91 protein-coding genes, 3 tRNA genes, 1 pseudogene and 1 riboswitch (2 of these 96 running past the window's edge) are annotated in these 115,107 nt (G+C 68.5%); of the genes and pseudogenes, 50 read left to right on the top strand and 45 right to left on the bottom strand.

All coding sequences use genetic code 11. The annotated features are described in order from the left end of the window. The 4 genes in view from AC1DDO_RS05610 to AC1DDO_RS05595 are tightly spaced (at most 20 nt apart) and all read left to right on the top strand, a layout consistent with a single transcriptional unit that may run on beyond the window. Positions 1-1,464: the 3' portion of a thiamine pyrophosphate-dependent enzyme gene (locus tag AC1DDO_RS05610; RefSeq protein WP_476869453.1), read on the top strand. It extends 162 nt beyond the left edge of the window; 1,464 of the gene's 1,626 nt are visible here — the last part of the coding sequence; its start codon lies off the left edge, out of view; its stop codon occupies positions 1,462-1,464. Positions 1,465-1,476: 12 nt separating this feature from the next. Continuing rightward, on the top strand, positions 1,477-2,919 hold the full coding sequence (locus tag AC1DDO_RS05605; protein WP_476869454.1) for a gamma-aminobutyraldehyde dehydrogenase: 1,443 nt from the start codon (positions 1,477-1,479) through the stop codon (positions 2,917-2,919). A 20-nt stretch (positions 2,920-2,939) separates the two neighbouring features. Continuing rightward, complete coding sequence (locus AC1DDO_RS05600; protein ID WP_476869455.1) at positions 2,940-4,685, top strand: amidohydrolase; 1,746 nt, start codon at positions 2,940-2,942, stop codon at positions 4,683-4,685. Positions 4,686-4,694: 9 nt separating this feature from the next. After that, positions 4,695-5,957 carry a M20 family metallo-hydrolase gene (locus AC1DDO_RS05595; protein ID WP_476869456.1) on the top strand — a complete coding sequence of 421 codons (1,263 nt, stop codon included), beginning with the start codon at positions 4,695-4,697 and terminating at the stop codon, positions 5,955-5,957. A 41-nt stretch (positions 5,958-5,998) separates the two neighbouring features. Here the strand turns inward: AC1DDO_RS05595 and AC1DDO_RS05590 are convergent, their stop codons facing one another. From AC1DDO_RS05590 to AC1DDO_RS05575, 4 genes are all read right to left on the bottom strand, one after another. Continuing rightward, positions 5,999-6,931 (bottom strand): DUF1444 domain-containing protein, encoded by a 933-nt coding sequence (locus tag AC1DDO_RS05590; protein ID WP_476869457.1) that lies wholly within the window; start codon positions 6,929-6,931, stop codon positions 5,999-6,001. Between the two features lie 130 nt (positions 6,932-7,061). Next, complete coding sequence (locus AC1DDO_RS05585; RefSeq protein WP_476971729.1) at positions 7,062-7,250, bottom strand: PLD nuclease N-terminal domain-containing protein; 189 nt, start codon at positions 7,248-7,250, stop codon at positions 7,062-7,064. A 228-nt stretch (positions 7,251-7,478) separates the two neighbouring features. Beyond that, complete coding sequence (locus tag AC1DDO_RS05580; protein ID WP_476869459.1) at positions 7,479-8,120, bottom strand: VC0807 family protein; 642 nt, start codon at positions 8,118-8,120, stop codon at positions 7,479-7,481. A gap of 523 nt (positions 8,121-8,643) precedes the next feature. Next, the gene (locus AC1DDO_RS05575) at positions 8,644-9,426 is read right to left on the bottom strand and encodes a VOC family protein (RefSeq protein ID WP_476869460.1); all 783 of its coding nucleotides are present in this window, start codon (positions 9,424-9,426) and stop codon (positions 8,644-8,646) included. A gap of 90 nt (positions 9,427-9,516) precedes the next feature. Here AC1DDO_RS05575 and AC1DDO_RS05570 point away from each other — a divergent pair, with 90 nt between their 5' ends. Both AC1DDO_RS05570 and AC1DDO_RS05565 read left to right on the top strand, forming a co-directional pair. Beyond that, positions 9,517-10,116 carry a YdeI/OmpD-associated family protein gene (locus AC1DDO_RS05570; protein WP_476869461.1) on the top strand — a complete coding sequence of 200 codons (600 nt, stop codon included), beginning with the start codon at positions 9,517-9,519 and terminating at the stop codon, positions 10,114-10,116. Between the two features lie 133 nt (positions 10,117-10,249). Next, on the top strand, positions 10,250-11,113 hold the full coding sequence (locus AC1DDO_RS05565; RefSeq protein WP_476869462.1) for a phosphatase PAP2 family protein: 864 nt from the start codon (positions 10,250-10,252) through the stop codon (positions 11,111-11,113). On the opposite strand, the gene AC1DDO_RS05560 is transcribed toward AC1DDO_RS05565, so the two are convergent. From AC1DDO_RS05560 to AC1DDO_RS05540, 5 genes are all read right to left on the bottom strand, one after another. Continuing rightward, positions 11,066-13,030 (bottom strand): glycogen debranching N-terminal domain-containing protein, encoded by a 1,965-nt coding sequence (locus AC1DDO_RS05560; RefSeq protein WP_476869463.1) that lies wholly within the window; start codon positions 13,028-13,030, stop codon positions 11,066-11,068. The genes AC1DDO_RS05565 and AC1DDO_RS05560 overlap by 48 nt on opposite strands. A gap of 27 nt (positions 13,031-13,057) precedes the next feature. After that, a complete protein-coding gene (locus AC1DDO_RS05555) occupies positions 13,058-14,248 on the bottom strand; it encodes an ABC transporter ATP-binding protein (protein WP_441407972.1) in 1,191 nt (396 codons plus the stop codon). Continuing rightward, positions 14,245-15,837: an ABC transporter permease gene (locus AC1DDO_RS05550; protein ID WP_476869464.1), complete on the bottom strand. Its 1,593-nt coding sequence runs from the start codon at positions 15,835-15,837 to the stop codon at positions 14,245-14,247. The genes AC1DDO_RS05555 and AC1DDO_RS05550 overlap by 4 nt, the downstream gene beginning before the upstream one ends. Positions 15,838-15,842: 5 nt before the next feature. Further along, positions 15,843-16,898, bottom strand: a complete 1,056-nt coding sequence (locus AC1DDO_RS05545) for an iron ABC transporter substrate-binding protein (RefSeq protein ID WP_441407970.1) — start codon at positions 16,896-16,898, stop codon at positions 15,843-15,845. Between the two features lie 180 nt (positions 16,899-17,078). Beyond that, entirely contained in the window at positions 17,079-18,266 is a 1,188-nt protein-coding gene (locus tag AC1DDO_RS05540; protein ID WP_476869465.1) for a glycoside hydrolase family 76 protein, read from the bottom strand. 230 nt (positions 18,267-18,496) lie between these two features. On the opposite strand from AC1DDO_RS05540, the gene AC1DDO_RS05535 reads away from it, so the two are divergent. Continuing rightward, complete coding sequence (locus AC1DDO_RS05535) at positions 18,497-19,315, top strand: SDR family NAD(P)-dependent oxidoreductase (RefSeq protein WP_476869466.1); 819 nt, start codon at positions 18,497-18,499, stop codon at positions 19,313-19,315. Next, positions 19,312-20,532, top strand: a complete 1,221-nt coding sequence (locus AC1DDO_RS05530) for an acyl-CoA dehydrogenase family protein (RefSeq protein WP_476869467.1) — start codon at positions 19,312-19,314, stop codon at positions 20,530-20,532. Before AC1DDO_RS05535 ends, AC1DDO_RS05530 begins: the two co-directional genes overlap by 4 nt. Before the next feature lie 20 nt (positions 20,533-20,552). Here the strand turns inward: AC1DDO_RS05530 and AC1DDO_RS05525 are convergent, their stop codons facing one another. Continuing rightward, a complete protein-coding gene (locus AC1DDO_RS05525) occupies positions 20,553-21,383 on the bottom strand; it encodes a DUF1684 domain-containing protein (protein WP_476869468.1) in 831 nt (276 codons plus the stop codon). Positions 21,384-21,440: 57 nt separating this feature from the next. Beyond that, entirely contained in the window at positions 21,441-22,082 is a 642-nt protein-coding gene (locus tag AC1DDO_RS05520; protein ID WP_476869469.1) for a TetR/AcrR family transcriptional regulator, read from the bottom strand. Positions 22,083-22,297: 215 nt separating this feature from the next. Between AC1DDO_RS05520 and AC1DDO_RS05515 the strand changes: the two genes are divergently transcribed. The 3 genes from AC1DDO_RS05515 (at position 22,298) to AC1DDO_RS05505 (ending at position 26,378) form a co-directional block, all read left to right on the top strand. Then, positions 22,298-22,978, top strand: a complete 681-nt coding sequence (locus AC1DDO_RS05515) for an NADPH-dependent F420 reductase (RefSeq protein WP_476869470.1) — start codon at positions 22,298-22,300, stop codon at positions 22,976-22,978. A gap of 145 nt (positions 22,979-23,123) precedes the next feature. After that, entirely contained in the window at positions 23,124-25,937 is a 2,814-nt protein-coding gene (gene ppc, locus AC1DDO_RS05510) for a phosphoenolpyruvate carboxylase (RefSeq protein WP_476869471.1), read from the top strand. A gap of 135 nt (positions 25,938-26,072) precedes the next feature. Further along, positions 26,073-26,378: a hypothetical protein gene (locus AC1DDO_RS05505; RefSeq protein ID WP_441407963.1), complete on the top strand. Its 306-nt coding sequence runs from the start codon at positions 26,073-26,075 to the stop codon at positions 26,376-26,378. 25 nt (positions 26,379-26,403) lie between these two features. On the opposite strand, the gene AC1DDO_RS05500 is transcribed toward AC1DDO_RS05505, so the two are convergent. Together AC1DDO_RS05500 and AC1DDO_RS05495 are read right to left on the bottom strand one after the other, a co-directional pair. Next, positions 26,404-27,039: a DedA family protein gene (locus AC1DDO_RS05500; RefSeq protein WP_476869472.1), complete on the bottom strand. Its 636-nt coding sequence runs from the start codon at positions 27,037-27,039 to the stop codon at positions 26,404-26,406. Positions 27,040-27,066: 27 nt separating this feature from the next. Further along, positions 27,067-28,065, bottom strand: a complete 999-nt coding sequence (locus AC1DDO_RS05495; protein WP_476869474.1) for an RluA family pseudouridine synthase — start codon at positions 28,063-28,065, stop codon at positions 27,067-27,069. A 540-nt stretch (positions 28,066-28,605) separates the two neighbouring features. Between AC1DDO_RS05495 and AC1DDO_RS05490 the strand changes: the two genes are divergently transcribed. After that, positions 28,606-29,316, top strand: coding sequence for a helix-turn-helix domain-containing protein (locus tag AC1DDO_RS05490; RefSeq protein WP_476867303.1), 711 nt, complete (start codon positions 28,606-28,608; stop codon positions 29,314-29,316). Continuing rightward, positions 29,309-30,001 (top strand): SRPBCC family protein, encoded by a 693-nt coding sequence (locus AC1DDO_RS05485; protein WP_476867304.1) that lies wholly within the window; start codon positions 29,309-29,311, stop codon positions 29,999-30,001. Before AC1DDO_RS05490 ends, AC1DDO_RS05485 begins: the two co-directional genes overlap by 8 nt. 138 nt (positions 30,002-30,139) lie before the next feature. Here AC1DDO_RS05485 and yczR read toward each other — a convergent pair whose 3' ends face one another. Next, positions 30,140-31,630, bottom strand: a complete 1,491-nt coding sequence (yczR, locus tag AC1DDO_RS05480) for a MocR-like transcription factor YczR (RefSeq protein ID WP_476867305.1) — start codon at positions 31,628-31,630, stop codon at positions 30,140-30,142. A gap of 61 nt (positions 31,631-31,691) precedes the next feature. Between yczR and yczE the strand changes: the two are divergent. Beyond that, a pseudogene (yczE, locus tag AC1DDO_RS05475) lies at positions 31,692-32,315 on the top strand (membrane protein YczE); the annotation flags it as partial. Between the two features lie 194 nt (positions 32,316-32,509). On the opposite strand, the gene AC1DDO_RS05470 reads toward yczE, so the two are convergent. The 6 genes from AC1DDO_RS05470 to AC1DDO_RS05445 form a co-directional block, all read right to left on the bottom strand. Beyond that, on the bottom strand, positions 32,510-33,373 hold the full coding sequence (locus tag AC1DDO_RS05470) for an Fpg/Nei family DNA glycosylase (RefSeq protein ID WP_476867306.1): 864 nt from the start codon (positions 33,371-33,373) through the stop codon (positions 32,510-32,512). Continuing rightward, complete coding sequence (locus tag AC1DDO_RS05465) at positions 33,366-38,603, bottom strand: Lhr family helicase (RefSeq protein WP_476867307.1); 5,238 nt, start codon at positions 38,601-38,603, stop codon at positions 33,366-33,368. The genes AC1DDO_RS05470 and AC1DDO_RS05465 overlap by 8 nt, the downstream gene beginning before the upstream one ends. 121 nt (positions 38,604-38,724) lie before the next feature. Then, positions 38,725-39,342, bottom strand: a complete 618-nt coding sequence (locus AC1DDO_RS05460) for a DUF4232 domain-containing protein (protein ID WP_476867308.1) — start codon at positions 39,340-39,342, stop codon at positions 38,725-38,727. A gap of 315 nt (positions 39,343-39,657) precedes the next feature. Next, the gene (locus tag AC1DDO_RS05455) at positions 39,658-39,903 is read right to left on the bottom strand and encodes a hypothetical protein (protein WP_476867309.1); all 246 of its coding nucleotides are present in this window, start codon (positions 39,901-39,903) and stop codon (positions 39,658-39,660) included. A 134-nt stretch (positions 39,904-40,037) separates the two neighbouring features. Then, the gene (locus AC1DDO_RS05450; RefSeq protein ID WP_476867310.1) at positions 40,038-40,640 is read right to left on the bottom strand and encodes an SRPBCC family protein; all 603 of its coding nucleotides are present in this window, start codon (positions 40,638-40,640) and stop codon (positions 40,038-40,040) included. Between the two features lie 12 nt (positions 40,641-40,652). After that, positions 40,653-41,663, bottom strand: a complete 1,011-nt coding sequence (locus tag AC1DDO_RS05445; protein WP_476867311.1) for a LacI family DNA-binding transcriptional regulator — start codon at positions 41,661-41,663, stop codon at positions 40,653-40,655. A 261-nt stretch (positions 41,664-41,924) separates the two neighbouring features. Between AC1DDO_RS05445 and AC1DDO_RS05440 the strand changes: the two genes are divergently transcribed. The 15 genes from AC1DDO_RS05440 to AC1DDO_RS05370 all read left to right on the top strand — a co-directional run bounded on the left by AC1DDO_RS05440 (position 41,925) and on the right by AC1DDO_RS05370 (position 58,138). Beyond that, positions 41,925-43,469 (top strand): sugar ABC transporter ATP-binding protein, encoded by a 1,545-nt coding sequence (locus AC1DDO_RS05440; RefSeq protein WP_476867312.1) that lies wholly within the window; start codon positions 41,925-41,927, stop codon positions 43,467-43,469. Continuing rightward, a complete protein-coding gene (locus AC1DDO_RS05435) occupies positions 43,466-44,512 on the top strand; it encodes an ABC transporter permease (protein WP_476867313.1) in 1,047 nt (348 codons plus the stop codon). Before AC1DDO_RS05440 ends, AC1DDO_RS05435 begins: the two co-directional genes overlap by 4 nt. Beyond that, the gene (locus AC1DDO_RS05430) at positions 44,505-45,587 is read left to right on the top strand and encodes an ABC transporter permease (protein WP_476867314.1); all 1,083 of its coding nucleotides are present in this window, start codon (positions 44,505-44,507) and stop codon (positions 45,585-45,587) included. The genes AC1DDO_RS05435 and AC1DDO_RS05430 overlap by 8 nt, the downstream gene beginning before the upstream one ends. 80 nt (positions 45,588-45,667) lie before the next feature. After that, entirely contained in the window at positions 45,668-46,735 is a 1,068-nt protein-coding gene (rhaS, locus tag AC1DDO_RS05425) for a rhamnose ABC transporter substrate-binding protein (RefSeq protein WP_476867315.1), read from the top strand. 195 nt (positions 46,736-46,930) lie between these two features. Continuing rightward, the gene (locus AC1DDO_RS05420; RefSeq protein WP_476867316.1) at positions 46,931-48,379 is read left to right on the top strand and encodes an arabinose isomerase; all 1,449 of its coding nucleotides are present in this window, start codon (positions 46,931-46,933) and stop codon (positions 48,377-48,379) included. Then, a complete protein-coding gene (locus tag AC1DDO_RS05415; RefSeq protein ID WP_476867317.1) occupies positions 48,376-48,759 on the top strand; it encodes an L-rhamnose mutarotase in 384 nt (127 codons plus the stop codon). Before AC1DDO_RS05420 ends, AC1DDO_RS05415 begins: the two co-directional genes overlap by 4 nt. Then, positions 48,756-49,922 (top strand): L-rhamnose isomerase, encoded by a 1,167-nt coding sequence (gene rhaI / locus AC1DDO_RS05410; RefSeq protein ID WP_476867318.1) that lies wholly within the window; start codon positions 48,756-48,758, stop codon positions 49,920-49,922. Before AC1DDO_RS05415 ends, rhaI begins: the two co-directional genes overlap by 4 nt. Positions 49,923-49,926: 4 nt before the next feature. Next, entirely contained in the window at positions 49,927-51,966 is a 2,040-nt protein-coding gene (locus AC1DDO_RS05405) for a bifunctional aldolase/short-chain dehydrogenase (protein ID WP_476867319.1), read from the top strand. After that, positions 51,963-53,525, top strand: coding sequence for a rhamnulokinase (locus AC1DDO_RS05400; protein WP_476867320.1), 1,563 nt, complete (start codon positions 51,963-51,965; stop codon positions 53,523-53,525). Before AC1DDO_RS05405 ends, AC1DDO_RS05400 begins: the two co-directional genes overlap by 4 nt. Continuing rightward, positions 53,522-54,325, top strand: coding sequence for a (Fe-S)-binding protein (locus AC1DDO_RS05395; protein WP_476867321.1), 804 nt, complete (start codon positions 53,522-53,524; stop codon positions 54,323-54,325). The genes AC1DDO_RS05400 and AC1DDO_RS05395 overlap by 4 nt, the downstream gene beginning before the upstream one ends. Next, entirely contained in the window at positions 54,322-55,902 is a 1,581-nt protein-coding gene (locus tag AC1DDO_RS05390) for a LutB/LldF family L-lactate oxidation iron-sulfur protein (protein WP_476867322.1), read from the top strand. The genes AC1DDO_RS05395 and AC1DDO_RS05390 overlap by 4 nt, the downstream gene beginning before the upstream one ends. Beyond that, entirely contained in the window at positions 55,899-56,537 is a 639-nt protein-coding gene (locus AC1DDO_RS05385; protein WP_476867323.1) for a LutC/YkgG family protein, read from the top strand. The genes AC1DDO_RS05390 and AC1DDO_RS05385 overlap by 4 nt, the downstream gene beginning before the upstream one ends. 194 nt (positions 56,538-56,731) lie before the next feature. Next, complete coding sequence (locus AC1DDO_RS05380) at positions 56,732-56,962, top strand: hypothetical protein (RefSeq protein WP_476867324.1); 231 nt, start codon at positions 56,732-56,734, stop codon at positions 56,960-56,962. Between the two features lie 105 nt (positions 56,963-57,067). Further along, positions 57,068-57,253, top strand: a complete 186-nt coding sequence (locus AC1DDO_RS05375) for a hypothetical protein (protein WP_441410930.1) — start codon at positions 57,068-57,070, stop codon at positions 57,251-57,253. A gap of 108 nt (positions 57,254-57,361) precedes the next feature. Further along, on the top strand, positions 57,362-58,138 hold the full coding sequence (locus AC1DDO_RS05370) for a type 1 glutamine amidotransferase domain-containing protein (RefSeq protein ID WP_476867325.1): 777 nt from the start codon (positions 57,362-57,364) through the stop codon (positions 58,136-58,138). 389 nt (positions 58,139-58,527) lie between these two features. Here AC1DDO_RS05370 and AC1DDO_RS05365 read toward each other — a convergent pair. Next, positions 58,528-58,614 (bottom strand) — tRNA-Ser (locus tag AC1DDO_RS05365). Positions 58,615-58,742: 128 nt separating this feature from the next. On the opposite strand from AC1DDO_RS05365, the gene AC1DDO_RS05360 reads away from it, so the two are divergent. Genes AC1DDO_RS05360 through AC1DDO_RS05345 form a run of 4 tightly spaced genes read left to right on the top strand, consistent with a single transcriptional unit; the run spans position 58,743 to position 62,748 of the window. Beyond that, a complete protein-coding gene (locus AC1DDO_RS05360) occupies positions 58,743-59,795 on the top strand; it encodes a zinc-dependent alcohol dehydrogenase (protein WP_476867326.1) in 1,053 nt (350 codons plus the stop codon). A gap of 3 nt (positions 59,796-59,798) precedes the next feature. Continuing rightward, a complete protein-coding gene (locus AC1DDO_RS05355) occupies positions 59,799-60,197 on the top strand; it encodes a 6-pyruvoyl trahydropterin synthase family protein (RefSeq protein ID WP_476867327.1) in 399 nt (132 codons plus the stop codon). Positions 60,198-60,206: 9 nt separating this feature from the next. Continuing rightward, positions 60,207-61,451, top strand: coding sequence for a glycosyltransferase (locus AC1DDO_RS05350; RefSeq protein ID WP_476867328.1), 1,245 nt, complete (start codon positions 60,207-60,209; stop codon positions 61,449-61,451). A 4-nt stretch (positions 61,452-61,455) separates the two neighbouring features. Further along, a complete protein-coding gene (locus AC1DDO_RS05345; RefSeq protein WP_476867329.1) occupies positions 61,456-62,748 on the top strand; it encodes a DNA glycosylase AlkZ-like family protein in 1,293 nt (430 codons plus the stop codon). An 11-nt stretch (positions 62,749-62,759) separates the two neighbouring features. Here AC1DDO_RS05345 and AC1DDO_RS05340 read toward each other — a convergent pair whose 3' ends face one another. After that, the gene (locus AC1DDO_RS05340; protein ID WP_476867330.1) at positions 62,760-63,260 is read right to left on the bottom strand and encodes a nucleoside deaminase; all 501 of its coding nucleotides are present in this window, start codon (positions 63,258-63,260) and stop codon (positions 62,760-62,762) included. A gap of 74 nt (positions 63,261-63,334) precedes the next feature. Between AC1DDO_RS05340 and AC1DDO_RS05335 the strand changes: the two genes are divergently transcribed. The 4 genes from AC1DDO_RS05335 (at position 63,335) to AC1DDO_RS05320 (ending at position 66,091) form a co-directional block, all read left to right on the top strand. Further along, positions 63,335-64,201: a phosphatase PAP2 family protein gene (locus AC1DDO_RS05335; protein ID WP_476867331.1), complete on the top strand. Its 867-nt coding sequence runs from the start codon at positions 63,335-63,337 to the stop codon at positions 64,199-64,201. Positions 64,202-64,213: 12 nt separating this feature from the next. Then, positions 64,214-64,849 carry a uracil phosphoribosyltransferase gene (gene upp / locus AC1DDO_RS05330; RefSeq protein ID WP_441410938.1) on the top strand — a complete coding sequence of 212 codons (636 nt, stop codon included), beginning with the start codon at positions 64,214-64,216 and terminating at the stop codon, positions 64,847-64,849. A gap of 84 nt (positions 64,850-64,933) precedes the next feature. After that, a complete protein-coding gene (locus AC1DDO_RS05325; RefSeq protein WP_476867333.1) occupies positions 64,934-65,311 on the top strand; it encodes a glyoxalase superfamily protein in 378 nt (125 codons plus the stop codon). A gap of 99 nt (positions 65,312-65,410) precedes the next feature. Next, a complete protein-coding gene (locus AC1DDO_RS05320) occupies positions 65,411-66,091 on the top strand; it encodes an HAD-IA family hydrolase (RefSeq protein WP_476867334.1) in 681 nt (226 codons plus the stop codon). 24 nt (positions 66,092-66,115) lie between these two features. On the opposite strand, the gene AC1DDO_RS05315 is transcribed toward AC1DDO_RS05320, so the two are convergent. The 6 genes from AC1DDO_RS05315 to AC1DDO_RS05290 all read right to left on the bottom strand — a co-directional run bounded on the left by AC1DDO_RS05315 (position 66,116) and on the right by AC1DDO_RS05290 (position 75,468). Then, positions 66,116-68,182 carry a glycosyltransferase family 39 protein gene (locus AC1DDO_RS05315; protein ID WP_476867335.1) on the bottom strand — a complete coding sequence of 689 codons (2,067 nt, stop codon included), beginning with the start codon at positions 68,180-68,182 and terminating at the stop codon, positions 66,116-66,118. A gap of 6 nt (positions 68,183-68,188) precedes the next feature. Continuing rightward, positions 68,189-70,249 (bottom strand): glycosyltransferase family 39 protein, encoded by a 2,061-nt coding sequence (locus AC1DDO_RS05310; protein ID WP_476867336.1) that lies wholly within the window; start codon positions 70,247-70,249, stop codon positions 68,189-68,191. Further along, positions 70,246-71,793 carry a bifunctional glycosyltransferase family 2/GtrA family protein gene (locus AC1DDO_RS05305; RefSeq protein WP_476867337.1) on the bottom strand — a complete coding sequence of 516 codons (1,548 nt, stop codon included), beginning with the start codon at positions 71,791-71,793 and terminating at the stop codon, positions 70,246-70,248. Before AC1DDO_RS05305 ends, AC1DDO_RS05310 begins: the two co-directional genes overlap by 4 nt. A 180-nt stretch (positions 71,794-71,973) precedes the next feature. Then, positions 71,974-72,762, bottom strand: coding sequence for an aggregation-promoting factor C-terminal-like domain-containing protein (locus AC1DDO_RS05300; protein WP_476867338.1), 789 nt, complete (start codon positions 72,760-72,762; stop codon positions 71,974-71,976). Between the two features lie 2 nt (positions 72,763-72,764). After that, positions 72,765-72,922: riboswitch (cyclic di-AMP (ydaO/yuaA leader) on the bottom strand. A gap of 170 nt (positions 72,923-73,092) precedes the next feature. Beyond that, positions 73,093-74,706, bottom strand: coding sequence for a sensor histidine kinase (locus AC1DDO_RS05295; protein ID WP_476971585.1), 1,614 nt, complete (start codon positions 74,704-74,706; stop codon positions 73,093-73,095). Positions 74,707-74,727: 21 nt separating this feature from the next. Next, positions 74,728-75,468, bottom strand: coding sequence for a response regulator transcription factor (locus AC1DDO_RS05290; protein ID WP_441410946.1), 741 nt, complete (start codon positions 75,466-75,468; stop codon positions 74,728-74,730). Positions 75,469-75,712: 244 nt separating this feature from the next. On the opposite strand from AC1DDO_RS05290, the gene AC1DDO_RS05285 reads away from it, so the two are divergent. From AC1DDO_RS05285 to AC1DDO_RS05265, 5 genes are all read left to right on the top strand, one after another. Next, positions 75,713-76,678 carry a hypothetical protein gene (locus AC1DDO_RS05285; protein WP_476971584.1) on the top strand — a complete coding sequence of 322 codons (966 nt, stop codon included), beginning with the start codon at positions 75,713-75,715 and terminating at the stop codon, positions 76,676-76,678. A 562-nt stretch (positions 76,679-77,240) separates the two neighbouring features. Further along, positions 77,241-78,104 carry a winged helix-turn-helix domain-containing protein gene (locus AC1DDO_RS05280; protein WP_476867341.1) on the top strand — a complete coding sequence of 288 codons (864 nt, stop codon included), beginning with the start codon at positions 77,241-77,243 and terminating at the stop codon, positions 78,102-78,104. Between the two features lie 413 nt (positions 78,105-78,517). Continuing rightward, entirely contained in the window at positions 78,518-78,721 is a 204-nt protein-coding gene (locus tag AC1DDO_RS05275; protein ID WP_476867342.1) for a dodecin family protein, read from the top strand. Between the two features lie 57 nt (positions 78,722-78,778). Continuing rightward, complete coding sequence (locus AC1DDO_RS05270; protein WP_476971583.1) at positions 78,779-79,306, top strand: SixA phosphatase family protein; 528 nt, start codon at positions 78,779-78,781, stop codon at positions 79,304-79,306. 138 nt (positions 79,307-79,444) lie between these two features. After that, a complete protein-coding gene (locus tag AC1DDO_RS05265; RefSeq protein ID WP_476971582.1) occupies positions 79,445-79,996 on the top strand; it encodes a hypothetical protein in 552 nt (183 codons plus the stop codon). Between the two features lie 18 nt (positions 79,997-80,014). Here the strand turns inward: AC1DDO_RS05265 and AC1DDO_RS05260 are convergent, their stop codons facing one another. The 5 genes from AC1DDO_RS05260 to AC1DDO_RS05240 form a co-directional block, all read right to left on the bottom strand. Then, positions 80,015-80,698 (bottom strand): hypothetical protein, encoded by a 684-nt coding sequence (locus AC1DDO_RS05260; RefSeq protein WP_476971581.1) that lies wholly within the window; start codon positions 80,696-80,698, stop codon positions 80,015-80,017. Positions 80,699-80,715: 17 nt separating this feature from the next. Beyond that, on the bottom strand, positions 80,716-81,378 hold the full coding sequence (locus AC1DDO_RS05255) for a TetR/AcrR family transcriptional regulator (protein WP_476971580.1): 663 nt from the start codon (positions 81,376-81,378) through the stop codon (positions 80,716-80,718). Further along, positions 81,375-83,468, bottom strand: coding sequence for a YhgE/Pip family protein (locus tag AC1DDO_RS05250; protein ID WP_476971579.1), 2,094 nt, complete (start codon positions 83,466-83,468; stop codon positions 81,375-81,377). Before AC1DDO_RS05250 ends, AC1DDO_RS05255 begins: the two co-directional genes overlap by 4 nt. Continuing rightward, positions 83,465-84,184, bottom strand: a complete 720-nt coding sequence (locus tag AC1DDO_RS05245) for an ABC transporter ATP-binding protein (RefSeq protein ID WP_476971578.1) — start codon at positions 84,182-84,184, stop codon at positions 83,465-83,467. The genes AC1DDO_RS05250 and AC1DDO_RS05245 overlap by 4 nt, the downstream gene beginning before the upstream one ends. Positions 84,185-84,346: 162 nt before the next feature. Further along, the gene (locus AC1DDO_RS05240) at positions 84,347-85,894 is read right to left on the bottom strand and encodes a dihydrolipoyl dehydrogenase family protein (RefSeq protein ID WP_476971577.1); all 1,548 of its coding nucleotides are present in this window, start codon (positions 85,892-85,894) and stop codon (positions 84,347-84,349) included. A 150-nt stretch (positions 85,895-86,044) separates the two neighbouring features. On the opposite strand from AC1DDO_RS05240, the gene AC1DDO_RS05235 reads away from it, so the two are divergent. Then, positions 86,045-86,839, top strand: coding sequence for a FadR/GntR family transcriptional regulator (locus tag AC1DDO_RS05235; protein ID WP_476971576.1), 795 nt, complete (start codon positions 86,045-86,047; stop codon positions 86,837-86,839). Between the two features lie 111 nt (positions 86,840-86,950). Here the strand turns inward: AC1DDO_RS05235 and AC1DDO_RS05230 are convergent. Further along, positions 86,951-87,024 (bottom strand) — tRNA-Arg (locus AC1DDO_RS05230). Between the two features lie 276 nt (positions 87,025-87,300). Between AC1DDO_RS05230 and AC1DDO_RS05225 the strand changes: the two genes are divergently transcribed. Together AC1DDO_RS05225 and AC1DDO_RS05220 are read left to right on the top strand one after the other, a co-directional pair. Beyond that, positions 87,301-89,136: a phosphoenolpyruvate carboxykinase (GTP) gene (locus AC1DDO_RS05225; protein ID WP_441410957.1), complete on the top strand. Its 1,836-nt coding sequence runs from the start codon at positions 87,301-87,303 to the stop codon at positions 89,134-89,136. Between the two features lie 209 nt (positions 89,137-89,345). After that, positions 89,346-90,746, top strand: a complete 1,401-nt coding sequence (locus tag AC1DDO_RS05220) for an FAD-binding oxidoreductase (RefSeq protein WP_476867351.1) — start codon at positions 89,346-89,348, stop codon at positions 90,744-90,746. A gap of 115 nt (positions 90,747-90,861) precedes the next feature. On the opposite strand, the gene AC1DDO_RS05215 is transcribed toward AC1DDO_RS05220, so the two are convergent. The 3 genes from AC1DDO_RS05215 to AC1DDO_RS05205 form a co-directional block, all read right to left on the bottom strand. Continuing rightward, on the bottom strand, positions 90,862-92,022 hold the full coding sequence (locus AC1DDO_RS05215; RefSeq protein ID WP_476867352.1) for a globin domain-containing protein: 1,161 nt from the start codon (positions 92,020-92,022) through the stop codon (positions 90,862-90,864). Positions 92,023-92,200: 178 nt separating this feature from the next. Continuing rightward, positions 92,201-92,887 carry a response regulator gene (locus tag AC1DDO_RS05210; RefSeq protein WP_476867406.1) on the bottom strand — a complete coding sequence of 229 codons (687 nt, stop codon included), beginning with the start codon at positions 92,885-92,887 and terminating at the stop codon, positions 92,201-92,203. Then, positions 92,884-94,497, bottom strand: coding sequence for an ATP-binding protein (locus AC1DDO_RS05205; RefSeq protein ID WP_476867353.1), 1,614 nt, complete (start codon positions 94,495-94,497; stop codon positions 92,884-92,886). Before AC1DDO_RS05205 ends, AC1DDO_RS05210 begins: the two co-directional genes overlap by 4 nt. A gap of 258 nt (positions 94,498-94,755) precedes the next feature. Between AC1DDO_RS05205 and AC1DDO_RS05200 the strand changes: the two genes are divergently transcribed. Genes AC1DDO_RS05200 through AC1DDO_RS05190 form a run of 3 tightly spaced genes read left to right on the top strand, consistent with a single transcriptional unit; the run spans position 94,756 to position 97,654 of the window. Continuing rightward, a complete protein-coding gene (locus AC1DDO_RS05200) occupies positions 94,756-95,604 on the top strand; it encodes an ABC transporter ATP-binding protein (RefSeq protein ID WP_476867354.1) in 849 nt (282 codons plus the stop codon). Further along, positions 95,601-96,479, top strand: a complete 879-nt coding sequence (locus tag AC1DDO_RS05195; protein ID WP_476867355.1) for an ABC transporter permease — start codon at positions 95,601-95,603, stop codon at positions 96,477-96,479. The genes AC1DDO_RS05200 and AC1DDO_RS05195 overlap by 4 nt, the downstream gene beginning before the upstream one ends. Positions 96,480-96,538: 59 nt before the next feature. Continuing rightward, on the top strand, positions 96,539-97,654 hold the full coding sequence (locus tag AC1DDO_RS05190; protein ID WP_476867356.1) for an ABC transporter substrate-binding protein: 1,116 nt from the start codon (positions 96,539-96,541) through the stop codon (positions 97,652-97,654). A gap of 226 nt (positions 97,655-97,880) precedes the next feature. On the opposite strand, the gene AC1DDO_RS05185 is transcribed toward AC1DDO_RS05190, so the two are convergent. From AC1DDO_RS05185 to AC1DDO_RS05175, 3 genes are read right to left on the bottom strand one after another with little or no spacing between them, the layout of a single operon-like run. Beyond that, positions 97,881-98,330: an RrF2 family transcriptional regulator gene (locus AC1DDO_RS05185; protein ID WP_476867357.1), complete on the bottom strand. Its 450-nt coding sequence runs from the start codon at positions 98,328-98,330 to the stop codon at positions 97,881-97,883. 19 nt (positions 98,331-98,349) lie between these two features. After that, positions 98,350-98,841 (bottom strand): hypothetical protein, encoded by a 492-nt coding sequence (locus tag AC1DDO_RS05180; RefSeq protein ID WP_476867358.1) that lies wholly within the window; start codon positions 98,839-98,841, stop codon positions 98,350-98,352. A gap of 2 nt (positions 98,842-98,843) precedes the next feature. Further along, entirely contained in the window at positions 98,844-100,262 is a 1,419-nt protein-coding gene (locus AC1DDO_RS05175; RefSeq protein WP_476867359.1) for a phosphomannomutase/phosphoglucomutase, read from the bottom strand. A gap of 140 nt (positions 100,263-100,402) precedes the next feature. On the opposite strand from AC1DDO_RS05175, the gene AC1DDO_RS05170 reads away from it, so the two are divergent. Further along, entirely contained in the window at positions 100,403-102,604 is a 2,202-nt protein-coding gene (locus AC1DDO_RS05170; protein ID WP_476867360.1) for a RecQ family ATP-dependent DNA helicase, read from the top strand. Here the strand turns inward: AC1DDO_RS05170 and AC1DDO_RS05165 are convergent. From AC1DDO_RS05165 to AC1DDO_RS05150, 4 genes are all read right to left on the bottom strand, one after another. Beyond that, the gene (locus tag AC1DDO_RS05165) at positions 102,549-104,036 is read right to left on the bottom strand and encodes an MFS transporter (protein ID WP_476971575.1); all 1,488 of its coding nucleotides are present in this window, start codon (positions 104,034-104,036) and stop codon (positions 102,549-102,551) included. The genes AC1DDO_RS05170 and AC1DDO_RS05165 overlap by 56 nt on opposite strands. Positions 104,037-104,058: 22 nt before the next feature. After that, positions 104,059-105,726, bottom strand: coding sequence for a phytoene desaturase family protein (locus tag AC1DDO_RS05160; RefSeq protein WP_476971574.1), 1,668 nt, complete (start codon positions 105,724-105,726; stop codon positions 104,059-104,061). A 244-nt stretch (positions 105,727-105,970) separates the two neighbouring features. Continuing rightward, a tRNA-Ser gene (locus AC1DDO_RS05155) sits at positions 105,971-106,058 on the bottom strand. Between the two features lie 156 nt (positions 106,059-106,214). Next, a complete protein-coding gene (locus AC1DDO_RS05150) occupies positions 106,215-108,503 on the bottom strand; it encodes a prolyl oligopeptidase family serine peptidase (RefSeq protein WP_476971573.1) in 2,289 nt (762 codons plus the stop codon). Positions 108,504-108,587: 84 nt separating this feature from the next. On the opposite strand from AC1DDO_RS05150, the gene AC1DDO_RS05145 reads away from it, so the two are divergent. After that, entirely contained in the window at positions 108,588-110,789 is a 2,202-nt protein-coding gene (locus AC1DDO_RS05145; protein WP_476971572.1) for an FAD/NAD(P)-binding protein, read from the top strand. Between the two features lie 147 nt (positions 110,790-110,936). Here AC1DDO_RS05145 and AC1DDO_RS05140 read toward each other — a convergent pair whose 3' ends face one another. Next, positions 110,937-115,107: the 3' portion of an ExeM/NucH family extracellular endonuclease gene (locus tag AC1DDO_RS05140; RefSeq protein ID WP_476971571.1), read on the bottom strand. 398 nt of this gene lie beyond the right edge of the window; only the last 4,171 of its 4,569 coding nucleotides appear in the window; its start codon lies beyond the right edge, outside the window; its stop codon occupies positions 110,937-110,939.

Raw genomic sequence — 115,107 nt, 5'->3', positions numbered from 1 at the left:
GGGTTCATGGCCCTCGCCGAAGGCCGGCTGACCGAACTTCCGGGCGTGGCCATGGTGACCCGCGGTCCCGGCGCCGCCAACGCGTTCATCGCCGTCCACACCGCGCACCAGGACGCCACCCCGATGATCCTGTTCGTCGGCCTCATCCCGGTGGCGGACCGCGGCCGGGAGTCGTTCCAGGAATTCGACATCAACGCCTGGTTCGGCAGCACCGCCAAGAAGGTGGTGACGCTCGACGACGCCGCCTCCGCCGCCCGCGTGGTGGATGACGCGATCTTCACGGCCCTCAGCGGCCGGCCGGGTCCAGTGGTGATCGGCCTGCCCGAAGACGTGCTGGTCCACGCCATCGAGTCCGGAACCGTCGAGCCCCGCACCGTCGCCCGGACCGAACCGGCGGCGGCGGACCTCGCCGGCCTCGAAACGAAGCTGGCCGCGGCCAGGAAGCCCCTGATCGTGGTGGGCGGCGAAGGCTGGGACCAGGCATCCTCCGACGCGCTGGCCGGCTGGGCCTCCCGGCACGGCGTCCCCGTGCTTGCGGACTTCCGCGCCTACGACGCCGTCCCGCACTCCAGCGACTCCTACGCCGGCTACCTCGGCTACGCCCGCAGCGACGCCAACGCCCGCCGCCTCGACGAGGCCGACCTGCTGCTGTTCGTCGGCTGCGTCCGCGCCGACGTCCTCTCCGACGGCTACAAGCGCGGACTGGATGCCGTCACCGTCGTCGTCCACCCCGGCGCCGACCTGCTGGGCCACTTCGGCCGGCTGGACCAGCACATTCCGGCCCACGTCGCATCCTTCGCCACGGCACTCGCCGGCACGGAATCCGCGGTGGAACCGGCGGCCGGCTGGCTGGCCGCGGCCCGCGCAGACTACGAGAAGTTCTCGTCCGCACAGCCGGACGGGGGCACCGGCGTGGACCTCGCCGTCGTAATGGAAATCCTCAAGCAGGAAATGGACCACGACGCCGTGATCACCTACGGGGCCGGGAACCACTCGCTGTGGCCGGCCCGCTACCTCAAGCACACCACCGCGAACTCGCTCGCCGCGCCCCGCAACGGCGCCATGGGCATGGGGATCCCGGCCGCTGTGGCCGCGTCCCTGGCCTACCCCGGCCGCCAGGTGATCTCCGTGGCAGGCGATGGCTGCTTCATGATGAACGGCCAGGAAATCGCCACCGCCATGGGCCACGGCGGGAAGTTCATAGCCCTGGTTGTGGACAACGGCATCTTCGCCACCATCCGCGAACACCAGGAAGGCCATTACCCGGGCCGCCCGTCGGGCACCCACATGACCAACCCGGACTTCGCCGCACTGGCCCGGTCCTACGGCGGCTACGGCGAGCGCGTGGAGAAGGCCGAGGACTTCGGCGCAGCCTTCCGCCGCGCCGTCGACTCCGGACTGCCGGCGGTCCTGCACCTCCCGCAGGACCCTGCCACCCGCTCACCCAAGACCGCCAGCAACTGACCGGAGCCCGCCATGATCACCCTGCACAACATCATCAACGGCGAGATCGTCCAAGGCCGCGCCGCGGACGGAACAGTCGCGGACGGCTCGGCCGAGGCCACCCTGCCGTTCTTCGACCCCGCCACCGGAGTCCAGCTCGGCACCGCCCCGGACAGCGACGCCGCCACCGTGGACCGGGCTTTCCAGGCCGCCCAAGCCGCCTTCAAGGACTACAAGCGGACCACCCCGGCCGAACGCCAGGCCATGATGCTCACCCTCGCCGACCTCATCGAGGCCAACGTGGACAGGCTCCTGGACGCCGAGGTGGCCTGCACGGGCAAGCCCCGCGAGGTCACCCGCGAGATCGAGATCCTCCGCGGCGCCGACCAGTTGCGCTTCTTCGCCGGCGCCTGCCGCGTGGTCTCCGGGACGGCGCAGACCGAATACGTCCGCGGCTTTTCCTCGACCGTCCGGCGCGAGCCCCTCGGCGTGGTCGCCCAGATCACCCCGTGGAACTACCCGTTCATGATGGCCATCTGGAAGATTGGTCCCGCGCTCGCCGCGGGCAACACCCTGGTCCTGAAGCCCGCGGACACCACCCCCTGGTCCACCCTGATCCTGGGCGAGTTGGCGCAGGAGGCCTACCCGGCCGGCGTCGTGAACGTCATCTGCGGCGGCCGCGGGACCGGCGCCGCCATGGTGGATCACGAGATACCGGAAATGGTGTCCATCACCGGCTCCACCCGGGCCGGGGCGCAGGTGATGTCCGCGGCGTCGAAGACCCTCAAGGACGTCCACCTGGAACTCGGCGGCAAGGCCCCGGCGATCGTCTTCGCCGACACCGACGTCGACCAGGCGGCCAGGGAGATCGCGCTCGGTGCGTTCTTCAACGCCGGGCAGGACTGCACCGCCGTGACCCGCGTGCTGGTGGAGGAACCGATCCACGCCGAGTTCGGCGCCGCGCTGGCCGCGGCCGCCGCAGCGCTCAAGGTCGGCGGCGACACCGCCGACCTGGGCCCGCTGAACAGCGCCGCCCAGCTGGACCGGGTGGAGGGCTTCATGTCCCGGCTCCCCGCGAACGCCAGGGTCCTCGCCGGAGGCAAGCGGACAGGCACCGGCTTCCATTTCGAACCCACCGTGATCGACGGGGTGTTCCAGGCCGACGAGGTGGTGTGCGAGGAAATCTTCGGACCCGTCGTCACCATCCAGCCCTTCCGGGACGAGGCGGAAGCCGTCGAACTGGCCAACGGGACCAAGTACGCGCTGGCCTCCAGCGTCTGGTCGAACAACCACGGCGTGGTCACCCGGGTGTCCAACGAACTCGACTTCGGCGCTGTCTGGATCAACTGCCACCAGGTGATCCCCGCCGAGGCCCCGCACGGCGGGTTCAAGCACTCCGGCACCGGCAAGGACCTCTCCGTCTTTGGCCTGGAGGACTACACGCGCCTCAAGTCAGTCACCACCTCCCACCGCTGAGAAATCCGCTAGGTAATCCCATGAAACTCGATCTGCTGCTGCGCAACGCGGACATCATCACCATGGACGAGCGCCGCCCGCATGCCACCTCGCTGGGAGTCTGGCAGGGCCGGATAGTGGGCCTGGACGATGACCTGGACGGGCTGGAGGCCGCCGAGGTCCTGGACCTGGCCGGCGCCACCGTGACGCCCGGGTTCATCGACGCGCACTGCCACACCACCTGGTTCGGGCTGGGCCTCGGCGAACTGGACGTCTCCGGGGCCCGTGGACTGAACCAGCTCTACGCCCTGCTGGAGGCCGGCATGGCAGCCGACGCCGCTGACGGGTCCGGGGACGGGGACGGCCAGGCGCCGGGCTGGCTGCTGGCCACAGGGTTCAGCCAGACGCAGCACGGCGGCGAGTTTCCGGACATCACCGTCCTGGACCGGATCACGGGAGACCGGCCGCTGTTCATGCGGCACAATTCCGGCCACATGGCCGTGGTCAACACCGCCGCGCTCCGGCTGGCCGGCGCCGAACCGGCGTCGTTCCCGGACCCCGACGGCGGCGTGATTGTCCGCGACGCCGGCGGCCGACCCACCGGGCTGGTCCAGGAGACCGCGCAGCAGCTGATCCAGCAGCTGATCCTGCCGTACTCCACCGAGGCGATCGAAGAAGCCCTGGACCGGGCCACCCGCCACTACGCCGCGGAGGGCATCACGAGTTTCACCGAGGCCGGGATCGGCGGGGGCTGGATCGGGCACAGCCCGGTGGAGCTGGCCGCCTACCAGCGCGCGGTGTCCGCGGGCAGGCTCCACGCCCGGGCACAACTGATGCCGGTCCTTGATGTGCTGCACCCGCTCGGCGGACCGCACACCCTGGTTAAGGCGCCGGCCGGCCTGGACCTGGGCATCGCCAGCGGATTTGGCAACGACTTCCTGTCCCTGGGCCCGGCGAAGGTGTTCCTGGACGGGTCGCTGCTGGGCGAAACGGCGGCGGTCAGCCAGGACTACTGCAGCCACGGCGGGACGGACAACACCGGCAACACCGGCTACTTCCAGGCGGACCCGGAGGCGCTCCGGACCAAGATCGAGGCTGCCTACGCCGCCGGCTGGTCGATCGCGGCGCACGCCATCGGCGACCGTGCCGTTGACCTCGCCATCGACATCATCGCCGGCTGCGCCGCTAAGTACGGCCCGCGGGCGGTGCCCAACAGGATCGAACACGCCTCGATGACCCGGCCGGAGCAGCTGCCACGGCTGGCCGCCGCAGGCATCGCCGTCACCCCGCAGGCCAGCTTCTTCGCCGACGGCGGGGACGGCATGACGCTCTCCCTCGGCCCGGACCGGCTCGGGTGGGCCTACCGTGCGGCGTCGTTCCTTGCCGGGGGAGTGACCCTCGCCGGCAGCTCCGACCGTCCCGTGGCGGACGGAAACGTGCTCCGCGGAATGCAGGCCTTCGTGGACCGGCGCACCGCGTCGGGGGCCGTGTTCGGGAACCCGGACGAGCGCCTGAACCCGCTCCAGGCCCTGGCGGCGTACACCACCGGAGCCGCGGCAGCCACCGGCACCTCCGACGTCAAAGGCTCGCTGACCGCAGGCAAGCTGGCCGACTTCACGGTCCTGTCCGGGTCCCCGCTCACCGCGGACAGCATCGCCGGGCTTAAGGTGCTGGCCACCGCCGTCGGGGGGAGCTTCACGTTCCGGAGTCCCGGCCCCACATCCCCGGTTGCGGCCGATCCGGCCGCAACCGGTCCACTCTTCAGCACAGCTACCAACCGTTCATAGGGGAACACCGTGACCACACAGACCACTTTCAGCACCCGCGACGCAGCCTTCGTGCGGGACTTCCACACCATGAGCGAATTCGGCGCGACCGAGAACGGCGGCGTCGAACGGCAGGCCGCCAGCGTGCCGGACGGCCAGCAGCGGCAGTGGCTCACGGGCCTGCTGGAGGCCAGGGGCTTCACCGTCCGGTTCGACCGGGCCGGCAACCAGTGGGGCCTCTACGAGGCCGTGCCGGGTGCCCCGTTCGTGGTGGTTGGCTCCCACATGGATTCGCAGCCGACGGCGGGACGCTACGACGGCGCATACGGCGTCCTCGCTGCCGCCCACGCGGCGTTCCGGCTCGTGCAGCAGTGGACCGCGGCCGGACCCGCCGGGCAGCCCCGGTTCAACATCGCGGTGGTCAACTGGTTCAACGAGGAAGGCTCCCGCTTCAAGCCGTCCATGATGGGCTCCTCCGTATACACCGGCAAACTAGATCTCGAGACCGCGCTGGCCACCACGGACGCGGCCGGCGTCTCGGTCCGCGAGGCCCTGGACGCAATCGGCTGCCGCGGCAGTTACGAGGGCCCCGAGGCCGCGTATTGCGCCGAAATCCACATCGAACAGGGCCGCAGCATGGAGCGCGAAGGCATCACCATCGGCCTGGTGAACTCCAACTGGGCGGCCAACAAATACGAGTTCGTGGTCCACGGCGAGCAGGCCCACACCGGGTCCACCGTGATTGCGGACCGGAAAGACGCGCTGCTGGGCGCGTCCATGATGGTGGTCGCCGCCCGGGAACTCGCCGACACCTTCCCCGGCGTGCTGCACACCTCCGTGGGGCAGCTGAACGTCTACCCGAACTCGCCGGTGGTGGTGCCGTCCCGGGTGAGCCTGCTGCTGGATCTGCGCAGCGCCGATGAAACTGTCCTGGCCGCGGCGGACACCCTGCTCCACGAGCGGATTTCAAAGATCGAGCGGCTGGCGAACGTCACGGTGGAACGCAACCACTCCCACTCCTGGCCCGTGACCCCGTACCAGCCCGAGGGCGTCGAGCTCGCGGCGAAGGTGGCGGCGGACCTGGGCCTGGCGAACAAGCCGGTCATGACCCTGGCCGGGCACGATTCGACCAACATGAAGGACCTGGTCCCGACGGTGATGCTGTTCGTGCCCAGCGTGGACGGAATCTCCCACAACGAGCACGAATACACCACGGACGAGGACATCGTCGCAGGCCTGACAATGCTCACCGAAGTAGTGAACCGGCTCTGCAACGGGGCGCTGGAGGACTGATAGCGGGCCCGGCGGGCGTCTCAGATTTGTCGGGGTGTTCTCTATCTATCCGCAGTTATCGATTCAAGGACGGCCTGGAACGCTGGACTTACCCGTATCGCCAGGCCACCATCGTCGGACACTTGGGTGAGTTGCTCGTAGCTTGTCCCGTCCCACCAAAAGACGTGCGGACTCAGCGGGGTAGGAGAATCGCTGTATCCCATCGCTGCGAAGCGGGCCATTCCGTTGACCGCCCCAACGACGGTGGCGTCTTCGATGATGTGCCAAACGACTTGGTGTCGATTTGGGACGCTCATGAGCCATCCGAACTCTTCTCGGACGCGTTTTCCGGTGAGTTCTGAGGCCAAGTCGGGAAGAAGGAGAGCTCGGCTCGCCGTATAGACAGAGTCGCCTAGCAGGGCAGTAAACGAGCCACCCCCCTGTGCGGGGAGGGTTTCGAGTTGTTCGACTTCCAACCGACGAAGGTTCGCCATTCCTCGAGTTCTGAGGGCTTCGAACCCGCCGAACTTGTTCGCGTTGTTATGACTGAAAACTGTAACGGTGTCCGGGAGATCCAGTGCGAGCATCTCGACGATGCCCGGCGCGAACTCCCGGTGCGGGTAACCGTCGATCCCTGGCATGCTCGCTTCTTCGTAAAGACGAGCGAAGGTCTGCCTCGGTACATCAGTGGGGGTAAGGCTGTCGAAGGGATCAGGTGCATCGAAGCTCGTCAGCACGCGTTGAAGGTGTTCTCGTATCGCGCCGCGCCATGCATGCGGGGGCTGGTCGTGACAGGCGGCGGCAACGTTCCACAATCCGAATTCACGTTCGGAGTCATCGACAGCATGACCGGGGTGCATAACGACTTCGAGCCCCATCTCGGCAAAGACTTCGCGCGCGATAGTTCGGAAATTGTTCGCGCTTGACGCCGTGAAGAACGTGAGGTGAGAATCAGGCGTTTCCGGTAAGGGAGACTTCTTCCTGAAGATGCCCACAATAACTCGCTTTCGTTGTGGCCGTCGATCGGCTCAAATCGATAATGCTGGTCCACCGACGGGTCGAGCTGAATGAACGGAAAAATTCCGGGGTCTCTAGAGCGAGAATGTCTTGCGTCCCGCCTGCCCGCTATCTAGCTTGATCGCGACGTCGAGGGCCGGATGTTTCTCTGCGCCCAACCAAGAACCACAGAACCGAGCCAAGTGCCGGTACCGCAAGAACGATGAGGGCCCAAACGACAGTACCGCCGGTGGCGTGAGTCCTATTGCGCGCAATGCTCACGAGCGCTGCAATGAACACGATTGCGTTCAGGATCATCAGGAGTCCCATGATGCCCCAGGACGGCACCAGCGGACTTACTTCCGAATTAGTGAGCGCCAGTATCATTTTTCCCCCAAGATAGTGCGGCTGACGATGCTCAACCATATCGCCAACTCTTGGCACTATCTGGAAATACCAACAGCGCAACTGCCACGGCAGGCAATTGCATAAGTTCCCGCGGAATTCCGTTAGGCAACGGGCTTCCGATGAGCTGGCACCGAGCCGTCAGGAAGACCAGGCTGCCTGTCGTCGTTTCCAGTCCCGGACAGTCCATGCGATGAGGGCAGCGAAAACGATAACTGCCAGAGCCGCGGAAACCCCCACCATGACGTCAATAGGCAGCAGATAGACCAGGACGGCCCGTGTGCTGGCTTCAGCAATCAGTGCCGCACCCCAAACGGCGGAAATCTTCAGGTGCCAGCGGTGCACTGCCGGGTTGCGATGGAATGCGCGGTCCATTTCCCCGGCACGCTCCGGACTCCAGGTCTTGGCCGCGTCCAAAGTCAAGGGATGTCCCAGAGCGGCCAAAACCAGGAACGAAATACCCACGCCACCGGTGATAGCCGAGTCCTTGAGCAGCAGAAACCGCGGGTCACCGGTGAGGAAAGACAGGCCCAGACCGAGCCCGAAGACGATGAACATCAGCATCGCAAACGGGTTCAGGGATTTTCCCCTGAACGCCGTCCACAACAGCCGGCAGGCAGCGGCTCCCGTCGCTGCCAGCAGCGCGGCCCAGTCGGTGGCACCGGCCAGGTGCAGGACGTAGTAGGCGGCCAGCGGTATCCCGACGTCCCAAGCCAGGCCGCGGACCAGCGCACGCGTCACCAAACCAGGACGTTCCTGTCCCGAAGCGTGCTCAGCGTTCATCGGGCTGCTCCATCCCTTTGCGGACGCGGGTTCTTTCAACACCGCACCGGCCAGCTCTAGCCACCGCATCCGATACCGCGCACCCGTTTCCGGGGAACATGCCCTCCGTTGGCCGAATTCGGGGAATCGTCAAACCGGGGAGCGCCGAAAATCGGTGAGCACCGGAGCCGCCATCTTCAGCTCCACACCACTTTTGACCAAGAGCTTCACCGGCCAGCAACGCCATGCTAGGTCCGAGCAGAAAGCCTCGTCAACGGGCACCGCAACCGCGTTGCATCGTCCCCGGAAGCTCCTATTGGTGTCGATTTGAGTGACCTCGGGCTCGCTAGGCATCGCGCTTAAATTACCTGCAAGGTCGAATTTTCCTGCCGGGCAATCGTGGACACGCAACTCAGAAGGTTCACTCGCGAACAGCGCCGGGCCATTGCTGCTCAAGCGGAAGAAGTCAGATCGAGGCTGTCATCTGGCGGGGAGCCATAGAGAGTCGACTATTCCCCGCCGGGGCCGCGCCGGAGCAACAGCCTCAGGCGCCTGCCGGCTTATGTGAGATCCAGAGCATCGCGCCGTTGGGGTTCTCCGGCAGATCGGCCGCGTCCGGGTTGGCCACGTGCAGGGTCCGCCCGAACGCCTCTTCCGTCAGGCTGACCTGGTGGCCCGCGTCCGCCAGGCGGTCCCGAAGGGCGGTGAGGTCGCCGGTGTATTCAAAGCCCAGGCCGGACCGGGCGGCGCCGCTGGCCGGACGCACCATCAGCACGCCGCCGTTCTTCGCCGTGAAGTCCGCCGTTTCGTCATCGTCCGGGGCCGGGCGCAGCCGGGCGCCCATATTCCGCAGGGTTTGGGCGGCGGCGGCAGCGTCCGGCGTGAACCAGACTTCGACGACGGCGAGGGCGGGATCGGCGTCCGCGCACTGCGCGCCGTGGGCGGCCTTGTCCGCGAAGAAACCGAATCCGTCCTCACCGGTGATCCGGCAGGTATCGCCGTGCTCGGCAGTGACCAGCTCGGCCGGGGTGGCCCCGTCCTCCTCTCCGGCGAGGTTGGTGCGGCCCGCGAACTCCGCAAGGTCTCCTACCTCGACGCCGAAGTCCGTCCTGCCGTCCAGCGTCGTTGAGTCCTGCGCGTTTCCTGGTCCTCCGGTGCCCGCGGCTACGGCTCCCGCAACCACGCGGTGCAGCGCAAGCCGGCCCGAGCCGGCGTCGAACTCCTGCCAGTCGCCGTCGTCGACCGTCCGCACCATGCCGAGGGCGGACAGCAGGCGTCCCCACTGGTCCATGCGGGAGGTGTAGTGGATCGGGCGGGCGCGCAGCATGGGATCTCCTTGCTAGGACGGTTGTGGCTCCACAAGACATGGTGCCACCAAAGCACTCATCCGGTCAGCCCCGCGGAGCACAATGGTGCCATGGCTGTTGAACTCGAGGAATTGCTGTTGAAGGATGCCGCCCAGTGGCGGGCCTGGCTGGAGCAGCACCACGCGCAGAGTCCCGGCGTGTGGCTCGTGCTGCACAAGAAGGGCGGCTCGGTGACCGAGCTGGACTACGAGGCCGCGCTGCAGGAGGCGTTGTGTTTCGGCTGGATCGACGGCCAGGGCAGGCGGCGGGACGAGGAAAGCTCCTTCCAGCGGATGACCCGGCGGGGACCCAAGAGCGTGTGGTCCGCGCGGAACGTGGAGCGGATTGAACGCCTGGAATCGGCGGGGCGGATGGAGCCAGCCGGACAGGCCGCCGTCGCCGCGGCCAAGGCGGACGGGCGCTGGGAGGCCGCCTATTCGGGCCCCGCGACGGCGGAAGTCCCGGATGACCTCGCCGCGGCCATCGCGGCGGAGCCCCGGGCGCAGGCAATGTTCGAGGTCCTGACGTCCGTGAACCGGTTTGCCCTGATCTACCGCACCAACTCGGTCAAACAGGCCTCCACCCGGGAGAAGAAGATCGCCGGGTTCGTGGAGATGCTCGCCCGGTTCGAAACGCCATATCCGCAGACCAGGCGGCCCCCGGAACCCTAGCGGACAGCACCCTGGCGGCCGGCACCGTAGCGGTCGTCCCCGCCGCCGCCCATCCGCGCGCATTCCAGAGAATTCCAGAGAATTCCCAGCGGCCGTCCGGGTTGCAGGTAGTTGGGACTGGCAGGATTGGGCGATGCTCTTTGCCCAGCGTGCTCCGCATCCCCCTGACCGCCTGCCGCTGCCGTCCCAGCGCCGGCTCTTCTTCGTGGCCGCGGGCCTGCTGATCGCGGGGGAGACGATCTTCTGGATCGTGCTCGCCGCAGTGCAGTCCAAGAGCGGCGTGGCGGCCCTGGACGTCCCGGTGCACGACGGGCTTGTGGCGTCCCGGAACCCAGTCGCCACCGCCCTCCTGACGGCCGTGACCATGGTGACATCGCCGCTGTGGATGACCGTGATCGGCTGTGCGCTGGCTCTGGCCTGGGCGGCCTGGAAACGCGAGGTCTGGCGTCCCGGCCTGCTCATCGGCGCCATGGCCGCAACGTTCGCGGTGTCCACGCTGATCAAGGACGACGTCGGCCGCGGCCGACCCGCCGCCAGCGACTTCCTGCTGGGGCCGGACGACGCCCTGTCCTTCCCGTCCGGCCACACCTTCGGCGCCGGCGTCTTCCTGGGCGTCCTGTGCTACCTGCTGATGGCGGCCCGCGGGACGCGGACGAGCAAACAGTCGACGACGGTACTCGGCTTCGCGGCGGCCGCCGCGGCGACGCTTGTGGTCGCCTTCTCCCGCCTCTACCTGGGCTATCACTGGCTGACGGACGTGCTCGCCTCGATGGGCCTGGCGCTCGCCGTGACCGGGGTCGTCATCCTGGCCGACGGGCTCCGGGCCGCCATGGCCCCGCGGTGGGCAGAGCCAATCCCATCAGGGTCCGACCTGTCAGGGTCCCATCCGCCCGAGCCGTATCCGTTAGAGCCGTATCCGTTAGAGCCGTATCCGTTAGAGCCCTACCCGTCAGAGCCCGACGCCCATCGCCTGGGCGATCACCACCGCGGAGGCTGAGGACCACGCCTGCGGGTGGCACGACGCCGGATAGGGCACCGCAACGCCAGAGTCCTCGGCCCGCACCCCGGCGAAGACCTCCGGCAGCCGGTGCCCGAAGGAGGCAGCCGCCGCGAGCAGGCCATCGGACAGGGTCCGTGCCTCGGCGATGAAACCCTCGGCCAGCAGGCCCCTGATCGCGATGGCCGTGTCGTGGCTCCAGACCGAGCCGCAGTGGTAGCTGAAGGGCCAAAACCCTGCGGCCCGCCGCGAAATCGTGTGCACGCCGTAGCCGGAGAACAGCTCGGGACTCACCAGCCGGTCCGCCACGATCCGGGCTTCAGCGGCATCCAGGATGCCCGTGCCCAGTAAATGGCCCATGTTCGAGCCAGGGATGTCCAGGGGAGCCCCGTGGCCGTCCAGGGCCATGGCCGGGAACGGCCCGCCGTCGTCCGCAACCCAGAAGCGCTCACGGAACCTGAGCCGGAGAGCCGCGGCGAAGTCGCGCAGCGCCTGGCCGCCCGGTTCGCCGACGGCGTCGAACAGCTCGGCCGTTTCCATCGCTGCCTGGTATGCGTAACCCTGCACCTCGGACAGGGCGATCGGCCCCTCGGCCTGCCGGCCGTCGCGGAACTGCATGGCGTCCCGGGAGTCCTTCCAGCCCTGGTTGCTCAGGCCGTGCCCCGACGCGTCTCGGTAGCTGAGGAACCCGCCGTTGCCCGCGGCCCCGCCCGGTGCCGCGCCCGGTGCCGCGCCCGGTGCCGCGGCGCCGGCGGCGAGCAGCCACTGGGCGGCACGGGCGGCATTGGGCAGCAGGGACCGGACGGCGGCCTCGTCCCGGCCGGAGCGCCAGAGTTCACCCAGCAGGCACAGCCACAGCGGGGTGGAATCCACGGCCCCGAAGTACACCGGCGGCAGGCGCAGGCCCTGGCTCTCCAGCACGAGCTCCTTGGACCGAAGCTCGTGCAGGATCTTCCCAGGCTCCTCGGCGGCCGCCAAATCCGTCTTGATGCCCTGGAAAGCCGCCAGTGCCCGCAGTGTTCCCGCCGCCAGCCCCGTGTCCGGCCCAGTGTCCAACCCAGTGTTCAACGGCAGCAGCAGCCGCGCCGCCCACAGCGAATCCCGCCCGAACAGCGTGAAGTACCAGGGTGCCCCGGCGGCAATGAACGGCGCGTCCGGCAGCTGCCGGGTAGCAAGCCGGAGCCCCGCCACTTCATCGAGGGAGTTATCCAGGAGCAGGCCCAGGGCACCGGCCGGCCCGGTTCGCGGCAGCCTGGCCGCGGGCGGGCTGGCCGCCACCACGGCATCATCATCGTCGCTGACGACGGCCTGCCACTCGGCCTCGAAGGGCCGGCCCCGGCCCACGGTCCCGCGCCAGGCGAGGCGGCCTTCCGAGGTGACGGCGCCGGGGGCCGCCACGGCCAGGGCCTTGCCACCCTCCCTCCAGCGCAGCGCTGAGTCGTCGGCGGCGATTGGCGCGGATGCGTCACGGAAACGGCTGAGGCGGATCTGGGCCATGTCGGTGAAATCGGCGGCGAGCTCGATGTCGATGTCGACGTCGAGGGAATCCAGTGAGGTCCGCAGCTGCAGGGCGTGCCGCACCAGGCCCGGAGTCACGGTCCAGGTCTGCAGGAGTTCGACGGCGGGATCCTCCGTGGGGCCAGGGATGCCCCGGACCAGGCCGCGGACGCGCAGGATGCCGCCGGGCTCGGCCTCGACCGTTGCCGGTTCCGGTTCCAGGCCGTTGACACGCACCAGTGCCCGGGAGAGCATACGGGTGTCGCCGTGGAGGAGCCCCGTAAACCCGGACGGATCAGCCGGGTCACCGGCGCCGGGCGGCTTGAACTCGCCGGCCAGGCGGCCGTCCGGATCGAGCCACAGCTGCGTGGGGGCGGCAACAGAGCAGTATTGGCGGTGCAGGCCGGGCTGAACAGTCATGCGCCCCACCCTATCGCCACGGCATATTTAGGGGGACGGCGGCCCATCCATGGGGAAGGCCACGGCCTCGCCCACCACGCGGAGCCGGAGCTCGGTGCCGGGGCGGGCGATCGAGGCGTTCCAGTGCCGGATGGTAATGATTTCCCCGCCGCCGGGGTAGCGGTGGTCCGGAACGGTGCCGGCGGCCAGGACGGGCGGGACCGGGAGCTGGAGCCGAACCGTGGTCTCGGGGCCGAAGTAGTCGGTGTCCACCACGGTGCCGCGGATGGGGCCGTCCTCGGAGATGCGGATCTGCTCGGGCCGGAGCATCAGCTGGACCCGGCCCTGGGCCGGCGGGCGGCGGACGGGGATCCCGCCAAGCGAGCACGTGGCCAGGGAGCCTTCCATCCAGGCATCCAGGATGACGGCGTCGCCCAGGAATTCGGCGGTGGCACGGTCCGCCGGGCGGGTGTAGACGACGAACGGGTTGCCGATCTGGGCCAGCCTGCCGCCGCGCATCACGGCCACCTGGTCGGCGAAGGACAACGCCTCGGCCTGGTCGTGCGTGACCAGGATGGTGGTCACGCCGGCGTCCTTCAGGACCTGGGCCACGGCGCGGCGCGTGGCCACGCGCAGCCCGGCGTCCAGGGCGGAGAACGGCTCGTCCAGCAGCATGAGGGCGGGCTTGCGGGCCAGCGCCCGGGCCAGGGCCACGCGCTGCTGCTGGCCGCCGGAGAGCTGGTGCGGGCGGCGCTTGGCCATGGCAGGGTCCAGGGAAACCATCTCGAGCAATTCAGCAACCCGCGCCTTGACGCCGCGGTGCCCGCCGGGCAGCTGCGAGGCGTCCAGGCCGAAGGAGATGTTCTGCCCGACTGTCAGGTGCGGGAACAAAGCACCGTCCTGGGCCACGTAGCCGACGTGGCGCTTGTGGGCGGGGACCCAGGCGTTCTCTCCCGCCACCTTGCTGCCGTTCAGCGCAATGCTGCCGGTGTCAGGGTGTTCGAAGCCGGCAATCAGGCGCAGGAGTGTGGTTTTTCCCGAGCCGGACGGTCCCACGATCGCCGTCGTTCCGCCTTTTGCGACGGAGAGGTTGACGCCCCGGAGGACGGCCTGGGACCCAAAGTTCTTGGTGACCGCGTCGATTTCCAGGTGGCTGTTGGTGCTGGGGGCCACGGATGCCGCGATCCGCGGCTCGGGGAGACGCGAATGGGCCTCACGCGACGGGTAAACATCGGTCACTGTCCGGCTACTTTCTTGGACTGCTGGAAGAGGAGATAGGTCATGGGCGCCGAGATCACAATCATCAGCAACGCATACGGGGCGGCGCCAGCGTAGTCGATTTCGCTGCTCTTGCTCCAGAACTCGGTGGCGAGGGTACGCGTCCCGTTGGGCGAGAGCAGAAGCGTCGCCGTGAGCTCGTTGACGATTCCCAGGAACACCAGGGCAGCGCCACCGGCCGCGGCGGGAGCGGTGAGGCGAAGGGTCACGCGGAGGAAGGCCAGCAGCGGCGGCTTGCCGAGCACCTGGGCGGCCTCGTCGAGTTCCTTCGGTGCCTGGGACAGCCCCGAGCGGATGTTCACGAGGGCCCGGGGAAGGAACAGCAACACGTAGGCGGCGATGAGCAGCGCCGAGGTTTGGTACATGCTGGGCACCATCCGGATGCTCACGGTCACGAAGGCCAGGCCCACCACAATCCCGGGCATGGAGCTGGTGATGTAGTTGGAGAGCTCCAAGGATTTGCTGAACCAGCTGGGGCGCCGCACGGCGAGGTAGGCCATGGGGAACGCGACCACGGTGGTGACCACGGCAGCGGCGAGACCATAGGCCAGGGTCTGCAGCAGGGCCGGCATGAATTCCTCGGCAGCCCAGATGTCCGGGCCGCCGGTGACGATCCAGCGCAGCACGAACGTCAGCGGCAGGCCGAACGCCAGCCCGACGAGAACGATCAGGGACAGCTGGGCGGGGAGCTGGTAGGCGTGCAGCGGCAGGCGCAAGGCGCGCGCCTGGGCGCCGGAGCCGATCCGCGCGTACCGGGCACTGCCGCGGCTGCGGACCTCCACGAGCAGCAGGATCAGGCACAGGAACACCAGGACGCTGGCCAGCATGTTCCCTGCCGTGCCGTTGAACGTCGACTGGTACTGGACCATGATCGCGGTGGTGAAGGTGTCGAAACGGATCATCGCGAACGCCCCGTATTCGGCCAGCAGGTGCAGCGCGACCAGCAGCCCGCCGCCGGTCATGGCGATACGCAGCTGCGGGAGCACCACACGGAAGAAGGCGCGCCAGGCGCCGAGCCCGAGGGACGCGGCGGACTGCTCGATCGCCGGGTCCAGGCGGCTGAGCGTCGCGGCGGCCGGGATGTACACGAGCGGGAAATAGGACAGGGTGGCGATCAGGACACCGGACCACAACCCGCCGAGCGAAGGCACCGCGGACACCCAGGCGTAGCTGTTGACGAAGGCGGGGATGGCCAGCGGGGCGGCGAGCAGCACGGCCCACCACTTGCGGCCCACGAGGTTGGTGCGCTCGACGAGCCACGCGCCGCCGACGCCCAGGACCAGGCACAGCGGCACCGTCACCACGGTCAGCAGCACTGTGTTCAGCAGGAGCTCGCCCACGCGCGGGCGGAGGATCAGGGCCGCGGCCGTGTCCCACCCGGTGGAGGCCGTCATGACAATCACGTAAGCCAGCGGCACCAGGGAGAACAGGGCGATCAGGACCGCAATGATGGATACAACAGAAACGCCGAAAGGCGGGCGGGGGCGCTTGCCCCTGCCCGCCGTCGTCGTGTCCCCCGAATTTCCGGGGACCGCCAGCTTGCTACTCACTTCAGTTACAGCAGTCCTGCCTGGGTCATCAGCTCGGTGACCTTGGAGGAGTTAAGCTTGGCCGGATCCACGGTGGGGGCCTGCAGATCCTTGAGCGGAACCAGCTTGTCGTTGGACGGGACGTCCGAAGCTACGGCGTACTCGAAGGACGTGCCCTTCTGGAGTACTTCCTGGCCCTTCTTGCCGGTGATGAACTTCAGGAAGGCCTGGGCCGCAGCGGCGTTCTTCGAGGACTTCAGCACGCCGCCGCCGGAGATGGAGACGAATGCACCGGGGTCCTGGTTCTTGAAGTAGAACGGCGTGACCTTGTTGGAGTTCTCGCCGGTCTTGGCCTGGTCGCCGTAGTAGTAGTAGTGGTAGATCAGGGCGGAGTCGACTTCGCCGGCGTTGACGGCCTTCATGGCCGTGCTGTTGCCCTTGTATGCCTTGGAGTTTTCCTTCATGCCCTTGAGCCAGGCCTGCGTGGCGGCTTCGCCCTTGAGCTCGAGCAGGGCCGAGACGATCGCCTGGAAGTCGGCGCCCGACGGCGAGGCTGCCCACTTGCCCTTCCACTCGGGGTTGGCCAGGTCCAGCATGGACTTGGGCAGCTTGTCCTCGCTGATCTTGGTCTTGTCATAGACCAGGACGGTGGAGCGGGCCGCGATGCCGGTCCACTTGTTGGTGGAGGGGCGGAACTCGGCGGGGACCTGGTCCACGGTGGCCTTGTCCACGTCCGCGAACAGGCCGGCGTTTTCCACCTGGGCCATGGCGGGGGAGTTCTCGGTGAGGAAGACATCCGCCGGGGAGGCCTGGCCTTCCTGGACGATCTGGTTCGACATCTCGGTGTCGTCGCCCTGGCGCAGGGTGACCTTGATACCGGTTTCGGCCGTGAAGGCGTCCACCCACTCCTTGGTCAGGGACTCGTGCTGGGCGTTATAGACCGTGATCTCGCCGGCGGCCGAGCCGCCGGCCGCTGCACTGCTGCCAGCCGGGGCAGCCGAACCGGTGCCGCAGGCGGCCAGGCCCAGAGCGGCGGTGGCTGCCAGGGCGATGCCCGCCAGTGCGTTGTTGCGGATCTTCATGGGGCTACTTTCTGCAAGGAATTCGTCGTTGGCGCCCTGACCCCCGTGAGCGGGGGAGTTAGGGCATGCTCACTACGAAAGACTGTAGGTTAGCCAAACCTAAGCGACCAACCTGAAGCCCCTATAAGTGATGAGGATCACATGAATTACGAAACTGTTGCGTGACGTAATTGGTTTCCCTCACCGGGTGGGCGCCGGGGCGATCGATGCGGCAGCCTCCAGGACCATCCAGGCCTGGAGTTGGGTGGACAGCTCGACGGCGGCGCCCTCCGGATAGCTGCGTCGTGCGGGCAGGTCGGTGCTGTCGGAGAACACCAGGTGGCTGCCCGGGCGCGCGAGCCGGTCGTGCGGCGGGAGGATCCGGCGGCCCTCCCAGAGGGCTTCGGCTGTATCGTTCACCAGCGCCGCCGCTGTGGCCCGGGTTTCGGCCGGCAGTCGCACGTCGGCGGCGGCAAGGGCGAGATAGCGGACGAGGATCCCGGTGAAGAGTCCGCCGTCGCCCGTTCCCTCGCAGCGCAACACCGCGGCGCTGCGCCCCAGCAGCGGAGCCGGCTGCGTGAGGCTGTTCGCCACGGCGTCCACGAGCGCTGCCGCGCGGGCGAGGTTGGCCTCGCCGCCGAGTTCCAGCAGGGCACCGAGGACGGGCCCCTGGTTGTAGGTGTAGATGGTGTCCTCCAGCACCACGTCCCCTGTTCCGGAAATCCGCAGGCCGTCCCGGTAGAGGCCCTGTTCGGGCTCGTAGAGCCGGGCGTCCAGCCAGTCCAGCAGGGCCTGCGCCTTCGCCGGGTTGCCCGTCCGTGCGTAGTAGAGGGCCACGGGTGCGGTGGCGGGCGTGTTCTTGAAGTCGCGCTTGGTGCTCCAGAAGGTTCCGCCGCCCAGGTCGTCCGTGGAGGCGGAGTCGAACTGCAGGGTCAGGCTCTGCAGGACCTTGGCGTTGCGTCCCCGGCCGGTGTGTTTGCGGGTGTCCTCGGCCAGCTTGTCCAGCCTGTGCGTGGCCAGGGCCAGCCAGGCCATGTCGTCGTAGTAGTTGTTGACCACCGTGAGGAAATTGCGCAGCCGGATGCCTGTGACGAGCCGGGAGGCGAGCTGGCCGGCGCTGGGCCGGTTCTCGCCGTCGAACCTGCCCCCCGGGTTCTCGGGCGAGCCCAGCTCGCGGCGTCCGGCGTCCACGAGGCAGTCCAGATAATGCGCCTGCCACCAGTAGTGCCAGGGCCGGGACAGGTTCTTCAGCCTCCCGGAGGGCCGGAGGATGGCGGCGATGTGGGTCCGCGGCAGGAAGAAGAGCCGCTGCCCGAAGAGCCTGGTCACCGAGCGGGCGGCCTCGTCCGCGCGGAAGGACCAATTGGGGGCGGCGTCTGCTCGGGTCATGGCTCAAGCGTAATCGCGGGAGCGCGCCGGGGCGGGGAGCGTCACCGCGCCCGGTGGCTGCGCCGGTACCCGCGGTGGTTCCTGCGCCTTACCGGGCTGGGTCCAAAGGTGCGGAACCGCCGCATTCCAGTTAACATTCACTAACTAACGTTCCCCGCGGGCGGCTGCTGCAAGCGCAGCCTGCGTCAAGGCTTCACGGCCGGGGTCCGGTTCCACATCAAGGAGGATGCATGGACATCAAAGGTACTGTCGCGCTGATCACGGGCGGGGCCTCGGGTCTCGGAGCGGCCACGGCCAGGCGGCTGTTCGACGCCGGCGCGTCGGTGGTGCTCGTGGACCTGCCGGGTTCTGCCGGGGACGCCCTTGCCGCCGAACTGAATGCTGTCGCCGCCCGCTCCGCCGGGGAGCCGGCTGGAGACGGCCGCACAGCCGTCTTTGCCCCCGCCGATGTCACCGACGAAGCGCAGGTCCACGCCGCCGTCGAGGCCGCCGCTGCCTTGGGCCCGCTGCGCATCGTGGTCAACTGTGCCGGGATCGCCACCCCCGGCAAGGTCCTGGGCCGGGAGGGTGTGCTCCCGCTGGAGAGCTTCAGCCGCGTCATCCAGATCAACCTCGTGGGCACCTTTAACGTCATCCGCCTCGCCGCGGCCGCGATGGCCGCCACCGAGCCGGTAGCCACGGATCTCGGCGGTCCCGAACGCGGCGTCATCATCAACACCGCCTCCGTTGCCGCGTTCGACGGCCAGATCGGCCAGCCCGCCTACGCCGCCTCCAAGGGCGCCGTGGCGGCCATGACGCTGCCGATCGCCCGCGAACTCGCGCGCTCGCTGATCCGGGTGGTCACCATCGCCCCGGGCATCTTCGAGACCCCCATGATGGCCGGGCTCCCGCAGGAGGCGCAGGACTCCCTGGGCCAACAGGTGCCGCACCCCTCGCGGCTGGGCCGCCCCGCCGAATACGCGAACCTCGCCGCGCACATTGTGGAGAACGCCATGCTTAACGGCGAGACCATCCGCCTCGACGGCGCCATCCGCATGGGGCCGAAATGACCAGGGCAGAAACGACTGCTGCGGCCGCGCCGGCTGTGGCCGAGCTGCCCACGGCGGACTTCTTCGACTACGAGTCCCTGCTCAGCCCGGTGGAGCGGGCCAAGCTGGCCCAGCTGCGGGAGTTCCTGGCCGCGGAGGTCGCCCCCTTCGCCACCGACTGGTGGAACAAGGCCGAATTCCCGGCCCATATCCTGCCCAAGCTGGCCGCCCTGGAGCTCAGCGCCCCCGCCCAGCGCGGCTACAGCAACCTGTTCGCCGGGATCGTGATCGCCGAGATGACCCGCGTGGACACCTCGCTGGCGACCTTCTTCCTGGTCCACCACGACCTCTTCGTCGAATCGCTCTACGGCTTTGGCTCCGAGGAACAGAAGGCGCGCCTGCTCGAGGACGCGGCAAACCTGCGCACCACCGGCGCCTTCGCCCTCACCGAACCGGACCACGGCTCGGACGTTGCCGGCGGCATGGAAACCCGGGCCCGGCGGATCCCCGGCGGCGCGGCCGACGGCGGCGACGCCTGGCTGCTCAACGGCGCCAAGCGCTGGATCGGCAACGGCACGTTCTGTGACTACATGCTGGTCTGGGCCCGGGACGAGGCCGACGGCGGCATCCGAGGCTTCATCGTCGACGCCACCTTGCCGGGGGTGAGCCGGAGCCGGATCGAGAACAAGATCGCGCTGCGCACGGTGCAGAACGCGGACATCGTCTTCACCGACGTCCGGGTGGCCGAGGCGGACCGCTTCGCCGGCATCAGCAGCTTCGAGGACACCAACGAGCTCCTGCGCGGTTCCCGGATCATGGTGGCCTGGCAGGGCGTGGGGCAGCAGCTCGCAGCGTTCGACGTCGCGCGCCAGTACGCCGTCGAACGCCAGCAGTTCGGCCGTCCGCTGGCGAAGTTCCAGCTGGTCCAGCAGCAGCTGGTGACCATGCTCGGCAACGCCGTGGCCAGCATGGGCATGATGGTCCGGATCGCGCAGCTGCAGGACCAGGGGGTGGCGGACATGCCGCAGGTGGCCCTCGCAAAGTCCTATGTCAGCGCCCGGATGCGCGAAACCGTGGCGATGGGCCGGTCCCTGCTGGGCGGCAACGGGATTGTCACCGACTACCGGATGGCCAAGATCTTCTCCGACGCCGAGGCGATCTACACCTATGAGGGCTCGTTCGAGATCAACACCCTGATCACGGGGCGTGCCGTCACCGGAGTGTCCGCGATCGTCTAGGAATCCCTAGAGGACGCAGTCTAGAAAAGGCCGGGTTCCTTCTCGCCGGCCGTGATCCGGTAGTCCAGGCTGTTGTTCTTCACCGGCATGGGGCAGGTGCCGTACGGGGTGAAGGCGCTGGGGTAGTTGATGGCCCGGTTGAAATCGAGGATCACCGTCCCGTCAGGCCGGGGTTTCGCTGTGGAGACCTTCCGCCACTCGTCCGTGCTCTCGCCGTTGGTCTCGTCGTGGAATGTGACCGTCAGGGCGCCGAGCTTCTCCTCCTCGGCCTGCAGGTGGAATTCGTGGTCCGTGCCCGGCAGCCGGAAAACCAGTTCGCCGACCGAGCGGTGGATCCCGTCCACCAGCGGGTTGGCGGTGCCGATCGGCACGTCCACGGGCTCGGGATAGGGCGCGAACCGGGCCTCGATCACCAGGTCCGGGCGGAAGTCGAAGGTGGGCACGCCGTCGAACTCGGTGAACGCCGGTGACTGGGAGTCCCGCGTGCGGATGGCGTACTTGTCCGCGCGCATGGCGAGTTCCACCACCACCTGGCGGCCGTCGCCGCCGCCGTACTGGACCCACATGAGTGATTCCTCGTCGGCGAGCACGGCGCTGATGGTCCCGTCCACGGGTTCGCCGGTTTCCACGAGGGTCAGGCCGTCGGACGCGGCCGCGGTGAGGAACGCCGCGGTGCCGTCGGTGGACCAGAGTCCCGGGGCGAGCTCGACGGCGGCGGGCCGGTCCTCGAGCCACTGGAAGGAAGTCAGCGTCAGCCAGCCGTGGTCGCTGGCGAGTGCCGCGTTCCGGCTGTTCCGGAAGCGCTGCCAGCGGGCAAGCTGTGGGTCGGCGGCGGGCTCAGTGGTGTTCATAGATTCCTCCAGGGAGTCTCAGCCCAACTGACTCGCAGCAGGGGCCGTTCTGAGGCCTCATAACGGCCCCTGCTGCGAGTCAGTTGGGGCGGGTGGAATTCCGAGGCTGGCCGCGACGAGTTGCGCGGCAGTGGCCCTGGCGGCGGTGGCCGCGTCCGGGTCGCCGTCGAGCACCCCGCTGGCCAGGCCGCCGTCCAGCAGCAGGGTCAGGCTGCGGGCCAGCTGGTCCGGGTTCCCGGCGCCAGCGCGGGCAGCCAGGTCCCGGATCCAGGCCCGGACCTGCTGTTTGTGCGCCACGGTCCGGTCGTGGACCCTGGTGCCGGCAGTCGACTCGGCGGCCGCATTGATAAAGGCACAGCCCCGGTAGCCGTCCAGCCGGCAGGCGGTTGTCAGGGCATCGAACAGGCCCACAAGCTGTGTCGCCGGGTCCTCGCCGGCGGCGCGCGCGGCGGCGTGAAGCTGCCCCGTCCAGACGCCGTCGACCTTCTCCAGATACGCCAGGATGAGGTCGTCCTTGGCCGGAAAATACTTGTAGAACGTGGCCTTCGCGACGCCAGACTCCGCGATGATCGTATCGATGCCGGCGGCCCGAAAGCCCTGCGCGTAAAAGAGCCGGAAGGCCGTGGCCAGGATCTTCTCCCTGGCATGCCCGGCGGGGGCACGGGGTGCCGGCTGCGCGATGGCTGCTGGCAGGGTCATGGCACCATGCTACACAGACAAGTCTGTCTATGCCTGACTGCCCGCTGGGCCGCCCACCCGCTCGGCCGTCCGCCCGCTGAGCCGCCCACCCGCTGGCCGGCCGGGGGCGCCTTGTTGCCGGCAAGCCGGTCTGATAGCTTCATGTCCAGCGGTAGACGGATCTGTCTTCCTGTGGATTTCGGGCTGAGCTCCTGGTGGGCGGAATCGAGGATGCCATGAAGATTGCGGTAATGGGAACCGGCACGGTGGGCCGCACTATTGCCGGCGCGCTGGCGGGCCTGGGTCACGACGTCGTGATCGGCACCCGCGACCCGCAGGCCACGCTCGCCCGGACGGAACCGGACGCGATGGGTGCCGCGCCGTTCGCGCAATGGCACGCCGCGCACACCGGAGTCGGCCTCGCCCCCTTTGCCGAGGCCGCGGCCGGCGCCGAGCTGATCGTCAACGCCACCCACGGCGGCGGCTCCCTGGCGGCTCTCGCCGCCGCGGGCACCGGGAACCTCGCCGGCAAAGTCATCATGGACATCGCCAACCCGCTGGATTTCTCGCAGGGCATGCCGCCGTCGCTGAACCCGGTGAACACGGACAGCCTCGGCGAGCAGATCCAGCGGGCCTTCCCGCAGTCCCGGGTGGTGAAGACCCTCAACACCATGACGGCGTCGGTGATGGTGGATCCGGCGCGTGTGGCCGGCGGTGACCATTCGGTGTTCGTCTCCGGGGACGACGCCGACGCCAAGGCCGCCGTGACGGAACTGCTCAAGGGCTTCGGCCACCGCGACGTGATCGACCTGGGGGACATCACGAGTGCCCGCGGCGCGGAAATGATCCTGCCGGTCTGGCTGCGGCTCTGGGGCGCGCTGGGCACCGGCGAGTTCAATTTCAAGATCGCCCGCTAACCCAACTGAAGTGTTGCGTGACACTATCTGAGACGGAATTCCAGCCGCGAGTGCCTGCGGGTAACATCCCATGGGAAGAAGTAATCGGGCTCACAGTATCCAGCGCAGTGTACGAGCCAAGTCGAACCCTCGAAAGATAGTTTCCATGGCTAACACTGCAATGCATTCCGACACCGATCTTGCCGCCGAACTCCGGGCCGATGTCCGCCGGGTCTCCACCCTCCTGGGCGAATCCCTGGTCCGCCAGCACGGGCCGGAACTCCTCGACCTCGTCGAGCAGGTGCGCCTGCTGACCAAGGAATCCAAGGAGGCAGCCCGCGGCGGTGCCGATGCCACCGGCCCGTGGAGCTCGTACGACGTCGTCGCCCAGGTCCGCGAACTGCTCGGGTCCCTGCCCCTGGACCAGGCCACCGACTTGGTCCGGGCTTTTGCGTTCTATTTCCACCTGGCGAACGCCGCCGAGCAGGTCCACCGCGTCCGCGGCTTGCGCACCCGGCAGGAGAAGGACGGCTGGCTGGCCAAGGCCGTGGAAGAGATCGCCGACCAGGCCGGGAATTCCGTGCTGCAGGAAGTCGTCAACGAACTCGACGTCCGGCCCATCTTCACCGCCCACCCCACCGAGGCCTCGCGCCGCTCCGTGCTGGACAAGATCCGCCGGCTCTCGGACATCCTGTCCGAATCCACGCTGGAGGGCACGTCCGCGCGCCGCCGCCAGGACCGTCAACTGTCCGAGGTGATCGACCAGATGTGGCAGACGGACGAGCTGCGCCAGGTCCGGCCCACCCCCGTGGACGAGGCTCGGAACGCCATTTACTACCTCACCGGCATCCTTAGCGACGCCATGCCGGAGATGCTCTCGGACCTCTCCGAACTGCTCGCCGACCACGGCGTTACGCTGCCTCCGCAGAAGGCTCCGATCCGCTTCGGCTCCTGGATCGGCGGGGACCGGGACGGCAACCCCAACGTCACGGCCGCCGTCACCCGCGAAATCCTGCAGATCCAGAACCAGCATGCCGTCCGGATCAGCATCGGCCTGATCGACGGCCTCATCTCCATCCTGTCCAACTCGACCGCGCTGGCCGGCGCAGACCAGGAACTCCTGGACTCGATCGACGTGGACCTCAAGAAGCTGCCCGGCCTGGACCGCCGCGTCCTGGAGCTGAATGCGCAGGAGCCGTACCGGCTCAAACTGACCTGCATCAAGGCCAAGCTGATCAACACCGGCAAACGGGTTGCGGCCGGATCCGCGCACGAGCCCGGCCGCGACTACACCGCCACCGGGGAGCTCCTCGCCGAGCTCGGCCTGCTGGAACGCTCGCTGCGGAACCACCACGCCGCCCTCGCCGCGGACGGCGCCCTGTCCCGGGTCCGCCGCGCCATCGCCTCCTTCGGCCTGCACCTGGCCACCCTCGACATCCGCGAGCACGCCGACCACCACCACGACGCCGTCGGGCAGCTCATGGACCGCCTCGGTGGCCCCGGAGTCCGGTACGCGGAGCTCAGCCGCGCCGAGCGGCTCGAGGTGCTCGGGTCCGAACTCGCGTCCCGGCGCCCGCTCTCCGGCCACCCGATCAAGCTCGACGGCGTCGCTGACGGCACGTACGACGTCTTCCGGGAGATCCGGCGGGCCCTGCGCACCTACGGTCCCGACGTGATCGAGACCTACATCATTTCCATGACCCGCGGTGCGGACGACGTCCTGGCCGCGGCCGTGCTGGCCCGCGAGGCCGGCCTAGTCAGCCTCTTCGGCGAGGCGCCCTACGCCAAGATCGGGTTCGCTCCGCTGCTGGAGACGGTCGACGAGCTGCGCGCCTCCGCCGAGATCGTGGACCAGCTGCTCTCTGATGCGTCCTACCGCGAGCTGGTCCGGCTCCGCGGCGACGTGCAGGAGATCATGCTCGGCTACTCGGACTCCAACAAGGAATCCGGCGTCATGACCAGCCAGTGGGAGATCTACAAGACCCAGCGCAAGCTGCGGGACGTTGCCGCGAAGCACGGCGTCCGCGTGCGCCTCTTCCACGGCCGCGGCGGATCCGTGGGCCGCGGCGGCGGGCCGACCTACGACGCCATCATGGCGCAGCCCAACGGCGTGCTCGAGGGCGAGATCAAGTTCACCGAGCAGGGCGAGGTCATCTCGGACAAGTACTCCCTGCCGGAGCTGGCCCGCGAGAACCTCGAGCTCTCCCTTGCCGCGGTGCTGCAGGGATCCGCGCTGCACCGTGCGCCGCGCACCTCCGAGGACCAGCGCGTGCGCTACGGCGACGTCATGGAAACCGTCTCCGACGCCGCGTTTGCCCGCTACCGCTCGCTGATCGAAGACCCGGACCTGCCCGCCTACTTCATGGCGTCCACGCCGGTGGAGCAGCTGGGATCCCTGAACATCGGATCGCGTCCGTCCAAGCGGCCCGATTCCGGCTCCGGGCTTGAGGGGCTGCGGGCCATCCCGTGGGTGTTCGGCTGGACCCAGTCGCGGCAGATCGTTCCGGGCTGGTTCGGTGTGGGCTCCGGCCTCAAGGCCGCGCGCGAGGCCGGAAACTCGGCCCAGCTCAAGGAGATGATCGAAGGCTGGCACTTCTTCCGTTCGGTGCTTTCGAACGTGGAGATGACCCTGGCCAAGACGGACATGGACATTGCCGGCTACTACGTCTCCACCCTCGTCCCGGAGGAGCTGCATCACCTGTTCCGCGCCATCCGGGCCGAATATGAGCTCACCGTGGAGGAAATCCAGAACCTCACCGGCGAGCACGTGATCCTCGATGCCCAGCCCACGCTGAAGCGCTCCCTGGAGATCCGGGACCAGTACCTGGACCCGATCAGCTACCTGCAGGTGGAACTGCTGCGCCGTGTCCGGGCCGAGGCCGCGGAAGGCATGTCCGGTGCCGAGATCGACGAGCGCCTCCAGCGCGCCATGCTGATCACCGTCAACGGCGTCGCCGCCGGCCTGCGCAACACGGGGTAGCCCTCTCCGGCCCTGTCGGCGCTCCCTCGCTTTGTGGACCAGTTCACTGGGCGGGGGAGCGTCTTGGGTTGGGGAGCGTCTTGGGTTGGGGACGGAAAATGGGGCGTGCGGGGGCGGCCCGGCTAGGGTTGTTCCATGCCGTCGTTCCAGACCAGACTCAAGATCACCGGGCTCAAGCCGGGCACCGCTCCGGAGGCTGTCATGGCCGCAGCCATCGAGGCGCTCGGGACGCGGCACCATGTTGAGTCGCACCAGCTCGAGCTCGCCGGCGGCGTGCCACAGCTGAACCTGCGTTTCCTGGTCGATGCCACCGCATACAGCGCCGAAAACAGCCAGGCGCTGGAGTCGGCAGCGATGATGCGCGACGCCGTCGAACGCGTTGCGCTCACCGGAAACATGACCGTGCTGCGCCGCAGCCGCGGCCGCTGGGCGCCTGTCTAAAGTCGGGCGTCTGGAAGTCAGGGGTCTAGAAGTCCAGTTCCTCGTCCGGGTCCGCCGCGGCGGTTTCCACGGGGGAGGCACTGCCCCGGCGCCGCGTGACGATCACGCCCACGACGGCGCCGATCACCAGTCCGACGCCGACGCCGATCAGGGAGCTCGCCCAGAACGGGAGCCCAGTGGCGGAGCCCGTGAAGTAGCCCAGTGCCACGGACCAGCTGGCCCAGAGCAGGCCGCCGATGGCCGCGCAGAGGCTGAACCCGCGCGTCGAGACGTTCGCAATGCCCGCCGCCGCCGTCGTCGCCAGCCGGCCGCCGGGGATGAAGCGGACACCGATAATCGCCCCGTACGTGGAGGACCGGCCTGCCCTCGCGATCGCCGCGTGCACGGCGGCGTGGAAGTGCAGGCCCCATTTCCAGCGGTCCAGCACGTGGCTCAGGCGCCGTTTGAACAGTTCGAAGACGAGCAGGTCACCCAGCCATGAGGACACCGTGGCCAGGAGCACCACGAGGAACGCGTTGACGTGGCCCTCCGCGGAGAGCGCCCCGCCGGTGATGACGAGCATTTCTGAGGGGACAGGCGGGAAAATGGCGTCGCCGATCACGAAGGGGAAGATCCAGAAATAGATCGCGGCGCCCCAGCTGTCCGCATTTCCGAAGTCCATGGGCACAAGGTACCGCACTTCGCGCTGCTAGCGTGCCTCGCTCAGTTCCAGTCTGCTGCGGTACTCCACCGGGCTCCCCGAGATGGGGTCCACGAAGCGGATCCCGCGGGCCAGGAGCTGCAGCGGCCTGGCGTAATTGTCCGGGGCTTTGTCCAGCAGGTCCGGGTAGAACGCATCGTTGACAATCCCCAGCCCCAGCGACGCCATGTGCACACGGAGCTGGTGGGTCTTCCCCGAGTGCGGCTCCAGCCGGTACAGCGCACGGCGTTGGGGCCCGCCGTCGGGTTCTCCGCCGAATCCGGCAGCGGGCTCGCGTGAGACGTGTTGGCCTTGGGCGGTTCCGCCGGCCGGGTCAAATGTGCGCAGCCGCTCGATCCGGGTTTCGGCGTTGGGTTCGCCGTCAATCACCTCGGCGAGCAGGTAGCTGCGGGACTTGGTCATCCGGTTCCGGACCACCACCGGGAAGTCCACGGCGGGATGGCCGGGTGCCGGCTCCGCGGCGGACACGCACTCGTATTCCTTCTGGACCTGGCGCTTTTCGAAGAGCACCTGGTACTTGCCCCGCGTCTCGGGGTTGGTGGAGAGCAGCAGGATGCCGGCCGTCATGCGGTCGAGGCGGTGCATCGGGATCAGGTCCGGGAGGCCGAGCTGATTCCGGAGCCGGACCAGCGCCGATTCCTGGATGTACGTCCCGCCGGGGGTGGTGGGCAGGAAGTGCGGCTTGTCCACGACCAGCAGGTGATCGTCCTGGTGCAGGATGTTCAGCTCCACCGGGATCCGGGTCTCCGGCGGCAGGGTGCGGTAGTACCAGATGAAGGTGTGGTCCTGCAGCGGGGTGGTGCGGTCCAGCGCCACCCCCGCCTCGCCGACGATCTCGCCGGCGTCGAACCGGTCCTCGATGCCCTGCGGATCGATATGCCCCCAGCGGTGCATCATGTAGTCCAGCGCAGTCGTCCAGGGCCCCTCGTCCGGCAGGCGCAGGCGGGTCGCGTTGACGCCGTCGCGCACGGGGAGGGGGGATTGCATCACCGGACTATTCTACGTGTCCAACCTCCCGCCCCGCCCCGGCCAGCGCTGCGCGTGGCCGCCCCCTGCTGCGCCCGCCCCTCCGGGCCCGCCCCGCCCGCGCCCACGTCCTCCGCCCCGCCGCGCTGCCCCCGCCCCGCCCACGTCCTCCGCCCCTCCGGGCCCACCGGCGAACGCACCGCTCGAATTCGCCGGTAGCCTGCGGGTTCGCCGGAAAGGTCCGGCGACTTCGCACGCTTCCGGCGAACTCGCGGGACCGCGCCCACGAGCACCCACTGCCTCCCGCCACCGAGCCACCGCGCCCCCCTGCCCACGTCCTCCGCCCCTCCGGGCCCACCCGGCCCACGCTCCCGCCCCGCCCGGCCCACGCTCCCGCCCCGCCCGGCCCACCAACGCTCGAGTTCGCCGGTAGCGTGCCAGGCCGCCGTAAACGTCCGGCGACTTCGCACGCTTCCGGCGAACTCGCGGGACCGCGTCCACGAGGAGCCGAACAGAAAAAAGTTCTTGACAAATAAAATTGTCGGCAGGCAGACTGGAAGCATGTTGGACATCGAAGTGATCGAGGATCCGGCCGCGGCGGAGGCTTCGCTGGACCCGATCCGGACCAGGATCTTGCACGAGCTGGCCGAGCCCGGATCCGCCACGCAGCTCGCCGCGAAGGTGGGCCTGCCGCGGCAGAAGGTGAACTACCACCTCAAGGCCCTCGAACGGCATGGCCTCGTCGAGCTCATCGAGGAACGGCGGCGCGGCAACGTTACCGAACGCATCCTGCAGGCGACGGCGGCGTCGTACCTTATTTCGCCGGCGGCGCTGGCTTCCGTGGCGCCGGACCCGCACCGGTTCTCGGACCGCTTTTCCGCGTTCTGGCTGCTGGCGCTGGCCGCCCGCATGGTCCAGGAGGTGGGGCAGCTGATCGCCGGGGCAGCCGCGGCCAGGCAGAAGCTCGCCACGTTTGCCATCGACGGCGAAATCACCTTCCGCTCGGCGGCGGACCGGGCAGCCTTCGCCGAGGAACTCGGCGTCGCCGTGACCCGGCTCGTGGACAAGTACCACGACGGCGGACATGGCGCACAGGGCTCCCCGGCGGATTCGCCGCCGCCGGGACGCAAGCACCGGCTTGTCGTCGCGCTTCATCCGTCCCTGAAGGCGCCGGAAGCCAACGCAGCGCCCGCAAGCGCATACATTGCAACGCCACAAGAGACCAACTCACAAGAGACAAACCCACAAGCTAAGGAGCAGGACAATGACTGACAAGCGGAATTTCGAAATCGTCTACGACACCGAACTGCCCGGCACCCCGGAACGCGTGTGGGAGGCCGTCACCAAGGACACGCCGGCCTGGATGTTCCCCACGGACCAGTGGCCGGCAGTACGGACCGTTGACGAATACCCCTCCCATCTGGTGTCCCGGATGGACGGTCCGGACGGCTGGTTCAACCAGCTGGAGCATGTCCTGGAACCGCTCGACGGCGGCCGTGCCCGGCTGCATTACGTGCACAGCGGAATCTTCGCGGACAACTGGGACGAGCAGTACGACGGCGCCAGCAAGCACACGGCGTTCTATCTGCACACCCTGGGCCAGTACCTGAAGTACTTCGACGGCAAGCCCGTGGTCTTCACCGATATCCAGGCCCCCGCTGCCTCGCAGACCCCGGACGGCTTCGACCGGCTCAAGAAGGCCCTTGGCGTCGCCGGCTTGGCAGAGGGGGACACGGTGGTGGTGGAGCTCGACGGCGTCGGTCCGCTCGCCGTCGAGGTGGACTTCTCCAACGAGAACTTCCTCGGGCTGCGGACCGCGGACACGATGTACCGCTTCTTCGGCCGCAACGCCTTTGGCGCGCCGGTCGGGATGACCGTCCACGACTTCAGCGGCGCCGGGGACAGCGCCGCGACTGCGGAGGCCTGGGCCGGGTTCCTGGACAGCGTCTACGCCTAAGCCCGCGAGGCACTTCCTCTCTGGCGACGCGCACCTGCCCTGTCGACACCCGAACTCGGGAGTCGACAGGGCATATGCGCAGCGCAGGAATAAAGCCGCGTCACGCGACGGGTCTGGCGGGGTGCCGCGCCATGGGATTTACGCGATAGCGACGGCGGGCGGGCTGGTGAGGTCCCGCCGCAGCTGCGGGGACGCCTCCAGTCGGTCCTGGGCTGAGCGCAGCGCCAGCACGGCGGTCCCCAGCTGCTCCGGGGCCAGGGTGAACGGCACTCGGAGGTAGTGTTCGAAGGCCCCACCAACACCAAACCTGGGACCGGCCGCGAGGCGGATGCCGAAGTCCGGGGCGATCACCGTCAGCGCCGTGCTGAGAGGAGCGGGAAGCCGGCACCAGACCGACAACCCGCCGCCGGGCCGTTCCGCCTGCCACGTCGGCAGGTTCTCGGCGATGAGCCCCAGCAACGTGTCCCGGTTGGTACGGAGCGAGGCGAGCCGTTCGGGCAGGGGCTCCCTGAGGTCGTTGACCAGATGGGCCGCCGCAAGCTGCTCCACGACGGGACCTCCCAGGTCCATGGTGGTTCGGGCGGCGGCGAAGCGCTGGATGAGTGACTCGCCGGCCCGGATCCACCCGGTCCGCAGGCCTGCCCAGTGTGACTTGCTCAGCGAACCGATGGACACCACGGCCGGACCGAATGCGGCCAGGGGCGTGGAGGGCGCGCCGTCGAGGTTGAGCTCCCGCATGGTCTCGTCCACCACCAGCACGGTGCCCGACGCGGACGCCGCCCGGACCAGCTGCCGGCGCTGGGAATCCGGCATCAGCCGGCCGGTGGGGTTGTGGAAGTCGGGGACCACGTAGGCCATGGCCGGGCGTTGCTGCCTCAGCGCGGTCTCCAGAGCATCGATGTCCCAGCCGGCGTGGCCGCCATGGTGTGCCGGGGGCATGGCCACCGGGACCGGCCGGCAACCCGCAGCCCGGATCGCGTCGAGGGCGTTCGGGTAGCTGGGATGTTCCACGAGCACCTTGGTCCCCGAACGGCCGGCCAACGTGCGGAGCACAATGTTCAGGGCATGCTGAGCGCCGGACGTGACCAGAATCTGACCGGCCGTGGTCGGAACCCCTGCTGCGGTGTAACGGGCCGCAATCGCTTCGCGGAGCGGGCCCACCCCCAGCGCGTCGTAGCCGAAGCCCGGCAGCAGCGCCGGCAGCTCGGTCAGTGCCGCGGCAAAAGCCCGGTGCACCACCTCGCCGCTGGCCGGCAGCGAGGCGTAGGCAAGGTCCAGCAACCCGTCCGGAACGGCCAGTCCGGGCGCCCCGCTGAGTTCGGACCGGCCATCCGTTGCGGTTCCCCGCGGTCCGCGGTGGGGAATGCAGGTCCGGCCGCGGCTGCCCTGGCCGCTGCTCAGGAATCCCTGGTCGCGCAGCAAGCTGTAGGCAGCGGTCACCGTGGTGCGGCTGATGCCGAGCGTGGCGGCCAGCGACCGCTCGCTGGGCAGGGCAACGTCGAGGGCGACGCGACCGTCGAGGATGAGCAGGCGGACGACGTCGGCGAGCTCGCGGTAGGCGGGGGCGGCGCCGAGGTTCCACTGGCCCAGCAGGCGAGCCAGGGACCCCGGAGTCAAAGAGACGGACATCAGGCCAGTATTTCAGACTGGCTATGGATTGCAAGGCCAGTTTTCGTGGAGGATGGACACCATGTTGACCCGCAGACTCTTCCAGCTCCTCATTGGCCTGGCCATGTACGGCGTTTCGCTCGCCATATTCATCCGCGCCGGGCTGGGCCTGGACCCCTGGGACGTGTTTCACCAAGGCCTTGCGATCAAGACCGGGTTGAGCATCGGCACCGTCGTGGTGATCGTCAGCTTCCTCGTGCTGCTGCTGTGGATTCCGCTCCGGCAGTGGCCCGGCGTCGGTACGCTGTGCAACGCCGTGCTCGTGGGAGTCTTCGCCGATATCGGTTTGGCCCTCATTCCGGAGGTCACGCATCTCGGCGGGCAGATCGGCATGCTCGTGGGGGCCATCGTGCTCAACGGCATTGCCTCGGCCTGCTACATCGGCGCACGGCTGGGGCCCGGGGCCCGCGACGGCCTGATGACGGGACTCGCCCGCCGGACCGGCTGGTCGATACGAACGTCGCGGACCGGCATCGAAATCGTGGTGCTCGGCGCCGGCTGGCTGCTGGGCGGCTCGGTGGGTGTGGGCACGGTGCTCTACGCGCTGGCGATCGGACCCCTTGTGCAGCTGCTGCTGCCGCGGTTTACCGTTCCTGAGGTGCGTCCTGCCGAAGAGGCCGGGGCTGAACCGGCGACGGCCGCACCAACCGGGGCTGAAGCGGCGACGGCCGAAGCGGCGGTGGCTGAATCAAGCCGGGACGAACCAACCGGGGCCGAACCGGCCGGGGCTGAATCAAGCCGGGCCGAACCGGCCGCCATTGCCGGGACGGCCGTGCCCGCGGCGGCAGCCGGCGGTCCTGCGGGCTGATCCGCCGCTCGGAGCGCCGTCAGCCGGCGCCGTCAGCTGGCGCCCTCCGGCGGGGCGCCCTCCGGCACGGCGTACGGCTGACACGTGGGGCAGTAATAGATGTCCCGTTCCTCGATGCCGGCGCCCTTGCCGAGGACTCCGCGGCGGATGGGGGTGCCGCATTTGAGACACGGCTGGTGCTCGCGCCGGTAGACCCAGTAGCCGGGGCGCCCGGCGGTGCGGCCCACTGGTACGCCCCGGGCGTTCAGCACGGTGGTCCGGCGGCCCGCGCCGAGATTGGCGGAGAGCAGGATCTGGGCGTCGGTGATCAGGGCCGCAAGATCCGTCACCGCGGAGACCGGCGACGCCGGATGGACTCCGGCGAGGAAGCAGGCCTCGCAGCGGTAGATGTTTCCGATTCCCGCCAGCTTGCTCTGGTCCAGCAGGGCGATCCCGATGGGCACGTCCGGGGACGCGAGCAGACGGCGTTCGGCCTTGGCCGCGTCCCAGTCCGGGCCCAGCAGGTCCGGACCGAGGTGCCCCACGATGGCGTCCTCCTGGTCGGTGCGGACCACTTCAAGAATGCCAAGCGAGAACCCGACGGCGTCGGCCGTGGCGGTGCGCAGAACGCAGCGGGCCGTGAAGCCGGGCTTCCGCCAACGGCCGCCGGACGGGTAGACCTGCCAGCTGCCTTCCATCTTCAGGTGTGAGTGGATGGTGAGCCGGTCCTTCGGCGTCGGGCTCTGCACCCGCATCAGCAGGTGCTTGCCGCGGGGCACCACCTCGTCCACGGTCCAGCCGCCGAGTTTCAGGGTGGCGAAACGGGGGACCCGGAAATCGGAGGACACCAGTTCCTTGCCGGCCAGTGCGGCATGCAGCTGTGCCGCGGCGCGAAAGACGGAATCGCCCTCAGGCACGGATCCTCAGTCCCTTCGGTGTGGAGTAGGCCCCGGCCTGGGCAAGGGCGGCCGCGATCGGGGTGTCCAGAATGCCGTGGCCGTTGACCTTTTCCATGATCAGCTTGTCCACCGCGCCGCGGGTCACCACTCCCACCAGCGCCGCACCGGCCGCGGCCAGAACCTCGGGGTCGTCGCTGAACGCGAGCAGGGTCTTGCCGCCACGCTCCACATAAAGGGCCAGGGCGCCATCGACCAGCACCACCAGGGCGCCGGCCTTCCGGCCGGGCCGGTGTCCCGTGCCGGCGTCGACATTCAGCGCGGGCCACGGGAGGGCGGCGCCGTAGGGATTGGCGGGATCGGTCGCGGCGAGGGCCAGTGCCACGGGCTCGGCCTTGTGCAACTGGGCGTCTTCGACGTAGGACCGCAGCCGGTCCACAGTGGCCGGCACGGCGAACTGCGCCGCGCCGAGGTGCTCGATGAAGTACCCGCGCCGGCAGCGTCCGGCCTCTTCGAGCCGGGCCAGTACCTTGTACATGAGGCCGAAGCCGCCGAGGATGTTCTCGGCCATGACCGAGCCGCGGGTGACCACGCCGTAGCGGTCCAGGAGCAGTTCCGCGGTTGCCCGGGCGTGGATGGTGGGGTCGAGCTCGGGGGAGGGCAGCGCGGACCAGCGTCCGGCGGCAAGCGCCGGCGCGGGGGCGGTGCCGGTCACGGAACCGTACCGGCCGCCGGTGAGGCCCGGCGATCCCAGCAGGCCGGTGCCGTGCGCCCGTCCGAGCCGGCTGAGCCGGGGCGCGCGGGCCCGCGGTGCGCGCCCCACCTGCCGGTGGGCCGTGTGGCCACCGGCGATCAGGGCCCTGACGGGGGCAAAGGTGTCGCCGGTAATCCGGCCCGCCCAGGCGAGATCCCAGAGCGCCGTCACTACGTCCTGGTCGCTGAGCACCGAATCCATGCCGCCGGCTACCTCGGTCAGCTGCCGGAAGAAGTAGCCGCCGCCGTTGTTCTGCAGGTGCTCCAGGAGCCGCTGCTGTGCGTCGCCTGGTTCGAAATCGACAGCGGGGTTCAGCGTCAGCTCGGCGGAATCGGCGAGGTGCAGGCTGACCCAACCGTCGTTGCCCGGCAGTGATCCGGCACCGGACCAGAGGACTTCACCGGCTGCCATGAGTTCGTCCAGCATGGCCGGCTGGTAATTGGACACGCGGCTGGCCAGGACCAGTGGCTCCCATGCCGAGGCAGGAATGGGGACGCCGGAAAGCTGGTCGACGGCGGTAATGATGCCGTCCAGGCCGCGCAGGGCGGACTGCCCGCGGCCGCCGGTGGTCCGCACATTTTGCCAGGCGGGAAGGAACCGGCCGTACGCGGCAGTGTCTACGGGTTCGACTTCGGCGCGGAGCGCGGCGAGCGAACGCCGGCGCAGCTTGCGGAGGACCTCGGCGTCGCACCATTCGCTGACGGCCGCCAGAGGCAGAACGACGGCCGGCGCGGAGGCCGATGCCCCTGCAGCGCCGGAGTGTTCACTGTCGGATCTCTCAAGACCGGTTCCCTCAAGTCCGGTTCCCTGAACGCCGGATCCGGCAACGCCCGCTGCTGCCGTGCCTGCCGGCGGCGACGCGTGCGGACGGAACTCGCCTTCCACCACGCGGCCGTCCGCGGCCAGCCGCTTCAGCGCCGTCCCGACGACGGCGACGCCGAGTCCCAGCCGCGCCGCGGCTTCCGCGGCGGTGAACGGTCCGTGCGTGCGGGCATAGCGCGAGACGAGGTCCCCGAGCGGGTCCGCGACCGGTTCGATGAAGGCCAACGGCACGCCCATCGGTAGGGGGACGCCGAGGGCATCCCGGAGCCGGGCGGCGTCCTCGACCGCCGCGTAGCGTTCGGCGCCGCCGATGTTGACCTTAATCGCCCGGTTGGCCCGCTGCAGGGCGGTGAGGTGGGCCTCGGCGTCGGCTTCGGTCGCCGGAGTCTCCACCGGCCCAACCGACGGGGTTTGGTCCGGACCGGCGGACACGGCTGTCTCCCCGCCAGGCTGGGCGGTCTCCGTAGCCTCGGGCGCGGCCGGGCCCGCCGCCGGCTCCAGGCGGGCGGCAACTTCGCGCGGCGAGAGCGGACCCAGGAGGCGCAGGAGGTCCGCGACGCCCTCGAGCCCGCGCACCTGCCGGTCCCGGGCCAGGCGCTGCAGTTCACGCTCGGTGGCGTCGATGACCTTCGCGTCCAGCAGTTCGCGCAGCTCCACGCGGCCCAGGAGCTCATTGAGCAGGGTGGAATCGAGGGCCAGGGCGGCGGCACGGCGCTCTGCCAGCGGCGAGTCGCCCTCGTAGAGGAACTGGGCCACGTAGCCAAACAGCAAGGACTTCGCGAACGGGGAGGGCTGCTGCGTGGTGGTCTCGACGATCCTGAGCTCGCGGCGCTCCACTGAAGCGGCAATGTCCTTCAAAGCGGGAAGGTCGTAGACATCCTGCAAACATTCCCGGACCGTCTCGAGCACAATCGGGAACGTCGGGTACTTCCGGGCAACGTCCAGCAGCTGCGCCGAGCGCTGCCGCTGCTGCCACAAGGGCTGCCGCTTGCCCGGGTTCTGCCGCGGCAGCAGCAAGGCACGCGCGGCGCACTCACGGAACCGGGAGGCGAAGAGTGCGCTGCCGCCAACCTCCGCTGTCACAATCTGCTCGAGTTCCTCCGGGTCGAAGAGGAACAACTCGGCGCCCGGCGGCTCGTCTTCCATCATGGGAACGCGCAGCACAATGCCGTCGTCGGCGGCCATGGCCGAGCCGTCCATCCCGTAGCGCTGGTGCAGGCGCTGGCCCACGGCCAGCGCCCACGGTGCGTGCACGGGCAGTCCGAAGGGGCTGTGCAGCACCACCCGCCAGTCGCCGAGCTCGTCGTGGAAGCGTTCCACCACGAGGGTGGTGTCGCTGGGGACCACGTCGGTGGCCAGCCGCTGTTCGGCGAGGTACTGGATCAGGTTGTTCGCGGCGAAGTCGTCCAGGCCGCTGGCCTTGCAGCGCTCGGTTGCCGGTCCGACGTCGGACGCCGCCAGTTCGCGCATGAACGCACCGAGGGCGCGGCCCAGGTCTACGGGCCGGCCGAGCGAATCGCCCTTCCAGAACGGGAGCTTGCCGGGCTGTCCGAACGCCGGCGACACCAGGACACGGTCGTGCGTGATGTCCTCGATCTTCCAGCTGGTGGCGCCGAGGGCGAAGATGTCCCCAACCCGGGATTCATAGACCATTTCCTCGTCGAGTTCGCCCACCCGGCGCCCGCCCTTGGCCGCGGCGGCGGCCGGGCTGGCGGCCCTGCCATCTGCGCTGGCACCGCCAGACCCGGAGCTGCCAGACCCCGAACCGCCGGTGCCCTCGACCTCGGTGCCGATGATGTACACGCCAAACAGTCCGCGGTCCGGGATGGTCCCGCCGGAGGTGACGGCGAGCCTCTGCGCGCCGGGCCTGCCCTCGATGGTCCCGGCGTTCCGGTCCCAGATGACCCGGGGACGCAGCTCCGCGAATTCGTCGGAGGGGTAGCGTCCGGCCAGCAGGTCCAGGGTGGCCTCGAACGCGGAGCGGGGGAGCGAGGCGAAGGGCGCTGACCGCCGGACCGTGGCGAACCATTCCTCCACGTCGATCGCCCCAAGGGCGGTAGCTGCCACCGTCTGCTGGGCCAGGATGTCCAGCGGGTTGGCCGGGATGCTGAGCCGCTCGATCTTGCCGTCAAGCATTCGTTCCACGGTGATGGCCGTGTGGACGAGGTCTGCCCGGTGTTTAGGGAACAGCACGCCCTGGGAGATTTCGCCGACCTGGTGGCCGGCGCGGCCCACCCGCTGCAGGCCGCTGGCCACCGAGGGCGGCGACTCGACCTGCACCACCAGGTCCACGGCGCCCATGTCGATGCCAAGTTCGAGGGAGGACGTGGCCACGACACAGCGCAGCCGCCCGGATTTCAGGTCATCCTCAATCAGGGCGCGCTGGTCCTTGGATACGGAGCCGTGGTGGGCGCGGGCCAGCACGGGATCCGCGCCCGCCGTGCTGCCGGCCTGCGCCATCATATGGGCCGGTGTGGCAGTGGACGTGGGCAGCGCAGCGGCACCGCCGGACGGCACTCTGCTGGGCGAGGCAGTATTGGGCACGGCAGCCGGCATGGCATCCGGTGCGGCTTCGAAGTCCGGCGCGCCGGCGCCAAACTCGGCCCAGCCGCCGCCGGCTGCCATGAGCTGGCGTTCGGTGTAGATCTCGTTGAGCCGGGCGGTCAGCCGTTCGGCGAGGCGGCGGGAGTTCGCGAAGACGATGGTGGACTGGTTGGCCAGCACCAGGTCCACGATCTTTTCCTCCACATGAGGCCAGATGGAGGCCTGGGGCTGGAGCCCGGAGGCCGGACCGGAATCGAAGGCCGCGGCGGCACCCTGAAGATCGGACATGTCCTCCACAGGAACAGAGACGGTGAGGTCCCAGTTCTTCCGCGACGGAGGGGCCACAATTTCCACCGGCGCCGACCCTGCGAGGAACTGCGCCACCAGTTCCTTGGGTTCCACGGTTGCCGACAGGCCGATCCGCTGGGCGGGCTTGGGCAGCAGCGCGTCCAGGCGTTCCAGGGACACGGCCAGATGCGCCCCGCGCTTGGTGCCGGCGACGGCATGGACCTCGTCGACAATGATCGTGTCCACCTCGTCGAGGGTTTCCCGGGCCCTGGACGTCAGCATCAGGAAGAGGGATTCCGGTGTGGTGATGAGGATGTCGGGCGGGTGGCTGAGGAGCGAACGGCGGTCGGCCGCCGTCGTGTCCCCGGAGCGGACGCCCACGGTAATGAGCGGTGCGGGCAGGTCCAGGCGTTTGGCGGTCTGCGTGATGCCGATCAACGGTGCACGGAGGTTGCGTTCGACGTCGACGCCGAGAGCCTTGAGCGGGGAAATGTACAGCACCCGGGTCTTCCGCTGGGCTGCCTTCCGCTGGGCTGAATTTGTCCGTGAGCCCGTCCGGCGCCCGCCCTTAACAGCCGTGTCCAGGCCGGGCAGGGCCTCGGGCTCGGCGGGGGCGGAGGTTAGCAGCCGGTCCAGCGCCCAAAGGAACGCAGCGAGCGTCTTGCCGGAGCCTGTAGGGGCGACGACGAGGGCGTGCGCACCGGAGGAGATGGCATTCCAGGCGCCGCTCTGGGCCGGGGTGGGCGTGGAAAAAGCGCCCAGAAACCATTCCCGGGTCGGTCGGCTGAACCGGTCCATGGCGTTGGCCGAAAGTGCGCCGCCGGCGAGCTCCTGCCCCTTCATTCCTCCATCATGCCCTACCCCACTGACACTATTTGCCGGGCACGTTGACGGCCGCCCATGCTGGCCCGGAAGCTCCGGTCGCTCCCTGGCGTTCGATGCCGGGAGGCCGGCGGGCCCGGTGCTACTTCGGTTGGAAGGCCCCGACGGTCAGCAGGTTGATCTCGGTGTTCGTGCAGGCGTCCAGCTGCTGCGCGACGAACAGCGAAGCCGTGTCATCGGGCGGGTAGACCCTGAATCCAGCCGCCGGCGTGCGGGTGCAGTCCGGATAGTTGGCGGCCTGGGTGTAGCGCAGCGTGGCGGAGCCTGCCTTCCCGGGGGCGAGCATGACGTCGGAGACCGGGGTTGAGTCATCGCGCGTGGCGGCAGCGCCGATCGGCTCTCCATCCGCCCCGGCTGTGAGGGAGACGCCCGCATAGCCCTTCAACAGGCACGGTTCGGTGCCGGAGTTAGTCAGGATCAGCTGCATGTAGACGCTGCCCGCCGCTCCGCCGCCGCTGGCGTCGGTGGTTGCCGTCAGGCTGGCGGCCTTGCACAGGGCGGGGCCGGACTGGGCCGCCTGAGAGGACGCGGCGGCGGGCGAGGATTCCGTGGCCGTCGCGGAGGCCGAGGGCTCGCTCGAAGTGCTGGCGGAAGCGGTGGGCGGGGAGGTGGCTGGCTGGGGCTGCGCCGAACTGCCCCCGCAGCCGCTAAGGAAGAGAGCCGCCGCGGCAGCCGATGTCACAACCAGTGCGTGCTTCATTCGCTGAGACCTCATGGCTCAACAATTATGCCCGCCGTTGCCTTAGTCAACGATGCCACGGCAACCTGGCCATATTGATGCCCGGATTGTGATTTCCGGGCATCAGCCGAGGTCAGGTGGCCAGGGAGGCGCTGCTGCTAGTCGGTCTCAGGGCCGGAGCAGTAGTGGCAGTCCTCCGGGCAGGAGGCGGTGCCGGCGGATAGTGGATCCGTCCAAGCGGCAGCGCCGGCGGTGGGGTTTGCCCACTGGATTGGCGGCTGAAGCGCGTTTACCGGCTGAAGCGTGTTTAGCGTCTGCGCCGTGGCTTCCCTTCGATCAGTGGTCAGCATGGCGGGCTCCTTCGGCGTCTGCAACGCTCAGTTCGAAGCCGTCGGCAATGTGGAACAGCCGCCGGTGCCCGCCCTTGGAGACCACCCACACGACGGCGCCGTCGGCGGTTCGCGTGTCCACGCGGCCCGCGTGCTCCAGGCGGCCGTCCCGGTGGACGTGGACGGCGTCGCCGATCTCGACGTCGTCCCACCGGGCGGGGCGGCTGGAGAGCCGGTTCTTCTGCAATGTCATGAGGATTCCTGAAGGGTCACGGGCAAACGATGATGTGATCCAGCTAACCGTGGGAAGCCACTTACCCTCAATGGCCAAGTGAATGAAGCACTGCCGCCCCGTTGTGCAGGAGTCCAGACGCTCGGTATCCAGCACTAGCCGTTCGGGTGCGCGTCAGCGCCAGCCGCTGGAGTGTGGCTGGCCCGCCGGGCCAGCCAGGCAAACGTGGGTGGTGGCGGCGGTGGAACGGTGCGGGCCCCTGGCCCGGCGCTGTCCGCCGAGGCCCGGCGCCGGCGCAGTTCCAGGGCGAGGCTCTGCTGGCCGCGTGCCATCGCCCAGCGGTGGTTGGCGGCGAAGCCGGGCTTGAGCAGCCAGCTCAGCCGGCGCAGCAGGGGCTTGGCGGCGCTGACCCGCCAGTCGTAGGTGATGACCGTTTCCGGTCCGTCCGGCTCGAAGGTCCAGCGGCCGGTGCCGTTGAGGTCGCCGGCTGCGGTGAGGGCGAAACCGCGGGGAGTGACCGGCTCCGTAACCGTGAGGGTCCAGCGGAGCGTGTAGGGCAGCCAGCCCTTCGTGTGGAGGCGTACAGGTCCGGGCATTCCGGGCCCTGGCTCCGGGCCGCCGGCCACGGGCTCGGCGCTGAGGTAGACGGACGGCCACCAGCGGGGCATGGCCGTGGCCTCGCTCAGGACGGCCGCGACCTCCTCCGGCGTGCCCGCCACGCGCCAGACGGTCCTGAACTCGTAGTCTGTGCTGCCCATCGGGGCCTCCTTTCAGCCCTGCGTGGATGCCCTCACTATCAATTCGGGCGGAAAGACCACCTGGGTGGGTGCAAAGCCGTCTTCTGCTGCCGCCTCCTGGAGCAGCAGTTCCAGCGCGGTGGAGCCGATAAGGGCACTGGGCTGCCGGATGGAGGACAGCGGCACGACGGCGGCGGCGGCGAACTCGATGTCGTCGTAGCCGATCAGGGCGATCTCCTGCGGCACCTTGACGCCGCCCATGAGCATGAGTCCCTGCAGGGCGCCCACGGCAAGCAGGTCGTTGGCTGCAAAGATCGCATCCGGGCGTTCGGCTTCGGGCCGTGACCGGATGGACTCACCGGCCGCCCTGCCCGAAAGTACGGTCAGGGATTCCGTGGCGATGACCTCGAGTGTTGCGCCCGCGACGGCGTCGATGGCCTTCCGCGCCCCTGCCAAACGGTCCGCCACCTGCCGGATGCTTGCCGGGCCGCCAACAAACGCGATCCGCCGCCGGCCCAGCGACAACAGGTGGGCCGCGGCCATCTCCCCGCCCGCCAGGTCGTCCACGGCCACCGAGGAGAAGCTCATGTTCTCTGTCTGCCGGTCCACGAGCACCGTCGGGATGCCCCGGCGCCGGAGCTGCTCCAGCCTCGGGATGACATTTCCTACCGGGGACAGCAGCACGCCCCGCACGCGCTGCTGCTCAAAGAGGTCCAGATACGCGGATTCCCGGCCCTCGTCCTCGTTGCTGTTGCCGACGAGGACGGTGAAGTTCTCCGCGGCGGCGCGGTCCTCCGCGCCCCGGGCCAGATCCGAGAAGAAGGGGTTGGCGGCGTCCAGGACCACCAGGCCGATGCTGTGGCTCATGCCCGCGCGCAACTGGCGCGCGGCGTCGTTCCGGACGAAGCCGAGCTTGTCGATGGCGGACTGGACCCTGATGGTGACTTCGGCAGAGACCTTCTCCGGCCGGTTCAGCACATTGGAGACCGTCCCGACCGAGACGCCGGCCAGGGCCGCGACGTCCTTGACGCTCGCTGAAACCATTTCCTGTGCTCCTGAAGGTGGACGCCGCAGCCCTTGGGGCCAGGCGGCGCGTACGCAAAATACTCACTTCAGGATACCCGTCCGGGATCCAATTTGAACCCTTTCATTGAAACGAATCAAAAGCCGCGTAATGGATGCGTGACGGCAGTTGACGTGTTGATTTGAAGACCTTATGATTCAAATCACAACTGGTTATGAAACGATTCATTCCAGCGTTCACTAAGGCAGTGTTCACTAAGCCCCAAAGGTGCGGTCAATTTTATGCAGCAGACACACAGTTCCCGGTCCGGCCCCGCTGAGGGGGAGCAGGTTCCGGTTCTCTCGCTCTCCCACGCAGCCAAGACTTTCGGCCCGGTGGTCGCCTTGGCCGACGGCACCATCCACATCGAGGCTGGCGAAATCCACGCACTCGTCGGCGAGAACGGCGCCGGCAAATCCACGCTGGTGAAAATCCTCGCAGGCCTGCACCATCCCGATTCCGGCGACTTCCAGGTGGCAGGCCAGAGCGTCCAGTTCCGCAATGTTGCCGAGAGCAAGGACGCCGGAATCTCGGTCATCTACCAGGAACCCACACTCTTCCCGGACCTGAGCGTCGCGGAGAACATCTTCATCGGCCGCCAGCCCAAGGGCCGTTTCGGGCTCATCAGCAAAGCGATCATGGTCAGGGAGGCGCGCAAGCTGTTCGAGCGGCTTGGCGTTCCGATCGACCCGACCCGCATCGCCGAAGGCCTGTCCATCGCGGACCAGCAGATCATTGAAATCGCCAAGGCCATTTCGCTGGACGCCAAAGTCCTGGTGATGGACGAGCCCACGGCAGCCCTCAGCGGCGTCGAGGTGGAACGGCTGTTCTCCGTGGCCCGGAGCCTCCGGGACCGGGGGACCGGCATCCTCTTCATTTCGCACCGTTTCGACGAGGTCTTTGACCTGTGCGACCGCATCACCGTAATGCGGGACGGCCGGTACATCTCCACCCACCGCACGGCCGACGTCACCGTCGAGCAGATCGTTCGCGAGATGGTGGGCCGCGACATTGGCGCCTTGTTCCCCAAGACCCCTGCCGAGATCGGCGACGTGGTCCTGAAAGTGGACGGCCTCAGCCGCGCCGGGGTGTTCCGCGATATCAGCTTCGAGGTCCGCGCCGGGGAAATCGTTGCCTTGGCCGGCCTCGTCGGCGCCGGCCGCACCGAGGTGGCACGCGCCGTATTCGGTATCGACCCCTACGACGCCGGCGATATCACCTTCGAGGGACGCAAGCTCAAGCCGCGGAATCCCCAGGTGGCCATCACCGCCGGCATGGGCTTCGTGCCGGAGGACCGCCGCAAGCAGGGCCTGGTGATGGACTTGTCCGTGGCCCGGAACGTCACGCTCACGCTGCGCAACAAGTACACGACGGCGGGGCTGATCAACGGGGGCGCCGAGCGGCGCGCGGCCCAGGAATGGAGCAAACGGCTCCAGGTGAAGACCGGCTCGCAGGAGTACGCCGTCTCCACGCTCTCCGGCGGCAACCAGCAAAAGGTGGTGCTCGCCAAGTGGTTGGCCACGGACCCGCGGCTGCTGATCATCGACGAGCCCACCCGCGGCATCGACGTCGGCACCAAGAGCGAGGTGCATCGGCTCATTTCGGACCTCGCCGGGCGCGGGATCGCGATCCTGATGATCTCCTCCGAACTGCCCGAGGTCCTCGGCATGGCTGACCGCGTCCTGGTCATGCGCGAAGGCCGGATCACCGCCGAACTCGACCGTGCCGATGCGAATCCCGAATCGGTCATGCACGCCGCCACGTCTTCCGCAGGAGGAACCCTGTGAGCTCAGCTCTGGACCACAAGAACGCAACGACGCCGGCACCCGCAGCCGGCGCCCGGGACGCCGTCGCCTCGCTGCTGCGGATGCGCGAACTCCCAGTGCTGATCGCGCTGGCACTGCTGGTACTCGTCACCTACCTGATCAACCCGCTGTTCCTCACCGCGCAGGGCGTGAAGGACCTGCTGCTCAACGCCACGATCATCATGATTCTGGCGGTAGGGCAGACCCTGCTGATCATCACCAGGAACATCGACCTTTCCGTCGGCTCCATGCTGGGGCTGGTCGCCTTCGGCACCGGCACCCTTTTCTCGGCTATGCCCGACGTGCCGATTATCGCAGTCTTTGTGATCGGCATGGCCTTCGGGGCGCTGCTGGGCGCCGTCAACGGCGCCCTGGTCACCCTGGCCAAAGTGCCCGCCCTGGTCATCACACTCGGGACGCTCTACGTGTACCGCGGCCTGAACAACGCCTGGGCCGGCGGCAAGCAGTACTTCGCGGGCGACCGTCCGGAGGAGTTCGGCGCCCTCTCGGTGAACACCTTTCTGGGGTTCCCCGTCATCACGCTGCTGGCCATCGGCGTCGTGATCGCCGTCGCCATCTATATGTCCGGCACCCGTCCGGGCCGTGACCTGTACGCCATCGGCTCGGATCCGGACGCGGCCACTGCCTTCGGCATCAAGGTCTCCAAGCGCGTGTTCCTCGCGTTCCTGGCCAACGGCGCGCTCGCCGGGCTGGCCGGGGTGCTCTACGCCAGCCGCTTCAACTCCGTCGGAGCCACCACCGGCACCGGCATGGAACTGACCGTGGTGGCGGCCGCCGTCGTCGGTGGCGTAGCGATCTTCGGCGGCAGCGGATCGGTGACCGGGGCCGCGCTCGGCGCCGTGCTCCTGACCACCATCACCAGTTCCCTGACCGCCCTGCGGGTGGACAAATTCTGGCAGCAGGCGATCGTCGGCGTACTGATCCTCACCGCCATCATCATCGACCGCGTGGCCAGCCTGCGCACAGCCAAGAAACTGCGGATTAGCGAGGCTCGCAATGTCTGAAACCACGTCCACCACCAGCACGGCGCCGGCCGCCGTGGCTGACAACACCAAGCCGCTGGCCAGCGAACCGAAGGGCCGGACCGGCGCCGCACGGATCCTGACCGGCCGGGACGCCATCACCATCTACGCCCTGATTGCTTTCCTGATCTACGCAGCAATCGCCATCCCGCGCTTCGCCTCGCCGGTCACCACCGGCTTCCTGCTCCTGGACGTCATCCCGGTCCTGCTGATCGCCATGCCGATGACGCTGATCATCATCACGGGCGAAATCGACCTGTCCGTGGCCAGTACCGCCGGCCTGACCAGCGCCCTGATGGGCGTCCTCTGGGCCGGCGGGACGGACATATGGCTGGCCCTGGCAATCAGCCTGCTGGCAGGAATTGCCGCCGGCATGTTCAACGGCTTCCTGATCGCGGTCCTCGGCCTGCCCTCCCTGGCGGTGACCATCGGCACCCTGGCGCTGTTCCGCGGCCTGGCCCTGGTCATCATCGGCGACAACGCCGTGGCCAACTTCCCCAAGGCGCTGACCGCCTTCTTCACCTCCAAAATCGGCGGCACCGGCATCCCCACGGTGATGATCGGCGTCGTCGTGGTGATGGTCTTCTTCGGCGTGCTGCTGCACTTCACGCCGTTCGGACGCGGCCTCTATGCGATGGGCTACAGCAAGGAAGCCGCCAGCTTCGTCGGCATCAACGTGGCCCGCAGCAAGTTCTGGCTCTACGTCGGGTCCGGCGCCGTCTCGGCGCTGGCCGGCATCTACTGGACGCTGCGCTACACCAGCGCCCGCAGCGACAACGCCTCCGGCCTGGAACTGGCCGTCATCGCCGCCGTCCTGCTCGGCGGCGTGTCGATCTTCGGCGGCAAGGGCTCCATCCCCGGCGTCATCGCCGGTGTCCTGCTGATCGGGACGCTCAACTACGCCCTTCGCCTGGCCCGGGTGTCCGACGTCGTCCTCATCACGGTGACCGGCCTGCTGCTGATCTTCTCGGTGGTGGCGCCGAGCATCGGCTCCGCCATCAGGCAATGGCGGCACACCCGCCGCGTCCGCCGAAGTTTCACCCGCAAGGCCACCTGAAATTTGCACACCAGCACCACCACAAACCGCGCCCGCCTGGGGCCGGCCGTACCGACCGCACGAAGGAAAAGGGAAGAACAATGATGTTGAACCGCAAGAACAAGGGCCGGACCGGCCGACTGGGAAGCATGGTGGCCATCACCGCCGTGGCCGCACTGGCGCTGACAGCCTGCAACAGCGGCTCTGCATCCTCCAGCGACACCAGCAGCCCCTCGGCAGGCGGCGGGGACCAGAAGATCACCTTCATCCCCAAGCAACTGAACAACCCGTACACGGACGTCGTCCTGGGCGGCGGCAAGAAGGGTGCCACCGAGGCAGGATTCGCCTCCTCGCAGGTCGTCGGACCGCTGGAAGCCTCCGCCTCCAGCCAGGTTTCGTTCATCAACGCCGAGACGCAGGCCGGCACGAACGTCATCGCGATTGCCGCCAATGACCCCGACGCCGTCTGCACGGCCCTCGGCGAAGCCCGGTCCGCTGGCGCCAAGATCGTCGCGTTCGACTCGGACACCAATCCCGACTGCCGCGACGTCTTCATCAGCCAGGTCGTCGCCAAGGACGTTGCCCTGATCCAGACCAAGCTGATTTCCGAGCAGATCGGCGGCAGCGGCGAGATCGCCATCCTGTCCGCCACGGCCAACGCCACCAACCAGAACGAGTGGATCAAGTACATGGAGGAGGAGCTCGCCTCCAACCCCGCGTACAAGGACATCAAGCTTGTGGCCAAGGTCTACGGCGATGACAACGACACCAAGTCCTTCCAGGAAGCCCAGGGCCTCATGCAGGCGCACCCGAACCTGAAGGGCATTATCTCCCCGACCACCGTGGGCATCGCCGCCACCGCCCGTTACCTCTCAACGTCCGCGTACAAGGGCAAGGTTGCCCTCACCGGGCTGGGGCTCCCGAATGAAATGCGGCCCTTCGTGAAGGACGGCACCGTCAAGGAGTTCGCCCTCTGGGATCCGGCACAGCTTGGCTATGTTGCGGCCTTCGCTGGCAAGGCCCTCAAGGACGGCAAGATCACCGGCGCCGAAGGGGACACCTTCACCGCCGGCGAGCTGGGCGAACGCAAAGTCGAAAAGGGCGGCTTGGTGATCGTCGGCCCGCCGACCGTCTTCAACGCCGAGAACATCGACAAGTACAACTTCTAATCCGTTCCTGACCCATACTGAGCGGCCGGGCGGGCCGCCGACAGCCCGCCCGGCACCTCTCCTTCTCCTACTTCTACATCTGTTCCACATCACCGGTGCCACAGCACCGGGACCACGGCGCCCTGCTCCGCCGCCGTGCCCGGAAACCGCGTTCCGGAGCCCCAGAACCCCCATTTCATGCCGGAAGGCCCCCACATGAACCAGAAACAACCGGTAGATCGGCTGCTGCATCCGCACCGCCGCCGCCCCACCCGCATCGGGCTGGTCTCCGGCGGTCTGGGCGCCTACTGGCCCCAGTTTCCAGAGCTGTTGCCGCAGCTGCGGGACTCCGTCCGCTACGTCACCAGCCGCTTCCAGGGACTCGACGCCGACGTCGTCGACACCGGCTTCATCTCCGACGCGCAGGAAGCCGCCGCGGCCGGCGAAAAGCTCCGCGTCGCGGACTGCGACCTCATCGTCATCTTCCTCACCACGTACCTGACGTCCTCCATGGTCCTGCCCATCGCCCAGCGGGCGAAGACCCCCGTCCTGGTGATCGACCTGCAGCCAACCGAAGCGATGGACCATGCCAACTTTGACACCGGCAAGTGGCTGGCCTACTGCGGCCAATGCCCGGTGCCGGAGGTCGCCAACGTCTTCCGCCGGGCCGGGATCGACTTCCGCTCAGTCTCCGGGCACCTCAAGCAGGAGTCCGCCTGGGAGCGGATCACCGCGTGGGTCCACGCCGCCGGCGTCCGCGCCCGGCTCCGCAATGCCCGGCACGGGCTCATGGGCCACCTCTATCCGGGCATGCTGGATGTCGCCACCGACCTCACCACCGTTTCCACCACCTTCGGCTCCCACGTGGAGGTGCTCGAATTCGATGACCTCCGCGAACGGGTCAACGCCGTCACGGAGGCGGAGGTGTCCGAACGCCTGGAGCTTGCCCGCGAACTCTTCGTTGTGGATGACTCTGTGAACGACGACGACTTCGCGTGGGGTGCGAAGGTGTCGGTGGGCTTGGACCGCCTCGTGGAGGACTTTGACCTGGACTCCGTGGCGTACTACCACCGCGGACTGGCCGGTGAACAGCATGAACGGCTCGGCGCCGGGATGATCCTGGGCTCCTCCATCCTGACGGCCCGGGGCATCCCGATGGCCGGCGAGTTCGAGCTGCGGACCTCCATCGCCATGCTGGCGGCCCAGGCGATCGGCGCCGGGGGATCATTTACCGAGATCCAGGCCCTAAACTTCGTCGACAACGTGGTCGAAATGGGACACGACGGTCCGGCCCACCTGGCCGTGTCCGCCCAGGAGCCGCTGCTGCGCGGACTCGGCATCTACCACGGCAAGCGCGGCTGGGGTGTCTCAGTCGAATTCGATGTGCGCCACGGCCCCGTCACCACCTTCGGCCTCGGCCAGGACCCGGACGGAAGCTACGTGTTCGTCACCTCCGAGGGCGAAGTTGTCCCGGGGCCGCTCCTCCAGATCGGAAACACGACCTCCCGCGTGGACTTCGGCGGGGATCCCGGGCTCTGGGTGGACCAGTGGAGCCAGACCGGAATCGGCCACCACTGGGCCCTGTGCGTCGGCCACCGGGCCGCCGACATCAAGGCCGCCGCATCCCTCCTGGGCATCGAACACCGCCACGTGGTGCTCTCATGAGCACCCAGCGCGTCTGCTTCCAACTCCAGGTCAAGCCCCGGCTGATCGAGGAATACACCCGTCGGCACGCCGCCGTCTGGCCGGAGATGCTCCGGGCCCTCAAGGCTTCCGGCTGGAACAACTACTCACTCTTCCTCCGGCCCGACGGACTCCTGATCGGCTACTTCGAAACAGACAGCCTGACCGGCGCCCAGGCCCGCATGGCCCTGACTGAGGTGAACAGCCGCTGGCAGACCGAGATGGCCGGATTCTTCGACGACCTCGCCGGGGCGCCGGACCAGAGCTTCCTCCAGCTCACCGAAATCTTCAATCTCGAGGACCAGTTGTCCGCGGCCAACGCCCCCGGGGACAACCACCAACCGCAAAAGGAACAATCATGAACACCACAGAAACGGCCCTGGGCCGCCTCGGGGAACTCGCCATCGAGGTCCCCTCCTGGGCCTACGGCAACTCCGGCACCCGCTTCAAGGTGTTCGGCACCCCCGGCACTCCGCGCACCGTCCACGAGAAGCTGGCCGACGCCGCGAAGGTCCACGAACTCACCGGACTGGCCCCGACCGTGGCGCTGCACATTCCCTGGGACAAGGTCGATGACTACGCGGCGCTGAAGGAGTATGCAGCGGACCTCGGCGTCAGCCTAGGCACCATCAACTCCAACACGTTCCAGGACGACGAGTACAAGTTCGGCTCCCTGACCTCTTCCAACCCTGCGGTCCGCCGCCGCGCAATCGACCACCACCTCGAGTGCCTTGAGATCATGCACGCCACGGGCTCGCGCGATTTGAAGATCTGGCTCGCGGACGGCACCAACTACCCGGGCCAGGACGACATGCGCGGCCGGCAGGACCGCCTCGCGGAATCCCTGCAGGAGATCTACGCCGGGCTCGGCGCGGCGCAGCGCCTGGTCCTGGAGTACAAGTTCTTCGAGCCGGCTTTCTACCACACCGACGTCCCGGACTGGGGCACCTCCTACGCGCAGACCCTGGCCCTGGGCGAGAAGGCCTTCGTCTGCCTGGACACCGGCCACCACGCCCCCGGGACCAACATCGAATTCATCGTCATGCAGCTGCTGCGCCTGGGCAAGCTCGGCTCCTTCGACTTCAACTCCCGCTTCTACGCCGACGACGACCTGATCGTCGGCGCGGCCGATCCCTTCCAGCTGTTCCGGATCATGCACGAGGTCATCCGCGGCGGCGGCTTCGGCAAAGAGTCCGGCGTCGCCCTGATGCTGGACCAGTGCCACAACCTGGAGGAAAAGATCCCGGGCCAGATCCGCTCCGTGCTCAACGTCCAGGAAATGACCGCCCGCGCCCTGCTCATCGACACCGACGCACTCGCCGAGGCCCAGCGCAACGGCGACGTCCTGGCCGCCAACGGCATCTTCAACGATGCGTTCTACACCGATGTCCGCCCTGCCCTGGCGCAGTGGCGTGAATCCCGCGGCCTGCCCGCGGACCCGCTGGCCGCCTTCAAAGCCAGCGGCTACCAGAAGAAGATCAACGAGGACCGCGTCGGCGGCCAGCAAGCCGGATGGGGCGCCTAGAGCTATGACTGAGAACAAGACCGTTGAAGAACTGATTGCCCGCTCCAACCGCCTGGGCGCGGACAAGCGGAACACCAACTTCGCCGGCGGCAACACCTCCGCCAAGGGCACCGAGAAGGACCCGGTGACCGGCGAGGACGTCGAGCTCCTGTGGGTCAAGGGCTCCGGCGGGGACCTGGGCACGCTGAAGGCCGAGGGCCTTGCCGTCCTGCGGCTGGACCGGCTGCAGGCGCTCAAGAACGTGTACCCCGGCGTCGAGCGTGAAGACGAAATGGTGGCCGCTTTCGACTACTGCCTGCACGGCAAGGGCGGCGCGGCGCCGTCAATCGATACCGCCATGCACGGGCTGGTCGACGCCGCGCACGTGGACCACCTGCACCCGGACTCCGGCATTGCCATTGCCACGGCCGCCGACGGCGAGGCCCTCACCAAGGAGATCTTCGGCGAGAAGGTGGCGTGGGTGCCCTGGCGGCGCCCCGGCTTCCAGCTGGGCCTGGACATCGCCGCGATCAAGGACGCGAACCCGCACGCCGTGGGCACCATCCTCGGCGGCCACGGCATCACTGCCTGGGGCGCCACCAGCGAGGAAGCCGAAGCCAACTCGCTGTGGATCATCGAGCAGGCCGAGCAATACATCAAGGACCACGGCCGGGCCGAGCCGTTCGGGCCGAAGCTCCCCGGCTACGCCGCCCTCCCGGAGACCGAGCGCCGCGCGAAGGCCGCAGCACTGGCCCCCGTGATCCGCGGCCTCGCCTCCACGGACAAGCCGCAGCTGGGCCATTTCAGCGACGCCCCCGCCGTCCTGGACTTCCTCGAAGCCGCCGAACATCCCCGGCTCGGGGCCCTGGGCACGTCCTGCCCGGACCACTTCCTGCGCACCAAGGTCAAGCCGCTGGTCCTGGACCTGCCCGCGGACGCCTCGATCGAGGACTCCGTGGCCCGGCTCAAGGAACTCCACACCGCCTACCGCGAGGACTACCAGGGGTACTACGACCGGCACGCGACCCCGGACAGCCCAGCCCTGCGCGGCGCGGACCCGGCGATCGTCCTGGTTCCCGGGGTGGGCATGTTCTCCTTCGGGGCAAACAAGCAGACCGCCCGGGTGGCGGGGGAGTTCTACCTGAACGCCATCAACGTCATGCGCGGCGCCGAGGCCGTCTCCAGCTACGCCCCGATCGAGGAATCCGAGAAGTTCCGGATCGAATACTGGGCCCTGGAAGAGGCGAAGCTGGCCCGGATGCCCAAGCCGAAATCCCACGCGGGCCGGATCGCCCTGGTGACCGGGGCGGCGTCGGGCATCGGCAAGGCGATCGCCACCCGCTTCGCCGCCGACGGCGCGTGCGTGGTCATCGCGGACCTGAACCTCGAGAACGCTGAAAAGGTGGCCGCGGAACTCGGCGGCTCCGACGTCGCGATCGGCGTCCAGGCCGACGTCACAGACGAAGCCCAGATCGCCGCGGCCATCCAGGCAGCCGTCCTGGCCTTCGGCGGACTGGACCTGGTGGTCAACAACGCCGGGCTCTCCATCTCCAAGCCGCTCCTGGAAACCACGGAGAAGGACTGGGACCTGCAGCACAACGTCATGGCCAAGGGCTCGTTCCTGGTGGCCAAGGCCGCCGCGCAGGTGATGATCGGCCAGGAGATGGGCGGGGACATCATTTACATCTCCTCCAAAAACTCCGTGTTCGCCGGGCCGAACAACATCGCCTACTCCGCCACCAAGGCAGACCAGGCCCACCAGGTCCGGCTCCTGGCCGCGGAACTGGGCGAGTACGGGATCCGGGTCAACGGCATCAACCCCGACGGCGTGGTCCGCGGCTCCGGGATCTTCGCCGGCGGCTGGGGCGCCAAGCGCGCCGCCGTCTACGGCGTGGACGAGCAGGAACTGGGCAAGTACTACGCCCAGCGCACCCTGCTCAAGCGCGAAGTCCTGCCCGAGAACGTGGCCAACGCCGCCGCCGTGCTGACCGGCAGCGAGCTCTCCCACACCACCGGGCTCCACATCCCCGTGGACGCCGGCGTGGCCGCGGCCTTCCTGCGATGAGCACAGCAGCCCCCGGCCTGGCCAGCGCTCCGGCAACCAACGGAACGGTGCCCGGCAGCGTCTTTGCCGCCGTCGACATTGGTGCGTCCTCCGGCCGGGTCATCCTGGGCCGGGTTGCGCACAGCCCCGGCGGGACGAGGGCAGAGCTCGAGACCGTGCACCGCTTCCCCAACGGCGTCAAGGAGCTCGACGGCGGCCTCCGCTGGGACTTCGACGCACTGTTCGCCGAGGTCCTCACCGGGCTCGCGGCCGCCGCCACGGCGGCCGCGGCCCGCGGCGAGCGGATCGCCAGCATCGGGATCGACACCTGGGCCGTGGACTACGGCCTGGTCAACGACGCCGGTGAACTCCTCGCGGCACCGTTCAGCTACCGCGACGACCGGGGCCGCGGCGCCGTCGCACGGGTCCACGAAAAGCTGGACCCGGCGCGTCTCTACGCCACTACGGGGCTGCAGTTCCTGCCGTTCAACACCATCTACCAGCTCGCCGCCGAGCCCGGGCTGGACGGTGTGCAGGCCCTGCTGATCCCGGACCTCATTGGGTTCCTGCTGACCGGCCAGCGCCGCACCGAGGCCACCAACGCTTCCACCACGGGGCTCTTCGACGCCGTCGCGGGGGAGTGGGCCACGGAGTTCCTGGCCTCCCTGGGCTTGCCCAAGGACCTGTTCCCGCCGCTGGTCCAACCAGGGGAGACGGTCGGCACCCTGCTGCCGGGGATCGCGGAACGGACGGGGCTGCCGGCTGCCACGAAGGTGGTGGCCGTGGGCTCGCACGACACCGCCTCGGCCGTCGCCGCCGTGCCCGCGGGCGGCGGAGGCGATGAGGAGAAATTCGGCTACGTCTCCTCGGGCACCTGGTCCCTGGTGGGCGTCGAACTCTCCCACCCGGTCCTGACCGAGGCCAGCCGGGCCGCGAACTTCACCAACGAACGCGGCGTGGACGGCACCATCCGCTACCTGCGCAACGTCGGCGGCCTCTGGCTCCTCAGCGAATGCCAGCGCACCTGGGCAGCCGAGGGCTACCGGCCCGGACTCGAGGAACTGCTCGACGCCGCCGCAACCCTTCCGCCCGGAGGACCCGTCATCAACGCCGACGACCCCTTTTTCATCGCCCCGGACAACATGCCCGAGCGCATCCGGGCCGCGGTCCGCAACACCGGTGCCGTCCTGCCCGAGCATCCCGCGCACATCGTGCGGTGCATCCTGGACAGCCTCGCCGCCGGCTACGCCCGGACCCTCGCCGACGCGGAACGGCTTGCTGACGTGCACGCCGGCGTCGTGCACATTGTGGGCGGCGGATCCCAGAACCGGCTCCTGTGCCAGCTCACCGCCGACGCCACCGGCAAACCCGTCCTGGCCGGACCCGTGGAAGCCACGGCGCTGGGCAACGTCCTGGTCCAGGCCCGGGCCGCCGGTGCGCTCAGCGGTGGCTTGGGCGAGCTGCGGGCCGTCGTCCGGGCCTCCCAGCAGCCTGCGGAGTATCTGCCTTCACCTGCCGCGGAAGACCAGCGGGCCGGGCATGAGCCGGCAGCCAGGTCCGTGTCCGGAGGTGCCCTGTGAGGATCGCGTTGTTCGCCACCTGCATCGTGGACGCCATGTACCCGCGGACGGCCCAAGCCACGGTGTCCATCCTCGAGCGCCTCGGCCACGAGGTCATCTTCCCCGCCGGGCAGGCCTGCTGCGGGCAGATGCACGTCAACAGCGGCTACTTCAAGGAGGCGCTGCCCGTCGTCGCCAACCATGTGACGGCATTCGAAGAAGATGAGTACGACGTCGCCGTCGCACCTTCCGGGTCCTGCGTCGCCTCCGTGAAGCACCAGCACTCCATGATCGCCCGCCGCTGCGGGGACGCCGGGCTGGAAGCCCGGGCAGCCGCCGTCGGGCGCAAGACCTACGAGCTCTCCCAGCTCCTGGTCGATGTCCTCGGCGTCACGGATGCCGCGGCGCAGCTGGGCTCTTATTTCCCGCACCGGATCACCTACCACCCCAGCTGCCACGGCATGCGGCTGCTCCGGCTTGGCGACCGGCAGCTGGATCTGCTGCGCTCGGTCGGCGGCATCGAATTGGCCGAACTGCCCGAGGCCGAGCAGTGCTGCGGCTTCGGCGGCACCTTCTCGATGAAGAACGCGGACGTGTCCTCGGCGATGCTCGCGGACAAGACCGCCAACATCTGCGGCACCGGCGCGGACCTCTGCGCCGGCGGCGACGCCTCCTGCCTCCTGCACATCGGCGGCGGACTGTCCCGGCAGGGCAGCGGCGTCACCACGATGCACTTCGCCGAGATCCTGGCCAGCACCCTCGAATATCCCGCCGCCGTCAGCGGCGACATCCGCCTCACCACGGGAAGGACCGCACGATGAGCGGCACATTCCTGGGAATGCCGTCCCTGCCGGTTTTCGGCATCGGCAACCTGCACGAACACGAGCCCTTCCCGAAAGCCGCGCACCGCGAGCTCGGCAACACCCAGCTGCGGGCAAACCTCGGCCACGCCACCCGGACCATCCGGGACAAACGGCAGGCTGTGGTGTCGGAGCTGCCCGACTGGGAGGAGCTGCGTGAGGCGGGCCGGGTGATCAAGGAATCAGTCATGGCCCGGCTGCCGGAACTGCTCGTGGAGTTCGAGGGGAACTTCACCGCCCGCGGCGGGACAATCCATTGGGCCCGCGACGCCGGCGAAGCCAACCGGATAGTCGCCGCCCTCATCCGGGAGCAGGGCGCTGACGAGGTGGTCAAGGTCAAATCCATGGCCACCCAGGAAATCGGCCTCAACGAGTACCTCGAGGAGCAGGGGATCGCGGCGTTGGAGACCGACCTCGCCGAGCTCATCGTCCAGCTGGACCACGACAAGCCCAGCCACATCCTGGTCCCGGCCATCCACAAGAACCGCAGCCAGGTCCGGGACATCTTCCTGCGCGAAATGGACGGCGTGGATCCGGACCTGACCGACGAACCGGCCCGCCTCGCCGCGGCCGCCCGGGCCCATCTGCGCCGCAAGTTCCTCACCGCCAAGGTGGCCGTGTCCGGCGCGAACTTTGCCCTGGCGGACTCCGGCACGCTCGCCGTCGTCGAATCCGAAGGCAACGGGCGCATGTGCCTGACGCTCCCGGAAACCCTCATCACCGTCATGGGCGTGGAGAAGCTGCTGCCGGCCTGGGAGGACCTCGAGGTGTTCATGCAGCTGCTCCCGCGGTCCTCCACCGGGGAGCGGATGAACCCGTACACCTCGCTGTGGACCGGCGTCACGCCCGACGACGGGCCGCAGAACGTCCACCTGGTCCTGCTCGACAACGGGCGCAGCGCCGCCCTGGCCGACGAAATGGGCCGTTCTGCCCTGAACTGCATCCGCTGCAGCGCCTGCATGAATGTCTGCCCCGTCTACGAGCGCACCGGCGGGCATGCCTACGGGTCCACCTACCCGGGACCGATCGGCGCGATCCTGTCCCCGCTGCTGACCGGGATCACGGCCGAGGAGAACAATTCCCTGCCGTACGCCTCTTCCCTGTGCGGGGCCTGCTACGACGCCTGCCCGGTGAAGATCAACATCCCGGACATCCTGGTGCACCTGCGCGGCGAGGACGTGGACAGCAAACGCGGCAAGAAGAAATTGCCCAGCCAGATGGACTTGGGCATGAAGGCGGCCTCCTGGGCGCTGTCCTCCGGGAAGAACCTTGGCCTGGTGGAGAAGGCGTTGCCCCTGGGCCGGCTGGCCGCCGGACCGGACCGGAAGATCACCAAACTGCCGGGCATCGCCGCCGGCTGGACCCAGAGCCGGGACATCCCGGCCCCGCCCGGACAGTCGTTCCGGCAATGGTGGGACAAGGAGCACCGGGCCCCGGCTGGCCCGGCTCCGGGCTCTGGGGCTGGGGCCGCTGGTTCAGACGGCTCAGGTACCGAATCCGCCGGCACAGAACCCGCCGGCACAGAGGAGACCCCGTGAACGCGCGCGCAGAAATACTCGACCGGATCCGCTCGGCCCTCCGGGACGCCCCGGCCGTGGCCGAGGTGCCCCGCGACTACCGCCGCGCGTCCGGACTCGGCGAGCAAGAGCTCATCGAGCTCCTGACGGACCGGCTCCTGGACTACAAGGCAAACGTCTTCGTCGAGGATGCGGCGGCGGTTCCGCGGCGGCTCGCCACGCTGCTTGAGGGCACCGGCCGCTACGCCGTCCCGCACGGACTCGACCAGTCCCTGTTCGCGGAGGCGGACGCGGACGACGCCGGCTCCCGCCGCGTTGCCGACGTCCCCGGGCACCGGCTCAGCGTCGAGGAACTGGACGGGGTGGACGCCGTCGTGACCGGCAGCGCCGCCGCGGTCGCCGAAACCGGCACCATCATCCTCGACGCCGGCCCGGACCAGGGCCGCCGGGTCATCAGCCTCGTCCCGGACCGGCACATCTGCATTGTCCGGGCCGGGGACATCACCGCCATCCTGCCGGAGGCCCTTCGCCGGCTCGACGCCACCCGCGCGCAGACCTGGATCAGCGGCCCCAGCGCCACGAGCGACATCGAACTCGAACGCGTCGAAGGAGTCCACGGCCCGCGGACCCTGGACGTGGTGATCGTGCGCGGGTAGACGGGGGGACGTGGCCCTGCGTCAACTTGCAAATAAGTTGCAAATAGAGGGACGCAGGGCTTTCCTGCTGGCAATGAGGTGTGCCCGGTGAGCGCGGCAAAGCCAATCGCCCAGAAAATACTCATGTTCTTCTCAGCGGGGAGTTGAACCATGGAACCATGTACTTAGTTGATCCCAGAGCCTACGCATATCGCTTGATGCATCCTGGCGCCTGGTTCCGCACTGCGATCTGCCGGCACCTGGTAGTCCAAGGCCAGCAGTCCACGCACTCCCGACTCGACTATCTCGAGGCCGGCGTCACGGGAACTCTGAGTACTGCCTACTCGCGTCGCAGGGCCAAGGAACTGGAGCAGGCCTTCCGGAACGGCGAAGTTTCCTACGAAGACGCGTGCCTGGAGATGGAGCAGCTCGACGGAGGTATCTGAGCGGTTGCCTGCGCTCGCCGGAACAGAGGGTCCGCTACGATGACGCTATGAGCGCGCAGCTACGCTAGCCCCATTTGGGGGCCGGCGACAATGGAAAGGCATTCCATGATCAAGCGCGCTCTGCCACATGCACTGTTCTATGTCTTCGGACACCGTGTCTGCTGTGGCGCCATTCCTGACTGGACCGCTCACGTCGGCCAGAAGTGGGACACCTTTGATGTCGCACCCTACAACCTCTACAACGTCATCTGGCGCGCTCAGAACTGGGTCCTGCAAAACTGCGACGACTAACCGTCTCAGAGCGTTCTTTTCGCGTGGCAACTGCTCCGGCACCCGAGCAGGGAGAAGGGGCCGAATTGGGCTGGGCGTAGGGTGGAAGTTGGACGAAAGGAGCACTTCATGAAGAAAATCCTTATGGTACTGACCAGCGTTTCCGAGATCGGTGATACCGGAGAGAAGACCGGCTACAACGTGGCCGAAGCTGCACATCCCTGGAAGGTCTTCAAAGATTCCGGGCATTTCGTCGACTTTGCGTCCATCCAGGGCGGCCAGCCCCCTCGCGACGAGGTGGACTCAGAAGATCCCATCCAAGTCGCCTTCACGGAGGACGAGACCACGCGCGCCGGCCTCTACAACACTGCCCGCGTCGACGTCGTTGATCCCGGCCAGTACGACGCCGTCTTCCTGGTGGGAGGCCACGGCACCATGTGGGACTTCCCGTACAGCGAAGGCTTGCAGAATCTGGTGGCCAGCGTCTACAACACCGGTGGCTTGGTGGGCGCGGTGTGTCACGGACCGGCTGGCCTGCTGAACGTGGAATTGGAGAACGGGTTCCGCCTCGTCGAGGGCCGGAAGGTGGCCGCCTTCACCAACGACGAGGAGGTTGCCGCAGGGAAGGACAAGGTCATCCCGTTCTTCTTGGCAGACCGGCTCGAGGAACAGGGCGCCACCCACGTCTCCGCTGGTGTCTTTGAGGAGAAGGTCGTCGTTGACGACCGGCTGGTGACCGGCCAGAACCCGGCCTCAGCCGCGGGCGTGGCCAAGGAGATGGAGAAGCTCTTCGCAGCGGTCATCCACCAGGAAAAAGCCGAGGAGCAGCACGAGACCGAGGCCCTGCGCGCCGAGAAGGATGCCGAGAAAAACGCCAAGAAGGCTGCCGCAGAAGCGGAGCACTAACACCAACAGCCCCCTAAGACTGACGGCCGCCCCGACGAGGGGCGGCCGTCAGTTGTCGTGCATGCGCCGGCTACCACACTGTCCAGCGCATCTAAGAGAGTTCGGGACACCGCCGTTGACCGTCCGAGGCGCCTTTGGACACGATCCCGGCCCTTTGGTCCGATGTCCGCGGCGTGTCCGTGCCAAAGTGCCCCCGGACCGCATCCGCCGGGCGAGACCACGACGCCCGAGTCCGGTAGCTCAGGGGTCCCGGCAGGACGCCCCTGGCATGCCCGGCAATTACAGACGTTTTGTCCTAGAACCCCTTCAATGCCAACGAGAAAGTTCCGGGCAAAGCAAAAGGCCCTGCTTCCCTTTGTTTGCAAGGGAAGCAGGGCCTTTCTCGTTCGCGGTGACGGTGGGATTTGAACCCACGTTGGCTTTTACACCAAACAACATTTCGAGTGTTGCACCTTCGGCCGCTCGGACACGTCACCAACCTGACTAGGGTACCGGAGCAAGGCGCCCATCCACAAAACGAGCCCCAACGGCTCCCGCACACCACCGCGAACGCGCGCCGCACCCTTCCCCGCGAACAGGGAGAAGCACTAGATTCGGAAGCACAATGACGATTTCTGAACGGCACGCCACGGCCACCGCCTATTGGACCGTCGGCCCGGAGCAGGGCGAGCTCCGCAGTGAGGTGCTGCCCGCCCGCGGGCCCGGCGAGGCGCTGGTCCGGACCCTGTATTCGGGCATCAGCAAGGGCACCGAGCTGGTGGTCCATCACGCCAGCGTCCCCGAGTGCGTTGCGGCGGCCATGGCCGCCCCCAACCAGGCGGGGGACTTCCCGTACCCGGTGAAGTTCGGCTACCTCACCGTGGGGGTGGTCGAGGAGGGGCCGGAGGGCTGGGCAGGCAAGACCGTCTTTTGCCTCTACCCGCACCAGGACCGCTTCATCGTCCCGATCGAATCCCTCACCGTCGTCCCCGACGGCGTTCCTGCCCGCCGCGCCGTGCTCACCGGCACGGTGGAAACCGCCGTCAACGGCCTCTGGGAGGCTGGACCCCGGCTGGGCGACAGGGTTGCCGTGATCGGTGCCGGACTCGTCGGCGGCATGGTGGCCAAGCTACTGGCCGGCTTTCCGCTCGCGCGGCTCCAGCTGGTCGACGTCGACCCCGCCAAACGTGCGTTCGCGGACGCCCTCGGCGTCGACTTCAGCCACCCCGACGACGCCCTCCCGGACTGCGACATCGTGATCCACTGCTCCGCCTCGCAGGAGGGCCTGCAGCGGAGCCTGCAGCTGGCGGGCGACGACGGCGACATCATCGAAATGTCCTGGTACGCCGACCGGAAAGTCACCCTCCCGCTGGGTGAGGACTTCCACGCCCGCCGCCTGTCCATCCGGGCCAGCCAGGTGGGGGTTGTAGCCCGCGCCCGCCGGCACCGCCGCACCAACGCCGAGCGCCTCGCGCTCGCCGTCGCCCTGCTGCAGGACCCGCTATTTGATGTCTTCCTCACCGGGCAGTCGCCGTTGGCGGAGCTCCCCGGCGTCGTCCAGCGGCTCGCCGACGGGACCTTGGACGCCCTGTGCCACGTCATTGAACACCCATCCGTCGAAACACCATCCAATGAAGAGCAAACCGCCCCTGTCCCGTTCAACGAAGCCACGAGGTAGCCCGTGTACAGCCTGACCGTCCGCCGCAGCTTCATGATTGCCCACAGCCTTCCCCGCGAAATCTTCGGCCCCGCCCAGGGTCTGCACGGGGCCACGTTCGTCACGGAGGTGACCTTCCGCCGTCGTGAGCTCAATGACGACGCGATCGTGCTGGACATCGGTGCGGCGGGGGCCGTGGTGGACGAGGTCCTCGATGGGTTGAACTACCAGAACCTCGACGAGCACCCCGACTTCGCCGGCAAGCTGAGCACCGCCGAGGCCCTGGCCCGATACATCGCCGACGCCATCGCCGCACAGATCCGCGTCGGCAACGACGGGCGCGATCTCACCGGGCTGAACGTCACCCTGCGCGAAAACCCCGACGCCTGGGCCGGCTACTCGCTGGACTTCGACGCCCACTAGGCGCAGCAGATGCCCCCGCCCAGCCCTCGCCTGCGGTTCGTGGTGCCCGGCAACGTCCGGCACAACTCAGGCGGCAATGTCTACAACGCGGCGCTCGCCCGGGAACTGGCCACCCTCGGCGTCGCGGTAGAGACCTGCCCGCTCGACGGCGACTGGCCCGGCGGCAGCGCGGGAGACCGGCGGCGTCTGGCCGCGCTGCTGCGCCCGGCACCGAATGCGGGCGGCTCTGCAGGGTCCGTGACGCTGGTCGACAGCCTCCTTGCCTGCGGGGCGCCCGCCGAACTGGAGGCGGCCGCAGCAGCCGGGCAGCCGGCCTGGGTCCTGCTGCACATGCCCCTGCCGGAGCATCCCGAGCGTGAACGCCGGGCGCTGCAGGCCGCGGGCGGGATCATCTGCACAAGCCGCTCGGCTGCGGCGGGCATCGGCGCCCGGCACGGCCTCGATAATTTGCTTGTCGCCCTGCCGGGTAGTGTGCCGGCCCCGCTGGCGGTGGGAAGCCTGGCCGCCGGCAACGGCGTGCCGCATTTCATCGCCGTCGCCGCGCTGCTGCCGAACAAGGACCAGGCGCTCCTGCTGGACGCGCTCTCCCTGCTCAGGGACCTGCCCTGGACGGCGTCCCTCATCGGCTCGGACACCGCCCACCCGGCCTATGCCGCACGGCTGCGGGACACTGTGGAACGCTTGGGCCTGGCCGGGCGGGTCAGTATCCCAGGCGAGCTCCGGGGCCCGGCGCTGGATACTGCATGGGATGCGGCCGATCTCAGCCTGCTGATTTCCCGGGCCGAAACCTACGGGCTGGTGGTCACCGAATCGCTGGCCCGCGGCATTCCCGTGGTGGTGCGCGGCGGCACCGGAGCCGTCGAGGCCCTCGCCGCCGGCAGCCCGCCCGGCACGCCGGTACCGGACAGCCGGCCGGTGCCCAACAGGCAGCAACCGGACGGGCCGGCGCCGGATTCGCAGCTGCCGGGCGCCGCCGTCGAACTCGGAACAGACCCCGCCCCGCTGGCGGACGTGCTCCGCCGCTGGCTGGCCGACGCCGGACTCAGGGACCGCTGGCGGGACGCTGCGGCGGCCGCCCGGGACCGGCTGCCCGGCTGGGACGCCACCGCCCGGACCGTTCTGGAGGTCCTCTCCATGGCAGCTGCGGAAACTCCGGCAGCTCCGGAGTCGCCCGAAACCGCCAACCCCGGAACAGGACGGCGCGGGTTGATACGGCTTCTTGATACCGCTGACAGTGAAGCTGTTGGAGAATGAGCCCATGAGCACCCACCCTGTCGCCACGCAATCGTCGGTAGAAGAGTCCGTCAACTTGCCGGAGCCGCAGAGCCTGACCCCGGAGCGGCTCCGGGCGTGGGCCTGGCACCGGCAGGGACTGGACGGCTCGCTGGCCGGCCGCACGGCGGAGCAGGTGTTCGCCCGGGCGGGCTGGGCACGGTCTGTGGGCGGCGCCAATCCGTACCTCACGCTGTTCGCCCGCGCCGGCATCCGCCGCGAACAGGTGGACGCGGACGTCCTTGCCCACCGGATCCTCGAACTTCCCGTCGCGCGCGGCTGCACCTACGTCCTGGGCCGGGAGGACTTCGCCTGGGCGCTGAAGCTGGGCAAGGACGACGCCGAGGCGGTGCGGGCGCTAGGCCGGCTTGGCGTGGACCGGGGCGAAATCACGCTCCTGGAGGAGCAGGTGCTGCACGTGCTCGCCGAGGCGGAGGGGCCTATGGATCCGCGCCAGCTCAAGGAGGAACTGGGCGACTCGGTGCGGAACCTCGGCGAGGAGGGCAAGAAGAAGGGCGCCGCCACCACGCTGCCCACGGCGCTCGGGATCCTGCAGTCGCAGGGCAAGATCCGCCGCGTTCCGGCCAACGGGCGCCTGGACCAGCAGCGCTACGCCTACGAGCCCTGGGACCTGGCGCCCAGCGGCATCGACGACGACGCCGTGCGCACCGAGCTGATCCGACGCTACCTGGGCTGGACCGGGGGAGCCACGCTCAAGCAATCGCAGTGGTTCACCGGGTTCACGGTGGCGCAAAGCAAGGCGGCGCTCGCCGCCGTCGGCGCCGTCGAGGTGCCCACTGCCCTTACCACCGCCGGGGGTGACGCGCTGTGGATGCTGCCGGACGACGTCGGCCGCCTCGCCTCCTTCGACGCGCCGGCGGACGAACAGATTCAGCTGCTCGCCGGAACGGATTCCCTGTTCCTGCTGCGCCGCAACGCCGGGGACCTGCTCGCGGGGGAGGACCAGCACAGGCCTGCGCTGGGATCGCTCGCGCTGCAGGCCGATCTCCCGGACCATCCGATCCTGGACCGCGGCCGGATCATCGGACTCTGGCAGTACGAACCGGCCAACGAGCGGATCGTGCCCTGGCTGTTCCACGGCCCCACGCCTGCCGTGACACAGCGGATCGCCGAGGTGGAGGCCTGGATCCGCGAGGACCTCGGGGATTTCCGGGCCTTCAGCCTGGATTCACCGGCTTCCCGACAGAAGCGGATCGATGCGCTCGCGGCGTCTGCAGAAACCCCCGCGGCAGCGTCTTCTTCCGGCGGAGCCCGGTAGCCGGGAACGGATCAGGCGCGGTGCCCGGCGAAGAAGTCCCGCAGCAGCGCGGCGCACTCCTGCTCCCTGACGCCGGCAAACACTTCCACCCAGTGGTTGAGCCGGCGCTCGCGGAGGATGTCGAACACCGAACCCGCGGCGCCGGCCTTCTCATCCCAGGCGCCGAAGACCACCCGCGGAATCCTGGCGAGGACGATCGCTCCGGCGCACATCGCGCAGGGCTCCAGGGTGACCACCAGAGTGCAGTCCTCCAGCCGCCAGCCGTCGTCGCCCTTGCCTTCCTGGGCCCGGCTCGCCCGCAACCGCGCGGCGGCCTCCCGGATGGCGACCATTTCGGCGTGGGCCGTGGGGTCCCCGAGCGCCTCGCGTTCGTTTCGCCCGGCGCCCAGCACGGAACCGTCCGGTCCGATCACGACGGCGCCGATCGGCACGTCCTCGGTGGCCAGGGCATTCCGGGCCTCCGCCAGGGCAAGGCTCATCCATTGGGCATGGCGGGGCTCAGCGGCAGTCATGGGTCAATGATAGTTTCGATCCTAAGCATGCTGTGCAGCTCCGCTGTGCAGCCACAAGTAGTCGGGAGACGGCCGTGACCACACCAACAGAGAACTGGTTGGCGCGGCGCTGGGGCAAATGGGTGGTGCCCTACGCGGCCCTGTGGATCACCATGCTGATCGGCGGCGTGGTGGTGGTGATCCTGGCGCTGGTGACGGCCGAGGTCTACGACAACGTGGTGGACGACGCCGGTCTTGCGAACTTGGACAGGCCGACGCTGGCGTTCATGGAGCAGCTGCGCAGCCCTGGCCTGGACGCCTTTGTCACCGGGTTCACAAATATCGGCGGCGGCATCGGGATGCCCATCCTGGGCAGCATCCTGACAGCGCTGCTGATCTACAAGTCCCGGAGCTGGCGGCCGCTGATCCTGATCGGCGGCGCTGCCGCCGTGTCGGTGACTGCCACAGCCCTGGGCAAGAAAATGATCGGCCGCGCCCGCCCGGACCATGCCGACGCGGTGCCACCCTACGAGACCTCGCCGTCGTTCCCGAGCGGGCACACGCTCAACACCACGGTGGTGATCGCCCTCGTGGTGTACCTGGCCTGCCTGGAGATCAAGCGGACCAGCGCCCGGATCGCCCTGATCGCCGCCGGTGTGATCTTCATCGTCGCGATGGGCCTGAGCCGGGTCTATCTGGGCCATCACTGGATGACCGACGTGATCGTCGGGTGGGTCATCGGGCTGGCCTGGGTGGGGATTGTGATCCTGGCCCACAGGTTCTTCCATGTGCTGCGACGCCGCGAACACGCAGGGGCCGCGCCGACCTTCGGGCATCCCGCCCACCTCCACGACAGGGCCGACGCCGGCAGCCCCGCCAGCCCTGCCGGCGGCACTGCTCAGGCTCACGCGAACGACGCCGAACCCCCCGGCCCCGCGGGACGGTCCTCCGCATCCGGGTGATAGTTTTGACCCATGCGCACTCTCGTTGTGGACCACCCGCTGGTCGCCCATAAGCTCACCGTTCTGCGGGACAGGAACACCCCGTCCCCGGTCTTCCGCCAGCTCACCGAGGAGCTTGTGACGCTCCTCGCCTACGAGGCCACGCGTGACGTCCGCACGGAACCGGTGACCATCGAGACGCCGGTCAGCACCACGATCGGCACGGCCTTCACCAAGCCGACCCCGCTGGTGGTCCCGATTCTCCGGGCCGGGCTGGGCATGCTGGAGGGCATGACCAAGCTGGTCCCCACCGCCGAGGTCGGCTTCCTGGGCATGGCCCGTGACGAAGAGACCCTGGACATCATCACGTACGCCGAGCGCCTCCCGGAAGACCTCACAGACCGGCAGATCTTCGTCCTGGATCCCATGCTGGCCACCGGCGGAACCCTGCGCGAGGCCATCAAGTTCCTCTTCAAGCGCGGCGCCTCCGACGTCACCTGCATCTGCCTCCTGGCCGCCCCCGAGGGCCTGGCCAAGCTGGAGGAAGAGCTCTCCGACGCCAACGTGACGATCGTCCTGGCCTCCATCGACGAGAAGCTCAACGAGAAGTCCTACATCGTGCCCGGCCTGGGTGACGCCGGAGACCGCCTGTACGGCATCGCCGGCTAGGGGCAGTCCCCGCACGGGTCCGCTCCTCCTGCCAGTGACCGCGATCCCTTCCGCATTGCCGCGGTCCGCGCTAGCCTGTGCGGCATGGATTGGAAACTTGAACTGGTGTTCGTCCCGGTGTCCGATGTGGACCGGGCCAAGGATTTCTATGTCAACAAGGTGGGCTTCAACGCCGACTACGACGAGCGGCCCATGGAGGGGATCCGGTTCGTCCAGCTGACACCGCCGGGCTCCGGCTGCTCGATTGCCATCGGCGAGGGCCTCAACGACGCCCCGCCCGGTACGGCGCCGAGCCTTCAGCTGGTGGTCAGCGACATCCAGGCCGCGCACCAGCAGCTCAAGGACAACGGCGTGGATGTCAGCGACGTCGAGATCGAGGACTGGGGACACTTCGTCCACTTCGCCGACCCCGACGGCAACAAGTGGGCGGTGCAGTACATCCCCAGCCGGCCGAACGGCTGATCCCGTCCGGCTGCGTGGCAGCTTTGCAGCATCCGTGAAGTGGTCCTTTCGTGACGCCTGCCCGGAGGGTTGGGCGGGGCCTTAAGGCAGGATGGAAGCATGAGCTTTCCGTCCCATGCCAGCACCACGACCCTGACCGCGCGTGCCGTCCTGTTCGACATGGACGGCACGCTGGTCGACTCCACCAGCATCGTGGAGCAGGTCTGGACCACTTTCGCGGACCGCTACGGCCTGGATATCGGCGAGATCCTGCGCACCTCCCACGGGGTCCAGGCCATGGACACGGTCCGCAGGTTCGCACCGGCCGGGTCCGACATCCAGGCCCTCGCGGCCGAGCTCGGCCGGATGGAGCTCGCTGAGACCCGCGGCATTGTTCCGGTGCCGGGTGCCCTGGAGCTGCTGGCCAGCCTCCCGACGGATGCCGTGGCGCTGGTGACGTCAGCTTCACGGGACCTGGCCGGGGTCCGGATGGCGGCCGCGGGCATCGGCATCCCGGCTGCCTCGGTCACCTCGGAGGACGTCTCGCGGGGCAAACCCCACCCGGAGGGATACCTCCGGGCCGCCGCCCTGCTGGGTGTGGACCCGGCCGACGCGGTGGTGTTCGAGGACGCTCCGGCCGGGATTGCCGCCGGAATCGCCGCCGGCATCCCGACTGTTGCGGTGGGACCGAACGCCGGCGACCTTCCCGACGGCGTGCACCACATTCCCGACTACTCCGGGGTTTCCGTGACCACGCACATCACCGCCGACGGCCTGCGCACCCTGTCCTTCACGTTCTAGGCCACCGGCGCCTGCCCGGCCGGCTTACCTTGCCAGCAGGTAGACTGTGGTCCCGCCCACGGTCTGGGCGGTGAAATTGGCCTGCACCCAGGCGGCGATCTGGGCGGCGTCATTGGATCCGGATTCGCCTTGCATCATGCGCCCTACGATGAAGTAGTGGATCTTCCCGTCGGCCACGTACTGCTGGAACTGTGCCAGCGTTGGCGCCGGGTCCGTGCCGTTGAACCCGCCCACGGCCATCACCGGGAGCTGGGTGGCCAGCTGGTAGCCGGCGGCGTTGTTGGACCCGACGACGGCGGCGGCCCACGTGTACGTGCCGGCGTCCGTCTCCAGCGCGGTCACGAGGGCCGATGCCGGCGTGCTGACCCCGAGCAGGCCGCCCATTCCACCTGCCCCGCCCGCACCCTGGCCGCGGCCGACCCCGACAGCGTTAGTGGCGTTGCCGGTGGCCGCCGTTGCACCGCCGAAGGCCGGCGGCAGCCCGGCCCCGCCCCGGCCGGACACGGCCGGTCCGGCGCTGACGATCGAGCCGCTGTGGGCGGTGGCCGCGGTGGACAGCGAGTACGCCAGCGGTCCGGCGAGGGCGGCGACGACGGCGAGCCCCGCCGTCGTCCGTGCCATGCCCGCGGATGCCCGCTTGACCGGTCCACTGGCTTCCTTGAGCCCCGGGGCCGCGGAGGCCAGCACCAGGCCGGCGGCGGTGAGGGAGCCCAGGAGCACCACCCAGCGCAGCCACGGTACGAACGTCGCCGTCCGGCCGAGGAGCTCGGAGGCCATGGCCCCGGCCGCCACGATCGCGACGGCGAGGACGGCGGCGGCCACGGGCTGGTCCCGCCGCTGCCAGAGCAGGACGCCGCCGAGTCCGGCAAGCCCGGCGATCCCGGGGGCCAGCGCCACCATGTAGTACGGGTGGATGATCCCGGCCATGAGGCTGAAGGTCAGGCCGGTGACGGCAACCCAGGAGCCCCAGATGATCACGGAGGCCCGTACCGCGTCGGTGCGTGGAGCGCGGCGGCCCAGCCAGAGCAGCCCCGCTCCGAGCAGCAGCACCGAGGGCAGCAACCAGGCGATCTGGCCGCCGAACTCGCTGTTGAAGAGCCGGAACAGCCCGGGCGTGCCCCAGCCGTTGCCGCCGCCCACGCTGCCGGTTTCCTCGCCGTTCAGCCGGCCCAGGCCGTTGTAGCCGAGGGTCAGTTCCAGGATGGAGTTGTTCTGCGAGCCGCCGATGTACGGCCGGTTCGCGGCGGGAATGAGTTCGACGGCGGCCAGCCACCACCCGGCCGCGACGGCCATCGCCGCGCCCGCGGAGAGCAGGTGGAGGATCCGTTTCCCGGCCGCGGCCGGAGCCGCGAGCAGGTAGGCCAGGGCGAAGCCGGGGACAACCAGCAGGACCTGCAACTGCTTGGTGAGGAACCCGAAGCCCAGGAGCGCCCCGGCGAACAGGAGCCAGCGCAGCCGCGCATCCTGGATTGAACGCAGCACGGCGTAGGCGGCCGCGGTCATCAGCAGCACCAGCAACGCATCGGGGTTGTTGAACCGGAACATCAGCACGGCCACCGGTGTCAGGGCCATGACCGCACCGGCCAGGAGCCCTGCACGGTGGGCCAGCCGGGCGTCGGCCGTGGCGGGCGCCGCGGACCGGCGCACGGCCAGATAGAGGAGCCAGACCGTACCGACCCCCATGAGCGCCTGCGGGACCAGGACGCTCCAGGAACTCAGCCCGAAGATCCGCACGGACAGCCCCATCACCCACAGCGAGGCCGGCGGCTTGTCCACGGTGATGGCGTTGGCGGCGTCGGACGAACCGAAGAACCAGGCCGTCCAGTCCTGCGACCCGGCCTGTGCCGCCGCGGAGTAGAACGCGTTCGCCCAGCCGGAGGCGCCGAGGTTCCACACGTACAGCACGGCCGTGGCCAGGAGCAGGGCCGCGACTTCCAGCCGGTGCCGCTGCAGCGCCCGGGCGCCTCCGAGGGGCCGCACGCCGCCGGCCGGGGGCCCAAGACGCCTGGGACGTTCCGGGACCCGGGGCTGCGGAGGGCCCGGCGTGCGGGCCGGCGCCAGGCCGGGGCGGGGGCTCAGGGTGTCAGTCATGGCGGCCTAGGCTCCCAGCTTGTACACGGTGGAGTTGCCCACGGTCTGGGCCTGGTAGTTGGCCGCGACCCAGGTGGCGACCTCGGAGTTGCCCCCGCGGCCTCCGCCCATGCCGCCCATGCCGCCGGAGATGAAGTAGCCGATCTCGCCGCGGTCCACCATCGCCTGGAACTGTGCGAGCGTGGGGTAGGGGTCGCCGCCGTTCCAGCCGCCGAGGGCGATCACGCTGGTGCCGGTGGCGAGTTCCAGGCTGGCGGCCTGGGTGGCGCCGGAGACAACCGCGGACCACTTGGCGTTGGAGGACTGCAGCAGCGCTGTCAGCTCGGCCGAGGCGGTTTCCCCGCCGGGGCCGCCGGCGGCTAGGCCGCCCGTGCTGCCGCTGGTGCTGCTGCCAGTGCTGCTATCGGTTCCGTCACGGCCGGTCCTGCCTGCCGCCCCGAAGCCGCCACCCATCGCGGAGGCGGTGGGCCCGGAGGTGGGGATCGAACCGGAATGCGGCTGGGCCACGGTGGCCAGTGTCCACGCGGTGCTTCCGAGCCCGCCGGCGACCAGGGCCAGGATCACGACGCCGGCCGTGGCGGCCTTGCGGAACCGTGCCGGAAGCGCGGCCAGGCTGTCCACCCGCACGAGCAGTGCGGCGGCGGCGAGGACGCCAAGGACCACCACGATCACCCGCAGACCGGGAAGCCAGGCCGGGTCGCGGCCCAGGAGCACCGCGGACCAGACCGAGGTGGCCAGAACTGTCACAGCCAGGACAATCCGGGCGGGCCAGTAGGCCCTGCCCCGCCACAGTTCGAGGGAGCCGATGCCCGCCAGGGCCGCAATCGCGGGGGCCAGGGCCACAGCGTAGTACGGATGCACGGTGCCGCTCATGAAGCTGAAGATTCCGGCGGTGATTACCAGCCAACCGCCCCACAGCAGGAGCGCCGCCCGGGTCTTTGAGGTCCGGGCCTCGCGCCGAGTGAACCAGAGGCCTGCGGCCAGCAGGATCAGGGCTGCCGGCAGCAGCCAGGACACCTCGCCGCCGAAACTGGTCCCAAACATGCGGGTGATCCCGGCCGTGCCGCCGAAGCCCACGTTGCCGTTGCCGCCCGGGCCGCCGGCATTGCCTCCGGGCATTCCCCCGCCGGAGCCGGTGATCCGGCCCAGGCCGTTGTAGCCGAACGTGAGTTCCAGGAAGCTGTTGGTCTCCGAGCCTGCCATATAGGGGCGGACCGAGGTCGGGGTCATTTGGAACAGGGCAATGTAGCTTCCGGCCACCACCACAATGCCTGCGCCGGCGGCCAGCAGGTGCAGGAGCCGGCGGCCGAGTGTAGTGGGCGCCGCCCACAGGTAGGCCAGGGCCAGCCCGGGAACGATCAGGAAGCCCTGCAGCATCTTGGACAGGAAGGCCAGCCCGATCACCGCGCCGGCCGCGGCAAGCCACTTCCAGCCGGCCTTCTCGATGGCGCGCGTGGTGAGGTAGGCGGCCAGCACCAGGCACATGGTCAGCATGGCGTCCGGGTTATTAAACCGGAACATCAAGGCCGCCACCGGGGTCAGCGCCAGGGCGCCGCCGGCGAGCAGGCCCGCGGCCGGTCCGGACACCCGCTTGACGGTCAGGTACAGAAGGCCGACGGCGGCCACGCCCATGAGTGCCTGGGGAATGAGCATGCTCAGTGCCGAGAACCCGAAGATCCGTCCCGCCAGGGCCGGGATCCAGAGGGCCGCTGGCGGTTTGTCTACCGTGATGGCATTGCCGGGGTCGAGGGAGCCGAAGAGCAGCGCGGTCCAGTCCTTGGTCCCGGCCTGGATTGCGGCGGCGTAAAAGGAGTTGGCGTAGCCGGTGGCTTCCAGGTTCCACAGGTACAAGGCCGCGGTGACCCCCAGCAGCAGCGCCGCCGCGGGCCGGACCCAGCGGGGCTGCCGGCCGAACAGCAGGCGGTCCCGGCGGCTTAGGGGTGCTGGCGGGTTGGGCGGCGCGCCGGCGTCCTCGGATGCCGGGAGGGTCGTTTCCGGGTCCAGGGGCGGGCTGCCGGCCGGTGACCCGGCAAGGGAGCCGGCGGTGGGGCTGATGGTTGCCGTCATTTACTTGGCCTTTTCTGTGCGGGTTCTGTACGGGGGAGGGAAGCCTCGGGGGCGGCGGGCACCTGAGCGGTGCCAGGGGCGGTGGGCTCCGCAACGGTGATGGCGGCGTCCGGCGCCGGGACGGTGTTAGTCCGCCGGGGGTGGAAGACCACCAGCCGGAAGAGCAGGAATTTCACGGCCGTGGCGGCCAGATTGGCGGCGGTGACCGTAAGCAGTTCGAGCCAGCGGTCCGGTGTGGCTCCTGACGTGGCGTGAACCAGGGCGAGGGTGCCCGAGGTCAGGGCCAGGCCGATCCCGAAGACCAGCAGCCCCTCGAAGTGGTGGCGTGCGGCCTGGCTGCCGCCGTGGATGCCGAACGTGAAGCGCCGGTTGGCCGCGGTGTTGGCCACGGCGGTGGTGAGCAACGCGAGGAAGTTTGCCAGCTGCGGGTCCATGATCTGTCGGCAGAGCAGGAAGATTGCCAGGTACGCCAGAGTGGAGGCCACCCCGATGCTGCCGAAGCGGACCAGCTGCCCGAAAAGGCTTCCGCCGGGGCTTTGTTCCTGGAACCGCGAGGACGCCGGCAGCGGTCCGCGGGCAAGTGCGGCGCGCAGTTCGGGAACCGGGATCCGGCCCGAAACCAGGTCCCGGCTCAACCGTGCCATGCCGCGCAGGTCCGCGAGGGCGGTCTGGACGATGTCCACGCTGGAATCGGGGTCGTCGGTCCAGTCCACCGGGACTTCGTGGACGCGCAGGCCGCACTTTTCTGCCAGCACCAGCAGTTCGGTGTCGAAGAACCAGGCGTTGTCCAGGGTGTGGGGGAGCAGTTGCCGGGCCACGTCCGCCCGGATCGCCTTGAACCCGCACTGGGCGTCGCTGAAGTGGGCCCCCATGAGGGACTGCAGCAGGAAGTTGTAGCTGCGCGAGATGAACTCCCGCTTGGGTCCGCGGACCACGCGTGAGTTGCGGGTCAGCCGGGTGCCGATCGCCAGATCGGAGTGCCCCGAAATGAGCGGGGCGAGCAGGGGGCCGAGGGCCGCCAGGTCCGTGGAAAGGTCCACGTCCATGTAGGCCAGGACCGGCGACGGCGAGGAGAGCCAAACTTTGCGAAGCGCGTTTCCCCGGCCCTTTTCGGCCATGTGGACCACCTTCACTTCGCGCAACTCACGGGCCACGCGCTCCGCGGTCTTGAGCGTTCCGTCGGTGCTGGCGTTGTCCGCCACAGTGATCCGGAAAGAGTGCGGGAAGGCGCCGATAAGGTACGCGTGGAGCCGGCGCAGGCACGCTTCAAGGTCCCGCTCCTCGTTGAAGACCGGAATCGTGACGTCCAGCAACGGTGTGCTGCCGCGTGTGTCAATGGGTGCGCGCCGGCCGCCGGTGCCGGTAAGGGCTCCGGCGAACGGTCCCGGGGCCGGCACATCGGTCACGGTAAGCCCTGACGATGCCGGCCCGGACGATGCAGGCCCCGACGGCTCAAGTCCGGACGGGGAGGGCGGGGCCGCCGGACCGGCCGGCGTCTCCGTGGAACGGGACAGGGTTCCTGTGGCCTGGTCTGTGGATGTCATGGCTCAACTTTCCCGCCGGCCCATATGAGGGCTTTAGGGCCGAGCTGTGCGGGGGCTGTGGAAGTCCGGAGCCAGGCCGGCCGGCCAAAATCGTACCGGCCGCGGACGCACAGGAGGCCCCGGATCCGCGTGGATCCGGGGCCTCAACCACCCTCGCCGGGCGGTACGGCTAGTGCCGGTTTAGTACCAGTTGTGTGCGTAGTGGAAGTTCAGCGCGCCGCAGGGGGAGCCGTAGCGTTCCTTGACGTAGTTCAGGCCCCAATTGATCTGGGTCCGGTAGTTGGTCATGTAGTCGGCACCGGCGCTCGCCATCTTCGAGGCGGGCAGGGACTGGACCACTCCGTAGGCGCCGCTGCTGGCGTTGGTGGCGGTGGTCTTCCAGTCCGATTCCTTGGTCCAGAGCTTCTGCAGGCACTGCATCTCACCAGGGGCCCAGCCATAGCTGCCCAGCTGGGACGCGGCGTACGCCTGGGCTCCGGCGGGGTCGTCCACAGCAACCGGTGCCGGTGCGGGAGCGGGGGCCGGTGCAGGAGCGGCTGCGGGAGCCGGGGCCGGCGCGGGAGCGGCTGCGGGAGCCGGGGCCGGTGCGGGTGCAGCAGCAACCGGGGCGGCCGGGGGCTCGGCGGCCTTGACTTCCGAGAGCGTGGGTGCCACGTTTTTTTCCGCCGGAGCGGCGATCTGGACTCGTTCGAAGTTGAGCTTGGCCAGCGGGTCGGCGCTTGTGGCCGTTTGGCTGCCCGCAGCATTCGCGTGAGTGCCCGGCTCCGCCGCCTGGCTGGCGGCGCCGCCTCCCACCAGCAGGGCGCAAGCGGCGGTTACGACGGCGGCGCGGCGGGCAGTGATGCCGAGTCCGGTAGCCAGCTTGGACAGGGCGGATGCCTGCGTGGCCGGTTCGGCGCGGTGGCGCGACTTAGTGGAGCGGAAATGGGAATCGCCGTCAGGGCGCGTTTGTACCTGGAATTCAGTCATGATGGGCCTCTCAACGCCGGCGGAGTTAGCTGTCGGGTTCGGATGAGGTCATCCGGCCGCACGGAAAATCACGTGTCGGCTTCACCCCGAGGGCGCATGAATGCAGAATGCCCGGGAACTCTGGGTCCCCCGCCTCTGCCTGGTCCAGCGGAATCCGGGAAGCGGCAGAGTTTGGCGTCCGTCCGGATATGCGGCACCAATGGAGGCCGCACCACAACGACGCTACAGGACCTCGGCGCTTAAGTCACATTTTGGTAACAGGAGTCACAGCGGGCGGGGTGTCGGCTTGCGCAGAACCATCTTGCGGGTGGGAAGTGAATCCTGCTGGGCCTATGCCGACGGCGGCGCCGCGGGCAGCCGCACCGCAAACTCCGTGCGGCCGGGCCGGGAGGTGACTTCAACGGTGCCCCCGTGGGCCTCCACAATCGACTGGACAATGGACAAGCCCAAACCGCTCGTGCCCTCGGAGGTCGGGGCGTGAGCAGCTGCCCCGGCACTGCCACGGCTGCCGGAAGGAGTATCGGAAACGGCGCCGGAAGCCGGGCGGACGGCGGGCCCGGACCTGGCCCCCGCCGTCGCAGCGACCGGTGTGTTGGCGGGGCTGGCGGTGGGATTGGTGCGAGCAGCGTCGGCCCGTGCGAACCGGGCGAAGACCCGGCCGATGAATTCCGGTGCGATGCCGCTGCCGTTGTCCGTCACGGTAACCACGGCGCTTCCATCAGCCGAACGCATGACGCCCGTGACCACTGTGGTCCCGGGGTCCGTGTGTTTGCGCGCATTGGACAGGAGGTTGGCGAGGACCTGGTGAAGCTGGGTCGCATCGCCGCGGACCACCACGGGCTCCTCCGGAAGTTCCAGCTGCCAGACCCGGTCCGGGGCCATGACTTTCTCATCGCTCACCGTCTCGATGGCCAGCTGCGTGAGGTCGACGTCGCTGACCTTCAGCGGCTGTCCCTCGTCCAGGCGCGCCAGCAAAAGCAGATCCTCAACCAGGGTGGTCATCCGTTCGGACTGGCTTTGCACGCGGGCGAGGGACCTCTCGCCGTCGGCGGTGAAGTGCTCGGTCATCCGCATCAGCTCGGTGTAGCCGCGGATAGCCGTCAGCGGCGTGCGGAGTTCGTGCGAGGCATCGGCGACAAACTGCCGCACCTTCATCTCGCTCTCCTGCCGCGCCTCCAGGGCGTTGGAGACGTTGTCCAGCATCTGGTTCAGCGCGTAGCCCACGCTGCCCACCTCCGTGCCCTGGTGGGCGGCCGACGCCGGGACGCGCACCCCGAGCGCCACCTCACCTGCGTCCAGCGGCAGACGAGAGACCTTGGTGGCGACCTCGGAGAGTTGTTCCAGCGGCTTCATGGTCCGCCGGATCAGGGCCGTGCCGGCCAGGCCGATCAGCACGAGTCCGCCTGCGGAGACCACCACCATGGTCCAGACCAGCGAGGCCAGGGTGCTTTGCTTTTCGGCCAGCGGAAGCCCAGTGACAATCACGTCGCCATAAGGTGTGCGGACAGCGGTGAGCCGGTAGGCGCCGACCGTGAGGTTGCGATCCACGGGCACACCGTTGGGGGTCAATGCCAGGAGGACCGCGTTGTCCTCGGGGGAGAGGCTCTTGCGGGTGGCGTCTCCGGCCAGGAACCCGGGATTGCTGACCTCGCCGTCCTGAATGCGGGCATTGAGCGTCCCGATGCCCTGGCCCCGGGCGTCGAGAGGGTCGGGGCGGCCGCCGGCGGTGCCGGGCAGGGGCCGGCCGAACTCGCTGGACCGGTGCGAAGCATTGCTGAGCTGGTCATCGAGCTGCCGGGTCAGGAAAAGGTCCATGGAGGCGTAGCTGAACAGTCCCACGGCGCCGCAGATGGCGACCAGCAGCGCCATGGCAACCAGGACCAGCCGGGTGCGCAAATGCCAGGTGGACGGGTTGCGCCAGTCGCGTCCGGGGACGCGGGTCATGCCGGAAAGGGTGGGCACGGATCAGTCCGCCGGTTTCAGGACGTAGCCGGCGCCGCGCACCGTGTGGATCATGGGAGCGTGGTTGGCGTCGACCTTCTTGCGGAGGTAGGAAATGTACAGTTCCACGATGTTGGCCTGGCCGCCGAAGTCGTAGTCCCACACCCGGTCCAGGATCTGGGCTTTGCTGATGACCCGTTTGGGGTTTTCCATGAGGTAGCGCAGCAACTCGAACTGCGTGGCGGTCAGGTGCAGTTCCTCCCCGGCCCGGGTGACTTCGCGGGTGTCGACATTGAGCACCAGGTCGCCCACCACCAGCTCGGCGGTGTCCATGGCGGCCACTCCGGAGCGCTGGACCAGCCGGTGCAGGCGCAGCAGGACCTCTTCCATGCTGAACGGCTTGGTGACGTAGTCATCGCCGCCGGCCGCGAGGCCGGTGATGCGGTCCTGGACGGCGTCCTTCGCCGTGAGGAACAGCGCCGGCACCTCCGGCGCGAACGCGCGGATCCGGCTCAGCAGCTCGACGCCGTCGAACCCGGGCAGCATCACGTCCAGCACCAGCACATCGGGGCGGAACTCCTTGGCGAGACGGACCGCGGAGGGTCCATCTTCCGCCACGGCCACTGACCAGCCGGCCATCCGCAGCCCCATGCTCATGAGCTCGGAGAGGCTGGGCTCGTCATCCACCACGAGGGCGCGGATGGGTGACCCGTCCGGGTGCGTGAGCTGGGGAAGGTTGTTGGTCATGGAGTGCGAAGTGGCCATGGGACAACTCTCCAATCTGCCGGTTAGGTGGGGCTTTGGGGACCCTGTGCGGCACCTGTGAATCCCAGCCTAGCGAGCTGGAAGCCTTTCCGGGACCGGAGGGGCCGCTGCGGCAGCACCGAAGATGTCCGTTCGTTGTCCTGCCCCAAGGTCACAGGCCGGGCTGTCGGCCTGCACAGCCCAGGCACAGGATCGCTCAGCACGCTGGGGTGAACACCGATCCGCACCATGAAGGAGAAACACGATGAGCGGTCAGCATCCCGGAGCCGGTTCCGGACCAGCCCCAGAACCCGCCCCCGGCAACGCTGCGACGCCCGCACCTGTGACCACGCCCGCGGGCGCCGGACAGCTTGGCGCCGCACCGCAGGCCGGCGGGCCATACGACGGCGCGCCGCAGGCGGCCGGCCAGTACGACGACGGCCAGTACGACGGCGGCAAGCCCGTCGGCGGGCAGCCGGCGGCGGACCCTGCACCCGGCTGGGGCGCGCCCCAGATCTCGCAAGTTCCGGCTTCGGCGCCGGGGTGGGGTATGCCGCAGCAGAAACATACGGCACCCACGGGTGCAACAGGCTGGGGTGCGCCGCGGGCGGGCACCAAGACCGCTCCGGCAAGCCCCTGGACGCTCAAGCGCGGGCTCGTCGTCGCCGGTGCCGCAGCGGTCCTGGCAGTCGGTGCAGGTGCCGGGGTCTATGCCCTGACCTCAAGTTCGGCCGCGGCCAACGGGGCGGCAGGCGCCGCGGGCGGGGCCGGTGGGGCTGCGGGCGGCCAGGGTTTCGCGCCCGGCATACCCGGCTCGGCGCAAGGCGGCGCCGCGGCGGGCGGAATGCCCGGGCAAGGCGGTCCCGGCAACTTCGCCGCCGGCGGGATGGGCGGGCTCTCCTCGGCAGTGCATGCCGAATACGTCGTGCTGCAAGGAAGCGAGTACACCACCATGGCCGAGCAGTTGGGCATTGTGAGCGAGGTCAGCTCGTCCTCCGTCACGGTCAAGAGCAGTGACGGGTTCACTCGCAGCTATGCCCTGGGCAGCGATGTGGTGGTGAGTAATCTGCAACAGCGGCGCCAGCAGGCCGGCGGTACGGGCACCCAGCTGAGCGTGGCGGACATCGTTGCAGGCGGCACAGTGCGGATCGTGGCGGCGAAGGACGGCTCCGGCTACACGGCAACGTCCGTCATGATTGTCGCGGCGACCGCCACTGGCCAGTCCAACTGACCCGGCCGAAGCCGACTGATCCCGCCGAAGCCGACTTTGCCGCCCCGCCAGGCGGCACCGTCGGCATGACCACTCCGTGGACCGCCCCGCTGGGAACGGCGGGGACACTCCGTTTTGCCGATTTGCCGTGCTGTGAATCTTTTCGGCTGTCCGGCTATTGAGGTCGAATAATCTTCGGTGAAATTTGCCTTCGGGCTCCTGGGTGGGAAAAACGCTTGTTATTTTATTCCCGGGGCAGAATTGTGACTTGCGCTACAATTCCTCGATCTGTCTCACTATGTGGAACCTGCGGTCCATTGTTACTTGCACGTTCGCATTGTTACGTTGCACACTTCAATTGTGAACAAGAACTCAACAGCACCTGCAGCCGCAGCTATCTGGATCAGCACACCCGCTGGTACCGAGATGCGCTGTTGTCGAATGCACGCCTAACTTTTACACCCCTGAGAGTTTCTAGGCATTCGCCCCCCAGCCCAGAGTCGGGCGCCCCTCCCCAGTTTCATTGCGGGGAAAGAAGCATTCGAGCCGCGATGACGGCCATTCACATTGAGGTAAGCATTCCATGTCAGTTGCATCCGGATACGTCCACATCTCCGTCCGTAACGCCAGCAAGGCCGGTCAGCCCTCCGGGATCCGCCAGGGCTTTGGCGGCCGCTCCGCGTTCGCACCCGCCGGTTCCACCGGCAGCTTCCCGGCCCCCGGATATGCAGCACAGGGCTACAACCCTGACTCCTACGGCCAGCTCCGCGCCGTTCCGCCCGCCCCCACCACTGCGCCCACCCCGGTGATCGCTCCGGGCGCCGGCAGCCCGGTCCGTTCGGCCCCCAGCGACAACGTCGCCCGCGGCTTCGTGCTCTACATGGGGATCGACGAAGAAACCGCAGCAGCGGCCGGCACCTCGATTGCCAAACTTGCCCAGGAAATCCGGGCCTACGCCCAGTCGCTTGTTGCCGGCGCCGAAAGCTACGCGGCCGTCGCCGTCGCGCCGGCCAGCGCCCCGGGTTCCGCCCTCGACGTCGTCCGTTCGACCTTTGGTGACCCGACCGCGGGTGCCCGCCAGCGGACCGAGACCGCCCGCCTGCAGCAGCCGCAGGATCCGCGGCCCTCCGGTGTGCTGATTGATCTCGCCCGCCGTGAAGTGCACCTCGACGGCGAATCCCTGAACCTGACGTTCAAGGAATTCGAACTCCTGAACTACCTGGTAGAGAACGGCACCCGCACCGTGGGCCGCGATGAGCTCCTCGAGGGCCTGTGGCGGAACGCCGAAGAGGTCCCGAACGAGCGGACCATCGACGTCCACATCCGCCGCCTGCGTTCCAAGCTTGGCCGCCTCGCCAACACCGTGCGCACCGTCCGCGGCCAGGGCTACCGCTTCTACGAGCACCCCGAGGTTGTCGTCTGGGCCGCTCCGGAATACTCGATCTAGCTTTCCTGGTCCGCGCAAAGCGTCCGTCCCTCGTGGGGCGGGCGCTTTCGCGTTTCCGAAAGCTTCAGCGGCCTTCCGCCGTGCCTTAGACACCTCCTTCGTTCCTCAGTCGGCGATGCGGCACTACGCGGAAAACCGCTTCGCTTCCGCCGACGGCTACGTTCCCCACAGTGTGGCGGGGGCTTCCGCGGGCTGGCTGACGGGCATGTGCCTCCACGGCTGGGTTGTCTTGTTGGTGACTCCGCAGCTGAGGCGGCGAGGCCGGATTTTGGGGCCGCGGCGTGGCGGGCACCGCGAAGCGGGCACGGCCCCAAATCCGGCGAAGCCGCCACCGTGGGGCGCTGTTGGACTCTGTTGCGTTTCCTGGGTCCGGCGTAGTCTCTGGTCGTTGAGCCGACTATTGGGAGGAAGAGATGTCTGTAGCGCGGATTACTACCTTGAGTGCGAACTCGAAGACCTCGTTTGATGCTGCCATCAAGGAGGGCATCGATCGGGCCAACAAAACCTTGCGCAATGTCACGGGGGCGTGGGTGAAGGAACAGAAGGTTGAAATCAGCGACGGCGCGGCCGTTGCCTGGCATGTGGTGCTGGAGGTGACCTTCGTCCTTGAAGACTGAGCCGGCCGCTGGCCGGGCGCAGTCCCGGGGACGAGGCGCCACACTAGGATTGTGGGCATGAGCGAGCATCACATCAAACGACTGGTGATCATGAGGCATGCCAAGTCTGACTGGCCCGGCGGGGTGGCCGATCACGAAAGGCCGCTTGAAGAGCGCGGCCACAAGGACGCCCCCGTCGCCGGAAGATGGCTGCTCAAACACGGAGTGGTCCCCGACTTCATCCTGTGCTCCAGCGCCCTGCGGACCCGCCAGACCTGCACTTGGGTGTGCCACGCGCTCGGGGACAAAGCGCCGACACCCAAGCTCGAGGACGGACTGTATGCCGCGTCCGCACTGCGCATGCTGGCGGTGATCAACCACGTCCCGGACACCGTAACCACGCTGATGGTGATAGCGCACATGCCCGGGGTGCAGGACCTCGCCATGCACCTGGCGTCCCGCGACTCCGATCACGATGCCTATATGGACGCCGCCAACCGCTATCCCACCAGCGGGCTGACCGTCCTGGAAACGGAGAAGTCCTGGGGCGAACTGGACGGGCAGGACGCCAGACTGACCCATTTCAAGGTTCCCCGCGCAAAATAGCCGCTGGCCGGCCGCACTGGGGTGCCTGAAACCATGGCTACCGGCCTTGTTCTGCGGTTTACTGTTGCTGATTGCTGATGTGGTTTGTCCAGCGGTTATTGGGGCAGGTTAGGCAACCGGAGAAGAGGGTGAGTCAACGTGGATTCAGGGCAGCTCATAGGAATTATTGTCGGCATCGTTGTGGTGCTGGCCATTGTGGCGGTGGCAGTCATGATCAGCCGCAAGCGCAAGGTGGCCGCGGACCGGAACAAGGCTGCCGAGATGCGCGAACAGGCCAAGGCTGACGAATTCGCTGCGCGGGAACGGGAGGCCAAGGCGGCCCGTGCCGAGGCCGATGCGCAGGAGGCCGCCCTCGAGGCCGAGCGCAAGCGGAAGGAAGCCCTCAGCAGCAAGGAAGAGGCCCAAAGCGTCCGCTCCGGCGCGCAGGAACAACTGCGCAAGGCCGATGAAATCGATCCCGACGTGGTCACCTCTGAACGTGAGGGCCAGGCCGGGGAAATGCCGACGCGGGCGGATCTGCGTTCCGAGAGGACAACCGCCGACCCGGCATCCGGCGATCAGGTGCCCCGCGAGGACATGTCCAATGAGCACATGTCCGACGAACAGCGCAGCCGCGAGGACGTACCCAGCACCGACACCACTCCGGGGCCGGACACCAATCCCCGGGAAGACAGGCCGCGGAACCTCTGAGCCTCCGGGCGCCCGCACTCAGCGGCGGGAGGTGGTCCGGGCAGGAGACTTGGCGGCAGGCGGCTTTGCCGGGGACTTGGCCGGCGCCTTTGCCGCGGGCGGCTTTCCGGAGGCCGCCCTGACCGGTGGCTTCGCGGGTGACTTCACTGCTGACGTGGCTGCGGGCCGGCCTGCGGCCCGAGTAGCCGCCGGGCGTGCGGCGGTTCCCCTCGGCGTCGGACGCGAGGCGGACGGCCGCGGGCTGGCGGACCTCGTCCCCGCGCCCCGTGCAACGGGCGCCGGACGGCGCCGCGGAGCGTAGCCCGGGGCGCGCCGGCCGCGGTTCCTGCCGGGCAGGACGGTGCCGGCGAACAGCAGCAGCAAGGTGACGGCTCCGGCGGCCGCGGCGAGATAGAAGTACAAATCCGGATGCTCGGAATCAACGTGTGTGGACAGGGCATCAGGATCGGGGTTGAATGCCAACCCCCATTGGCGCAGGAACGCGATACCGAACGCGATAAAGAGGCTGCTACCGACTCCGCTCGCGATCAGCGTCTTGTGCCGGCGCCTGACTACCACCTCTGCCACACAGGCCACGTAGGCCGTGGCGGACGCGCCGATGAACCACACAAGCACCCATTCGTGCAGGGTGACGCCGGTCAGGACCAGGAGGGCCAGTGCGGTGATGAACGCCCCGATGGCGATCTTTCCGTTGGTACCCATGTGACGCATGTGAACAATCATGCCTGAGCGGGCGGCTGCTTCACGACGTAGCCGCGCATGGAGGACATAATTGCCGCCACACTTTGCTGCCTGGTCCGCTCCGGGTTGTACGTCTGGCGGTCCAGGCCAACCACGAAGCAGGCGCCAAAGATGGCCGTCTCCAGGCTGCCCCGGGACACGGCGGGATCCACGGGATAGACGGCGGCGACACCGTCGATGGCAGAGCCGATCACTGCGAGCAGGCGCCCCCGGAGCTCCGCGAAAGTGTCCTGCCATTCACTGGGCGTCCGCCAGTTCTCACTGACCCAGAGCCGGGCGAAGGACGGGTACTCGGCCATGAAGTCCATGGCCTGGCCGATCATCTCCTCCATGGCGGCCAGGGGATCGGCGGAGTCGTCCCGGACGCTCAGGAGCCGTGCCATGAGGATGTCCACGCCGTGGCGCAACAGCTGGGCAATCAAGTCTGACTTGCTGCCAAAGTTGTAATACACCGTGCCCTTGGACACCCCGGCCGCCGTGGCGATCTCGTCGACCGTCACGCCCGCCGCTCCCCGCTCTCCGATCAGCTCCATGGACGCCTCGAACAGTTTCTGCTTGGTGGCGTTCGTGCGCGCGGGCCGGAGCTTTTTCTCGGCGTCCCCGGAGTCCGCCACACCGTCCCCGCTGTGCCTGATGGTCATACGGCGATCTCCGGTTTCAGCGTCTTGAGGGTCCAGTATTTGTTCTTGCGGACGGCAAGGGTGGACATTGCCAGTCCCAGCAAAGTGTAGCCAACCAGTCCCAGCATGGTGGGCAGGATGATGGCCAGGTCCGCGCCGTAGATCAGGTGCCGCATGCCGCTGACCACGTAGCCCATCGGCAGGATCTGGTGCACCACGTGCAGCGGCTCGGGCGTGGTCTGCCACGGGAACGTGCCGCCCGAGGAGACCAGCTGCAACACCAGCAGGATCAGCACCACCAGCTTGCCGGGCGAGCCCAGCAGCGCCACAACGCCCTGGATGATGGCGCTGAATGCCATCGCGGCCGCCAGCATGAGGAACCACATCAGCACCGGGTGCGCGGGGTCCAGTCCGAGGCCCACGTCCACCACCAGGGTCAGCAGGCTCGCCTGGACGGCGGACACCGCCAGGAACGGAAGCCAGCCGCCGGCGGCAATTTTCCAGGCCGGTGCATTGGAGGCCAGCGCGCGCTGGGTGACCGGGCGCATCGCCTGGACCAGCATGAAGACGCCGATCCACAGGGCCAGCGTGAGGAAGAACGGTGCCAGCCCGGCGCCGTAGGACCCGGCCTTGGCCTGTGAGACGTTGCTTACGGCGACGGGGTCGGCCATGACCTTCGAGAGGCTGTCCTTTTGGGCGTCGTCGGGGTTGGGGACCTGGCCGGCGCCCTTGGCGAGTTCCGCGGCGAGTGTTCCGGCGCCGTCGGAGGCCGTCGCCGCGCCGCTTTCCAGCTGCGCCGCGCCGTCGTCGAGCTTCTGTGCCCCCTGCACCAGCTTGCCGGCGCCGTCGACGGCAGTCTGCTCGCCGGCGGCGAGGGCCGCCGAACCGCTGGCGAGCTGGTCCGCTCCGGCAGAGGCCTTGGCTACGGCGTTGCTGAGGGCCGGCGCGGCGCCGGCCAGTTGCGCGGCGCCGTCGCTGACAGCTGCGGAGCCGTCAGCCAGTTTCCGGACCTGGGCGGCGGCCGTCTGCAGTTTGGCTGCGGCTGAGGAAGCCGCCGCGCCAGCGGCCGGCGGAGCGGGCGGCGCAGGGGTGGCGTCGACGTCGGCCATTACCTTGTCGGCCTGCTCCTGGCTCAGGACTCCGGCGGCGACCAGGCGGCCCGCGGAAGCCGCGACCCTGCTCCGCTGGGCCTGCGCGGCGGCCTGCTGCGCTGCCTGTTCGGCGGCTGCGAGCTGTCCGGGGATGGCCTGCACTGTGGTGTCGAGCGCGGTGCTGAGCGCGGCGTTGCCCGCGGCCACCTGGGCGGCGCCGTCGGCCAGCTTTTGGGCGTCGGCGGGCAGGGCTGCGGTCTTGTCCTTGAGCTGGGTGAGGCCGCTGCTGAGCTGGCCGGTCCCGGCATTGAGTGAGTTGGCGCCGTCCCGGAGCTTGACCTGGCCGTTGTACAGCTCGGTGGCGCCGTTTTTGAGCTCGCCGGTGCCCTGGTGCAGGGTCACTGTGCCGTCGTGGAGCCGGGCGACGCCGTCGGCGAGCTGGCCTGCGCCATCGGAGGCCTTGAGCATCTGCGTGTGGATGGTGCCGAATCCGGTGAGGAGTTTGTTGGCGGTCTCCTCGCCTACCTCTTTGGCGACCGTCGTGTGCACGGCGGTGGTCAGTTTGTCCACGATGGTGCTCAGCAGATAGTTGTTGGCATCGTTGGTGGTGACATTGAGCATGGCCTGGTTGGCGGCGTCGAAGCTGCTCGGGGAGACCAGGTTCTTCGAGAAATCCTGCGGGATTTTCAGGGCGAACGCGTAGGTGCCGTTGCTGACACCCTGGTCCGCTTCGTCCGTGCTGGCTACGGTCTTCCAGTTGAAGACGTGGCCGTCCACGAGGCTTTCGGCGACCTTTCGGCCGGCCTCCAACCGGGTGCCGTCCGCGGACGTGGCGCCGGTGTCCTGGACCACCAGGGCGGCATCGATCTGGTTCAGCTTGCCGTACGGATCCCAGTTCGCGTAGAGGTACACGGCGCCGTAGAGCAGCGGAACGAGGGCCAGGGCCAGGATGGTCAGCTTGGGCAGCAGACCGCCGGTCATGCGTTTGAGCTCGGAGCGGGCCAGCCGCAGCACAGTCACTTTGCGTCCTCTGTTTCGGGTAGGAGGGTTTCGGGCAGGAGAGGTTCGGGCAGGAGGGTCTCGGCTGAGTCGCCTGGGTGGGGTTCGGCCTGCGCGACGGCGTTGCCGATCACGACGGCGGGTCCGGTCCAGCCGTCCGGGATGCGGGTGACAGTGGCGACGACGGCGAGCGGCCGGCCGGCGTCGTACGCCAGTTCCTGCAGCCGAGGCAGCCAGTCGTCCACATCGCCGCTGTGCCGGTCGGGGGAGTCCACCACCAGGAGTTCGGTGTCCGGATTGGCGAGGGCGAGTGCCGTGAGGAGCCCGGTCCGCCGGGCCGCCGGCAGCTGCTCTGTCCATAGCCCGGCGATATCGTCGAACTTGTTGAGCGTCAGCCAGGGCGTGCTGCGCAGGGCTCCCCGGTGGCGGCGCGGCACCAGGGCCAGGTCCTCGGTGACGAGGTCGTGGACGCTCAGGTGCTGTTCGGGCTCGTTGACGCCGGGGGAGTCGACCACGCTGCTGGCCTGCCGGAGCACCTTGATCCGGGCGTTTCCGTCCCAGTTCACGATCCCTGAGGAGGGCCTCATGCGTCCGCTGAGGGCCAGGGCAAGGGCCGTCCGCTGGTCCTGGCGGACACCCTCGACGAGCAGGAGTTCACCACGCGCGGCCTCCAACGAGGTGGCCGGCAGCAGGTCATCCCGCCGGCCGGTCACGGAGAGCTGTTGTACGCAGAGCAAAGCAGGCCTTTCGCAGAAACAATGTCTGCCTCAAGGCTAACTAAACTGACTGGTCAGTTCAAATAGAATGGGTCCGGTGTGATGAAACAGACGCGCCGGCGCTTTGGTCCGCGGCCGCCGAAGGGGTCCGGGGCTGCGGCGCCGGGTGCGTCGCGGGCCGGTTCAGAGGCCGTACTCCTCCAGCAGGCGGAGCCAGACCTCGCTGATAGTGGGATAGGAGGGCACGGCGTGCCACAGCCGGTCCAGCGGCACTTCCCCCACCACGGCAATGGTGGCGGCGTGCAGGAGTTCAGCGACATCCGGGCCGGCGAACGTGGCGCCCAGCAGCACCTTGCGGTCCTCATCAATGACCAGCTGCGCCCACCCCTCATAGTGTTCGGCGTGCAGGGAGGAGCCGGCCACCTGGATCGGAAGCTCCACCGTGGAGGCCCGGAAGCCGTCCTTCTCCGCCTGGGCCAAGGTCCGGCCGACATTCGCCAACTCCGGGTCGGTGAACACCACATTCGGCACCGCGTGCTCATATGCGGTCTGGGCGAAGGTGGTCCAGGGGGCCGCTTCGCCGGTGAGTTCGCCCTTGGCCCGGGCAGCAATGGCGTCGCCGGTGGCCCGGGCGCCGTATTTGCCCTGGTGGGTCAGCAGAGCACGTCCGGCGGCGTCGCCGGCCGCGTAGAGCCACGGGCTGCCGGACACCGCGTTGTCAGTTGCGTGGTGGACTAGTCCGGTGGAATCGGTGGTGAGCCTCAGGGGCTTGCCCTCCGGCGCGGAGAGCCCGACGCTGTCCAGGCCGAGCCCCTCGAGGGAGGGATGCCGTCCGGTGGAGACGAGCAGCTTGTCCGCCGTGACGGTATGTCCTTGGGCCAGGCCCTGGTCCGGGCTGGCGGCGGAGCCCGCGTCCGTGCTGCCCTTGTGGTCACCCTTGCCGTCAACCTGGGGGCCGCCGTCGAGCACAACGGTGAGCGAGCCGTCGTCGTTCTCGTGCACGCTCCGCGTGCCGGTGTGCAGGCGAATGTCGACGCCGTCGGCGCGCAGCCCGGCCGCCACCAGCTCGGCAGCCTGCTCCGGGAAAGCACCCAGAAGGCTGCCGCGGGCCACGAGGGTCACGGAGGCGCCGAGGCGGGCGTAGGCCTGGGCGAGTTCGACGCCGGCAACACCGCCGCCCAGGACCGCAAGCCGCGCTGGAACCGTTTGGGCGGAGGTCGCCTCCCTGGTGGTCCAGTATTCGACGTCCTGAAGCCCCTCGACCGGCGGCTGGTTGGGGGTGGACCCTGTGGCGAGCACCACGGCGTGCCGGGCCGTCAGTGCGTAGCTGTTGCCGTCCAGCCCTGCCACCTCGACCTGCCGCGGAGCGGTGATCCAGCCGTGGCCGCGGATCAGTTCGATCCCGGTGTCCTCCGCCCATTTGACCTGGCCGTCGTCCTGCCAGTTCGAGGTGAAGTAGTCCCGGCGCTTCAGGACCGCCGCCGGATCCAGGGTGCGGGTGACAGCTTCCCGGGCACCGGGGACGGTCTGCGCGCCGTGCAGCGCAGTGCCCGGCCGCAGGAGTGCCTTCGACGGCATGCAGGCCCAGTATGAGCACTCGCCGCCCACCAGTTCGGCCTCGATGAGCACCGCTGTCAGGCCGCCGCGGACCACGCGGTCCGCCACGTTTTCGCCCACCGCGCCTGCGCCGATCACAATGACATCGAATTCCCGCTCAAGCTGTGCCGTCATGGCAACAGCCTACGCCGGGGCCATGACCGGATCCGGGCTGGCGTTCCGGGCGCTGCCGGCGCCGGTTCCCGGCGTAACGTGCCGGGCAACGCTCTTTGCAGGACCGGGCGCGGTCGCTACTGTTGGGACCATATTGGGGGAGGAGGCGGCATGGCCGCACGCAACATGACAACAGGCACCTCTGCAGGCACCACGGCCGGCAACACTGCAGGCACCACCGCACGGGGCAGCAGCGTTCCGCTGGCGAGATTCAGTGCCCAGGCGCGGCTCCGCGCGCTTCAGTCCGACATCCTGGAGCTGATCCTGGAGCGCGATCTTGTGCCCGGGGACCCGTTGCCCACGGAGAACGAGCTCACATCGGCCCTCGGCGTCGGCCGCAACACGCTGCGGGAGTGCCTGAAGGCGCTCCAGGCACTGGGGGTGATCGAAATCCGCCACGGCTTCGGCATGTTCGTGGCGCCCAGCAATTTCGAAGCCCTGACGGACGGGCTTACCTTCCGGGCACGGCTGTCGCTGCGCCATCACGGTCAGGAAGCCCTGCAGCTCGTGGAGGTCCGCCAGGCGCTCGAATCCGGCCTGGTCGGCGCCGCGATGGACAGGATCAGCGCGGAACAGCTGGCCGCCGTCGAGGAATCCGTAGACCGGATGGAGGCGCTGGCCGCTGCCGGGGAGCCTTTCATTGAGGCCGACGCCGAGTTCCACCGCAGGCTTTTCGAGCCGCTGAACAACGATCTCCTGATCAGCCTGATGGACGTCTTCTGGAAGGTCTACCGCCGGATCCATCTCGAACTCGGCGGTCCGTACGCCGTCGACCTCGTCGCAACGGCCGCGCAGCACCGGGGGATCTATGAGGCCGTCGCCTCCGCGGACAAGACCCTGGCCGCCGAGCGGCTCAGCACCCATTTCGACGGTATCCGCACCATCATTGCCCAGACGTCGGCCTGATCACTGCTGCCCGGGCTGAAGTTGGCCCGGGCAGCCATTGACTCTCACGCCTGCAGGAGGCGGTTAAACAAAAGATCCGCCCCGGCGAACCGGGGCGGATCTTTTCTTCTGTGCGCCCAAAGGGATTCGAACCCCTGACCTTCTGTTCCGTAGACAGACGCTCTATCCAGCTGAGCTATGGGCGCATTCTCGGCTCTTGGAGAACTTCTCGCTCCCCGAACCTCGAATTACTTTACGCGAGGCCGCGCCCAGTTACAAATCGAGGGGGGTGTAATTTAGCCGACTAGACCGGTCTACGTGACCTTAGTCACAAAAACGGCCCGTGTGGGCCGGTCAGTTCCTTGAATTTCCGGGGTTTTTGAATTGCGCCGCCCAGGTCATCCCATGTCCGGGCCGGAAACCGGCCCCTCGGCTCGACCTAGCATTTAGGCACACCACTGAACCCGAGGAAGGGAACCGTAATGGGAGATCTGGCGCGACTGCCGTTGCTTGAAAAAGCACCCACCACACATGCCGGTCTGCTGGCATGGGTAGAAGAGGTGGCTGAACTTACCCAGCCGGACCGGATCTACTGGGTTGACGGGTCGGACGAGGAAAACACCCGGCTCACCGACGAGCTCGTTGCCGCAGGCACCCTGACCCGGCTGAACGAGGACCTGTTCCCCAAGTCCTTCGCGGCGTTCTCCGATCCGGCCGACGTAGCCCGCGTCGAAGAGCAGACCTTCATCTGCTCCGAGAAGGAGCACGACGCCGGCTTCACCAATAACTGGATGGCCCCGGCGCAGATGAAGGAAAAGCTGCGCGGCCTGTTCGCCGGCTCCATGCGCGGCCGCACCATGTACGTGATCCCGTTCGTCATGGGCCACCTGGACGCCGAGGACCCCAAGTTCGGCGTCGAGATCACCGACAGCGCCTACGTTGTGGCCTCCATGCGCATCATGGCCACTATCGGCACCAAGGTCCTCGACAAGATCACCGCGACCAACGCGTTCTTCGTCCCGGCACTGCACTCCCTCGGCGCCCCGCTGGCCCCCGGCCAGGCTGATGTCCCTTGGCCCTGCAATCCGGATAAGTGGATTGTCCACTTCCCGGAGGAGCGCTCCATCTGGTCCTTCGGCTCCGGCTACGGCGGCAACGCCCTGCTCGGCAAGAAGTGCTACGCGCTGCGCATCGCCTCGGTAATGGCACGCGACGAAGGCTGGCTTGCCGAGCACATGCTCATCCTCAAGCTGACCTCGCCGGAGAAGAAGAACTACTACGTCTCCGCCGCGTTCCCGTCGGCCTGCGGCAAGACCAACCTCGCCCTGCTGGATCCGACCATCGAGGGCTGGAAGGTCGAAACCCTCGGCGACGACATCACGTGGATGCGGTTCGGCAAGGAAGGCGAGCTCCGCGCCGTCAACCCTGAGGCCGGCCTGTTCGGCGTGGCACCGGGAACCGGCTGGGGCACCAACCCCAACGCAATGCGCGCCATTGCCAAGGGCCACAGCATCTTCACCAACGTCGCCCTCACGGACGACGGCGGCGTGTGGTGGGAGGGCATGACCGAGGAAGTGCCCGCGCACCTGACCGACTGGCAGGGTAACTCCTGGACCCCCGAGTCGGACAAGCCCGCTGCCCACCCGAACTCCCGCTTCTGCACGCCGATCGACCAGATCGACATGCTGGCCGAGGAGTACTACAACCCGGACGGCGTGGAACTTTCCGCGATCCTGTTCGGTGGCCGCCGCAAGACCACCATCCCGCTGGTCACCGAGGCGCGCAGCTGGTCCAACGGCATCTTCATGGGCTCCACCCTGTCCTCCGAGACCACGGCCGCGGCCGCCGGTGCTGTCGGCGTTGTCCGGCGGGATCCAATGGCGATGCTGCCCTTCATCGGCTACGACGCAGGCGATTACCTGAATCACTGGGTCAACCTGTCCGCCAAGGCCAACCCGGAGCGCCTGCCCAAGATCTTCCTGGTCAACTGGTTCCGCCGCAATTCCGAGGGCGGCTTCGCGTGGCCCGGATTCGGTGACAACTCCCGTGTCCTAAAGTGGGCCATCGAACGCCTCGAGGGCAAGGCCGACGCCGTGGAGACCCCCATCGGGTTCGTCCCCACCGCTGACGGGATCGACCTCACCGGCCTGGACATGACGCCCGCCCAGGTTGAAGAGGCTGTCCGCGTTGATCCGGCCGAGTGGGCCACCGAGCTGGCCTCCATCGAGGATTGGTTCGCCAACTTCGGCGGCTCGCTGCCCGATGCCTTGCAGGCCGAGCTCGACGGCCTGAAGGCCCGCATGGCGGCCGAGCAGTAGCAATACCCCAGCAGTAGCGGCCGGCGCTGGCAGCCGGCACTGCGACAACGACGGCGGTCCCGCACCTTTCAAGGGTGCGGGACCGCCGTTTTCGTTGTGCCGGGGACCTAAGTCCCGGCTCCGCCGGGACTTAGGTCCCTAGGCCACCTTCCGGCGCGCCCCTAGGCTTGGCCGCATTCCACCAGTCAGCGAGACTTCAGGAGTTCCCCTTGCTTGTCAAAGACGACATCCATGCCTTGTCCAACGCTGTCAGCGGCCCGGTCGCGCTGCCCGACAGCCAAGAATTCGCGGCCGAGACGTTCGCCTTCAACGTCGCGACCATCCACCGGCCCGACGTCGTTGTAGGCGCCGCAGACGCGCGGGACGTGGCAGCCGCAGTGAAATGGGCGGCGGAGCACCGGCTTCCGGTGTCCGTCCAGTCCACCGGGCACGGCGCCGATTCGGCGATCGATGGCGGCCTGCTCATCAACACACGACGCCTGCAGGAACTGACCATCGATCCGGTAGAACGCACCGCACGGGTCGGCGCCGGGGTGAAGTGGCGGAGTGTCCTGGAGGCGAGCGTCCCCCATGGGCTGATCGGACTGCACGGCTCGAGCACCGACGTCGGCGTCGTGGGGTACACGGTCGGCGGCGGGCTGCCCGTGCTCGGACGTGCCCATGGCTTCGCGGCGGATCATGTTAGGAGCATGGACGTGGTTACCGCCGATGGCGCGCTGCGCCGGATCGACGCCGAGACCGAAGCCGAGCTGTTCGCGCTGATGTGCGGGGGCAAGGGCAACTTCGGGATTGTCACGGCACTTGAGTTCAACCTCTTTCCGCTCGGGGATTTCTACGGCGGAGGGATCATTTATCCCGGGGTGGACGCGGCGCCGGTTCTGACCGCATTCCGCGAGTGGCTGCCCACGCTGCCTGACGACGCCTCGCCGTCGATCTCCCTGCTGCGGCTTCCGGACATGGACTTCGTTCCGCCGCCCCTCCGCGGCCAGTTTGTGGTCCACCTGCGCTTTGCCTTCCTCGGAAACCGTGAGGCCGGCGACGCGCTGCTTGCCCCGATGCGCGCAGTCTCAACCCCTCTGATGGACATGGCCGGACCCATGAGCTACCTCGACGTCGACCAGATCCACATGGACCCGGCGGATCCGCTCCCGTTCACCGACGGCGGCGCGTTGCTCACGGATTTTGGCCAGGAGGCTTCCGCGGAACTGCTCAGGCTGGCGGGGGACGGCACCGACTGCCCGCTGCTCCTGATCGAGATTCGGCCGCTGGGCGGGGCGCTGTCCCGCGCTGCATTGTCCCGGCCAGGAGCGCCGCCGAACGCCGTGTCCGGACGCGACGCGGCGTTCCTGCTGTTCCTTGTCGGGCTCCAGGTGCCGGAAGCCGCGGAGGCCGTGTCCGCGTCCATCCGCGACATCCTCGCCGCGATGGCTCCCTATTCCACCGGCTACACGTTGGTGAACTTCCACGGCGCGCCCGGCGATGAAGCTGACCGGGCGCGGGCATGGTCGCCGGCAATGTACGAGCGGATGGTGGCCGCGAAGTCCACCTACGACCCGGGCAACCTGCTGCGCTTCGGCCACACGATCACCGGGGTGACGCCCGCGTCCTGACGGGCAGGGAGGTTCCGTCCGGGAAGCCGAAGCCGGATCACGACGGCAGCCCAGCTTAACGACGACGGCGGCCCGGCACCTTTGTTGCGAAAGGTGCGGGGCCGCCGTCGGGGACTTAGCTGGCGAGCCAGATGTCCGGGCCGAAGACCTCATAGTGGATCTTCGTGGCCGGGATACCGGCGTTGATGGCCTCATTGCGGATGCTCTTCATGAACGGCAGCGGACCGCACAGGTACAGGGACGCGTTGGCCGGCAGGTCCACCTCGCGCAGGGACATGAAGCCTGCGTTCGAGCCGGCCTGCGGTTCTTCGAGCCAGAGCTGGAGATCGGCGCCGTCGAGGCGTTCGACGTCGTCGGTCATCTGGGAGCGCAGCGCCCAGCTGTCCAGCGTGCTTTCCGCGTGCAGCACCAGGACCTGGCGGTCCGAGCCGGACTCCGCGAGGGAACGCAGGATGGACGCCGTGGGCGTGCAGCCGATCCCGGCCGAAGCCAGGACCACGGGACCGTCGCCCTCCTTGAGCGTGATTTCGCCGTAGGGGTTGGAGATCTCGATAACGTCGCCCACCTCCACATTGTTGTGCAGCACGGGGGAGACCTCGCCGCCGTCGTCGAGCTTGGTGGTGAAGCTGCGGGTAGTGCCGGCGTCGCCGGAGAGGGAGTACTGCCGGACCTGGCGCAGGCCGTCCGCAAGGGTCACCTTGACGCTGACGTACTGGCCGGGAAGGGCCGCGGTGACGGGGGTGTCATCGGCCGGTTCGAGGGCGAAGGTCATGGAGCCGGTGCCGGCGGGGGTCTTGGCGGCTACCCTCCAGGGCGTCCACATCTTGCCGTTGGCCTGGGCGGCGTAGAGGCCCTTCTCGAGCTTGATCAGGGCGTCCGCCATGAGCCAGTAGACCTCGGTCCAGGCTTCGGCGATTTCCGGGGTGATGACCTCGGCCAGGTCCTCGGCGATGGCAGCGAAGAGGTGCTCGTAGACCACCTGGTACTGCGGTTCGGTGATGCCCAGGGACGCGTGGCGGTGCGCGATCCGGGACAGCACGGTCTCCGGCAGGGTGCCGGGGTTGTTCACGAGGTGGCTGGCGAAAGCGGCGATGCTTCCGGCCAGGGCCTGCTGCTGGGCGCCGGAGCGCTGGTTGGCGCGGCTGAAGAGCCCGTCCAGCAGTTCGGGGTGGGCGCCGAAGAGGCGGGCGTAGAACTTCGGGGTGATCGCTCCGATCCGGGAACCGACCAGCGGCAGGGTGGCCTCGATGACCGGGAAGGACTTGTCCGAGAGCATGCTGACTCCTGAGGTAGTGGCCCGGGGTCTTCAACCGGACCGCGATGCAAATACTAATATTTGAAATACGAGTATTTACACCTAAGTTCTACACGCTGTAGAAAAGTGTGGCAAATCGGCTGCTTTCGGGCGTGTCGTTCGTGAACGTCTTTGCCAGCGCCGATATAGATGAGACGCGCTAGCGGGAGGGCGCGGGGATATACGTGTTGACTGGCCGGCCGGTGGTGCCATATTCGAGGTGGAGGGTCACGCGGTCCTTGCGTTCGAGCTCGCTCAGGTAACGCTGTGCCGTCGGCCGGGATATGCCAATGAGGTCTGAGACGTCCTGCGCGCCCAGAGGCCGGCCGGCCGCGGCCACGGCATCGAGCACCTTTTGCATAGTCGGCGGGAGGCGCCGTGCGGAGCTCGAACCCGCAGTGGGCGCCACAGAAGCCCGCCGTGAGGCAAACAGCGCGTCAATGTCCGTCTGCCCTGTGATCCGCCGTGACAACGCGTCCGCGCGCCACTTCTGATAGGCCTGCAACTGCTCGACGAGCTGCTCGAATCCGAACGGCTTCACGAGGTAGTACACCGCTCCGCCGCGCATCGCCGCACGCACGGTTCCTACATCCCGCGCCGCGGTGATGATGATGACGTCTACGTCCTCGCCTGCCTCGCGCAGCGACTGCAGGAGCGAGATTCCGTCCTCGTCCGGCAGATAGATGTCCAAGAGCAGGAGGTCGGGGCTCTCCCTCGCGATCGCGGCGCGCGCCTCGGCGACGGTGTGTGCCTCACCGACGCACTCATACCCCGGAACATGCGCCACCTGTGCAGCGTGCAGCCGCGCCACGCGGAAGTCGTCGTCGACAACCAGCACCCGGATCATCCTTCTGCCCCAACTTTCGGAATCCACACTTCGAAACGTCCGCCCGGTCCGGCGAACACATCCATCGTGCCACCTGCGCGGCGCACGATCCTCGCAACGAGCGCCAGGCCAATGCCGCGCCGCAGGGCCGGGCCACCGGCCTGGGCCGCCCGTTCCGCTTTCGTCGTATAGCCATCGCGTACGACGTCGTCCACAGCGTCCGCGGGCACGCCCGGTCCTGTGTCGGTCACCGAAACAAAAACGCCCGAGGAATCATCCAGGGTAAGCGTCACTTCGTGGTGTCCCGGGAGGCTGGAGACGGCGTCGATTGCGTTGTCCAACAGGTTCCCCACGATTGTCAGGAGATCCTGCGTTCCGAGCCCCGGTTCGCGAAGGAGTGATTCGTCGGACACAGCCACGCGCACATCCTGCTCGGCCGCCACCGTGATCTTGGCATAGATGAGCGCCGCGAGCTCGGGCGGCTCGATCCGTGCACGCAGTCCCTCGCCGAGGGAGCGCGATGTGTCCGCGATGCCCGCGATGAAGGTGCGCGCCTGCGCGATATCGCCCAGATGGAGGAGGGCGCCCACCGTGTGCATGCGGTTGGCGTACTCGTGCTCCTGCGCGCGCAGGGCAGCCATGAGGCCCTCCAACGCACGCAGGTCCCGCACCAGCGCTTCCACTTCGGTGCGGTCGCGAAGGGTCACGACGGCGCCCACGCTCCGGCCGCCAACGCTTACCGGCATGCGGTTGGCCACGAGAAGGGAGTCGTCTGTGATGATCGTCTGGTCAGCGCCGGGCGCCTCACCCGTGAGGACGTCGCGGAGCCGTCCCTCCGGGATAAGCTCCTCCAGCGGGCGGTCGAGCAAAGTGTTTTCGAGGCCCAGAAGGCGCCGTGCCTCGACGTTAATCACGGTCACCCGGCCGGCGTCGTCAATTCCGACCATGCCCTCGCGGATGCCGTGCAGGAGGGCCTCCCGTTCCTGGAGGAGCGAGGCGATCTCCGCAGGCTCGAGACCGAACGTAGCGCGCTTGATGGCCCGTGCCAGCACGAACGAACCTGCGCCGCCGATCAGGAGAACGAGCACCGAGGAGCCGCCGACGATCCCAGCGTCCCGCTCGAGCTCCATGCTGACGGTCGTCTCGAGGATGCCCACCGAGACCTGTCCGACGACGTTTCCCGAGGCGTCCAGGATCGGTGCCTTGGCGTTCGCCGAGTCGCCGAGGCTGCCGTGGTCGGTACCCACGTGGGTCTGGCCGTCGAGGACCTCGACAGGCTCCTCGAGGCGCTTCCCGATCAGCGACGGCGTGGGGTGCGAGAAACGAATCCCGTACCGGTCGGTAACCACCACGTAGTCCGTCTGGGCGCGGGTGCGCACCTGTTCAGCCACCGCCTGGATCTCGTGGCCAGCATCGCCGGTGGCCACACCCGTGGCCACCTCCGGCATCTGTGCCACCGATTCCGCGACGCCCAGGGCACGCAGGCGGAACTGCTCGTCGAGTACCTGGCCGGTGATGCGGTTGGTGACCAGGCCGCCCAGGGCCACAGTGACCGCTATCAGCACCAGCGTCCACACGAGAATCTGCGATGCGAGCGGCCGGGCGCCCCACCATGCCCGCGCGCTGCTCACTGCTGGCCCCGGGCGGCGTTCAAGGCAGATCGGGCGGCATTTCGAGCAAAAGGTTCAAAAGATGAATGAAGGCTAACAACCCTCACAAGGCACGCAAGCGTGGCTGTACCACGGCAGTCCTTTCTAGGGTGAGTGCACTGATCATGACTCATGTCACACGGAGCGAAGAGTTGCGAGGCATGGCTAAAGGATCCACCGGACAATGGCGTCGCCGCAAATGAAGCGGCTGGCGTCGATTCAACAGAGAGGCTTTACGCCATGGGTGTAAACCATCGAATTCGCCCACCTGGGGATGCTGGCGACGATGCCGGCATTGAGATCACCGGGCTGGCCAAGCGCTACCTCACGCCGAAGGGTGAAACGTTTACCGCGATCCGGGACGTAGCGCTTTCCGTGGAACCCGGGCAGTTTTGCTCGATCGTCGGCCCCACGGGCTGCGGCAAGTCGACTACTTTGGCCCAGGTTTCCGGGCTGGAGCGTCCCAGCGAGGGCTCTGTGAGCGTCGGCGGAAACACCGTCGAGGGTGTCACAGACGGCGTCAGCTACATGTTCCAGGCGGATGCGCTCTTTCCCTGGAAGAGCGTGCTCAGCAACGTGATGATGGGGCCGATCCTGCTGGGAACCCCGAAGCGCGAGGCCACCTTGCTCGCCAGGGACTGGCTGCGCCGTGTGGGGCTGGCCGGTTTCGAGGACCGCTACCCGCATCAGCTCTCGGGCGGCATGCGCAAGCGCGTGGCCATGGCCGCAGCGCTCATCAATAACCCGAGGATCCTGCTCATGGACGAGCCGTTCGGTGCCCTCGACGTGCAGACCAAGGCCATTATGCAGAACGAGCTGCTGAAGCTCTGGGAGGAGCTCCGGCCCTCGGTCCTGTTCATCACCCACGACCTCGACGAGGCCGTGGCGCTCTCCGACCGCGTGGTCATCATGACCAGCAGCCCCGGCACGGTCAAGGACGTCTTCGACATCGATCTGCCCCGGCCGCGCGGCAATGTCCAGGAAATCCGCCACGAGGAACGCTTCCTTGAGCTTCAGGGCCAGATCTGGGAATCGCTCAAGGACGAGGTCACCCGTGCCTACGCCCGATCGGCAGGTGCAGCAGCATGACCACTCTTGTGCAAGGGGAAAAGGTGAACACGCAGGAGCAGCAGCAGGCAGCGGCCGTGCAGTCCGGAAAAGCGTCGCACCGGCGCCACATGACTGCCATCTGGGTGGGCCGCGCCGCCCTCGCCGTGGCGGTGGTGGGCGGGTGGCAGTGGTTTACCGAGGAAGGCTGGGTGGACAAGTTCTTCTTCGGCCAGCCCAGCGAGATCTGGAATAGCCTGGTGATGCTCTTCACCGAGGGAACAGCGTTCGGGACAATCTGGGAGAACCTCGGGGTCACCATGGAAGAAGCCGTCCTCGGTTTCCTGCTCGGCACGTTCGTCGGCGTGGTGCTCGGGATCCTGCTGGGCTCGAACAAGTACCTCTCGGCCGTCGTCGGCCCGTACATCAGGATCGTCAACTCGATTCCCCGCATCGTCCTCGGCTCGATCTTCATCGTGGCCTTCGGCCTCGGAGTGTTCCCCAAGGTCCTGCTCGCCGCGGTGCTGGTGTTCTTCGTAGTCTTCTTCAACGCCTTCCAGGGCGTGCGTGAGGTGGACCAGAACCTGGTCGCAAATGTCCGCGTACTCGGGGCATCCCCGGTCCAAGTCGCGATTCACGTGACCATCCCCTCGGCGATGACGTGGATCATCGCAAGCCTTCACACGGCCTTCGGGTTCGCGATTATCGGCGCCCTGGTCGCGGAGGTGCTCGGTGCCCAGCAGGGCATCGGCCTAATCATCAGCCAGGCCCAGGGCACCTTCGATCCCAACACGGTATTCGCGTGCATGGTGATCATTGCCGTGATCACGCTCGCGGCCGAATACCTGATCAGCCTGCTGGAACACTCACTCCTCAAGTGGCGCCCGCCAAACCGTTCCGAAGCCCAGGCGATCTGACAAATTTTCTACCCGTCCATAACGCAATATCCATGAAGAGAACAAGGAAAAGTGCCCCAATGATGAAGCACAAGATCTACGCCACCGCTGCCCTGGGCATGGTTGCGCTCAGCCTCGCCGCCTGCGGCGGCAGCACCACGGCCAGTTCCACCGCCTCGACCGGTTCCGGCGGCACGGCGTCTGCGGACACCTCGACGATGCCGACGGTCAAGCTCATGGTCGGCGGCATCGACAAGCAGATCTACCTCCCGTACCAGCTCGCGGAAAGCCTCGGCAACTACAAGAAGTACGGGGTGAATGTCGAGCTCTCCACGGAGCAGCATGGCGGCGTCGGGGCGGAGGAAGCCATGGCGTCCGGACAGGTGGACATGGCAGGGGCGTGGTACATCCACACCGTCGACTTCCAGTCCAAGGGCAAGAATGTCATCGACCTCGTGCAGCTCTCCAGCGCCCCGGGTGAGCGCATCATGTGCAGCCCCAAAGCCAACGTCCACTCCGCGGCGGACCTCAGGGGCAAGACCGTCGGCGTGACCGACCTCGGCTCCGGAACGGACGAGCTCACCCAGTTCATCGCCGCCAAGGCCGGAGTCACGAAGAACGACTATCACACCATCGCCGTGGGCGCTGGTACCACTGCCATCGCCGCGATCCAGCGCGGGTCCGCGGACTGCGTCATGACAACTCAGCCCACCGTCGGCGCGCTCGAGAGCAAGAACCTGGCGGTCTCCGCGATCGACCTCGCAACCTCGGACGGCACCAAGGCCGCGCTCGGCGGCTCCTGGCCGGCGGCCAGCGTCCTTGCCCAGTCCGACTGGGTCAAGTCGCACGAGGATGCGGCCCAGAAGGTTGTGAACGCCCTCGTTGACACCATGCACTGGATCAGCACCCACTCGGCGGCGGATATCGCGGACAAGCTGCCCTCATCCTTCGTCCAGAACAGCACCATCTCCAAGGACCAGTACGTCAAGGCGCTGGACACCGACAAGGGCCAGTTCCTGCCTGACGGCCTCATGCCCGCCGGCGGCCCCAAGACGATCTTCGCGATGGAGCAGCAGAACGGCGTGGACACGTCCAAGGTCACCTTCGACGGCACGTTCACCAGCAAGTACGCGGTGGCCGCGCTCAAGCTCGAGGGCTACGCGCCGACGACGACGCCGGCCGGCTCAGACGGATAACGCCTGCTGACGTTTTTCCACTACGGAACAACGGTAATGAACGACGACGGGTCCCCACCTATAAGCGCGATTGTGGGAACCCGTCGTCGTGCTTAACGCCCGTCCCCGGCGGGTCTCAGACCCTACGGTTCCACCGGACGCCCCCTCAACTCCTTTGCGGCCAATCGCGCCACGTCCAGGGGAACGGAAGCCCGGCCTTGGAGTAGGTGCCCGGGCGCTGGCGGGGCTAGAGCCCCGGGCGCAGCCCGATCATTTCGAAGACGGGCGCCATCTGGCGCGCCGTCGGCAGTGAGGCGATCTCGATCCCGTCGAGTTCGCGATAAAAGGCCTCGCGGGCCCTGGCAAGCGCGGCCCTGAGGCGGCATTCGGTGATGAGCGGGCAGGTCCGGCCGGACGCGATGCAGTCGGCGGGATCCTGGCGGGAATCGAGCTGCCTGAGCAGCTGGCCCACCGTGGCGGTCCGGCCGGCGCTACTGAGCCGGGAGCCGCCGTTGCGGCCGCGTTCGACGTCGATCATGCCCAGGATGCGCAGTTTCGCCATCGCCTTGCTGACATGGTTGTACGGCGTGCCCACGGCGTCGGCGATGCTTTGGGTGGTCACGAGCGCGCCGTCCGGCGCGGCCGCGAGCACCAGCAGGGCCCGCAGGCTCACATCGGCGAACGCATTGATCTTCATATCCCTGCCTCAGGCCGGTCTAGTCCACCCAGACGGCGGGCTCGTTGGTGTCGGCGGCCAGCTGGCCGAATTCGAGTTCGTGCGTCGCGGCGTTCGCGGCGTACGGCAGGACGGCCGCGAACAGGGAGCCGTCCTGGTGCTCGGCCGCCACGTGAATGGCGTCCGAGTCCTCCTCGAGGAGCGTGATGTCACAGACCACGGCGGCGGCCCGGAACTCATCCTTGTGCTGCCGGAGCAGCTCGTGGAGGTCCCGGATCATGGCGTCCGCGTCAAAGTCGGCGTCGGATCCGTCGTTCGCGTCCGCCGGTGTCACGGCAACCAGCCGGACTTCGCCGTCGTTCTGCACCACCAGGGCGAACGGCAGGAAGCCGCCGTTGCGCTCCAGCTGCTCCTGCGCGGCGCCGACCCCGGTGCCGAGCAGGTTCTCCAGGTCCGTGGCGCTGGCTTCCGGCACGGAATCGCGCCAGGAACCGGTGTTGTCGTGGGAGGATTCCTCGGGATGTGCGGCCACGCCTAGCCCCGGACCAGTGCCAGGACGCGGTCGCGGACGCGCTCCATGGTGGCGGTGTCCGTGGCTTCGACGTTGAGGCGCAGGAACGGTTCGGTGTTGGACGGACGCAGGTTAAACCAGTAGCTGCCGTCGGTGGCGATGAAAGTGCTGCCGTCCAGGTAGTCCACCTCGACGTCGTCGTTGTGGAAGTCCTTGCGGACCCGTTCGACGGCGGCGGCCTTGTCCTCGATTTCCGAGTTGATCTCCCCGGATGACCGGTACGGTTCGTATTCGCGGCCGAGCTCGGAGAGCGGGCCGTCCTGCTCGCCCAGCGCGGCAAGGACGTGCATGGCTGCCAGCATGCCGGTGTCCGCATTCCAGAAGTCGCGGAAGTAGAAGTGGGCCGAATGCTCCCCGCCGAAAATGGCGCCTTCCGCGGCCATGACGGCCTTGATGAAGGAGTGCCCTACGCGGGTGCGGACGGGCCGGCCGCCGTGGCGTTCCACGAGTTCCGGAACCGCTCGGGAGGTCAGCAGGTTGTGGATGACGGTGGGCGTGGCCTCGCCGAGGCCCTGGGCGCGGGCGATTTCGCGGCGGGCCACCATGCCGGTGATGGCCGACGGCGAGACGGGCTCGCCCTTTTCGTCGATCACGAAGCAGCGGTCGGCGTCGCCGTCGAACGCCAGGCCGATGTCCGCGCCGTGTTCGACGACGGCGGCCTGCAGATCGCGCAGGTTTTCCGGCTCCAGCGGGTTGGCCGGGTGGTTCGGGAAGGATCCGTCGAGCTCGAAGTACAGCGGCACGATCTCCAGCGGCAGCTTGGGGAGCAGGGCATCGCCAAGCACGGCCGGGGTGGTGAGGCCGGCCATGCCGTTGCCGGCATCCACCACGACCTTCAGCGGCCGTGAGCCGCGCAGGTCCACCAGGGTGCGCAGGTACTCCGAGTAGCCCTTGAGGACGTCGTGCACGCCGATCAGGCCGGTGCTGCCGGCCGCGGGGATGGTGCCGGTGTTGAGGTATTCCTCGGCGCGGGCCTGGATTTCCTTGAGGCCGGTTTCGGAGGAAATCGGCACGGCGCCGGCCTTGGCCATCTTGATGCCGTTGTATTCGGCCGGGTTGTGGCTGGCGGTGAAAGTGGCGCCGGCGGCGTTCAGCGCGCCGCACGCGTAGTACAGCTCGTCGGTGGAGATCAGGTCCAGCAGCTGGACGTTGGCTCCGCGGGTGGCAGCGCCGTTGGCGAAGGCTTTGGCGAACTCGGGGGAGGAGGGGCGCATGTCCCCGCCCACCAGCACGGTCTGCCCCTCGAGCTCCAGGACGTCGACGAAGGCAGCGCCGACGGCCTCGACGATCTCGGCGGTGATGGATTGCCCCACGATTCCGCGCACGTCGTAGGCCTTGAACGAGGCCGAGAGGTCAAAAGTCTTTGTCTGGTCCGTAGTCACGCGTCTTATCTTACGTTGCGGCTCCACGGCCCTGTGGAGGAGCGGTGAGGACGCCGGTCCGAGAAGGTTGCCCGTCGGGTTATCCACTTGGCCGGCGCCCGGGCTTCGTGGCTGTCGGAGGGGGCTGGGATACTGAAGCAATGGCCAATAACCAGAACGCTGCACTCCTTTCCGCCTCCGACGCTGCCCTTGCCGCCGATTCCGCCGGCGTATCCGGGACCCGGGAACAGGCCCAGGGCGTGCTGCGGGAACTCGTGGGCCACCCCGAGGCGGAGTTCCATGACGGCCAGTTCGAGGCCATCGAGGCACTGGTCGACGGCGGCAGGCGGGCCCTGGTGGTGCAGCGCACCGGCTGGGGGAAGTCGGCCGTGTACTTCGTCGCCTCCTTGCTGCTGCGGCGCCGCGGCGCCGGCCCCACCCTGATCGTGTCCCCGCTCCTGGCGCTCATGCGCGACCAGGTGGCGGCCGCGGCCCGGGCGGGCGTGCGGGCGGTCGCCATCAACTCTGCGAACCAGCTGGAGTGGGACACGGTCCGCGAACAGCTCGCCGCCGATGAAGTGGACGTGCTGCTGGTCTCCCCGGAACGCCTCACCAACCCGTCCTTCCGGGAAAACCAGCTCCCCGAGCTCGTGCGCCGGACAGGGCTGCTGGTGATTGACGAGGCCCACTGCATCTCGGACTGGGGCCACGACTTCCGCCCCGACTACCGGCGCATCGCGGACCTCATCACGCAGCTGCCGGACACCGTCCCGGTGCTCGCCACCACCGCCACGGCCAACTCCCGGGTGGTCCACGACATCGAGGAGCAGCTCGGCAAGGACGTGCTGACCATCCGCGGCGCACTGGGCCGGGACTCGCTCCGGCTCGGTGTCCTGACGCTGCCCGATTCCCGCGAACGGCTGGGCTGGCTGCTGACCCACCTGCAGGACCTGCAAGGCAGCGGCATCATCTACACACTCACGGTCTCCGCGGCCGAGGACACCGCCCGGCTCCTGGCAGAGGCGGGGCACGAGGTGCTCGCCTACACCGGCCGCACCGACCCCGCGGACCGGGAACGCGCCGAGCAGCTCCTGAAGGACAACCAAGTCAAGGCGCTCGTGGCCACATCGGCCCTCGGCATGGGCTTCGACAAGCCGGACCTCGGCTTTGTGGTGCACCTGGGTGCGCCGTCCTCGCCGGTTGCGTACTACCAGCAGGTGGGCCGTGCAGGGCGTGGCGCGGCAAACGCCGACGTCCTGCTCCTGCCCGGGTCCGAGGACCGCGACATCTGGCAATACTTTGCCACCGCGTCCATGCCGTCTGAGGAAAAGGCCGCCGGCGTCCTGACGGCCCTTGCCGAGGCCGGAACGGCGGTGTCCACCGTGGCGCTCGAGGCCCGGGTGGATCTGCGCCGCACGCCCCTGGAACTGCTGTTGAAGGTCCTGGCCGTGGACGGCGCCGTAGAACGCGTCGGCGGCGGCTGGCGCTCCACGGGACAACCGTGGAACTACGACGCCGAGCGGTACAGCCGGATCGCCGAGGCCCGGGTGGACGAACAGGACTCGATGGTCATCTATCAGGACACCGCGGGCTGCCGGATGGAATACATCACCTCGGTGCTGGACGACGAAACAGCCCACGCCTGCGGCCGCTGCGACAACTGCGCGGGCCGCTGGTTCCGGGCCGATATCGCCGAGGCCGCCACGGAAACTGCCGGGCAGACCCTCCGCCGGTCCGGCGTGGTCCTGGAACCGCGGCTGCAGTGGCCCAGCGGCATGGACCGCCTGGGCGTGCCCGTGAAGGGAAAGATCAAGCCGGACGAGGCCCTCGCGGACGGCCGGGTGCTGGCCCGCCTGACGGACCTCGGCTGGGGCGGCGCCCTCCGCGAGGCCTTCGCCGCCGGCGCACCGGACGGGGCCGTGGACCCCGGGATGCTGCAGGCCTGCGTCCAGGTGCTCCGGGAATGGGGGACCGGAGACGCCCGGACGCCGGGATGGAGCGGGGCCGGCCGGCCGGCCGCGATCATCAGCCTGCCCTCGCGCGGGAAGCCGCTGCTGGTGGACTCCCTGGCCCGCGGGATCTCCGAGATCGGCCGCATCCCGTACCTGGGCCAGCTGCAGCTCAACCACGGCGGACCCACCGGCGGACGCGGCGGGAACAGCGCCTACCGGCTCGCCGGAGTCTGGGACCGGCTTGTGGTGGGACCCGAGCTCGAGGACGCGCTCGCGGGAATCCGTGGCCAGAGCGTCATGCTGGTGGATGACCTGGTGGACAGCCGCTGGACCCTGACCGTCTCCGGGCGGGCCCTCAGGCTCGCCGGCGCCGGCGCCGTTCTGCCGCTGGTGCTCGGCCAGGCCGGCTGACCTCCGCGCCCGCGTGGCGGGGGAGGGTCAGGCTGTCCAGGGTGCTCAGGAGCATCAGGACCGCAATCGCGACGAACGCGGCCCGGTACGGCGCCGCCGGGTCACCCGCGGCGAGACCGGCGGCAACACCGGTGGTTCCTGTGGCGTGGCTGCCGGCCTCGAAGACGCGCAGCAGGAGGGCCCCGACGGCGATCCCTGCCGCGGTGGCGAGCTGCACGAGCGTGGCCGAGACGGCGTTGGCGGACGGCAACTGGGCCGGGACGACGTCGGCGTACTGGACCGAAGCGTAGGCTGAGAACCCGATCGAGCGGAACGCCCCGCTGGCCACCAGCACGGCGACAATCAGCGGCTCCGGCGTGCCGGCGTCGAGCAGCGCGCACAGCGCAAATGTGGCCGCCGACGCCAGCGACGCGAACACCAGAACCGGCTTGAACCCGAAACGCCGGATCAGGGGCGTCGTCGCGGGCTTGATCCCAATGTTCCCCACGAATACGGCGGACACCATCGCTCCGGCGCGCAGCGGGTCCCAGCCGAAACCGGCCTGGAACATCAGCGGCAGCAGGAACGGCACGGCGCTGATGGTCAGCCGGTACACAAAGCCTCCCGTCGCCGTCGCCCGGAACGTCCGCGCGCCGAGGACAGACAGATTGAACAGCGGCGTGCTGGTCCGCCGCATCCAGCCCACGGCCGCGGCCAGGAACAACAGGCCCACCACGATCCCGGCTGCCGCGAGCAGTCCCGCGTCCCGGCCGCCCGTCAATTCCAGACCGACCAGCACGGAACCGACCCCAAGCGTGGTCAGGGCCAGGCCCAGCCAGTCGAGGCGCCTGGTGCGGTCGCCGCCCACTGTGGGGACCAGGCGCAACGCGGCCAGGAACGCCGCCAGGCCAAGGGGGAGGTTGACCAGGAAGATCCAATGCCAGGACAGGTAGGTGGTGAGCGCACCACCCACGAGCGGAGCCAGGACCGGTGCCAGCAGCCCGGGCCACACCAGGAAAGCGGTGGCCCGCAGCAGGTCCTTCTTCGGGGTTCCGCGGAGCACCACCAGCGTGCCCACCGGCACCATCATCGCGCCGCCAGCACCCTGCAGGACACGGCTCAGGGTCAGCATGGTCAGATCCTGGCTGAGCGCGCACAGCAGTGATGCCGCCGTGAAGATGGCAATGGCGAGGCAGAAGACCCGCCGCGCGCCGAGCCGCTCCGCGAGCCAGCTGCTGAGCGGGATGCCCATCGCCACGGTCATCAGGTAGGCCGTCATGGTGATGTTGACGTCGGCGGCCGGCACCGAGAAATCGGCGGCGATGCTGGGGATGGCCGTGGTCAGGACGGTGCCGTCGAGGAATTCCATGAAGAACGTCGCGGCCACCAGCAGGGCCAACCGCGGGCTCCAGCTGTCCGCGGCGGGGACGGTGCTGCCGGAAGAGTCCTTCACGCTGGCGTCCTCAACGTCAGGTTCACGCACGGCGGAGCGGCGGTTCAGATTCCAGCACTGCCATGGCGGCGTTGTGCCCGCCGATGGCACTGACGGCTCCGCCGCGCCGGGCGCCGGAGCCGCAGAGCAGGATCTGCGGGTCATCCGTCGCCACGCCCCAGCGGCGCGCCGGGGTGTCCAGCGGTTCGCCATCCTCCACGAACGGCCAGTCGAGGCCGCCGTGGAAGATGTTGCCGCGGGGCATGCCGACGGCGCGTTCAATGTCCAGGGTGGTTTTGGTTTCGATGCAGGGCCGCCCGTCCGGACCGGTCAGGAGCAGATCCTCGATGGGCTCGGCCAGGACGGAGTTCAGGGATGCCAGGACGGCTGCCTGCAGTTCGGCGCGCCGGTCCTCGTTGTTCTCCGCCGTGACCAGCCGGTCCGGGACGTGGAGGCCAAATACGGTCAGCGTCTGCGCGCCGGCGGCCTGCAGTTCCGGGGACAGGATGCTGGGGTCGGTCAGCGAATGGCAGTAGATTTCGCACGGCAGCGGCGAGGGCACGGAGCCGGCCGCGGCGGTGCGGTAGGCGGCGTCGAGTTGGGACCACGTCTCGTTGATGTGGAACGTCCCGCCGAAGGCGGCCTCCGGGCTGACGGATCCGTCCAGCAGCGCCGGGAGCCGCTTGAGCAGGAGGTTGACCTTCACCTGGGCGCCCTCGCGGCGATTGTTCGGATTTCCCGCGGCGTCGTTGGCTGCCGCGGGGGAACCGGCGCCGCCGGGCTGTCCTCCGGGCTGCGGGCTGCGCAGCCTGTCAAGGACGGCCGGCGCCACATTGGACAGGACCCACGGGGCGGTCGCCGTGTGGTCCTGTCCCTCATGGCGGTAGCCCACCACGCCGCCGGGCATGACGGCCGTGACGTCCGCCGAGGTCAGGATGGTCGCGCCGGCCTCGAGTGCGGCCCGCTCAAGCTCGCCGGACACCGCTCCCATGCCGCCAACGGGCACGTCCCAGTCGCCTGTCCCGCCGCCGATCAGGTGGTACAGGAAGCAGATGTTCTGCTGCAGGTCCTTGTCGTCAGCCCGGGCGAAGGTGCCGATCAGCGCATCCGTCAGGACCACGCCGCGGACCAGGTCGCTGCCCAGTTCCCTGCTGATGGCCTGCCCGATGGGGTGTTCGATCATGGCCTCCCACGCCTCGGCAGCCCCGGCCCGGGCGGCCAGGGACCGCGCTTCGGAGCGCGGCAGCAGCGGCGAGGTCATGGTCGGCCACAGGGCTTCGGTGAGCTTCCGGCAGGCGGCGTAGAACGCGGTGAAAGCGCGGAACTCGCCGTCGGGAGCGCCGACGGCGGCGAACGAGGCGGCGGTGGCAGCCTCGTCCCCGTTGTCCACCAGCAGGGCCCGGCTGCCGTCCGCGGGATCCGGTGTGTAGGAGGAGTAGCGCCGCCGCGCCAGCGTGATGCGCAGGTCCAGGTCCTCGACGATTTGCCGGGGCAGGAGGCTGACGAGGTAGGAGTAGCGCGAGAGGCGCGCGTCGACGCCGTCGAACGCGTGTGCGGACACCGCGGCCCCGCCGGGGTGCTCCAGCTTTTCCAGGACCAGGACGTTGCGCCCTGCCTTGGCCAGGTACGCGGCCGCGGCCAGGCCGTTGTGGCCGCCGCCGACGATGATGGCGTCAAATTCCTTGTTGCTCGACGTGGGGTTGCTCGACATGGGCCTATCCTGCCACCCGGGTCCGCCGCCGGGCGCGCGGCGTCCGGCCACCGGACGGGGCGGGCTTGCTGCCGACCGTGCCGTCGCGGCGTTGCTCGAGCCTCTCGGGTGCAGATCAGGGCGGATGAACGACGCCGATCCGCCCTGATCTGCCCGGGAGAAGGCTCGGCGCGTACGAGGCAGGCTCCGGACCCTATGCGCCCGGGAACGCAAAAGGCCCCGGTCCGAGGACCGGGGCCAAACGCGGAGACGGGGGGATTTGAACCCCCGGTGGAGTTGTGCCCCACACTTCATTAGCAGTGAAGCCCATTCGGCCGCTCTGGCACGTCTCCAATTGCTAATAACTAGCCAACCAAGGATACGCAGAAGGTGCCACGCAGTGCAAAACGGCCCGCCCCAGGCAATGCGGAGTCACCCGCGGCCCATCCGGAGGACCTCCATGGACCGGAAGTGACCCCGCTTTGCCGGGCGCCGTCAGGAGTTCGGGATCAGTCCTCCCGGCCGGCCAGGGCACGCCACAGGAAGTGCTGGCTGCGGCTCTGCAGGGCCGCCGCCTGCCGGTTGTCCGAGGCGCCGGCGTGGCCGCCCTCCAGGGCCTCGTGGAACCAGACGTTGGGGATGCCCATGGCCTGCATGCGGGCTGCCATCTTCCGGGCCTGGACCGGGCCCACCCGGTCATCCGAGGTCGCCGTCCAGATGAAGGTCTCCGGGTAGTCCACGCCGTCCCTGAGCAGGTGGTAGGGCGAGAACGTCCTCAGGAACTCCCACTGCTCGGGGACATCGGGGTCGCCGTATTCGCCAATCCAGGAATAGCCCGCGGAGAGTTTGGTGTACCGGCGCATGTCCAGGAGCGGGACCCCGCAGGACACGGCGCCGAACAGTTCCGGGTACTGCGTGAGCATGTTGCCCACCAGCAGTCCGCCGTTGGAGCCGCCCACGCAGCCGAGCCGCTCCCGTGATGTGACACCGCGGGAGATCAGGTCCTTCGCCACGGCGGCGAAGTCCTCGTAGGCGCGGTGGCGCTTGCCCTGCAGCGCGGCCCGGTGCCAGGCCGGCCCGTACTCGCCGCCGCCGCGAATGTTCGCCACCACGTAGACGCCGCCGCGGCGGTGTGGGGTCTCACCCTCGGCTCCGCGGGACTCCGCCGTGCGACGCTCCAGCCACGCCCGGCCGATCGCGCCGCTGTACGCCGGGGTTCGCGAAATCTCGAAGCCGCCGTAGCCGGACAGCTGCGTCGGGTTCTGGCCGTCCAGCACCAGGTCCTTGGCGGCGACCTGGAAGTACGGAACCTTGGTGCCGTCGCTGGACACCGCGAAATGCTGCTGGACTTCGTAGTCGGCCTCGTTGAAGAACGACGGCGCGGTCCGGATCACCTCGTGCGTGCTGGTTACGCCAGCCCCGGAGTCACCGGTGCGGGCGAGTGTCCCGCGGGTCAGGGTGGTGGGCGTCGTGAAGCCGGTGGCCACGAGCCAGAAGTCGTTCCCCGCGCCCGGCGCCTCGCCCTCGGCCACCGAGGCGGCGCCGCCGGTGCCGTCGTCGTCCGAGCCTTCGGCGTCGTCTTCGTCATCCACCGCGAAGGCATTGACGTCGTGCAGGGGCGGGCAAGCGTCCAGCACCGTGGCATCCCACGCGGTGTCCGTTCCCGGGCGCCGCGGATCCAGGACGTGGATTTCCGAGGCTACGTCCCGGAGCAGGTTCAGCAGCAGGAAGTCCCGCGTCCAGCTCCAGGACTGCAGGGACGTGTGCGGATCCGGGGTGAAGAGCACGGCGAGGTCCCGGGAGCCGGCCAGGAAGTCCTCGAACCCGGCCGCGAGCAGGGAACCGGCCGGGTGCGTGGTGCCGTTGACGGTCCAGTCGCGCTGCGGGCGGAACAGCAGCCAATCGCGGTGCGAGCTCAGGTTCACGTCTGCGGGCACGTCGAGCTGCACCCATTCGCCGTCGCGCAGCACGGAGGTGTTCTTCTCGAAGAAACTGATCCAGTCGACGGCGAAGGTGCGCTCGAAGCCCGGAGTGGAGTCGTGCGCCACGATCGCCATCATGTGGTCCTCGGGAATGTCGAACAGCTGCTCGGCCTGCGCCAGGGACTCTCCGCGGCGCAGCTTCACCCCGGTCCGCGCGTACGACGAAGTGGTCCGCGGCAGGCCCTGCGCGGTGGTGGCGACCAGCAAGGTGTCCGCGTCCAGCCAGGAGGCGTTGCCCTTGCCGGTGGGCAGGTCGAAGCCGCCGTCGGCCGGACCCACAAAGCTGCGTGCCTCGACGTCGAACTCCCGGTGGCGGTTGGCGTCACCGCCGTCCGGGGAGAAGGCCAGCAGGGCCCGGCGGTGGGGTTCGCCCGGGGCAGGGCGGAGGAAGTTGGCGCCGTGGAAGACCCAGTCGTGGCCCTCGGCGGCGGCGAGGGCGTCGACATCGAGCAGCACATCCCACGCGGGGGTCCCGGCCCGGTAGCTGTCCCAGCTGGTGCGCCGCCACAGGCCCTTGGGGTTCTCGCGGTCCTTCCAAAAGTTGTAATACCACTCTCCGTGCTTGCCCACCATGGGGATCCGGTCGGTGGAGTCGAGGACCTCCAGGATTCGGCCTTCCAGGTCGGCGTACTCAGCATCCTCGAGGAGCTCCTCGGTACGGGCATTCTGTTCACAGACCCATGCCAGCTGTTCCTGGCCGTAGATGTCTTCCAGCCAGATGTTCTCGTCAACAGGTTCGGGGGAAATCCCTCCAGTCGGGAGGGCGCCGGTGGCGTGGCCGGACGCGGACGGGTGATCAGCTTCTGTGGTGGTCATTTTTCAATCCAAGAACATCAGTGCGGCAGTGGCAAGTCACGCGGGCGTCAAACCGGCCGCCGGGTTGCCGATACTCTGGATGCCGTGGGCATATCGCGAAGCATCCGGACGGCAGTGATAGGCGCCGGTCCCCGGGGCACGAGCGTGCTGGAACGGCTGCTCGCCAACTGGGTCTCCGCCGGCTCCGCGGGAACCCTGCACATCGACGTGATCGACCCATACCCGGCGGGCCCCGGGCATGTCTGGCAGCCCGGACAGTCGCGGCTGTACCTGATGAACACGCAATCCTTCTATCCCACGGTCATCCCCGAGGACCGGGAGCTCGCCCCGCCGCTGGCCGGGCGCACGTTCGACCAGTGGCGCGAAGTCCAGCAGCACAATCCGCAGCCCTCGCTCACTGACGAGGAACGGACCGAGGTGTCCCGGCTCGGCGAGACAGACTTCCCCAGCCGGGCCATGTATGGCCGCTACCTGCGGTCCACGCTCGAGGAGCTGCTCACCGTGCTGCCGGCGGGCGTCACCGTGGACTTCCATCTGGCGACGGCGGCTTCCGTCCGCCACTCCGCCGCGGAGCCTGCTGACCCGGCGGCCGCCCCGGGGGTCCCGGGGGAAAGTTCGGTGCGGTTCGACGTCGTCCTCGAGGACGGCACGGTGCTTACCGTCGACTCCGTGGTGCTGGCCATGGGCCATCTCGACGCGCGGTTGAACGCCGAACAGCGGGAGCTGCGCACCGCCGCGGAGGAACTCGGGCTCCTGTACGTGCCGCCGGCGGCGCCCGCCGACGTCGACTGGTCCGTGGTGCCGGCCGGAAAGCCTGTCCTGGTGCGCGGCATGGGCCTGAACTTCTTCGACGTGATGGGACAACTGACGGAGGGGCGCGGCGGCCGGTTCCTTGCCAGCGAAAGCAGCGGTGAACTGACGTATGAGCCGTCCGGCCGCGAACCACTGATCATCGCTGCCTCACGCCGCGGAACGCCCTACCGGGCGAAGGCGACCCTCACCGGCTACTATCCCGGCGCGGTCCAGCTGCGGTACTGCACCGAGCAGGCGATCGCGAAGTTCGCCGACTCCGGAATCCGGCCGTCATTCGACCACGACCTCTGGCCGCTCCTGCACCGGGACGCGATCTGGGCCTACTACTCCACGCTCGCTTACTCGCAGCCCGATGCCATCCTGACCGGCCCGTCCGAGTTCCTGCGCGCCCTGGAAGAGTCCCTTCGGCCGCACGCGCATTCAACCGGAAAGTGGGAAACCGCCGCGGATTCGGTGATCGCCGTCCATGTCCGGGACACCAGCCGCCTGGACCTGCCCGGCCTCGCGGCGCCCCTGGCCGGGCGTTCGTTTGGCTCCCGTGCTGAACTGGACGCCGCCGTCGTGGACTACCTGCTCGACGACGCGCGGCGCTCTGCACTCGGCGAGGACGACCCCGTGAAGATGGCGATCGGCGCCCTGCACCACGGCCGGGCCGTGCTCAAGACCGCTGTAGCCGACAGCGGCATCACGGACGAATCCTGGGTCGCGGGCCTCCGGGGCTGGTTCGAATCCTTCGTGGAGGGCCTGGCGAGCGGCCCGCCGGCGCTGCGTGCTGCCCAGCTCGCGGCGCTGGCTCGGGCGGGGGTCGTGCGTTTCGTGGGTCCGGACCCCAAGTTTGGCGTAGATCGCCGGGCCCGGAAGTTCACCGCTGCATCGCCCTGGGTGGGCGGCGGAGCCGAGGAAAACGCCGGCGAAGAGTCGGAGGATGCCGGCACGTATGGTGCGGGACGTGACTCCGTTGGCGTGGGCGCTGCGGGTGTGGGTTCCGGGAGTCCTGCGGTAAGTGCGGTTGCCGCGGGCGCCGCCGGCATACTGAGCGCCGGCATCCTTAGCGCCGGTGCGCGGGGCGCCGGACCGGCGAGGGCACGGACGGAGAATGCCGTGCCGGGTGCCGTGTCCGCGGCAGCGATGATCGAGGCGCTGGCACCGGCCAACCGGGTGGCCGTCAACTCCGCGCCCCTGCTGGAACAGCTTCTCGCCGAAGGGCTGGTGCGGCCGCGCCTCATGATGACCGTGGAGGGAACCCCGGTGCAGACCTCCGGGCTGGACGTCATCGCCCATCCGTATCGTCCCCTGGGGGCCAACGGGTCCGTGACCCGGGGTCTGTATGTGCTCGGGCTCCAGCTCTCCGCCACGCAATGGGGCACAGCAATCGCCGCCGAGGCCCTGCCGAAGTCGGGCCCCGTCTACCGCAGCGGCCAGCGGACCCTGCGCGACGCTGACGAGATCGCCCGCGACATCCTGGCCAGCTAACCCGCCCCCGCTCCGCCCGCGCGTCCCGGAAGAATGGACATGCCCTCCCGTGGGGCCGGGCGGTGGACTGGTGGTGCTTATGTCCAGTGCTGCGGGCCAGGGGAGGGCATGTCCAGTGGTGGGGACTAGAACGTCCGGGCTACGGCATCAGCCGTTGAGGCACTTCTGGTACTGGATCCACGCGATCGAGTACCTGATCCAACCGAAGACGTCGTACCACTTCTTCGGCGGGACCGGTGCGGTGCACTTCGGCGGGACGGGCGTGCTGGCCGCGACCTTCACCTCCGCCTTCACCACCGTGCCGGATTCGACGGCGGTGAGCACCAGCGTGCCAGTGCCCGCGGCGGCTCCGGCGGGAACCAGCGCGCTCACCGTGGCGGCCCCGGCGGACACCGGAACCGTGCCGAGGGACGTGACCTTACCCGCGGCATCGGTGAACTCGGCGCGCAGGGTGGCGTTCGCCGGGCTGCCCAGCGAGGTCAGGTCCAGCTTCGAGACGGCCAGGTTCATGGATTCCCCGCCCTTGACCTGTGCCGCCGTCGTGTTCACAACGGCTACCGAGCGGCGGGCGAAGTCGGGCGAGACGGGGTTGTGGGTCTGCAGGTACTTGATCCACGCGTCGCGGTCCACGAGCCCGGAGTCCTTGGTGCCGGCGCCTTCCTTGAAGATGCGGAAGTTGTCACCACCGGTGGCCAGGAAGTTGAACGTCCCGATCCGGTAGGACTTTGCCGGGTCGATCAGTGCACCGTTGACCCGGATCGAGGTGATCCGGTCACCGGCGGCGCGGGCGGCGTCGTAGGTGTAGTTCACGTTCTTGGACAGGCCCAGCTGCTGGTACGCACGGCTGGGAACCGTGCCGTCGGGGTTGGTCTGCCACTGCTGCTCCAGCAGGGTCTTGAACTGCGCACCCGTGAGGGACGTGGTCCACAGATTGTTCACGAACGGCAACACCGCGTTGGCCTCGGCGTAAGTGATGGTGCCGTCCGGTGCGTAGTACAGCTCGTTGCGCAGACCGCCCGGATTGACGACGCCGATTTCGGCGGCGCCGAGTTCCGGCGCCTTCAGCGCATCCACTAGGGAGTCCGCCACCAGGTTACCGAGGGTGGACTCGCTGGCCCGGTCGTCGCGCACCGACGGGGAACCGGCGAACGCCGTCGTGATGTCCGCCGTGACCTTGCCGACCGGCTGGTTGCCGACCACGGCGGCGTCGGCCAGGGCCTTGTCCACGATGGTCTTGACGGCCGCGACCCGGGGGTACTGCGCCACAAGATCGGCCGCGGGCTGCGCGGCACTCGTGGTGCGCTGGACGTTGCCGGCCTTGTACCCGGTCACCGACATCGTCTTGGTGTCGATGGTCAGCTGGATCTGGCCGATGAACTCGCCGTAGTTTCCGGTCTGGACGATCGGGCGGGTCTTCCCGGTGGGCTGGCCGGCCGGATCCAGGACCGGGGCGTCCCAGGAGTACTGCTTGTGCGTGTGGCCGTTGAAGATCGCGGCAACATCAGGGGTGACCTTCTGGACCATCTTGGCGAAGGGGCCGCCGGCAGCGATCTCCTGCTCCAACGTGGCGCCGTCGGGCGCCCCGGATCCGGCGCCGTCGTGGTTCTCCACAATGATGACGTCGGCGAGCTTGTCCGCCTTGATCTTCGCCGCGACCCGGTTGATGGCGTCGACAGGGTCACCGAACTCAAGGTCCGCGATGCCCGAGGGCGTGACCAGGGAGGGCACTTCCTGCGTGACGGTGCCGATCACGGCCACCTTCACACCGTTCATGTCCAGGACCGTGTACTCGGGCAGGACCGGTGTGGTGGTGCCCTTCGTGTAGACGTTGGCGCCCAGGTACGGGAATTTGGCGTTAGTCCCGCCCGCGGTGACGCGGTCGCGCAGGTCAGCCCAGCCGCCGTCGAACTCGTGGTTGCCCACCGCGGACGTGCGCAGCTCCAAGGCGTTCAGCACGTCGATGGTCGGCTGATCCTTGGCCATGGCCGAGGCGAACAGTGAGGCGCCGATGTTGTCGCCGGCCGAAATAAACGCCGTGGCGCCCGGAGCCGCGGCCGCACGCAGCTTCTCGATGGTCCCCGCGAAGAACACGGTGTTGGAATCGATGCGGCCGTGGAAGTCGTTGATGCCCAGGAAATTCAGTTCCACGCTGGCCGGAGTAACGGGCAAGTTCAAGCCCACCACCACCGGATCATGGTCGCTCGCCCGGAACTGGTCCGCAGCGTAGTAGTCGGTGACATTGTTGTTGTAGCGGCTGTACTCCAGCGCCACGGATTCCACGGAGTTGATGTTCCAAATGTCCGCGCCGGTGACAGCGGCGTTGGCCGCCGGCGAGGCGAGGATGTGGTCCAGCGAGCCCACAAGGCCGCCGAAGAGGTAGGAATGCTTGGCGGATCCGTCGGCGTTTTTGGCCTTCTCATCCTGGTTGACGTACCCGGCGCCCGTGAGGACGTTGAGCGGGTCCTCCTTGGCGTAGGAGTTGAAGTCGCCGATCAGGAAGACCTTGTCCGTGCCCTTGGACTTCTGCAGTTCGTCCGAGAACGCCAGCAGTGACTTGGCCTGGGCGGTGCGGGCCAGGTTCGAGGCGCCCTGGCCCTTGTCGGTGTCATCCGGCGTGGCGGCGGAGCCCTTGGACTTGAAGTGGTTGGCGATCGCGATGAACTTCTTGTCATCGGAGGCGCCCACGGGCTTGAAGACCTGGGCCATCGGCTTGCGGGCGCTGGCGAAGGCGACCGTGTCGTTGTGGATGATGGATTCGCCGACTGGTTCGGCGGCGGCCTTTTTGTAGATGAACGCGGTGCGGATCATGTCCTCGTCGGCCAGCGGGGGCGCGTTGGCGGGCGTGCGGACGTAGTCCCAGATCCCGGGGGTGGCGATGTTCAGCGCATCCACCAGCTTGGCGAGGGCGTCGTCCCGGGTCTTGCCGAACTGGGCCGAGTTCTCGACCTCCATCAGTGTGACGACGTCGGCCCTGGACTTGGAGATGGCGGCGACGATCTTGTCCTGCTGCCGCTTGAGGTTTTCCGCGTTCGCGGCGCCGCGGACGTCGCAGCCGCCCTTGACGGTGATGGAGTTGCCGTCCCGGTCCGGGTAGAACGTGCAGCCCGGAATCTGGTCGCCGGTGGTTGGGAAGTAGTTGAGCACGTTGAAGGAGGCGAGTTTGAGGTTCCCGCCCACGGCGATGGGGGCGTCCGCGCGGGTGGCGCCGAAGCTTGCCGGCTGCACCGTGTCCGCGTTGGCGGCGGTCAGCTGGGTCAGGGGCTGGAACTTCCAGGCGTTGTTCGCGTAGCTGAGCACCACGTTCGTTTTGAACGTCACCGGGGAGCCGACCCGTACGGGGTCCGCCGTGGTCAGGTACGGGAGCACCTGGGCTTTGGTGGCGGAGTCCTTGAGGAAGTTCGTGGTGGCGCCGTCGTCGAGCTTGATGCCGCGGGCGGCGTTCGCCGCTGCCGTGGCGGTGTATTCGGCGGAACCGAACGGTGCGACGGCGGTGGGCTGCTCCAGCGCGGTGGTGCCGCCGGCCAGGCCGATCTCGCCGTACTGGTTCAGCGAGAAGTTGTCCGCCACGGTGACCGGGCCCTGCGGGGTGAGCAGCATGCCTTCGAGGGACTCACGGAAGGCCTCGTCGGCGGGGAGGGCGAAGCCGGTGGCCTTGACCTCGGGCGCGGCCTCGGTGAGCTTCTTCAGATCGGCGGCCGCAGCGACGTTCAGCTGGGTCATGCCGAAGAATTCGCTGACGGCGCCGGTGAGTTCGACGTAGTCGCCGATCCTGACGGAGCCGACCGTGGACGGCGAGTAGACGAACACAGCGTCCGACGCCGCGTGGTTGGCCGGGGTGAGGTCGCCGCCCGTGCCGGGAGTCTGGATGTAGTAGCCGGCGAAGCCGCCGGTGGGGAACGTCGCCGTGACCCTGCCGCGCGTGGTGACCGATGATCCGGCCAGAGGGCTTGCGGCGCCGGTGCCCTGGATTTCGGCGATGGTCTTGCTGGCCGGAGGCGTGCCGGGGTCCACCGGCGGGTCGACCGGCGGGTCGACGGGGCCGGGATCCGCGGCACCGTTGGCGGTCTTCGGCGTGATGGCCGCGTTGAGTGTGAGGTCGGCGGAGTTGTTGTTGGTGTCCGCACCCTTGGTGCGGTTCAGGCTCCTGACGTCGGTGTTGCCCGACGGCGCGGCGGCGGCCTGGGCCTCGAACGTGTTGGACGTGCCGTAGCCGAGCAGGTCCGCGACGTTGGCCTGTTCGATGACCGAGCCTGTCGGCAGCGGGTTGAGGGCGGTGGCCTGTTTGGCCAGCACGATTGTGCCGCCGGCACCGGCCGGG

The organism is Arthrobacter sp. 10N43 (assembly GCF_056394525.1).
The sequence above is the reverse complement of the archived record's forward strand: the minus strand, read 5'-3'. Positions and strand labels throughout refer to the sequence as shown.

Excerpts from the sequence above, each read along its gene's own strand:
- AC1DDO_RS05605 (WP_476869454.1), top strand. The coding sequence starts at position 1,477 with ATGATCACCCTGCACAACATCATCAACGGCGAGATCGTCCAAGGCCGC.
- AC1DDO_RS05600 (WP_476869455.1), top strand. The coding sequence starts at position 2,940 with ATGAAACTCGATCTGCTGCTGCGCAACGCGGACATCATCACCATGGAC.
- AC1DDO_RS05585 (WP_476971729.1), bottom strand. The coding sequence starts at position 7,250 with ATGATCCTGAACGCAATCGTGTTCATTGCAGCGCTCGTGAGCATTGCG.
- AC1DDO_RS05580 (WP_476869459.1), bottom strand. The coding sequence starts at position 8,120 with ATGAACGCTGAGCACGCTTCGGGACAGGAACGTCCTGGTTTGGTGACG.
- AC1DDO_RS05575 (WP_476869460.1), bottom strand. The coding sequence starts at position 9,426 with ATGCTGCGCGCCCGCCCGATCCACTACACCTCCCGCATGGACCAGTGG.
- AC1DDO_RS05570 (WP_476869461.1), top strand. The coding sequence starts at position 9,517 with ATGGCTGTTGAACTCGAGGAATTGCTGTTGAAGGATGCCGCCCAGTGG.
- AC1DDO_RS05565 (WP_476869462.1), top strand. The coding sequence starts at position 10,250 with ATGCTCTTTGCCCAGCGTGCTCCGCATCCCCCTGACCGCCTGCCGCTG.
- AC1DDO_RS05560 (WP_476869463.1), bottom strand. The coding sequence starts at position 13,030 with ATGACTGTTCAGCCCGGCCTGCACCGCCAATACTGCTCTGTTGCCGCC.
- AC1DDO_RS05545 (WP_441407970.1), bottom strand. The coding sequence starts at position 16,898 with ATGAAGATCCGCAACAACGCACTGGCGGGCATCGCCCTGGCAGCCACC.
- AC1DDO_RS05540 (WP_476869465.1), bottom strand. The coding sequence starts at position 18,266 with ATGACCCGAGCAGACGCCGCCCCCAATTGGTCCTTCCGCGCGGACGAG.
- AC1DDO_RS05535 (WP_476869466.1), top strand. The coding sequence starts at position 18,497 with ATGGACATCAAAGGTACTGTCGCGCTGATCACGGGCGGGGCCTCGGGT.
- AC1DDO_RS05530 (WP_476869467.1), top strand. The coding sequence starts at position 19,312 with ATGACCAGGGCAGAAACGACTGCTGCGGCCGCGCCGGCTGTGGCCGAG.
- AC1DDO_RS05525 (WP_476869468.1), bottom strand. The coding sequence starts at position 21,383 with ATGAACACCACTGAGCCCGCCGCCGACCCACAGCTTGCCCGCTGGCAG.
- AC1DDO_RS05520 (WP_476869469.1), bottom strand. The coding sequence starts at position 22,082 with ATGACCCTGCCAGCAGCCATCGCGCAGCCGGCACCCCGTGCCCCCGCC.
- AC1DDO_RS05515 (WP_476869470.1), top strand. The coding sequence starts at position 22,298 with ATGAAGATTGCGGTAATGGGAACCGGCACGGTGGGCCGCACTATTGCC.
- ppc (WP_476869471.1), top strand. The coding sequence starts at position 23,124 with ATGGCTAACACTGCAATGCATTCCGACACCGATCTTGCCGCCGAACTC.
- AC1DDO_RS05505 (WP_441407963.1), top strand. The coding sequence starts at position 26,073 with ATGCCGTCGTTCCAGACCAGACTCAAGATCACCGGGCTCAAGCCGGGC.
- AC1DDO_RS05500 (WP_476869472.1), bottom strand. The coding sequence starts at position 27,039 with ATGGACTTCGGAAATGCGGACAGCTGGGGCGCCGCGATCTATTTCTGG.
- AC1DDO_RS05495 (WP_476869474.1), bottom strand. The coding sequence starts at position 28,065 with ATGCAATCCCCCCTCCCCGTGCGCGACGGCGTCAACGCGACCCGCCTG.
- AC1DDO_RS05490 (WP_476867303.1), top strand. The coding sequence starts at position 28,606 with ATGTTGGACATCGAAGTGATCGAGGATCCGGCCGCGGCGGAGGCTTCG.
- AC1DDO_RS05485 (WP_476867304.1), top strand. The coding sequence starts at position 29,309 with ATGACTGACAAGCGGAATTTCGAAATCGTCTACGACACCGAACTGCCC.
- yczR (WP_476867305.1), bottom strand. The coding sequence starts at position 31,630 with ATGTCCGTCTCTTTGACTCCGGGGTCCCTGGCTCGCCTGCTGGGCCAG.
- AC1DDO_RS05465 (WP_476867307.1), bottom strand. The coding sequence starts at position 38,603 with ATGAAGGGGCAGGAGCTCGCCGGCGGCGCACTTTCGGCCAACGCCATG.
- AC1DDO_RS05460 (WP_476867308.1), bottom strand. The coding sequence starts at position 39,342 with ATGAAGCACGCACTGGTTGTGACATCGGCTGCCGCGGCGGCTCTCTTC.
- AC1DDO_RS05455 (WP_476867309.1), bottom strand. The coding sequence starts at position 39,903 with ATGACATTGCAGAAGAACCGGCTCTCCAGCCGCCCCGCCCGGTGGGAC.
- AC1DDO_RS05450 (WP_476867310.1), bottom strand. The coding sequence starts at position 40,640 with ATGGGCAGCACAGACTACGAGTTCAGGACCGTCTGGCGCGTGGCGGGC.
- AC1DDO_RS05445 (WP_476867311.1), bottom strand. The coding sequence starts at position 41,663 with ATGGTTTCAGCGAGCGTCAAGGACGTCGCGGCCCTGGCCGGCGTCTCG.
- AC1DDO_RS05440 (WP_476867312.1), top strand. The coding sequence starts at position 41,925 with ATGCAGCAGACACACAGTTCCCGGTCCGGCCCCGCTGAGGGGGAGCAG.
- AC1DDO_RS05430 (WP_476867314.1), top strand. The coding sequence starts at position 44,505 with ATGTCTGAAACCACGTCCACCACCAGCACGGCGCCGGCCGCCGTGGCT.
- rhaS (WP_476867315.1), top strand. The coding sequence starts at position 45,668 with ATGATGTTGAACCGCAAGAACAAGGGCCGGACCGGCCGACTGGGAAGC.
- AC1DDO_RS05420 (WP_476867316.1), top strand. The coding sequence starts at position 46,931 with ATGAACCAGAAACAACCGGTAGATCGGCTGCTGCATCCGCACCGCCGC.
- AC1DDO_RS05415 (WP_476867317.1), top strand. The coding sequence starts at position 48,376 with ATGAGCACCCAGCGCGTCTGCTTCCAACTCCAGGTCAAGCCCCGGCTG.
- rhaI (WP_476867318.1), top strand. The coding sequence starts at position 48,756 with ATGAACACCACAGAAACGGCCCTGGGCCGCCTCGGGGAACTCGCCATC.
- AC1DDO_RS05405 (WP_476867319.1), top strand. The coding sequence starts at position 49,927 with ATGACTGAGAACAAGACCGTTGAAGAACTGATTGCCCGCTCCAACCGC.
- AC1DDO_RS05400 (WP_476867320.1), top strand. The coding sequence starts at position 51,963 with ATGAGCACAGCAGCCCCCGGCCTGGCCAGCGCTCCGGCAACCAACGGA.
- AC1DDO_RS05390 (WP_476867322.1), top strand. The coding sequence starts at position 54,322 with ATGAGCGGCACATTCCTGGGAATGCCGTCCCTGCCGGTTTTCGGCATC.
- AC1DDO_RS05375 (WP_441410930.1), top strand. The coding sequence starts at position 57,068 with ATGATCAAGCGCGCTCTGCCACATGCACTGTTCTATGTCTTCGGACAC.
- AC1DDO_RS05370 (WP_476867325.1), top strand. The coding sequence starts at position 57,362 with ATGAAGAAAATCCTTATGGTACTGACCAGCGTTTCCGAGATCGGTGAT.
- AC1DDO_RS05360 (WP_476867326.1), top strand. The coding sequence starts at position 58,743 with ATGACGATTTCTGAACGGCACGCCACGGCCACCGCCTATTGGACCGTC.
- AC1DDO_RS05350 (WP_476867328.1), top strand. The coding sequence starts at position 60,207 with ATGCCCCCGCCCAGCCCTCGCCTGCGGTTCGTGGTGCCCGGCAACGTC.
- AC1DDO_RS05345 (WP_476867329.1), top strand. The coding sequence starts at position 61,456 with ATGAGCACCCACCCTGTCGCCACGCAATCGTCGGTAGAAGAGTCCGTC.
- AC1DDO_RS05340 (WP_476867330.1), bottom strand. The coding sequence starts at position 63,260 with ATGACTGCCGCTGAGCCCCGCCATGCCCAATGGATGAGCCTTGCCCTG.
- upp (WP_441410938.1), top strand. The coding sequence starts at position 64,214 with ATGCGCACTCTCGTTGTGGACCACCCGCTGGTCGCCCATAAGCTCACC.
- AC1DDO_RS05325 (WP_476867333.1), top strand. The coding sequence starts at position 64,934 with ATGGATTGGAAACTTGAACTGGTGTTCGTCCCGGTGTCCGATGTGGAC.
- AC1DDO_RS05320 (WP_476867334.1), top strand. The coding sequence starts at position 65,411 with ATGAGCTTTCCGTCCCATGCCAGCACCACGACCCTGACCGCGCGTGCC.
- AC1DDO_RS05315 (WP_476867335.1), bottom strand. The coding sequence starts at position 68,182 with ATGACTGACACCCTGAGCCCCCGCCCCGGCCTGGCGCCGGCCCGCACG.
- AC1DDO_RS05310 (WP_476867336.1), bottom strand. The coding sequence starts at position 70,249 with ATGACGGCAACCATCAGCCCCACCGCCGGCTCCCTTGCCGGGTCACCG.
- AC1DDO_RS05305 (WP_476867337.1), bottom strand. The coding sequence starts at position 71,793 with ATGACATCCACAGACCAGGCCACAGGAACCCTGTCCCGTTCCACGGAG.
- AC1DDO_RS05300 (WP_476867338.1), bottom strand. The coding sequence starts at position 72,762 with ATGACTGAATTCCAGGTACAAACGCGCCCTGACGGCGATTCCCATTTC.
- AC1DDO_RS05295 (WP_476971585.1), bottom strand. The coding sequence starts at position 74,706 with ATGACCCGCGTCCCCGGACGCGACTGGCGCAACCCGTCCACCTGGCAT.
- AC1DDO_RS05290 (WP_441410946.1), bottom strand. The coding sequence starts at position 75,468 with ATGGCCACTTCGCACTCCATGACCAACAACCTTCCCCAGCTCACGCAC.
- AC1DDO_RS05285 (WP_476971584.1), top strand. The coding sequence starts at position 75,713 with ATGAGCGGTCAGCATCCCGGAGCCGGTTCCGGACCAGCCCCAGAACCC.
- AC1DDO_RS05280 (WP_476867341.1), top strand. The coding sequence starts at position 77,241 with ATGTCAGTTGCATCCGGATACGTCCACATCTCCGTCCGTAACGCCAGC.
- AC1DDO_RS05275 (WP_476867342.1), top strand. The coding sequence starts at position 78,518 with ATGTCTGTAGCGCGGATTACTACCTTGAGTGCGAACTCGAAGACCTCG.
- AC1DDO_RS05270 (WP_476971583.1), top strand. The coding sequence starts at position 78,779 with ATGAGCGAGCATCACATCAAACGACTGGTGATCATGAGGCATGCCAAG.
- AC1DDO_RS05260 (WP_476971581.1), bottom strand. The coding sequence starts at position 80,698 with ATGGGTACCAACGGAAAGATCGCCATCGGGGCGTTCATCACCGCACTG.
- AC1DDO_RS05255 (WP_476971580.1), bottom strand. The coding sequence starts at position 81,378 with ATGACCATCAGGCACAGCGGGGACGGTGTGGCGGACTCCGGGGACGCC.
- AC1DDO_RS05240 (WP_476971577.1), bottom strand. The coding sequence starts at position 85,894 with ATGACGGCACAGCTTGAGCGGGAATTCGATGTCATTGTGATCGGCGCA.
- AC1DDO_RS05235 (WP_476971576.1), top strand. The coding sequence starts at position 86,045 with ATGGCCGCACGCAACATGACAACAGGCACCTCTGCAGGCACCACGGCC.
- AC1DDO_RS05225 (WP_441410957.1), top strand. The coding sequence starts at position 87,301 with ATGGGAGATCTGGCGCGACTGCCGTTGCTTGAAAAAGCACCCACCACA.
- AC1DDO_RS05215 (WP_476867352.1), bottom strand. The coding sequence starts at position 92,022 with ATGCTCTCGGACAAGTCCTTCCCGGTCATCGAGGCCACCCTGCCGCTG.
- AC1DDO_RS05210 (WP_476867406.1), bottom strand. The coding sequence starts at position 92,887 with ATGATCCGGGTGCTGGTTGTCGACGACGACTTCCGCGTGGCGCGGCTG.
- AC1DDO_RS05200 (WP_476867354.1), top strand. The coding sequence starts at position 94,756 with ATGGGTGTAAACCATCGAATTCGCCCACCTGGGGATGCTGGCGACGAT.
- AC1DDO_RS05195 (WP_476867355.1), top strand. The coding sequence starts at position 95,601 with ATGACCACTCTTGTGCAAGGGGAAAAGGTGAACACGCAGGAGCAGCAG.
- AC1DDO_RS05190 (WP_476867356.1), top strand. The coding sequence starts at position 96,539 with ATGATGAAGCACAAGATCTACGCCACCGCTGCCCTGGGCATGGTTGCG.
- AC1DDO_RS05185 (WP_476867357.1), bottom strand. The coding sequence starts at position 98,330 with ATGAAGATCAATGCGTTCGCCGATGTGAGCCTGCGGGCCCTGCTGGTG.
- AC1DDO_RS05170 (WP_476867360.1), top strand. The coding sequence starts at position 100,403 with ATGGCCAATAACCAGAACGCTGCACTCCTTTCCGCCTCCGACGCTGCC.
- AC1DDO_RS05160 (WP_476971574.1), bottom strand. The coding sequence starts at position 105,726 with ATGTCGAGCAACCCCACGTCGAGCAACAAGGAATTTGACGCCATCATC.
- AC1DDO_RS05150 (WP_476971573.1), bottom strand. The coding sequence starts at position 108,503 with ATGACCACCACAGAAGCTGATCACCCGTCCGCGTCCGGCCACGCCACC.